Genomic DNA, 115,343 nt, shown 5'->3' with positions numbered 1-115,343 from the left:
TTTTACAATGAAGCAGCCGTTCATATTGATGAATTAGCTGAAAGATTATTAGCCCTAGAAGGTGCTCCTGTTGCGACAATGAAAGAATGTCTAGAACTTTCCTCTATAAAAGAGGCAGAGGGAAAAGAAACAGCAAAACAAATGGTGCAAAGTGTCCATGATGATTTCGCCCTGCTTGCCGAGGAATTAAAAGAAGGTATGGAGCTTGCTGCTGAGGTAGGCGATGAAACAACTGGAGATATGCTATTAGCCATCCATCAAAGTTTAGAGAAACATAATTGGATGCTGAAGTCATTCCTAGGAAAATAATGAAAAAAGGTGGAATCTTCGTGATTTCACCTTTTTTGATTGATACAGAAAGAAATCTGCAAATTATTAATAGATAATATTTATGAAAGTTCTTCCTCAGCCAATTCCTCTGTCATTTTTTCAGTTATGTAGGGAGTGATTAAGGAATGTAAATCATGATCTGATAAATGGTTGATCCATGAGAGGATTTCCTGCTTATTTGTATTTCTAATAATTGATTGTACATATGCATTTACGTCCTCATCATCTGCTCGAAATCTACTTATATCTGGATGTTTAAAAAAATCATGATTCATCTTTTTCATTAACCTCCGTTATTTACGCTTTCTTATAGAAGTTCTTTTTACTTTCTGCATGAAGTCATTAAACTATTCACAGCTAACTAAATTTGAATAAATAAATGACTAAGAGCAAAAAATAAGCGAAGGATTAAATAAGGAGTTGTCATCATGGAAAATTCAAAGAAACCATATTATATTACAGTTGCCAATGGAGAGATTTCTCAATTTAGCACGGTATCTCCTTGGGATTATAAAATTGAAGCAACTGACGATGAGGTCATTAAACTACGTCAATATTTCGATCAGGTTTATTCCTCAGATATAAAAGGGTTTTTTCGTGCTCATACACCATATCTTCAATATCATTATGATCGTGAAAATGATGCGATAGATGATACAAATAAGCTTATTTACAAAATGATTTATGAGCTTGGTGATGAGGAAGCGAAAGAGCATATTCGTACACAAGGACTTATTTCAAGAATAGAAGAACAAGAATAAACCTTATACAGAGATAAAACATTGTGATAAGATTTGAATAGATTAGGAAAAAATTGAGGGATATATTATGTATCGGTTTATCGATTATTATCACAATGAAGTACAATTATCATTTGAAGACCATCCTTTTGCAGCTAACCCTAAGCATGTCTGGGTTGTTTGTCGGTATGAAGATAAATGGTTATTAACAAAGCATTCAGACCGAGGTTTTGAGTTTCCAGGCGGAAAGGTAGAACTAAACGAAACTGCAAATGAAGCTGCTATTAGAGAAGTTAAAGAGGAAACAGGCGGTATTGTCAAAAACATTGAATATATAGGTCAATACAAGGTTATGGGAAAAGAAAAGATTATTGTGAAAAATATTTATTATGCAACCATAAGTGAGCTTATTGAGCAAGAGGGTTATTATGAAACTTATGGTCCTGTTCTAATGGAAGAGATTCCAGAAGGAGTAAAAAAGGACAGAAGGTATAGCTTCATTATGAAGGATGAGGTATTGAAAAGAAGTCTTAAAGAAGTTAAGAAGAGATTTAAAATGTAGGATCTAACACTTTGTTGATTGTGGGAATGCCAGCAGTGGAAATCAACAACCAAGTTTAACAAATTCAAAATGTGAAAAAATAAGGACTGACCTACGACTGACCCTCAAATTGAAAATGAGGGACTGCCCTAAGTCAGCCTTTTTTTTCGCTCTTAACAAAGCGTCTTTCTAAAAGCTCCACTCCTTGGTACATAATCGTTGCAAAAAACGCAATGATGAGAAGGCTTAAGAGAACTAACGTAAAATTAAATACTTGAAAACCATATATAATCATATAGCCAAGTCCTTTTGCAGAAACAAGAAATTCTCCAACAATAACCCCTACCCAAGACAATCCAACATTCACTTTTAAGGTTGATACTATTGTTGGTAATGATGCTGGAAGTACTGCCTCTTTAAATAGCTGCATTTTAGATGCGTCAAATGTTTTGAGTACCTTTAAATAATTAGAATCAACCTCTTTAAACGATGTGAACACAACAATTGTTGTGATAATAACGGATATAATCGTACCCATTGCGATAATGGAAATAAACCCTGGTCCTAAAGCAACAATCAGAATAGGACCAAGTGCTACTTTTGGCATTGCATTTAGAATAACGAGATAAGGATCTAAAATTTTTGAAAGCCGAGCAGACCACCATAACAACGCTGCAAGTAATGTACCAAGTAATGTGCCCAAAATAAAACCTAAAATTGTTTCAAATAGAGTAATTCCTAAATGTGAAAGAAGGGTACCGTCATTTAGTTTTGTCACTAACAGATTCCATATCTTAGAGGGTGAACTAAATAATAACGGATCGATCCATTCTCTACGACCGGCAATTTCCCATAAGCCAAAGAAACAGATAAAAATGAGAATTTGATAAAATCGTATCCATTTCTTTTCCTTATCAAGACCACGTTTGTAATTTTTGTGAAGGAAATCAATGGTTTCATTCTGTTTCAAACTGATCCAACTCCTTCCAAATTTGCTGAAATAGCTTCGAAAACGAAGGGTGTTGTCTAGCATAAAACGGTGCTAGTTCTCTCAGTTCCTTTGGTATCAAATATGTCCGGTTGATCCTTCCTGGCTTGGCGGAAAATACGTAAATACGATCACTCATCGCGATTGCTTCGCCAATGTCATGGGTGACGAGGAGGGCTGTTTTCTTATAATCTTTTAACGTTTGTACAACTAAGTCTTCAAGTCTTAGTTTTGTTTGATAATCCAATGCTGAAAAGGGCTCATCAAGTAAAAGTATTTTCGGATTTGTTGCTAATGTTCGAACTAGTGCCGCTCTTTGTCTCATCCCACCTGATAATTGACTGGGATATTGATTTTCAACATTTTCAAGACCCATCTCTTTTAAAAGAGCTAACGTTTTTTGTTTATTTTCAGTTGTTTTTTGACCAATAACTTTCAGCCCTAAAGTGACATTTTCTTCGATTGTTTTCCAAGGGAATAGATAATCCTGCTGCAACATATAGCCAATAATTGAATCAGGCTTTGTAATGATTTTATTGGCAATTGTTACAGTACCTTCCACTGGCTTAATTAGACCAGCGATGATTGATAAAAGAGTTGTTTTTCCACAACCACTTGGCCCAAGGAAGGAGATGAACTCCCCTTCCTCTACATTAAGTTTTACATCTTCAAGGGCAACAGTTGCTGAATCCTTGGAAAAATAAACATGATGAACATGTTCTACTGATAAGAATGACATGAAATGATCCTCCTTACTTTTCAACCACTTCTTCTGCATATATGGTATTCACTAGTGTGTCATAGTCAATTCGCGTTGGTAGCTCTCCAGCCTCATCCATAATATTTTGTAGGTTATCCCATTCATCTACATCTAGGATAGGATCTGTTGAAAAGGAGCCTTGTTCCTTGTAACGTTCCACAACCGTTTCAATAAGCTCTAGCTCTGTATCCTCAAATTGCGGGGCAATTGATTTAGCAATCTCGGCTGAACTTTTTTCTTGTACCCATTGCTGTGCTTTATATATTGCAGCTGTAAACTTTCTTGCTGAGTTTTCATTTTCTTTTAAAAAGCTCTCCTTGCTCATAAATGTTGTATAAGGAACTTTACCGGACTCTGTTCCAAAGGAAGCAACAATGTGACCAGTTCCTTCTTTTTCAAAGATACTAGCTGTTGGTTCAAATAATTGAACAAAATCACCAGTTCCTGAGGCAAAGGCACTTGGGATGTTGGCAAAATCAATATTTTGAATAAGCTCTAGATCAGTTTTTGGATCAATATTGTGTTGTTTTAAGACAAATTCACCAACCATTTGTGGCATTCCACCTTTTCTTTGTCCTAAAAACGTACTATCTTTTAATTGATCCCATTTAAAATTGTCTATTTTTTCACGACTTACAAGGAAGGTGCCATCTGTTTGTGTAAGTTGAGCAAAATTTATCACAGAATCACTCGACCCTTGCGCATGAACATAAATCGATGTTTCTGAACCAACTAATGCGATATCTGCTCCATCTGAGAGAAGTGCAGTCATCGTTTTATCTCCACCCCAGGTTGTCGTTAATTCTACATCAAGGCCCTCCTCTTCAAAAAAACCTTCTGCCATCGCGACATATAAAGGCGCATAAAAAATGGAATGTGTAACTTCTGCAAGTTTAATTTTTTCTGTCTTTTGTTGATTACATGCTGAAAGTGGCAATACAATAATAAGCGGAAGAATAACCAATAGCAGCCATTTTTTCATGTTGTGAACCTCCTGGATGCACTGCATCTTAAATTTTTTATTTTCACCGGAACTTAAATCAAAATCGACGATAGATGCTGATAAACTAAGGCAAAGTTGTGAATTTATAATAATTTATGAATTTCAAAAAAATGTGTGAATGCCTATTATTCTTTTAGTAACGTACAGAATTAGGGTATGTTATTAAATATCGATGAATTTGCGAGAGAAAGAGTGAACAGTAGATGAATGGTGAAATACTTAGTAAGGTAAAATATCCATCTCCAAATCCAAACATTCGACTTTGGGTGGTGACCTATCTTTCAAATCATTTAAAAGTAAAAGGACTTTTGGCAGAGCCTAATACCCCTGGGTGCTATGATGGATTTCTATATTTGCGAGGTGGGATTAAAAATGTTGGTATGGTAAGGGTAGGACGAATAATTCAGTTTGCCTCAGAAGGTTTTATCGTTATGGCACCATTTTACCGAGGTAATCAAGGTGGTGAAGGGAATGAAGACTTTGCTGGAGATGATCGTTATGATGCCATCTCAGCAATCGAACTTTTAAAAAGGCATCCAAATGTGCATTCACATCGTATCCATGTTTTTGGATTTTCAAGAGGTGGTGTTATGGCATTATTAACTGGTATTTTAGCTGAAGATGTGCGTTCTGTTGTTACATGGGGTGGAGTCTCTGATATGTTTTTAACATATGTTGAGCGTGAGGATTTACGTCGAATGATGAAAAGAGTTATTGGTGGTACACCTACAAAATTCCCGAATCGATATATGTGGAGAACACCTTTGTACGAATTAGAAAACATGAATCCACCTGTATTAATTATACACGGAGTTAAGGATAAAAATGTCTCAGTTGAGCATGCATACAGGCTTGAAAAAAGATTAAAGGAATTAAATAAACAAGTTGAAAGCTGGTACTTTAAGGGATTTACTCATTATTTTCCTCCTAAAATAAACCGTGAAACACTACATAGACTATGTTCCTGGATGAAAAAACAATAAATTAGTTTTTCTTGTCAGGACAAGGTGGTAAAATAAAATAAAATGAAATGTACCAATAAGGAGGTTTTCTTTTGGGAATGCCTGTTGAATTCAATACAATGATTGTAACAAAAGGTAAAGAACAACGAATGGAAGAAAATATATTTCTTTTAACGAAAGAAGGATATAGAATATATCCGATCGATATTCCGATAGAGGTTAGAAAAACGAAGGATGGAGAAATTGCTGGTGAGGCTATTGTAGAAAAACTTCAGCTTCATGAAAATAAAACAGTTGTAACATATCGGTTAGTTGCCCTTAATTCAACGAATTAATAAAACAAAAGATAAACCAGGTGAAAAAGTAATTTGCTTTTTTACCTGGTTTATTTGTTTTATAGTGTTCCAATCAACCTGAAATAGTTTTTATTTAAAAACTACTATTTTTAGGAAAGAGCCTAAATTAATCCTGAAGTGAAATTGGAAAAATTACAATATCATGAATTTTTGTTTGCAGGTTAGGATAAAATTATTATGTTGAAATATAACTTAAGTTATCAATTATCAGTTTAATATCTCTTTAAATAAAAGGGAGGCTGACTCATTAGCTTTTGAGTCAGCCTCCAATTCTTTTAACCTATAGGTCCACCAAATTGTTGGATTTCAGGGGAAACATGTGCAAATTTTTCAAAGTTTTTCTTAAACTGTGATGCTAGCTCTTTTGCTTTCTTTTCATAAGCTTCCTTAGAACTCCAAGTAAGATGTGGCTGAAGTTTATCATCCGGAACACCTGGAACGTGTATTGGAATGTTGAGACCAAATACTTCATCAGTTACCGTCTCAATATGATCAAGATCTCCTTCAATTGCAGCTTGAACCATTGCTCTTGTATATTGTAACTTTATTCGATTCCCTACGCCATATTCACCACCGGTCCAGCCTGTATTAACTAAAAATACTTGAACTTCATGTTCATCAATTTTTTGTCCAAGCATGTTCGCATAGCGAGTGGCTTGTAATGGTAGGAATGGTGAACCGAAGCAAGTTGAAAAGGTTGCCTCAGGAGCGGTAATTCCTCGCTCAGTTCCTGCAAGCTTACTAGTATAGCCGCTCAAGAAATGGTACATTGCTTGTTCTCTAGTTAACTTGCTAATTGGAGGAAGAACCCCAAATGCATCTGCAGTTAAAAAAACAATTGCTTGTGGATGTCCCGCTATACTAGGTGTAATAACCTTATCAATAGCATCTAACGAATATGCAGCCCTTGTATTCTCAGTGAAAAAGGAATTATCATAATCAGCTTCACGAGTTTCATTATCAACAACAACGTTTTCTAAAACGGCACCATAGCGAATGGCATTAAAAATTTGGGGCTCTTTTTCTTCCGATAAATTAATACATTTCGCATAGCAACCGCCTTCAATATTAAAGATGCCTGAAGTAGACCAGCCATGCTCATCGTCACCGATTAATCGTCTGTTAGGATCAGCAGACAAAGTTGTTTTTCCAGTTCCAGATAAACCGAAAAATAAAGCAACATCACCTTCAAAACCAACATTTGCTGAGCAATGCATTGAAAGAATATTGTTTTCTGGTAACAAAAAGTTCATAACTGAAAAGACAGATTTTTTCATTTCACCAGCGTATTCTGTCCCACCGATTAAAATTGTTCTTTTCTCAAATGAAATAATGATAAATGTTTCAGAATTTGTACCATCAACAGCAGGATCAGCTTTAAAGTGTGGTGCACAAAGAATAGTAAAAGGCTTCTCATTTGTAATCGATTTTTCATTGTCTTTTATAAAAAGCTGCTGTGCGAATAAATTATGCCAAGCATATTCATTTATGACTTGAAGAGGCAACTGATAGCGTTTATCTGCACCGGCAAAACCATTGAAAATGTATAATTCTTCTCGTTCCTTTAAGTAGTTGATCATTTTACTATAAAGCTTATCAAAGTCAGCCTCTAAAATAGGTTGATTAACAATGCCCCAATCAATTTTATTTTCGATAGAACTTTCTTTCACGATAAATTTATCTTGTGGAGACCTACCAGTATATGCTCCAGTAGTCGCTCGGATTGCACCAGTTGAGGTTAAAATCCCTTCCTTGCGTTTAAGTACTTTTTCCACAAGTTGAGCAACTGATAAATTATGTCTTGCATTATCCCCTTTTAACAACTCTGCTAATTCATTTGTCATCTCCACAATATTCATCCCCATTACCATCCTTTTCGAAAAATTAACGTAGAAAGATATATTACAAAATTCTGACTTAGTTTTAAATAGTATAACACATTATATTTAATTGAACATACTAATCGTGTGTGTTTTTTGAAAAAAAGTTTAGAAAGCAATTTTTATACTTCAAAAAGAAACTTAATAATATGTCAACAAAATGGGTAACACTAATGAATAGATTAATCATGAAAATTAATAGGAAATAATCTCTGATAACTTGCTGTTTTTTGTTGACACCATTACCCCAGTGCGCTATGATATGTCCTTGAACGGATTCTCTTATCCCGAGCTGGTGGAGGGACAGGCCCTATGAAACCCAGCAACCTGCTATCAAAGGAAAGCGGCGATTATGCCCAAATGACATTTTCCGACGCAAAGGTGCTAACCTGATGCAAGGCGAAAGCCCTTGATCGATAAGAGCGAAAGGCTATGAACGATAACAAACCTTTCCTCATTTAGGGAAAGGTTTTTTTGATAACAGAAAATAAGCGTATCTTCTTCATTAGAGTTTTACCAGGACAAGCATGTGGTAGAGGTACATAATAATTCTGTTCACAAAACATGCCAGCGTGATTCTTTTAGGTAAAAGGAAGAGTTCCGGATCAATTTGAACATGAGTATGAGGAGGAAAACTTTAACATGACTAAAAAACGTTTATTTACTTCTGAGTCTGTAACAGAAGGCCATCCAGATAAGATTTGTGACCAAATTTCAGATTCAATCCTTGATGCAATTATTGAAAAAGATCCAAATGCACGTGTAGCGTGTGAAACGTCTGTTACGACAGGATTAGTTTTAGTTGCTGGGGAAATTACAACAACTACATACGTTGATATCCCAAAAATTGTTCGTGAAACAATTAAAGGTATTGGCTATACACGAGCTAAATATGGCTTTGATGCAGAAACTTGTGCAGTTCTTACTTCAATTGATGAGCAATCAGCCGATATCGCTATGGGTGTTGACCAAGCACTTGAAGCTCGTGAAGGCCTAATGTCTGATGAAGAAATTGATGCAATCGGTGCTGGAGACCAAGGATTAATGTTTGGATTTGCATGTAATGAAACAAAGGAATTAATGCCACTTCCAATTTCATTAGCTCACAAACTTTCACGTCGTTTAACAGAAGTACGTAAAGAGGATATACTTCCTTACTTACGTCCAGACGGTAAAACACAAGTTACGGTAGAATATGATGAAAATGATAAACCAGTTCGTATTGATACGATCGTTATTTCCACTCAGCATCACCCAGAAATTTCATTAGAACAAATTCAGCGTAACCTAAAAGAGCATGTTATTAACCCAGTTGTCCCTGCAGAATTAATTGATGAAAATACAAAGTATTTCATTAATCCAACAGGTCGCTTCGTCATTGGGGGACCTCAAGGAGATGCTGGTTTAACTGGACGTAAAATTATCGTTGATACGTACGGTGGTTATGCACGTCACGGTGGTGGTGCATTCTCTGGTAAGGATGCGACAAAAGTTGACCGTTCTGCCGCTTATGCTGCTCGTTATGTAGCGAAAAATATTGTTGCTTCTGGATTAGCTGATAAATGTGAAGTTCAATTAGCATATGCAATTGGTGTTGCACAACCGGTATCGATTTCAGTTGATACATTTGGAACTGGAAAAGTATCGGAAGAAGTTTTAGTAGCTGTTGTACGTAACAACTTTGATCTACGTCCAGCGGGTATTATAAAAATGCTTAATCTACGTCGTCCGATATATAAGCAAACTGCTGCGTATGGACATTTCGGTCGTAATGATCTAGATCTTCCATGGGAAAGCACAGACAAAGCTGAAGCGTTAAGTAAAGAAGCGTTAAATCAATAATTTATAAAAGAAGAAAAGGGTCTGATGTATTTTGCATCAGACCCTTTTCTATATCAGTGTATAAGACTTAATAAGTGAATATTTTTTCTTCTATATGTGAATAAATATTGAAGCATCAAAGAAAACGTATCTAATTATGATAGTTATGTTATATCATAGTATGAGTGACGATTTGGAGGTTATACAATATGAAACAAGGGATAATCACTTGCTCCTTCATTTTCCTTTCTTTAGTTTTAAGCGGCTGTCAAGAATCAGCAAATCATCAAGAACATCAAGTCGCTTCTGAAGAGGAAGTAAAAGCACCAAAGGTTGAAATAATTGCTAGTAAACATGTTAATAAAAACGAAGAAGTACCAATCGCTGCAAAAGTATATTATGGTGATGATCTAGTGGACGATGCAGAGGTAACGTTTGAGATAAAACTTGGTGATGTTTCAGAAAAAATTGAAGCAAAACTTATTGAAACAGGTACATATGGAATTAATTATCAATTTAAGGAAGATGGTACATTCAAAATAACCGCACATACAAATGTAGAAAGTTATCATACGATGCCATCATTAGATATTCAGGTAGGAGAAGGCTCAACAGCTACGATTACAGAAAAGAATGATGAAAAAGAAAGCGAGAATGAGCACGAGCATCATGAACAAACAGAAGCGGGGCACCATCATAGTAGTGTAACGATAACTGTAGACGAATTATCTGATTTTAAGGTAAATGAAGAGGAGCAGTTATCAACAACAATTCAAGAGGGTGAACAACCATTTCCAGATGCGACGGTGAGATTTGAAATTTGGAAGGATGGAGAAGAACAACATAAGTATATTGATGCAGAAGAAGCATCGACAAAAGGGACGTACACATCTTCCTATCAATTTGAAGAAACTGGGATATATAAGATAGTAGTTCATGTTGAAAAAGGAGAGGTTCATGACCATATTGAGACTTCAGTTGAAGTTCAATAAGGGGGTGGACCTCTTTTTGTCGTAAGATTAAACACGAATTTTATCGATATTTGAAATAGTTTGAAACAATTTACATCCACCTGTCGTCTCATTAGTAAAATATTGGGTAAGTGTTTAATGTAGAAAACACGTTATTTATTCTCTATTTGCTTTTGCAAGAAGAATGGGAATTTGAATTATAAACGAAAATTAGTTAAAAGGCTAAAGGGCCTATTAACTAATTTTTCTGCATTTACTAATTTTATTTTGATTTTTATGAGTAAAGAAGTTAACATTTGTACCCTCATATCCGATGTAATAGGTAAAGACATAAAACTGTGGGGGCTACAAAATGAAAAAAGAGATGAAGTTTTATGAAAGGATTTCAGTTAAATTTCAAATTTGTCTTGCGATTTTAGCAGTAGTACTTACAAGTACGATTGGACTTCTTAGCTATATTTTTGTGAAAAATACTTTTGGACAAATTCAAGAATCGCAAGGGTTATTTTGGAGTTTGTTAGGAATACCAGCTGTTATTACGATCGTTTGCTTGTCTGTGTTTTATTTTTTCATTCATAGAAAGTTAAAAGTATTAAATCAGATCCTGATTGCTTCATCTGAAATTTCAGCTGGTCGTTTGTTTCTAAACCCTTTAAAAGAGGGAAAAGATGAATTCGGTTTACTTGCACTATTATTAAATAAGATAAATGATGACTTTCGAGCATTAGTTCACGATTTGAAGGACACAAGTTATTCCATTTCCACTTCATCATATGAGCTCTCAGCTTTATCAGAGCAAACAACAACAACTAGTGAAGAAATTGGAAATGCCCTAAATGAAATTTCAAAAGGATCAGTTTCACAGGCTTCTGATATTGAATCCACAAGCCAAAAAGCAAGTGATTTACAAGCAAATCTCACCAACATGACAGAAGGAAGCAATGCTATAATCCAATTAACAGAGGGTTGTGTAAATGCTGTTCAAGCAGGTAAGGATAGTATGATTGGCTTGCAAGTTTCCAATAAAGAGAATGCTAACATGTTAGATCAAATCAGTTTAGGAATAACGACCCTTTATCAAAGTGTCCATCAAATTTCCGGAATTGTGACAACGATTGATAATATTTCAAAACAGACAAATCTATTGGCTTTAAATGCTAGTATTGAAGCTGCAAGAGCTGGAGAACATGGAAAAGGATTTGCCGTCGTAGCGGAAGAGGTTAGAAAGCTTGCAGAAGAAACAAATAAGGCTACATCTCAAATCCAAACGATGATTCAAAATATAGAAAAGGAAACAGAAGCAACCGTGCTTGTGATGTCTCAAACAACAGAGATTTCAAGTGGCTTAAATCAAAGTGTTTTAGCATCAGAAAATGAATTTAATGAAATTTCTTCATCTATCTCAAAAATTATTGAAGGAATATCAAAGCTAAATAAAGAAATTGAAACTGTTTCAGATCATAGTTATATCATTTTAGATTCGATACAAAATATATCTGCAGTTGCAGAAGAAACTGCAGCGTCAACTGAGGAGATAACAGCGTCTGTTGATGAACAAGTGAATGCGGTAGTGACCATTAATCATTCATCAGAAAAATTAATTGCATTAAGTGAAAACTTAAATAATTCACTTAAAAAATATATGGTAGAATAAAAATCCTAATTAAGCAGTGGATTTCTTAACTGAAATCTCACTGCTTTTTGATATGTAATCAAGCAATTAAAAAGGTTTAGCTGCATCTAAAGCAGTTAAACCTAATGAATTCTTGCATTATGCATATCGAATATGATTATTCTCAAGGAGTGATTCTTCATATTCCTTTAATAAACCATCAAATATTTGATCCCAGGTTTGTGATAATGCATATTTACGAGCAGTTTCCCCCATTTTTTGACGTAATGCATGATTTTCTAATAGATGAATAATTGCTTGGTTAAATTGCTCTACATTTTTTGGCTCACATAGATAGCCTGTTACTTCTTGGTTAATAATATTTTTAACTCCACCCGAATTTGCTCCGATGACAGGTGTACCAGTAGCTAATGCCTCTAAAACAACATTTCCAAATGTTTCTGTAGGAGATGGAAAAATAAATAGGTTAGAGCTAGCATAAATTTCTGCAAGACTTTCGCCATTTAAGAAACCAGCAAAAGTCATATTTTCAGGAGCTGCCTTTACCATGTCTTCTTTAGAAGGCCCATCTCCAACGATTATCCAATGAATTTGTTTTCTTATTTCACCTGGTAGCTGTAAACAAATTTTCATAAGGGTTTCAATATCCTTTTCAGGAGCAAGACGTCCTACGTAAGAGAGAATGTATTTTTCTTTAATGCCATACTGCTCACGAATTCGTTGATTGGAATAGTTCGGATGAAATAGGCTACAATCAACGCCCCTTCCCCAAATACGTATATTTGAAAATCCCTTTCGTTTTAATTGCTCCATCGTTTCATTAGAAGGAACAAATATTTTACGTAGTGGTTTATGGAACCAATGCATATACTTCCATAAAAACTTAGAGAGAAATTGAAGATCATAATATTCTAGGTACTGATCGAAATCAGTGTGATAGGATCCTACAATTGGTATGTTCAATTTCTTGGCATAATGCAAGCCGCATAGTCCTATATTAAAAGGTGTTGCTACATGAATAAGGTCTGGCTTAAATCGTTGTAGCTCAGCCTTTACTTGAAGCATGTTTGGTAAAGCTAATCTGCATTCAGGGTATAAAAAAAATGGCAAACTTGCGAAACGATGTATATGACTGGAAAATCGATTTTCATTTGTACTAATAGGTGCAAATACTCTATATTCATACCCGTTTGCTTCAAGATGATCTGTGAATCGTTTTAATGTACGGGCAACCCCGTTAACATCAGGTGCAAAAGTGTCTGTGAAAATAGCTATTCTCATCGAATCCCCCCAGTTACAAATAAATGAAAGGTGCTATATTTTTAAAAAATATTTATCTTAGAGTAAAAATCTTCACTCAATAAGATATAGCTTAATATTCCTGATGAACTTCCAAGTAGGCATCCTGCTAAAACATCCGATGGGTAATGCAAACCTAAATACATTCTTGAAAATCCTACACTTATTGCAAGCGGTATTAGGATGAGTGCTAGCTGTGGCATAAATAAAATAAAAGGAATGATGACTGAAAAAATGGCTGTAGTATGACCTGATGGAAAAGAATGATCCTCTAAAGGATTAGCAGCTACTTTTGTTTCTAAAAGGGCAAGATACGGCCGTTTACGTGGATACAGCCTTTTCACAAGAGCAACTGGTAAATGACTAATGAGCAGTGAAAAAGCACTTGCTATGCCAGTTGCTTGAATAAGACCTCTTGTGAAAATGACAAGAAAAAGACTTACAGCAATTGTTACAATCGCCCCTCCAAGATGTGTAATAGTACGGAAATAAAAATTAAGGATCTTTTGATCGAAGTGACGATTCACACTTCGAAACAACTTGCATTCAAAATCATACATGTTAGTTATAAGCTTTGTTTTCATTTTTTAGAACGCTCCTTTATTTACTCCTTTTATATTATTTTAAGTGAGAAATATTTAGTTAATAATAAGAAATTGTAAAAATTTCCTTCACAAAGTTTTCAATTTTTTAATGAATTCTATACAAATTAAATAGAATAGTGTCATAGCGGTTTATAATTAGAAAATATCGCTCGTACGGTTGAGGAAAGAGAGAATGTATATATAAAGCGTGACTTGTTATACGGGAAGTTATTTTTATCTGTCTTCTTTGCTTCTCCCCAAATATTATGGTGGAGGTTTTACTACTAGTTAAGAATTAGATAATTGTAAGACTGATAAGGTGAGTTTTTTCGAGGAATATTATTGATCAAATGAAGTATATTTCTTGATTAGGGTGATACCAGATAAGATAGGATTGCTTGGGAATCGACAGCATGCCGATTCCTAATTATTAATAAATTATGTTTCATTGGGCTTAATGTTCCATTTTATTTAGTTTTTTTACCTTAGCCTAGGTTGTTTGTTGTAATGATTTATAATACTGCCCTTTTTCAACATATTCACGACGAATACGTTCCATGTCTTTTATATCATCAGAATTTAAGGTTCTAACCACCTTTGCAGGTCTACCTAGGGCGAGGGAGTTGGGTGGGATTTTTTTTCCGGGTGGAACAAGACTACCTGCACCAATAAATGCACCCTCACCAATTTCTGCTTGATCTAAAATAATTGAACCCATACCTATTAATGCCTTTTTACGAATAATTGAACTGTGTAGGACCACACTATGTCCAACAGTTACTTCATCTTCTAGTATTAGTGGGTTATTTGGACTTTGGTGTAGGCAACAAAGATCTTGAATATTAACTTTGTTCCCGATAATTGTTGGCGCAACATCTCCGCGGATAACTGTTTGAAACCAGATACTAGTCTCATCACCAACTATCACATCTCCAGTAATGGTTACATAATCAGCAATAAAAGCTGATTCAGCTATTTTTGGTATTTTGTCTTTGTAAGGATAAATCATTTTTTTCATCCCTTTCTTATGGAAAGAATATGTATTTTAGCATTATTATTATATCAAAGATTTATTAGACCTTATGGTATTTGAAGGGAGAGGCAGCAATCATGTGGAAATGGGAATCTGAGGTTGACCAGCCAAAGGGAGTAATTGTAATTGTTCATGGAGCTGCAGAACATCATGGTAGGTATAAATGGCTGGTAGAAATGTGGAAATTATCAGGATATCATGTCGTCATGGGGGATTTACCGGGACAAGGAACAACAACAAGAAGAAGAGGACATATTCAGTCATTTGATGAATATATTATTGAGGTTAATTCCTGGATCAAAGAAGCTAAAAAATTCGGATTGCCATTATTTTTACTTGGTCATAGCATGGGAGGGCTTATTGTTATTCGTGCACTTCAAGAGAAACATCATGATGTAAAGGCTGTGATCTTGTCGTCTCCTTGTTTAGGTATTGTATACAAACCAAATAAAGCGTTAGAACTTGCCTCGAAGGGTCTAAATATTATAGCTCCTTCGTTTAAAGTCGAATCAAACTTAAGTGTTGCATTGGCGACTAGAAATAAAGCAGTTCAAGATACTGATGAGAATGATTCATTATATGTGACAAAGGTTTCGGTTAGATGGTATCGTGAATTAATAAAGGCAATGGAAGAAGCACAAAAACAAGTGAAAAAATTTCAGGACGTTCCTTTGTTGCTAATGCAAGGAGGAGAAGATAAAATCGTTGATAAGTCCCTTGTTAAAGAATGGTTTAACAAGGTTGACTTGATGGAAAAATCATATAAGGAATGGAAAGGCTTTTACCACGAGATTTTTAGTGAGCCAGAACGTGATCAAGTATTTGAAGCAGCGCAGCGCTTTTTTGACGCACATTGTTCTGAAGCAAAGTGATATAGTTAATTAGAAGAGGCTTAATTGAACAGCCATCCACTATACATATAAAATTTATGCAAGAGGTGACAACTCCTTTGACAGTTCCACAGCATCCAATAAGGTTAATGACAAAAGTATATAGAGAAGTTTTTCCAATTGTTCATTTTTATATAAAGCACTGGAGAGAGCAAGCAGAAAAAATTCCTAATAAAGAGCTAAGAAGCCAAGCAGTTAGCAGCATTAATAAAAAGGAGTTTCATTGTGAAGGTGGCGGGATTTTAGCAATCATTTCTGGACCACATAAACAACAATGTATTGAATTTATTGTTGCTTATCAAACAATAAGTGATTATTTAGATAATTTATGTGATCGAAGTACCTCTTTAGATCCAGTAGATTTTCGCATGCTACATCAATCAATGTTGGATGCTCTTACTGTTGGGACCCCCTGTAAGGAATATTATCAATTTCGGGAAGATCAAGATGATGGTGGTTATTTACATAGGCTTGTTCAAACGTGTCAAAATGTGCTATCAGATTTAGAGAATTACCCAATTATTTCAAGTCATTTACTAGAGCTGTCTAGTTATTATTGTGATTTGCAGGTTCATAAACATGTGAAAAAGGAAGAACGCGTACCAAGGCTTGAGGATTGGTTTGAACGACATAAGCCCAACTTACCTGACATGGAGTGGTATGAGTTTTCTGCGTGTACTGGGTCAACTCTCGGGATTTTTTGTTTAGTAGCATATGCTTTTCAAGAAAGTTTTGAGGAAAAACAAGCTATTCAAATTAGGGACAGCTATTTTCCATACGTACAGGGCCTTCATATATTACTTGATTATTTAATTGATCAAGAAGAAGACAAAATTGGTGGAGATCTGAATTTTTGTAGCTATTATGCATCGGAGACAGTCATGATGAATAGGTTAGAGCATTTTGTTGAAAAGGCTGATCATCACTTAACAGGTATTCCTCATGAAAACTTCCATAAGCTCATCAATCGAGGTTTATTGGGTGTTTATTTATCCGATGATAAGGTAGCATCACATAAAGAACTTAATAAACTAGCAAGACGCTTAATTAAATTAGGTGGAGCGACTTCCTTCTTCTTTTACTTTAATGGAAGAGCTTACCGTACGATTCAAAAGCTTTCTTGGAAGAAAAGTTCATAAAGAGGTGAAAATCCTCCAAATTATTAGGCACCAGAGAAATTAACCTCTGGTGCCGCTTTATTTATTCAGTCAATAAGTTATATTTTTTAAAAATATTTAAAGTTATTGTTTTCGCTTCAGAACCAGTACCTTCTAGATTTGTAACAAATACATAGTCACGATCCTCAGTTTTAATAAACCCTACGAACCAGCCTAAGCTTAAGTCAGAAAGTCTTGTACCAGTCTTTCCGTATAAGGTATAAAAGTCTCCTTCCTCCTGAATGATCATGCGCTTCACTGTTTTCATAACTGGTTTATCAAAAGGAAGGTCTTCGATGTATAAATTCTCCATAAAACTCATTTGTTCCATCGGCGTGATTTTCAGGGAGCTGTCTAGCCAAAATTGATCAATTCCACCCTTAATATTCTGATTGCCATATGATATTTTTTGAAGCCACTCATGCATTTGTTGTTCGCCAATATCACGTGCCATTGCTTGGTAATACCAAATAACTGAATCCCTCATTGCAGAACCGAGGGTGTGGTCTTGATTCCAAGATTCGAATTCTCTTTCAATACCATCCCAGTATTTAATATCATATTCATCCTTTACGGCGCCAGTTTGCAAACCAATTAATGCGTTAGCGATCTTAAATGTGGATTCAGGGGTTTGCTTCATGTTGGCTCGTTCTTTATTATAAACAAAGGTTTTTCCATTCTGGACATCACGTAAAATAAAAGTACCATTGATATCCTGAAAATATTCATCGACGTCTAATTTCGTAACGTTAAATTTCTTTTCTGTTGCAATCTCTTTTGGTGAATTTGCCTCAACAGTTTGTCCAAATGTTCCGACTAACAGTAATAAAACGAATAGTGGGTAGAGCTTTTTCATTCTTATCACCTCTAGGGATATTTTTAACAGATTCAGTCTAACAGGGATAGAAATCAATATAAAGTGGCTTAATACCTAAGAATCTGGTTGAAAAGTTCTCCCATGTGTCAAAAGAAATATAACTAGTCTCATCTAGTGCCCAAAATCATTTTTTGCAGAACAAAAAATAGCACTTTCGATTAAGAAGGTGCTTCATTAATGTTAACATTTTTCAATTGCGATAATATACGGAGGATTATTTTTCTTGTTAATAAATTGATACTGTAAAACATGAGCAACACCTGGATCAATTGTTTTTACATAATTCATTAATTCATCCCGCTCAACTTGACCCTCTTCATGCCCGTGATAGATTACGATGACGATAATGCCTTCAGGTTTCATAATTTCCAAAAGTTGTTCAATTGCCGAAATGGTTGTTGTTGGTAACGTTACAATTGTTTTATCTCCACCTGGAAGGTATCCAAGATTAAAGATTGCACCAGAGATCGATCCATGTCGCTCAACTGGTACAGTTGATTTAATATGCTGATGCCCTTTTTGTACAATGGTTACACATTTCCTTAATTGCTCTGATTTTAAGCGTGCTGTTGTATTTAATACTGCTTCCTCTTGAATATCAAAACCAAAAACATGTCCTTCATCACCGACTAATTTTGCTAAAAAAACAGTGTCATGCCCATTTCCGATTGTTGCATCTACGACTGTATCGCCTCTTTGTACAACTGTTTGGAGAAGCTGTTTAGCAAAGGGTAAAATTCTTTGAAGCTTCATGAAAATGTTACCTCTTCTTTATTGTGAAATTTTCCTTGATAGCTATTACGTCTTTTTAATTCAGCATCAATTGAATTTAAAACATTCCACTTATTAACACTCCACATCGGACCGATCATTAAATCAATTGGTCCATCACCGGTAATTCGATGGACGATCAATTCAGGTGGAATAATTTCTAATTGATCACAGACAAGATTTACGTACTCATCTTGGGACATAAAGTCTAGCTTTCCTTTTTCATACTGTTTCACCAATGGTGTCCCTTTTAATAAATGTAACAGGTGAATTTTAATACCTTGAACATCTAAATCAGCAACTGCTTTTGCTGTTTTCATCATCATTTCGTGATTTTCTAAAGGTAAACCATTTATAATATGTGAGCAAACTCTAATTCCATGCTTTCGTAATTTATTTACTCCTTCTACATAGCAATTAAAATCATGTGCCCGATTGATGAGCATCGCAGTTCGTTCATGTACGGTTTGTAAGCCGAGCTCAACCCATAAATATGTCCGCTTATTTAATTCAGCTAAATACTCGACAACATCATCTGGAAGGCAATCAGGACGTGTAGCAATTGATAAACCAACAACACCGTTTAAGCCAAGTACGGATTCATATTTCTCTCTTAATTCTTCAACTGGCGCATGAGTATTTGTATATGCTTGAAAGTAAGCCATATATTTTCCGTCTTTCCATTTCTCATGCATTTTCATTTTTATCGCATTGAATTGTGTAACAAGGTCATCTGCTCTATTTCCAGCAAAATCTCCAGATCCTGCTGCACTACAAAACGTACAACCTCCATGTGCAACAGTGCCGTCACGATTTGGGCAATCAAATCCACCATCTAAGGCAACTTTAAATACTTTGTGCCCAAATGTATTCCGTAAATGATAATTCCATGTATGGTAACGTTTATCGTCAGATGCAAACGAAAATGGATTAGTCTGATTCAAATTTAGATACCTCCTATAGAGTAATTAAACGTTTGAAAGTTATTGTAATTAGTTGGTCTTGCACAAAGCAGAGGCACACTCCTTTTACCCTAAGTCTACATCGGAGGCTCGTGCTCATCATGTTTTTTATATACAGTGTGTTCTTAGTTCATACGAGCTAACGTTCGCTTACGCTTTTCTTTCATCAGAAAATTTTAACATGATCACCATGATAATGACAGTTCTCTTTATTACTTACCAATAATTTTAAGTCAAGTTTTTGCTCATGCTTGTAAACAATAAAAACTGATGAAGCTTTAATTGACTTCATATCGTTTGGAGGAGAGATATAGATGGCAACAAGACAATCAGTTGACGAATATCTACAACGCTGTACGGAAGCAATAGAATATGCACGCGAACAATATAAAACTGGTTCTCAGCAAGAGCATTATAATCAAACAGAATATACAAAAGCTCTTCAAGGGCTCGAAAATGCAGTGAATGATATTAATCATTTATCACTAAGTGCGAATGATCAACAGCAGGATCAACTTTATCGAATGAGACTCCAGCTTCAACAGTTACAAAATGAGATGATTATCAGACATCATTAGGGGGATCAATATGAAAAAACGATCTAAACAAAACAATCCTGAGCAAAAAACGAAAAACGGTGTAAATAGCAATGACCTTGAACTTGGTCAAGACTTTGATCCCGTTATTGAAACTAAAGCGAAAAATGCAAAAAAAGGGCAGCCAATCAAATCAAAACAAAGAACCGAAAATGAGTAACTTTGTTTAGGAAATGCCAAAAAAGGACCTCAGTAGGTCCTTTTTTATTTTTAGTTGACATATGAAAGAATAAATAATATTGTATTAAGTGTATTAGTTGATATGATACACGTAATACAAATAGTATAGAGAATTCAAAGAAAGAGGGAGAAGCAATTGATCCAAATTGATCCGAGAAGTTCTACTCCCATTTATGAACAAATCATTCAGCAAATGAAGGAGCTATGTTTTAAAGGGTTATTGAAGTCTGGTGACAAGCTTCCATCTGTCCGTGAATTATCGACAATGATTATTGCTAATCCAAATACGGTTAGTAAGGCTTATAAGGAGCTTGAACGGCAAGGAATCATTGAAACACTTCGAGGACGAGGAACATTTGTGTCAGAAAATGCTAGAGAAACACTTGATGAAGGGAAGATGGAAATGATTAAAGAGCAACTTAAGCCTCTAATTATTGATGCATTTTATGCTGGAATTGACTTTAACCATATTCATGATTGGATAGATGAAATTAAGAAGGAAGTGGGAGGAGAAGCCCATGCTAGAAATAAAAAATCTGACGAAAAGTCTTGATGGTATCGAGCTTCTAAAAGATATTAATCTAAAATTAGAGCCAGGTGAAATCTTTGGATTACTTGGTCGCAATGGTTCAGGTAAAACAACTTTACTTAGGTGTATTCAGACGATTATTCAAGCTGATGAAGGTGATATTCTGTTTGAAAATGTATCAATATCAAAGCACCCGCTTGTAAAAAGAAAAGTTATCTATATGCCTGTGCAAACTCTCTTTTATGATCGTTACACATATAAACAATTAGTTAGGATCATGCGAAATATTTATCCTGAATTTGATGTAACGTATGCAAATGAGTTAGTCAATCGTTATGGGTTACCAGAAACGAAGAAATACAGAGATTTATCAACAGGTTTAAAAAAACAAATGGCACTTATCCTAGCATTTGCAGTTCGCCCAGCAGTTATAATGCTCGATGAACCAACAGATGGAATTGATGCTGTAACACGCCATGACTTAATGCAGTTAATGATTGATGAGGTGGCAAATCATGATACAACGATTTTAATTACTTCACACCGGTTAGAAGATATTGAACGCATATGTAATCGAATTGCCTTTTTGGAGGAGAAGAATTTATCAAATGTGTTAGATGTTGAAGGTTTGAAAGAAGATTATGCAAAAATCCAATTAGCTTTTGAAGAGGATGTTCATTTGAAAATTCGCGAAAAAGGAATCCCGATATTAGAGGTATCAGGTGTCTTTTACACCGTGATCGCGAAGCGAGATGATGAGAAGAGCCTTGAGTGGCTAAGAGCGCTTAAACCAAAAATCTGGAATGAACTTCCTGCAAATCTTGAGGAAGTATTTATTGCGAAGTTTGGAGGGAAGCGGAGATGGTAGTTGGGGAATTAATCAGAAAAGAAATAAGGCAGTATTGGGTGCAGCTTTTATTATCCATTTTAGCAATAAGTTTTATGATACCAATTAGGGTGTGGACTCAATATTTGGAATATCGGAACTTTGAAGAAGCATTAGAGTCCAACATGTTTACTATTAATTTTGAATATAGTGATCCAACTTTTATATTTATTGTTTTTGTTGTGACATTAGGGATAGTTCAAATCGGTGTTGAACGAAACAACGGAACATTGGAATTTAACTTGGCCATGCCTTTCTCGAGGGCAAGTATTTATATATCTAAGTGGATGGTTGGTTTTGGTAGTATTTTAATAAGCTGGTTTATTTCATTCGGTTTAACTGGATTGATCATTAAGCTTGCTGGGATTCCAACTGTTAATTTTGAGAACTATTTTTGGTTTTTAATTGGATCCCTGCTGTTGTTTTACACTATGACATTTTCAGCTGGAGCAATTACAGGATCTCCATTTGCCCAAGGACTTGTAACGATTACAGTTGGGATTTTACCACTTTTATTTATTGGCTTAATCGGAGTGCAACTAGAGGTTTTAACAGAGCCAGACTTTCTATTCAGCAATGAACAATTTTTGAGTGCTTACAATTTAACGCCGATTACCTATGTTTTTTTTAAGTATGATAGCTTTCCGATCAAAGAAGTTTATCCTCCTTTTATAGAAGCTGTTTTCTTTTTTATCCTTGGGTTATTCGCCTTTATCAAGCATCCCTTTGAACGGAATGGGTCATTTTTTGTATGGAAATGGATGGAAAGACCAATCCAGGTCTTTGTTATTTTGTTGGGGATTCTTGGTTTTAGTTCATTCGGGTACTTATCAACATTTGATCATAGCATGGTTGGCTACTTTGTTGGTGCAGCAGCCGGAGCTTTCATTGGATTTATCGTGAGCTATTTTGTGATTTATAAAAAGAAAAATGAAATTTAAATAGAGTTTAGGAGGAGAAATCATGATAGAAGTTAAAAATTTAAGTCATTCTTTTAAAGTAGGAAAAAAAGGAGTTGAGAATGAAATACCCGTTTTAAAAAATATTTCCTTGAAAATTAACAAGGGGGAAATTGCTTCAATTGTCGGCAGAAGTGGTTCAGGAAAGTCTACTTTACTGAACTTAATCTCAGGATATATTTCACCAACTGCAGGTGAGATTATTATTAAAGATACAAATGTAACATCCTATAATGAAAAAAATTGGGCTAAGTTTCGGTTAGATCATTTTGGATTTATTTTTCAAAGCTTTCAATTAATCCCAAGTCTAACGACATTTGAAAATGTAGAACTGCCACTGACATTAAAAGGAATTGACCAAGCTGAACGAAAAAAACAAGTGATGGAGCTTTTAGAGAGTGTTGGACTGCACAATCATGCGGAACATTATCCAAATGAGCTATCAGGTGGGCAGCAACAACGTGTAAGTATTGCCCGAGCACTAATTACAAAGCCAAGTATTATTTTAGCAGATGAACCTACAGGAAGTTTGGATTCTGAAACAGAGAAGGAAATTTTAGATTTGATTAAACAATTAAATGAAGAACAGGGAATTACGTTTTTCATTATTACACACGATGATGAAGTAGCAAAAATCAGCAATCATCAGTTCCATTTACAAGATGGAGTGTTGTCAAAAGGAGGTGCTTTCGTTGAAGTTTAAAGATCAGTTGAAATTTATGAGAAAAAATATGAAGAAAAATCGTTTGCGTGTGTTTATGACAATATTAGCGACAACAATGGCCTGTGCATTTTTAATTGTATTAGCATCTGTAGGATTCGGCATACAAAAAAGTATTACGGAAGAAATCAAATCTCAGCAGATTATAACTGAAGTAAGTGTACAGGGAAAAGAGAATGATGGAAGCCTAGAACAAATTAAAAAGGGAAACCTTGAAGAATTAGAAGAAACAGACAATGTTACTGCAGTCGTACGAAGGAATTATATTGATATACCTGTAGAAGCATCACTTGATGATCGTAAGGCAGATGTACGTCCAACGATCACAAATATGGATGCAGAGCTAAAAGCTAATCTTACTCTTGAAACTGGAGCGGTTCCAAAATCAGAAAATGAGGTTATTGTTGGGTATCACTTTGCACAAAGTTTATTGACTGAAGATGAGAATGAAAAATATCAAAAAGAGTTGGAAACCGCTGATGGTCCAGTAGAAGCACCAACTGGATATGAAGGTGAACTAGTTGGAAAAGAAATTACGATGACAATTTTGAAGGATGTTGACGGCAAGGAAGAAACTAAGTCCTTTACCTTCAAAGTAGCCGGTGTTGTTGGTGAACCTGCGAAGGATTGGGTAACAGACCAAAACATTTATATTGATGAAGCATTAAAAGAAGAGATATTGTCATTTGCAAGTATTGATGAGGAAGGTATAAGTTCTGATATACCTTATAATGAAGTATTAGTCTATGCATCAAGCCTTGAACATGTAGCACAAGTAACAGATGATTTAAAAGATAAAGGCTATATGGTCTATTCAATAACAGAGGAATTAGACAGTGTAAACTTGTTTTTTAACGTTTTTAAAGCAGGTTTGATCTTTGTCGGTACGATCGCTATCATTATTTCATCAATAGGGATTTTTAATACAATGACGATGGCTGTAACGGAACGAACACAAGAAATAGGTATTATGAAGGCATTAGGCGCGCAACCAGGGATTATTCGTCGGTTATTTTTAATGGAAAGTGCGTATATTGGTATTGTTGGGTCTATCATAGGTGTTGTTATTTCCTACGCAATAAGCTTTGCAGCAAACATGCTGTTACCAATCATATTAAATTCTACCATGGGTGAAGAAGCAGTAATGGACTTTACTTTTTCTTATATACCGCTAAGTCTAGTTCTGATCTCAGCAGGAATTAGTATAGGAGTTGCAATGATTTCAGGCTTACGTCCAGCTGTAAAAGCAACTAATATTAATGTATTATCGGCTCTTAGAAGAGAACTATAGGGGATAAAAAAGGTTGGCTGCTAAATTGGTAGTCAACTTTTTCATGGTACGAGATCACATTAAATTATAGTGAGGTGTATGATTAATGGAATTTGAGATTCGCTTATCAAAGAAACAAGATTTTGGGAAACTTATTGAGTTAGATCATCGTATTTGGAGTGCAGAGACAACACCAGCGATAATTGCTTGGGAATCGATTCAGGAATTTGCAAAACGAAATCCTGAAGGTAGTCAAATCGTAGCGCTTGTTGATGGCGATGTTGTGGGATATTTAGGATACCATCCTCCAACCCCTCTTGAAACAAATCAACATGTACTAGAACTTGATATTGCGGTAGATGAAAAATTTCAAGGGAAAGGAATAGGTAAACAACTTTTAGAAAAGGGGAAAATAGCAGCAAAGGAAAAGGGGATAAATAAACTATCTTTACGTGTATTAGCGACAAATGAAGGGGCAATCCAGTTTTATAAAAAGTGTGGATTTATCGAACAAGGTAGATTGATTCATGAATTTTATATTGGTGGTAAGTATGTAGACGATATACTCATGTACATGCTATTGGATGAATAGAATTTCATTGATCAAAAAGTCGGTAAATTCATATTATTACAACATTAGAAAACGACCACTTTCTTCATTGCAAAGCAAAGAAAAAGCGGATAAAATTCTCTGAGGAACAATAAAAAATTTAAGCAGATACATATTCTCATAGATTGAGTTGTCTGTGATTTTTTTTATTTACAATAATCTTTTTAGGAGGATGAAAATGCCACGTTCTCTTTGGTTGCTCTTCATTGGAATGATGATCAATGTGACAGGGTCATCATTTTTATGGCCACTTAATACGATCTATATTCATGAACTTCTAGGCAAATCATTAACCGTAGCAGGAGTAGTACTAATGCTCAATGCTGCAGCTAGTGTTATTGGTAATCTTGTTGGTGGTGTATTATTTGATAAAATCGGCGGATTCAAATCAATTTTATTAGGAATTGTTATCACATTAGTGGCTGTCATTACACTGGTGTTTTTCCACGGATGGCCTGTTTATATATATTTACTAATTCTCATTGGTTTAGGGTCTGGAATTGTTTTTCCTGCAACATATGCTCTCGCAGGTACAGTGTGGCCTGAAGGTGGTAGAAAGGCATTTAATGCGATTTACGTTGCACAAAATGTAGGTGTAGCAGCAGGGGCATCATTAGGAGGACTAGTTGCGTCATTTTCATTTCATTATATTTTTATTGCAAATGCAGCTCTTTACGCTGTCTTTTTCTTAATTGCATACTTCGGATATCGAAATATTGATGCAAAACAAGCAAGCCAAACATCTATTTTAGAACAAAAACCTGGTGTGAAAAACTCTCAAAAATTTACAGCTTTAGTTATTCTGTGTGTAGGCTATTTATTATGCTGGGTTGGATATGTTCAATGGCCATCAACTATTTCCTCACATACACAAAGCCTTAATATTCCACTAAATCAGTATAGTTTATTATGGACAGTGAATGGGGCTCTAATCGTTTGTGCTCAACCAATACTCTCTCAATTTGTAAAGCATGTTGCTAAAACGTTAAAACAACAAATGATCATTGGTTTTTTTCTATTCATCGCTTCTTTTGTTGTTGCTTTATATGCAGAGCAATTTACAGGCTTTTTAATAGCAATGGTTATTCTAACAATAGGTGAAATGCTCGTTTGGCCAGCAGTCCCAACGATCGCGGATGGCTTAGCTCCTAAGGGAAGACAAGGTTTTTACCAAGGTTTTGTAAACAGTACAGCAACAGGCGGTAAAATGATCGGCCCCCTCTTAGGTGGGATGATTGCTGACTACTATAATATGAACCTACTTTTCATGATTATAATTAGTCTGTTAATCTTTGGGATTTTTACAACTTTGATTTACGATAAAAGGCTTAAAGCGACTATTGAGTTGGGGACAGTCCCCAATCAATAGTGGGGGACTGTCCCCAAACAAACGAATTGTGCTAAGTTAATGGAGTACTGCTATACTGGGGACAGTCCCCACACCATAATGAGGGACTGTCCCCAGTATAGACTGTCCCTCTATTTTAGTGAAAAGTTTTATGATACGATAAAAAAAACGATTGCTAGGGGAAGGTAATATGTTAAATCAACGTTTTCCGTATGCTAAGGAGATTTTTGAGACAGTTATTGAAAACGCTTACGTTTGGATCGTTATTGTTGATGCTAATGGAAAAATTATTTACATGAATGATAACTATTGCCGTTTTTGCGAGGTTACTAGAGAAGCTGTAATTGGAAGACATGTTACTGAAGTAATTGAAAACACGAGAATGCATATTGTTGTGCAGAGTGGGGAGGAGGAAATCGCAGATCTTCAATACATTAAAGGGAATTATATGATCGCAAATCGAATTCCAATTTTTGCTGACAATAAGGTGGTTGGGGCTTTTGGGACAGTTATGTTTCGCGATACAAAGGAATGGCATGAGATGAATTCCCATGTACGCCATCATTTATCATCAATTCAATCATTCCTTGAAAAGCAAGAAATCACAGGTGCGAAGTATACATTAAATGATATTCAATCAAATTCCCGAGTCATGACGGAACTAAAGGACAAAGTTAAAATAATCGCTGCAACGGATAGTTCAGTGTTAATTAGAGGGGAAAGTGGAACTGGTAAAGAGTTGTTTGCACATAGCATTCATCTTCTTAGTCACCGAAGTGAAAAGCCTTTTATTAAGGTGAACTGTGGTGCCATTCCAGAGCAGCTTCTTGAATCTGAATTGTTTGGTTATGAAGATGGTGCATTTACTGGTGCGAAAAAGGGTGGAAAAAAAGGCAAATTTCAGCAGGCAGATGGTGGGACGATTTTTCTCGATGAAATTGGCGACATGAGTCTACAAATGCAGGTTAAGCTACTTCGGGTGCTGCAGGAAAAAGAAGTAGAACCGGTAGGATCTACAAAATCTTTTTCATTAGATGTAAGAGTGATTACCGCAACAAATCGACCACTTGAGGCACTTATGGAAAAGAATGAATTCCGAAATGATCTTTATTACCGAATTAGTGTTATTCCATTGTTCATTCCTCCTTTACGTGAACGGATGGAGGATCTAGAAATACTTGTGAGGTACTTTTTAAAAAAAGTTTCAACTAGAACTGGAAAACGAATTTCAATGATTCAGGAAGGTGTAATGGAAACCTTACATCACTATCATTGGCAAGGGAATATACGTGAACTAGAAAATATTATAGAGGCTGCAATTCATCTTGCAAAGACAGATGTGATTACGTTGGATGCCATTCCGGATTATATTAAAAAGCCTGCTGTATTTCACTATCAACAAGCTTCTCTAAAAGAAATGGTAAATGAAGCAGAAAAAAATATTCTTATAGCAACAATAAATAAATTTGACGGAGATAAGAGAAAAGCAGCAAAAGCATTAGGGATTAGTAAATCGAGTATGTATGAAAAGGTCCAGAAATATGAGCTAGGCTAATGGTGTCCGAAAAATCGGAATGCAGTCCATAATGATGGACTGTTTTTTTTTGTTGATCTTAACGACATATATTCGAATGGACAAGTTAGGAGACTCTAAAAATTCCAAAAAACCGGAATGAATAATTCAAGAATTGAACATTTTAGTAACTTCCTTCAGGCACTCCTATGTTGGCATAAAACTTGCTTTATATAGTTGTGAAGAGGAAAGGAGGAGCATCACTATCAGTCAAACAAAGGGGGATAAATGATGTTAAGTATGATCGGATTAGTTGGTGGTTTAGCTCTATTAATTTATTTAACGATGAAAGGTATGAACTTATTAGTAGCTGGTCCGCTTTGTGCATTATTTGTTGCTATTTTCAGCGGTTTGCCACTATTTCCACAGCTAGTTGGAGAGGGTGAAGCAAACCTTGTAGGTAACTATATGACTGGATTTTCAGGCTTTATTGCTTCTTGGTACTTAATGTTCTTATTAGGTGCGATTTTTGGAAAAGTTATGGAAGATAGTGGTGCTGCCGATAGTGTATCAAAATGGATTGTTGAAAAGCTTGGAATGAAAAGAGCAGTCCTTGCCATCGTAATTGCCTGTGCTGTATTAACCTATGGTGGTGTTAGTTTATTTGTCGTAGCATTCTCTGTTTACCCAATGGCTGTTAGTTTGTTTAGGCAAGCAAATCTACCGCGACGGTTTATTCCTGCAGCATTAGCGTTTGGATCAGTAACATTTACAATGACCTCTGCTGGTTCTCCTGAAATTCAAAACTGGATTCCGATAGAATATTTAAGTACGTCTCCATATGCTGGTTGGGAAGTTAGTTTAATTGTCGCTGTATTTATGATGGTTTTTGGATATTGGTGGTTAAGAAGAATGATTACAAAAGCTGTTGCAAGTGGAGAAAAATTTGTTTCTCGTGATAATGATCCAGTTAATAAGGATAAGGCACTTCCTCACCCGCTAACTGGGCTAATCCCACTTTTGGTTGTCTTAATCATTTCGTTTATATTCCATGATTCACTACAGCAATCTGCCTTAATCATTGCTTTACTTGGAGGCGTCATTACAGCTTATTTATTAAACCGTAACTATTTTAAATCATTTTGGGATGCTGTATCTGAAGGAACGCTTGGTGCACTAATAGCACTTGGGAATACAGCAGCTGTTGTTGGATTTGGTGGAGTTGCAAAAGCTGTTCCGGCATTTGAAATAGCTGTTAATGCGATGACAAGTATTCCAGGCAGTCCGCTTATTGGAGGAGCAATTGCTGTAAGTGTAATTGCCGGGATGACAGGATCAGCATCAGGAGGTCAAGCAATAGCGCTACCACTAATTGCACCACATTATATAGATATGGGTGTAAACCCTGAGGCATTGCACCGTGTTGTGGCAATTTCTTCCGGTGCATTGGATTCCTTACCTCATAATGGTTATGTCGTAACAACGATACGTGGAATCTGTGGAGAATCCCATAAGGAAGCCTATAACCCTGTTGCTGCATTAACTGTTATTGTTCCATTAATCGGATTGGCTATCGCAATAATACTATTTTCATTCGGACTAGGGATTTAAGAACGGAGGTTGATGTATGTGGTTCAAGCACAAGTTGTACTGTTAACAGGTGCTGCGGGAGGAATTGGTTTTGAACTTGCAAAAGCTTTCGCGATGGAAGGTGCAAAGGTTGTTTTAACAGACTTACATGGTGATCAAGTATTACAAAGTTCAAAGAGATTAAAAGATGCTGGATTTGATGCAATTGGATTAAAGTGTGATGTTACCAAGGAACAAGAAATCATTGATGCTGTAAAAAAAACTGAGGCTGAATATGGAAGAATTGACACGTTAATAAATAACGCAGGTATACAATATGTGGCACATATTGAGGATTTTCCAACAGAAAAATTTGAATTACTCATGAAAGTAATGCTGGTTGCACCTTTTATCGCAACTAAGCATGTATTTCCAATTATGAAAAACCAACAATATGGAAGGGTAATAAACATTGCATCGATCAATGGATTAATTGGTTTTGCAGGAAAAGCAGCTTATAATAGTGCAAAACATGGGGTAATTGGATTAACAAAGGTAGCGTCATTAGAAGGGGCTGAGCACGGAATTACAGTAAATGCGCTATGCCCTGGCTATGTTGATACACCCCTCGTTCGAAATCAACTAGAAGATATCGCTAAGACAAGGAATGTCTCACTAGAAAGCGTATTAGAAAAAGTATTGTACCCACTTATTCCACAAAAAAGATTACTAGAAGTACGAGAAATTGCAGACTATGCAATCTTCTTAGCAAGCGAAAAGGCAAAAGGCGTCACAGGTCAAGCTGTTGTGTTGGACGGAGGGTATACGGTTCAGTGAAGTTTTTCATTGGGGACTCATATTGGGGACAGTCCCCAATATGACAAATATTAAAGCTTACAATCGTTTGCGAGTCTTTTTTTATTCTTTTTGGGGACTGTCCCCAAAATAGAATAAACAACTAAAATCAAAGGTTTTTAGCGATAAATAGTATAACAAGTAATAATATTGGGGACTGTCCCCAAACTTGGACTCCTAATTTGAGAAGGCAAACTTGCATATCCCGACAAATTTATATAAAATAAGCTTAATATGTATATATAATGAACGGAGATAAGGAGTAGTAATTTGCGAAATATCGTTCAGAGAGTTGACGGCTGGTGTGAGTCAACCGATTTTTGCTGATGAACTCGCCTTTGAGTTACAAATGTGAAAGCCTTATTTGGGAAAGTAATATTTGTCGTCTATCCACGTTACGGATGTCAAAGTGGGCATATCGCTATGCCAAAGTTGGGTGGTACCACGGGAATTAAACCTCTCGTCCCTGTTTGGGATGTGGGGTTTTTTTCATTTTTATCTAACAGAATAACCCTTTTCAAATTGATAAGTATGAGATAAGTGGAACTTACTTTGATCCGTTCAACTGGTTAATTGTATAAACAAACATTGATCTAGCTTTTAAGGAGGAAAACATATGAGCTTCAATCATCAACAGATTGAAAAAAAATGGCAAGATTTTTGGTTACATAATAAAACGTTTAAAACTACAGAGGATACGGAGAAGCCGAAGTTTTATGCGCTTGACATGTTCCCGTATCCTTCAGGTGCTGGTTTACACGTAGGACATCCAGAAGGATACACGGCAACAGATATTTTATCGCGAATGAAACGAATGCAAGGATTTAATGTTCTTCACCCAATGGGATGGGATGCATTTGGATTACCAGCTGAGCAATATGCCCTTGATACTGGTAACGACCCAGCGGAATTTACGAAACAAAATATTGATAACTTTAGAAGACAAATTCAAGCACTTGGATTTTCGTATGATTGGGATCGCGAGGTAAACACTACAGATCCTGAGTATTACAAATGGACACAATGGATCTTTTTACAACTATTCAAAAAAGGCTTAGCGTATGTAGATGAAGTGCCAGTAAATTGGTGTCCTGCATTAGGAACCGTTTTGGCAAATGAAGAAGTTATAGATGGAAAAAGTGAGCGTGGCGGCCATCCTGTTGAACGTCGTCCGATGAAGCAGTGGATGCTTAGAATAACAGCATATGCTGATCGTCTTCTTGAAGATCTTGAAGATGTTGATTGGCCTGAGAGTATTAAAGATATGCAACGTAATTGGATTGGACGCTCTGAAGGCGCACATGTAACCTTTGACATTGATGGTTATGATGAAAACTTCACGGTATTCACTACTCGACCCGATACATTATTTGGTGCGACTTATGCTGTATTAGCACCAGAGCATTCCGTTATTGAAAAAATCACAACGGCGGAACAAAAAGATGCAGTTGAAGCATATATTAATGAAATTAAACATAAGAGCGATCTTGAGCGGACTGAACTTTCAAAAGAAAAAACAGGTGTGTTCACAGGAGCTTATGCGATCAATCCGGTTAATGGTGAGAAAATGCCAATTTGGATTGCTGATTATGTTCTTGCCACATATGGAACAGGTGCAATCATGGCGGTACCTGCTCACGATGAACGTGACTATGAATTTGCTCAAAAATTTGCGCTGTCAATTAAAGAAGTTGTTAGCGGTGGAGATGTGACGAAAGAAGCTTACACTGGTGACGGAGAGCATGTTAACTCTGATTTCTTAAATGGACTTGGTAAGCAAGAAGCGATTGAAAAGATGATTGCTTGGCTTGAAGAAAATAAAAAAGGCGAGAAAAAGGTTACGTACCGTTTGCGTGACTGGTTATTTAGCCGTCAACGTTATTGGGGAGAGCCAATTCCAATTATCCATTGGGAAGATGGGACAATGTCTGCAGTGCCTGAAGAAGAGCTTCCGCTTGTTCTTCCAAAAACGACAGAAATTAAACCATCAGGAACAGGTGAATCACCTCTTGCAATCATTGAAGATTTCGTTCATGTAGTTGACCCTGTAACAGGGAAAAAAGGTCGTCGTGAAACAAATACTATGCCACAATGGGCAGGAAGCTGCTGGTACTACTTACGTTACATCGATCCTAAAAACAGTGAAGCACTTGCAGATGATGCCAAGTTAAAGCAATGGCTACCTGTTGATATTTATATCGGTGGAGCAGAGCACGCAGTACTTCACTTGCTATATGCTCGTTTCTGGCATAAGTTTTTATATGATATTGGTGTGGTGCCGACGAAGGAACCTTTCCAAAAATTATTTAATCAAGGTATGATTCTTGGTGAAAATAATGAAAAAATGAGTAAATCTAAAGGAAATGTTGTAAACCCAGATGAAATAGTTGAATCACATGGTGCTGATACTCTTCGACTATATGAAATGTTCATGGGACCTTTAGAAGCATCAATTGCATGGTCTACAACTGGCCTTGATGGAGCAAGACGCTTCTTAGATCGTATTTGGCGTCTATTCATCGAAGACAATGGTGAATTAAGTCCTAAGGTTGTTGATGAAACAAGTGAAACACTTGAGCGTGTTTACCACCAAACAGTGAAAAAGGTAACTGAGGATCTTGAAGGCTTACGCTTTAACACAGCAATCTCACAACTAATGGTTTTCATCAATGAGGCCTATAAAGCGACTGTTCTTCCTAAAGAGTATGTCGAAGGCTTTGTGAAATTAGTATCCCCAATAGCCCCTCATCTAGCTGAGGAGCTATGGAGCAAGCTTGGTCACAGCACAACTATAACTTACGTTTCATGGCCTGCTTTTGATGAAGCAAAGCTTGTAGAAAACGAAGTTGAAATTGTCGTTCAAGTCAACGGGAAAGTCCGTGCAAAACTGCTTGTTGCAAAGGAAGTTACAAAAGATCAGCTCGAAAAAATAGCACTTGAAGATGATCGAGTAAATGAGCATGTTGAAGGGAAAACGATTCGCAAGGTAATTGCTGTCCCTGGAAAGCTTGTTAATATTGTTGCAAATTAATAAAATGATGAAAGCCGACTCGTAAGTATGTTTAATACTTACGGGTCTTTTTATGTAGTTGGGAATTTTTAAAAAACGGTGGAGAACTTCTAATCAATGAGAATTAGTTCTTTTCTCAGCTGAAATCACAATGATAGAAACACAATTCATTTCTAACTACCTCATCCTAAAACTGGAACCCCACACATTTTATTTGATATAATGCAGGTATCAAATTTGAAAGGGTGTACGAAATGAAAGAAATTTCTCCTGAAGAAATTCAACAAAAGCTAGAAAACGGTGAAAAGATAGAGTTAATAGATGTTCGTGAAGATGATGAAGTAGAAGCAGGAATGATTCCACAAGCCCGACATATTCGAATGAATGATATTCCTAATCAACTAGATGCAATTGATAAAGAAAAAGAGACATTTTTTATTTGTCGTTCAGGCGGTCGCAGTGGTAATGTATGTGCATATTTACAAGAGCGAGGATATAACGTAGTTAATATGACTGGTGGTATGCTTGAATATAAAGGTGAGACTAAGCCTAAAAGTGAATTAGCTTAACCTACATAAAAAGAGTATGCCTGTCCAACAAGCATACTCTATAAAATACTTCAAGAGCAATTCTTGCATTTTTATCTAAACATGATACATAATGAGCGCAGAATAACAATAAATCTGTTCTCCTTCCTCATCGGTTGTAATTGACACACTATATTTAATATCTCTAACATGATTATCGTTAAGCCTAGCTAAAAAATCATTTATTTCTTCCTCTAAATCCTTTTCGTGCTCTTCATCAAATACAGCTACTTTTAACATGCACTCACACCCTTTAACTAAGTTAGTAAACTTTATTAAAAAGTTGCTAGAATTAGAACTAGTTTTTATAAGTATCTATTAAAAAAATACGTGTTTTAATTAAAGTTGAGAATTAAAAAAGCGCCAAGTGTAACTTAGCGCAGATGAAAGGAAGTATATTTTTTTAGTTCTTAGCTCTAGAATACATTGCAGCATTTTTCCCCGCAAGTCGCCCGGTAACGAGAGCTGAAGTGATATTATAGCCACCTGTGTATCCATGTATATCTAAAATTTCACCACAGAAGTAAAGTCCATTTTTATATTTCGAAGACATCTCTCGAGGGTGTATTTCCTTTACAGAAACTCCTCCGCCTGTTACAAATGCCTTCTCAATTGATAGAGTACCATGTACGTTAAATTGAAACTGTTTGCAATCTCGTACGAATGAACGAAGCTTTTCATTTGAGAGATTATCATATGTCAGAAGCGGATCAATATCATTTTTCTCCAATAAAAATAATAAATACCTTTCAGGTAAAAGTCCCTTTAAGACATTTTTGATTGCTTTTTTGGCATCATACTTTAAATCCTTAACGATTGATTGAAATAGCTGCTCTTCATTAGTATCAGGAATTGCATCAATGCTCACAGGAATTGCATTTGTTTTAAACTTTTTCATTGCTTTTACAACATATTGACTACATCTTAAAACAGCTGGTCCAGAAATACCAAAATGAGTGAAGAGCATGTCCATTTTGTGGGTGATAATTTGTTTTCCTTTCGGGTTCAATACACTTAAGGCAACATCTCGTAAAGAAAGCCCTTGAAGTGTTTTTTCCTGAATAAATGTCTCATTAGACGTAATAGGTACCTCTGTTGGAAATAGTTCGGTTATTGTATGACCCGCTTTTTCAGCCCATGCATAGCCATCCCCGGTGCTTCCAGTGTGGGGTACACTTTTTCCGCCTACAGCGAGAACAACTGCATTAGTCGAAATCATTTCACCGTTTACAAGTTGTACACTTTGTACCTTTTCCTCATCATAAAAAACATTCTTTACAGGTTCATTTGTCCGAATTTCAACGTTCAAACGGTTTAATTCACTAAGAAGGGCATCGACAACTGTTTGTGCTTTATCAGTAACTGGGAACATGCGTCCGTGATCTTCTTCCTTGAGCTTAATTCCGAGTTTTTCAAAAAAAGAAATTATATCTTCATTATTAAATTCTGAGAACGCACTATATAAAAATCTTCCGTTACCTGGAATATGTTTTATAATTTCGTCAATGGGCAAGCGGTTCGTTACATTACAACGACCTCCACCTGAAATAGCAAGTTTTCTTCCTAATTTATTCCCTTTGTCTACTAGGAGAACGCGAGCACCTTGCTGGCCAGCTGCAATAGCTGCCATTAAACCTGAGGGCCCCCCACCGATTACTAACACATCATATTTCATTATGTTTTTCACAACCTTCATTTATATCTTGGTCTGCTCCTCATATTATAGCTAAAGATGTTAAAAAGCAAAAAACAATTTTGGTTTTAATACTCTATTAGGAATTAATTTTTGTCTAGCTCCAGTGTGTATCCTAACATGTAAGCTACCGTTTTTCTGAATACAAACATGTGGTATAAGCGTAGGATTGTGGTAAAATAGAAAAGTTGAATCTTCATAGAGAAGTATGGTGAGTCAGAAATATGTCGAATAATTTGTTAAGAGGTACGTTTGTTTTAACGTTAGGTACATATCTTTCGAGAATATTAGGTATGATCTATCTCATTCCTTTTGCAGCTATGGTTGGAACTGATGGAGGAGCCTTGTTCCAAACTGGTTATGCTCAATATACAATATTTTTAAGTATTGCAACGGCTGGATTTCCAGCTGCAGTTTCTAAGTTTGTTTCGAAATATAATGCAATCGGCGATTATGAAACAAGTAGGCGGATGTTTAAAGCTGGATTGGCTGTTATGCTTGTGACAGGGTTACTAGCATTCTCCCTTCTATATATGCTTGCACCGATGCTAGCTAAAAGTGCACTTGCTGGTAAGAATTATAGCAGTTTTACTGTTGAAGACGCTATATTAGTCATCAGAATGGTCAGTTTAGCGCTCATTGTTGTGCCATTAATGAGTTTAATCCGTGGCTTTTTTCAAGGACATCAATCAATGGGGCCAACAGCTGTTTCTCAAGTAATAGAACAGCTTGTCAGGATTGTTTTTTTACTTGCAGCTACTTATCTCATTATGAATGTATTTAATGGCGGGTTAGTTTTAGCAGTTGGTTATGCAACGTTTGCAGCATTTGTTGGGGCAATAGGCGGTTTGCTTGTTTTATTGGTCTATTGGATAAGGCGTAAGCATACGCTACAAGCTTTGCAAGAAAATAAAGTGGAAACAAAATCCATGCCTCTAGGATTAATGTTTAAAGAAGTATTTCGCTATGCAGGACCATTTGTATTTGTTGGCTTAGCGATTCCTATATATAACTATATTGATACTAACACATTTAATGGGGCAATGATTGAAGCGGGATACGATAAAGATATTGCAATTGCTATGTATGGAATTCTGTTACTTTACGTTCCAAAACTCGTGATGATTCCAGTTTCATTAGCAACTGCTTTTGGTTTAACTCTTATTCCTTCAGTCACAGAATCATTTACAAGTAATAATCGAGCACTGCTACATAAGCAAATCGATCAAACATTACAAATAATTATGTTATTAACATTGCCTGCTGTTGTAGGGATGTCAGTACTAGCTGGACCAGCGTATAACATTTTTTATTATGGTGAATATGAGGAAATCGGAAAAAACATACTAATGTGGTATGCACCGGTTGCTCTATTGTTTTCGCTCTTTACGGTCAATGCTGCGATACTTCAAGGGATAAATAAACAAAAGCTTGCAGTAATTAGTCTAGTCATTGGTATTATCGCCAAGCTAGTTTTAAACACTCCACTGATTCAATTATATCAAGGTGTTGGATCAATACTTGCTACTGCAGCGGGTTATTCAATTTCATTAATATATGGCTTTGCAATGATTAAACGTCATTCAGGTTATTCGTTTAAATTATTATTTAAACGAACAGTATTAATGACCATGCTTTGTACATTTATGGGATTAGCCGTTTCTGTCATTCAATCAATCTTAGGTATTTTTATTAATTATGAGGATGGAAGAATGCAATCAGTTATTGTAGCTGTCGTTGCAGTTATAGTCGGAGGAGTCGTTTATTTATATTTAGCCTATCGATCTCATCTCTTGGAAAAAATTTTAGGAGATCGATTAAAGCGATTTTTACCGAGAAGCCGTGCGAATGGTTAAAAACAGGTAAAAATAAGAAAAGCTCGGTAAAATTGCCGAGTTTTTTTAATGAAAGTATGAAATGCATTTTAGGTTCGGTATTTTCCGCTTTTATTATAAAAATTAAATGATCGAGTGGTGCTCTTATAAATGAGAATTGATAAATTATTAGCGAATGTAGGTTATGGAAGTCGTAAAGATGTAAAGAAGATGCTAAAAACAGGTGTTGTAAAAGCAGATGGGGAAGTAATTAAAGATCCAAAAATTCATGTGAATCCAGATGAACAGCATGTAACTGTTAACGGTGAAAAAATCGAATATAAGGAATTTGTTTATTTGATTATGAACAAGCCTGCAGGTTATTTATCAGCAACTGAGGATGAATTACAAGAAACAGTTATTGATTTATTAGAGATGGAGGATGCTGTTTGTCAGCCTTTTCCTGTTGGACGGCTTGATAAGGATACAGAGGGATTGTTGCTGTTAACGAATGATGGTCAGCTTTCACATCAATTGTTATCTCCGAAAAAACATGTACCAAAAACGTATTATGCTACGATTTTAGGTAGTGTTAAAGAAGAGGATATAGAAGCGTTTAAAAAGGGTGTTGAGCTAGACGACGGCTATGTGACTAAGCCGGCAGATCTGGAAATTCTTACATCTGGAAATCAATCAACAATTCATATCACCATTACTGAAGGTAAATATCATCAAGTGAAACGAATGTTTGAGTCGGTTGGGAAGAAGGTTACCTACCTGAAAAGAATATCAATGGGACCAATAAAATTAGATGAGGATGAACTAAAGATTGGAGAATATCGTGAACTAACCGAAGATGAGATTGAATTGTTAAGACATGCACAACCCATAGAATTATAAAATAAAAAAAGAGGAACCTTTCATGATGAAGGTTCCTTTTATGTATATTCATATTAATTTTTGATTACTTTTTCTTACGAAGACATCTTAACTTTTTTCTTTGTAGTGGCCCATTTACCTCTTGTTGGGCTGTGAACCAAATCGTTATATGCTAACACATTTAAATCACGTTGTATGGTTCTTGGTGTAATACCAAATTCGTCAACAAGTTGCTGTGTGGTCACAGTTCCCCTCTCATTAATAAACATGTAGACTGATTTGATTCTGGTTAGCATACGGTTTGTTGAAGGTTTCAAAAAACCACTCCTTATCGTTTGATCGCACTGGCAATGCCTACTACAACCTTTCGATGACTGCAACTTCAGATGTCACTTCATACATATATTTAATGATGTGGTAAAACGTTACAACAATATTTTACACGATTTCGACACATAACATCCAGAGAAAAGATTAAATTTACACAATATTAACATTTTTGCCTAGCTTACAGTAACAAATAATAAGCTTTTTACTTAGTTTCTGTTTCTAGTTCCAGTTGACCAAGTCAATTAATAAAACTATATGATGTTTGTTCTGAATAGTATGACAATATTTTGAATCTTTTTCAAGTGAAATGAATCTTTTTCCTTTATTTCCCGTATTAAAAGGAAAGGGGGATTCGAAATGGCTATTAAACAAGATTGGCGATTCCAATTTAAAAACATTCTATCAATTTTGGATTGGACGATCATCCTTTATCTCCTCATTCCGTCCCTTGCCTTTGTAGGGATTGCCTATCATTCATGGTGGTTTACAGTTCCAAATTGGTTAATAGGATTCCCACCTTCTCTTTATTTCCTAGGTTGTTATTTCATTTGCTGGCAAGGACGGCTAAGGACATTTATGGAGGAAGCAGACCAACTATATCTCCTCCAATTTTCTAAAAAAACAGTGTCAATAAGATATATGGGTGCACTATATTCTTCTTTTAGCATATTTATAAAATGGGTAGTAGTGTTTTTGTTATTATTTCCAATGACTAATCATTTCAGCGAATTAGAAATAGGACAATTTTCAGCAGCTATTGTATATTTCTTCAGTTTAAATCTTTTGCTTACTACATATGAGCAGACAGTCTATCATTACCGTTTCATTATGAAGTTTTTCTTGTATGTCTTTGTTTTCATTTTATTTGCTTTTTTGTCATATTTATTGATAAATCAATTGAGTAACATCGTTTTAATGATTGTTTCAATCATATTTATTGGTTTAGCAATTTGGCAAATAAAACTCTATCAGTCTCAATATAAAAGCTTCTATACAGATGTTGAATAGGAACAAAGAAATAAAGTGAAGCTTATTTCTTTTATGTTTGCGATTAACCCCGATATCTATCTACCAAAGCAAAAGAAACTAAAGAAGCGTTCTTTGTTGTTATGGAGAAATTCAACGAGAATATTTATAAACCGTGCACCAGAAAACGGTGTCACAGAACTATTTATTAAAGCATTTCTACGTGAAAAGACAAATATTTTCAGCTATATCCAAATACTTTCAGTAACAATTACGCTAATTTTTGTCACTCCAATATGGTTAAAATGGTGTGTTTTTATAGCATTTTGGTTCTTCTTTAAAGAGTGGGTCATCTTACTATTTAAAGAGATAATAAAACAAAACCCATATTTAGTCATTGATTACTTGCAGAGGGAATATATTTTTCAAGCACAAAAGATGTGTGAAAAACGATTTGTATATCCTGGAGTTTCTATTGTTTTTCTTTTTGCTAGTTTATCAACCATACTAGCGATTTTTATCTGATGTTGAGTAGTTTATTTAGTTAAGCTTCTCATGTTGTGCTAAGCTAATTAATATAGTTTTCAGCTACATACGTGTAATCGGAGGGAATAGAGTTTGATTATTTTAAAAAGTAAACGTGAAATAGAGTTAATGCATAAAGCTGGTCAATTATTGGCCAATTGTCATAAAGAGATCGCAATGAGAATCAAACCAGGTGTTACGACATTAGAAATAGATTCGTTTGTTGATGCTTATTTTAAAGCGCATGGAGCAACACCAGAGCAAAAAGGATATAAGGGCTATAAATATGCCACTTGTGCGTCTATAAATGATGAAATCTGCCATGGGTTTCCTAGGAATAGTCCTTTGAAAAATGGAGATATCGTAACGATAGATATGGTTGTGAATTTAAACGGTGCACTTGCTGATTCAGCATGGTCATACGCTGTTGGTGATGTGTCACCTGAAGCTGCCCGTTTATTGCAGGTTACTGAAGAATCCTTAAACAAAGCGATTGAACAATCAATCGTAGGAAATCGACTTGGGGATCTTGGTCATGCAATTCAGAGCTATGTTGAAGGCGCGGGATTTTCAGTTGTACGAGAGTTTACGGGTCATGGTATTGGCAAAACGATACATGAAGCACCTACTGTTTTACACTATGGTGAACCAAATAAAGGTCAGCGTTTAAAGGAAGGTATGGTCATTACGATTGAACCAATGGTTAATTTAGGCGCATGGGAATCTAAAATGGATAATAACGGTTGGACAGCTAGAACAATAGATGGAAAGCTTTCAGCGCAATATGAGCATACGATTGCAATTACGAAAGAGGGACCAATCATTTTAACAAAGCAATGATACTAAAATAAGAATAACTAAAAGTGAAGCACAAGCCATCTAATGACTTTGATTAGAGGGCTTGTGCTATTTGTACGAATTCTTTGAATCAATAATTATCGTAATTATTGATTATATTTTGTGCTATTAAAATTGAAAAACATTAAAAGAAAGTGGAAAATTGTGTTAAGTTCTTACTTGTCCTAATTTTATCACAGGTGTATCATAAGAAATAAATTCATTACTATCGGAGGCGCTTATGGAACTAGATATATCAAAGCATTCCTTGCCAGTTTTCGAAGCACTTGCAAGCAATGTAAGAATTAACATCATTCAACTTTTAGCTGAGCGTCCAAGAAATATGAAAGAATTGGCGGAGGCATTAGGGCTAAGTAGTGCAATAATGAGTATGCATATAAAAAAATTAGAAAAAGCAGGAATCATTCGTACTGATCGAGTGCCTGGTAAAGGCGGAGTACAAAAGCTATGTGTCCTGTATGTAGAAAATATGGAAATTATCTTCCCTAAAAAACAAGAAGAACATAAAGAGTTTCACCAAACTGAAATTTCAGTTGGACATTATACTGATTTACATGCTGAACCAACTTGTGGATTAGCTACCACGGAAAAGATCATTGGAGAGTTCGATGACCTTCGATATTTTTTTGATGCTGACCGTGTAAATGCTAAAATATTGTGGTTTTATAAAGGGTATATTGAATATAAAATTCCAAATTACTTGCTAGCAAGTCAACACCCAAATGAGCTCGAAATTTCTCTTGAACTTTCATCTGAAGCACCATTTACAAATAGTAATTGGCCCTCTGATATTGATTTTTATCTAAATAATATTCATTTAGGTACATGGACAAGTCCAGGAGATTATGGTGACAATCGTGGTAAGTATACTCCTTCATGGTGGCCAAGTGTTGTGAATCAATATGGGCTATTGAAGAAGCTTAGAATTGCTAATGATGGTACATATATGGATGGGAATAGACTATCTGATATTAAATTAGAAGATGTAGGGATTAGGGAGAAACAATGGACATTCCGTATTGCCGTTCATGAAGATAGTGAGCATGTAGGTGGTGTTACATTATTCGGAAGAGGGTTTGGCAATTATAATCAAGATATTCTTTTTCACCTTTATTTTGAAAAGGAAAATCAAAATAAAGAAAAGTTAATAGAGAATATTAACTCAATAAAATAAGGAAGCTGACTATCTAAGTCAACTTCCTAAAGTTAAAGTTCTTGTCCTAGTTTTGATGTCTCGAACGAGCACTTGCGCTTTACTTAATGTCCGCCAATAAATGCTAGTTGAATGAAAAATAGGACGGCAAAAATGTAAACAAAAAGATGAACCTCTTTCCACTTACCTTTTGCAATCTTCATTAAAGGATAAGAAATAAATCCAAGTGCGATACCAGTAGCGATGCTAGATGTTAAGGGCATACTAATCACGACTAGAAATGCAGGAAATGCTTCATCAAGTTCTTTCCAGTTAATATCGGAAATTGCACCCATCATCAAGCTTCCAACTATAATGAGTGCTGGTGCTGTAATTGCTGAAATACCAGAAACTGCACCAATCAGTGGACTGAATAAAAGCGTGAATCCGAATAAAATCGATACGGTTAATGTTGTTAATCCAGTTCTTCCTCCTGCAGCTACTCCTGCTGAAGATTCAATATAAGCACTTGTTGGACTTGTTCCAAACATTGCTCCAACTGTTGTTGCAGCTGAGTCAGCCAATAAAGCAGTACGAGCCTTTGGTAGCTCATTACCCCTCATTAATCCAGCTTGTTGTGCAACACCAATCATTGTTCCAGTTGTATCAAAAATTGTTACCAATAAGAAAGAAAAGACAACTGTATATAAACCGTGTGAGATCACATCACCAATTGCTGAAAATGGATTTGTGATAAGAATACCTTCAGGCAGACTAGGTAAAGAAACGAATCCTTCTTTAAACTCAAGCTGTCCTGTCAAAAAGGCTATTAGTGCAGTAATAACCATCCCGATAAATAATGCACCATGAACATTCAAGCTCATTAAGACTAATGTAACCGCTAGACCTACTAATGCTAAAACAACAGATGGTGAATGTAGATCACCTAATGCAACTAGGTTGTTAGGATCAGCAGTTATAATTCCAGTTAAACGAAGTCCAATAAAGGCAATGAAAAGACCGATACCAGCTGTAATTCCACTCTTTAAATTACTTGGAATAGCTTCAATTAATTTTTTGCGGAATGGTGTTAAAGATAAAAGGACAAAAATAATACCCGCAACAAATACAGCAGAAAAAGCTGTCATGTATGTAATATTTTCATTTGCTCCAACAACTGAATAAGCAAAATATGCATTTAAACCCATACCTGGGGCAATAGCGATTGGATAGTTTGCAGACAGTGCCATCCAAAGTGTACCGATGATTGTTGCAATGATTGTTGCAGTGAACACTTGATCAAATGGCACTCCTGCGTCAGCTAATATAATCGGATTTACGACAACAATATAAACCATAGTTAAGAAGGTCGTAAGCCCTGCAATTATTTCAGTTCTTACATTTGTATTGTGTTCTGCTAATTTAAACATAGTTACCCCCGTCATTTTTACGAACGTTTTTCAAAACATGTATAATAATATTCGTTTTTAATTTATTTTGCAATAGTTTTCTCTTTTTTTTTGTTACCTTTTCCTTTATAGGGGATTTTCTTTAGTAATGTAAACATATTATGTGCATTAATAAGTAAATTATAAAAATGAGCCAAGTTATCTTTTAGTTTAGGAAGTTTCTTGCACTGTGGATAAGCGCACGACATCCAGCTCCAGCGCCTAGCCCCTCGAGGTCATAAGCTTGTCGGGACTGATCAAGGCGTTTGCGCTTTTGTTGTTGCTGTTTACTTTTATCCTGAGATAGTGTTTGGTATGTTATATAAGGAATTGATGATAAATGATAGTAGGAGGTTTACATAATGAATTGGAAAGAAGAAGTTGAAAAAAGAAAAGACGAGATCATAAAAGATACACAGGCATTTCTGCAAATAAAAAGTGTTTTAGATGAGGATACCAAATCTGAGATTGCTCCATTTGGTGAAGGGATAAATAATGCATTTCTCCATTTATTGCAGTTAGGTGATGCTTCGGGTTTTACAATTAAGAACCTTGACGGCTATGCAGGACATATCGAGTTAAAGGGGAGTAGTGAAGATGTTGTTGGTGTGCTTTGTCATGTTGATGTTGTTCCAGAAGGTGACGGTTGGACGAGTGATCCCTATGGTGCGGAGATTAGAGATGGTAAGATTTTTGCTAGAGGGGCGTTGGATGACAAAGGACCGACGATCGCGGCATTTTATGCGATGAAAATTGTGAAAGAACTTGGGCTATCCTTAACAAAGAATGTACGCATGATTATCGGAACAGATGAAGAAAGTGAATGGCGCTGTGTTGATCATTATTTTAAGCATGAAAAAATGCCACTAATGGGTTTTGCGCCTGATGCTGATTTTCCGATCATCTTTGCTGAAAAGGGAATAATTGATGCTACGTTAATACAAACATCTACCTATGATAATGAGCAAGGTAATGCAGTGCTTCAAACCTTCCATTCTGGGAGAAGGTTTAATATGGTCCCTGATTTTGCTGAAGCATCTTTCATGATTAAAAGTGATCAAACATCAGTAAGCGAATTATTTACAGATTATATAACTCAAGCAAATGTAAAAGGAACTAGTAAAGTCGAAGGGGATCTTATCAAATTAACGATTGAAGGTATCTCAGCACATGCAATGGAGCCAAACAACGGGATAAATGCTGGGATATTAATGGCTGCATTTTTGAATAAGCTTGAACTAGATAAAAAGGGTAGCCAGTATATCAAAACAATCGTTGATGTTTTTGAAACGGATACTCGTGGGGAGAAACTTCAGATTTCATATTCTGATGAGATCAGTGGTGAATTAACTGTAAATCTTGGCATTATGTCTTATACAAATGAGACCAATGGGAAGCTAGGAGTAAATGTTCGTTATCCAGTTACTGGTGATGCAGATCATATAAAGAAAGGCTTCTCAGCTCTAGCAGGTTTTGATTTACAAGCATTTGATGACTCTGAACCACACCATGTGGATGAGAATCATCTACTTATTCATACCTTACAGAAGGTGTATAAAGAACAAACAGGTGAGAAGGCAGAGCTAATTGCAATTGGTGGTGGTACTTATGCGAGGTCGTTAAATGCAGGTGTTGCATTCGGTCCACTGTTTCCTGGGAGACCAGATATTGCTCATCAAAAGGATGAATATATAATTATAGAAGACCTTTTGAAAGCAACGGCCATTTATGCACAAGCTATATATGAATTAGCGAAATAATGAATGATGAAATATGGCAGGGATGATAGTAGATTGAAACAGGATGACTTCATTTCTTGAAAATGAAGTCATCTCTTTTTTTAAGGCTCTTTTCTAAGAGATTATTGCTTTTAAAACAAAAACAAATTCAGGTTGATTGGAACGGTTTGCGAGACACCTGCGGGAGCACCGCCCGCCCCGCGGAAAGCGAGCATCTCTCTCTGCAATCAACCACACCGCATTACTTGGTAAATAGCAACAATGTTTGCGAAAATAGACTTTTTAAAGGATAAACAGTTGCCAGTAACTCTAAAGTGATAAATAGAGTCTGTATTTTGTTAAGGAAAGAAGGAATATTATGGAATACACAGTCATACATCAGCAGGAACAAAGAGCAACCAATCTTAATTTTTCAAAGTTTTATTTCTTTGTTTTTTTTGGGATTGGTTCACTTTTTCCGCTTTTATCCCTCTATTTAAAAGATGTTGTTGGCCTATCGGGTAGCCAAATAGGAATTATTATGTCGATTAGCCCAGTTGTGATGATTGTCGTACAACCGATATGGGGAGTCCTAAGTGATGTAACACAAAAGCCAAGCTTCTTATTATCCGCGGCGATCCTTTTAACTGCGATGTTTGGGATCATTTATTCTTTTATAAATAGCTATTACTGGATTGTAGTTATGGCAATTTTGCTTGCTATCGTGCAAAGTGCGGTTATTCCGTTATCAGATAGTATTGCGGTAAATTATGTTCAAAAAACAAAAGGTCAATACGGTTCGCTTCGCCTGTGGGGAGCTGTTGGCTTTGCCTTTGCTGTCCAAATTGTTGGTTGGCTTTCAGACCAGATAAGCTTATCAGTTATTTTTTATGTTTTTTCCATTGCCTTACTTGTTTCATGTTTATTTGCTTGGCAGCTACCAAAAGAAAATCAATCTATGAAAATTAGTTTAAGAAAAGGGCTTAAAGAACTTATTAATGTGCCAAGATACTTTGTCTTTTTATTTATTTCTTTTTTAGTTTTAGGACCACTGTTAGCGAATAATATTTATTTTGGGATATTAATAGCTGAAGTAGGTGGTGGGCTTACGGGAATTGGTCTTGCGTTTTTGCTAGCAGCTGGTAGTGAAGCCCCATTTATGAAAGTCGCAAGCCTTTGGATAAACAAGCTTGGAATGATTAATATCTTAATCTTGGCGACAGTAGTAGCTGCTATTCGCTGGTTTTTATACTTTATTGAACCACCTTTATCAATCATTTATATTTCTACTATTGCCCAAGGGCTTTCATTTGGTTTGTTCATGCCAGCGGCTATACAATATGTCAGAGATTTAGCACCTAAAAAAGTTGGGGCAACTGCTATTTCGTTGTATTCAGCTATCGGTAATGGGCTAGGGAACTGGTTCTGTACTTTTGTAGGAGGGTTAATTTTAGAAGGATTTTCAGTCATGTACGTATATTTGTTTTTCGGAGCAATGACTGTATTGGGATTGTTGGTGTTACTATTGTTTAAGCTTACTAATAAAAAAGCTGCTATGTAAAAAGGAGAGGAAACATTTCCTCTCCGTCTAAATTAAAAAGCAAAGACATCACTTGATAGATAACGTTCACCAGTATCACTTATTATACAAACGACTACATCTTCAGGTGTTAAACGTTTTGCTACTTCAATTGCTGCATAACATGCTGCACCAGAAGATGGCCCAACTAATATTCCTTCCTCACGAGCAAGTCTTCTTGTAATATCATATGCTTGATCATCCTCAATTTTGAGAATTTCATCATATACCTTTTGATTTAAAATTGAAGGAATAAAGCCAGGGCTTGTCCCGACAAGTTTGTGCATGCCTGGTTTTCCACCTGAAAGAACCGGAGATCCAGCTGGTTCAACAACGTGAACTCTTAAATCTTTGTAATGTGCTTTTAATGCTTCCCCTGTTCCTGTAATCGTCCCACCAGTGCCAGCAGTAGCAACAAAAGCAGATAGCGGCTTGCCAAGTTCATCCATCGCCTCGATTATTTCTTTTGCCGTAGTATGACGATGTGCATTAGGATTTGCTTCGTTATCAAACTGCATTGGCATAAAGGCGTTTGGTATTTCTTTTGTTAGCTGCTCTGCTTTTCTAATAGAGCCTGGCATCTTTTCGTCACCAGGTGTTAGAACAACCTCTGCTCCGTATGCTTTAAGTAAATTAATACGTTCTTGTGTCATTGTATCAGGCATAACAAGAATTGCTTTATAGCCGCGTGCAGCTGCATTCATTGCAATCCCGATTCCAGTATTTCCACTAGTAGGTTCAATTATGGTTGAATTAGGCTTTAATAAACCTTGCTTTTCAGCTTCAATAATCATATTGTAAGCAGCACGATCCTTTACACTTCCACTTGGATTAAAGAATTCAAGCTTTAAGTAAACCGCTGCGCTATCCTCAGGGGTTATTCGATTTAATTTTACTAATGGAGTATTTCCGATAAGGTCTGCAATGTTGTTAACGACTTTCATTATGTCACTTCCTTTTGATGTGCTTGTAAAAATTCTATCATATAAAAATTAATATTCCTATTACAATACTAGGATATAACAAAGATTGAATTTAAAACAATACTTACCCTGAATAATGTTTTTTCTTTTAATGTGGGATAGAATAAATAAATAATGAATCGAACCGTCTGTACATTAAGAAATCTGGGGGCAATTTTTATGAAACATCAAACTCATTTTTTTATTGCAGTTCCAATAGAAATCGATCTTAGAAAAGCAATACATAACTGGCTAGCTAATAATAAGGGCAACCTTCCATTCCAATCTTGGGTTCATCAAGAAGATTATCATATTACTTTAGCTTTTTTGGGTCAGATTGATGCAGATGATCAGTTAAAAAGATTATCGAAACTTGTGAAAGACAAAATAGTCAATTTACCACCATTCAGCCTTTCAGTAAAGGGGCTTGGTGTTTTCGGTAAAAAAGATACACCAAGAATATTTTGGGCTGGAATTGAAGACTCTTCATCCCTTATTTATTTGCAAAAACAAGTTTTTCATGCTTGTCAAGAAATTGGTTTTAATCTTGATTCAAAGCCGTTCCGTCCTCATATCACACTTGCAAGACGTTGGAAGTCAGACAAACCTTTTGTTACACCGGAACTGTTTCTCGAAGCAATTCATAATGAGCACCAAACCTTTATAGTCAAGGAGATTCATTTGTATCAGACCCATCTTGATCGATTTCCAAAGTATGAAGCAATTGATGTTTTTGATTTAAAAGGTGATAAATGATGAAATATGTTTTAACCATACTGCAAATATCATGTTTATTGACGATATATCTTATAGGAGTGCTTATTCAAAAGGTTTGTAACTTAACTGTTCCAGGAAGTATTATTGGTATGATCTTATTATTTGGAGCGCTTTATTTTCGAATTATTAAGCGAGAGTGGATAACCTTGGGAAGCTCTCTCCTTTTAAAATATTTACCAATGTTATTTATACCTGCTACAGTAGGAGTCATTGACTACCTTGATTTATTTATGGGAAGTGGACTAATTACGATTGGGATCGTATTAGTTAGCACAATCATCGTGATGGTAACCTCTGCTCGAATAAGTGATGTTTTATTAACAAGAGGTGAGGATGCTAATAAGGATAAGGGGCTACACTTATGAGTCTGTTTTTTTCAATCTTATTTATCGGGATAACAATTGTTATTTATTTACTCATGAAGCAATTTTATAACCGTTATACCTACCCCTTACTCGTTCCGATCTTCACGTCCAGCCTACTAGTTGCTGGATTATTATTAGTGACAAATACGTCATATATCACCTACATGAGTGGTGCAAAATGGCTAGATGAGTTATTAGGGCCAGCTGTAGTTGCATTAGCTATTCCACTATATGATCATCGAGATATAGTAAAAAGGAATTCACTAACTATTTTCATTAGTGTTATTGTAGGAGCGATTGTTGGAATGGTAAGTGGAATCATTCTAGGAATGATAAGTCGAATTAATAAAGAGCTTATTTTTTCAATAGCTCCAAAATCAGTTACTACACCAATTGCAATGGAAATAAGCGAGTTCGTTGGTGGAGCACCTGCACTTGCGGCTGTTTACGTAATGGTTGCTGGGATATCAGGTGCAATGTTTGGACCGTATTTAATGAAAGTCTGTAATATTAAGCATTCCATTTCAAAAGGAATTGGCTTTGGTACAGCATCGCACGGAATTGGAACTGCAAGGGCGTTAGAGATTGGAAATGTTGAAGGTGCACTTAGTTCAATTTCTATGACCTTAAGCGCTATTTTTACAAGCTTCCTATGTCCAATAATTTTGTCATTTTTCCTATGAAACGAAAATGTTGGTGAGAGAATTTCTACAGCAACCATAACAAACAATGAGGGAGTTGATAAACGGTTGGCACAATTAATTAAACTTTATGATTATATCTCACGCTACGAGCTCAATGCTTACCGTTATTCAAGTCAGTTTATCCGATTAAAAAAGCAACAATGGGATAAGGTTTCACAAGCATGGGAAAGTGATACGTTTCATTCGGTAATGAAAGTAAGTGAATCTCCTACCCTGCAGCGTGAAGATGATACGGAAAAGCTGTCCATTTTAAAAATGTTTAAAAGTAGATTTTCCAAGGAAGAACCTGAACCACAGGTTATAAAACCACTTATAAATGACGCAATACTTGCTGATGAGGATTTGCAATTTCAATTTACAACGATACCAAAAACAATTGACGATCTTAAACATTTATTTTTGGATTATATTTTTCGTTTTCAAGTTCGTTGGGCAAGCTCAACTCTTCGGGAAATATCATCGGTAGAAAAATCGGTGTATAGAGATAGGGTATTGAAGTATTTTGTTCAACGTATACCTGATCACTACTTATTACTTTATAGACCAGTTTTTCAGTTGAAAAATGCTCCAGTTGAACTAGATTTAATCCTGATAGGGACAACAGAAGTCTATTGTATAACACTTGTTGAACAGTTAGATGAAACAGTTTTTACAGGTTCGAAGGAAAAATTCTGGGTTGCAAGAAAAGGTGATCACGAAAAAAAAGTGCTGAGTCCATTATTAAGTCTCAATCGTACAGGAACTGTTGTCGAAAAACTAATTTCAGCACAGGAAGTTGACATTCCCGTTAAAAAACTAATGATAAGCCGTAACGGTTATATAGATTACCCTTATGCTCCTTATGATATAACAATTTTAGATAAACGTACATATCACGAGTGGTTTCAGCGGCTAAGGAAATCATCTGCACCATTAAAGCATACCCAGTTAAAAGCAGCGCAAGTATTGCTATCTCACTGCCTAACAAATTCCTACTACCGTAAGGAATGGGATGAAGAATCCTCAAATGATTAATTGCAGTATAGGGACAAGACCTTTGGAGTCAGTCCCTTTTTGAGATGAAATTATAGTGAATTTAGCTCTTGCACTTTTTAGTGAACACAATATATTCACGTACATAAACTAGTATAGATAATGGAGTATAAATGTATGAATGGATTATTTTTTATCTTTTAAGAGCTGGAAGTGGGAATAACTGGTTTCAATTACCAACAAATCCAGTTAAGGCAATAAGACTAATAAAACAAAGGGGCAATAAACCGGTAACACAATATGACCTTGGAGAGTTTCGATTAATTGGAAAGAAAATTGGGCAGTATTTTATAAACCATTTAGGAATAGGATTACAAGCTGAGGTTCAAAAGGAAATAGAAAATATTCCAATTAAAAAGTTATTGGCCATGCTAAAAATGGAGTTTGTAACGTTTATCATTGCCTATTTTAAGGTATTATTAGATTATCAACTTTCTTCATTAGAAGTTTGCGTTAATGGAGAGTTTACTACGTATAATAATGTATGGTTCATTATCATATCAAATGGACCTAATTATCAAGGGGAATTTAAGGTTACTACTAATGCAAACGCTACGAATGGGGAACTAAATATGACAATTGTACACAGTATCAATCGATTTCAGCTTTTTATGGTGATGTTTTTCAATATGGCTGAAAAACATTTAAGTGCAGTAATAAATACAATTGCTTGTGAATCCATATCAATTACTTCTAAAAAACCTTCAATAATCCATGCAGATGGAGATGTTGTGGGAGAGACTCCAGTTTCAATTAGTATAAGAAAATCTCGTGTTGCCCTTATTAAATAAAATCATTTCAAATGAAATAAAAAGACTTCCAAATGGGGGTGGCTTGATTGCTAAAAATAAATCGGAAATATGAAGCTTTTTTAGATCAGATTAATGAAATCGCTATTCTAGTTCCAAAAGATTTGGAAAAAGAGGATAAGGCGTTTTATATAAAAAGTAATCACGGAAACGAACTGCTTACTATCAAGCAAAAAGTGAACATTGAGTCACATGTGAAATATATTTGTCAGTTTACAAGTGACCTACAATTCGGTCAAACCTATATGATTATTGATGAACGTGGAATTGAAACGGATTTGCAAATAGGCTCTGTCATTCGCTCGGTTGAGTTTGATCATCTATTTGCTTATGAGGGAAATGATCTTGGTGCCATTTATCATAAGGAAAAAACGGTTTTTAAAGTGTGGGCACCAACAGCTATTATGGTGAAAATAAGACTTTACCAGCAAAATAAAACTGAACTCGGTACGTATGATATGGTTAGATGTGAGAAAGGAACTTGGTCAATTGTTTTGGAAGGTGACTTTGAGGGATACTTCTACACTTATCTTGCATGCGTAAATTTAGTGTGGCGTGAAGCGGTAGATCCATATACGACAGCAGTTTCAATAAATGGTGAATATGGTGTAATTGTTGATAAAGAAAAAATCTCTATCCCTACTGTTGAGCTCCCTATTTTTAAACAGAAGACAGATGCAATTATTTATGAAGCTCACATCCGCGATTTTTCTATACATGAGGATAGCGGTATGATCCATAAAGGTAAATACAATGCATGGTTAGAGAAGGGTACGAAAAATAAGCAAGGTGATTCAACAGGTATCTCCTATATGTCTGAGCTTGGTGTAACACATGTTGAACTTTTACCTGTAAATGATTATGAAGAGGTGGATGAAAACAACCCACTTGCTTCCTATAATTGGGGCTATAATCCGCTTCATTTTTTTGCTCCTGAAGGAAGCTATTCAATGGACCCCACAAATCCGTATAAACGAATAATTGAATTAAAGCATGTTGTACAATCACTTCACCAACAAGGCTTAAGAGTTATACTTGATGTTGTTTATAATCATGTATATTCAAAAGAGGATTCGTCTTTTGAAAAGCTAGTACCAGGTTATTATTTTAGATATGATGGAAATGGGATTCCATCAAATGGAACCGGTGTTGGAAATGATCTTGCCTCAGAACGATACATGGTGAGAAAATTCATTATTGATTGTGCTTGCTATTGGATGAATGAATATAATATTGATGGCTTTCGCTTTGACTTAATGGGGATTCTGGATGTAGATACCATGCTCGCATTACAAAGCGAAATTTATGCTTTGAAGCCAGATTCGCTCTTATTAGGTGAGGGGTGGAATTTAGATACACCTTTGCCATTTGAAAAGAAAGCGATCATTCCAAATGCAAATAAAATTCCAACAATTAGCTTCTTTAATGATCATTTTCGCGACGTTATTAAAGGAAGTACGTTTAGTGTACATGATCGTGGATTTGTATATGCTAATTTAGAAAAAAATGAACAGATGAAACAACTTATTAGTGGTTCACCATCTATGTTTAAAGAACCACATCAATCCATTAATTACGTTGAATCACACGATAATCATACAATGTTGGATCGCTTTCTATCCTTTTGTCCAACTGAGATGGAGGGGAGCAGACTGGCTAGACATCGTTTAGCAACGAGCATTGTGATTCTTTCGCAAGGTGTTCCGTTCCTTCATGCAGGTCAGGAGTTTTTCCGTACTAAAAATAGTGTTGAAAATAGCTATAACTCTCCCGATGAAATAAACTGGATAAACTGGAGTAATCGATCGATCTACAAAGAAAATGTTGAATATGTAAAAGGGTTAATTAAATTAAGAAAGCTTCATGCAGCATTTCGTTTTCCATCTTCACTTCAGATAAACAAACATCTTGTTTTTAAAGATGAACTCCCACAACTGATTACCTATCAATTACAAGAAGTGGAGCATCTGGGCCCTTGGGGAACAATCTTTGTTGTTCATAATAATCATCTCAATCAAACATTTACGCTTTCTTTAAATAAGGGAGATTGGCAAATTGTCGTGGATCCTGAAAAAATCTATTTGAATGAGCCAATTGCAATAAAAAATGAGGCAAAAATCAATAAAATAGGAACGTACGTTTTCTGTAAAAACTAGGTTTTTCAGTTTTCCTTGACTAGTCTTATCATAAGGAGATAAAATTTAATAGGATGGCTATTGTGCAATTATTCTATAATCACCAATAGCTATCCTTTTTATTTCAAAATGAAGATTATTGAAGACGAAGTAAATAATACATCTAGATTTGGTCTTTAGCTCAAGCGAACTATTCCCGAATATGATTTCTAGCAGGAAGAGTACGAAATAACATCGAGCTTGCGCTTTTCTAAATACTTTTATGAAATGTTGGGTTGAAATTGAAGGTGAACTGGTTGGAACAAGTATTAGGTAGTGAGTGGAAAATTACTCCCGCTGGAGGAGCAACAGGTGATGCTTATTTTGCAAAACGCGATGGACAGGAGCTTTTTTTAAAGCGCAATAGTTCACCGTTTTTAGCTGTGCTTTCTGCAGAAGGAATCGTTCCAAAGCTAGTTTGGACAAAGAGAATGGAGAATGGTGATGTAATCACTGCTCAACATCGGTTGATTGGTCGTGAGTTAAAACCAATCGACATGAATGGTTCAAATGTTGCTGAGCTCTTGCAAAAAATTCATCACTCTAAAGAACTATTAGATATGTTAAAACGATTAGGAAAGCAACCGCTCACTCCTAACTCCATAATTGAAGATATACAGCAAGCAGTTGCTTTTGAAAAATTAGAGCAACCAGAAATAAATCAGGCAATCGAATTACTAGTTCGTCAACTTCCAGATGTTCAATGTGACGAACAAGTTGTTTGTCATTGTGATGTTAATCATAATAATTGGCTTTTATCAGAAACCGATCAGTTATATTTAATTGATTGGGATGGGGCAATGATTGCAGACCCTGCTATTGATATTGGAATTCTTTTATATTGGTACATTGATGAAGCAGACTGGAAAGAGTGGCTTTCATCATATGGCTTGGAGCTTAATGAGCGCTTAAAAACTAGAATTTACTGGTATGTGCTACTGCAGGCATTAACATCGTTTTTATGGTACCATGCAAAAGATAATGAAAAAGACAAGCAGAACTGGATAGATCACATTAAAATGATACGAATTAAAATGAACTCAAATTAAGAAAAGGTATCAATATCTTGAATCCATTGAGATAATTGGTCCTGATGCGACTCAATATGTTGATCGAGAGAAGCTGAATTCTTTCCAGATTGGCTGTAGAAATAGATGTCCTCGAGTACACCTTTTACATTTTGGCCTGTGCTTGAGTTAGCCATTAACGATTTAATTACTCTTTCAAGCTGTTCACACTCTGCAACTGTTCCACAGCATTCACTTTGATGCTCTGATAAGATATCTTTTAATAAACTTACCTGATCATGATATTGGATTGGCAAATTAAACACATCCTTTCATACTTGAATCTCGAACCATGAGGTTTTACTTCACGTAAAGATTGGGATAAATCATATAAATATAACTTGTCTTTAATAAAGCGGAATTATACTTAAGTAATACATAGAGTAGTCAATATATATAAAGACTGACAAGAGCAAAAGTCAGTCTTTTTGTGAGGATTAGAAAAGTTTAAAATTTTTTGACTTGATATCCATCCAGCTTTTTTTAAGCAGTTAAGAAAGTATAAAATTTTTTACTTAGTTTTTTTTGTGTCTAGCGCAAGCGCCTAGCCCCTCGGGGTCATAAGCCACTCAGGAATTGAAGACAAAGAACGTTTTCTTTTCCTGAGCGTCTTATGCCTGCCTTAGTCTGAACAAGGCGCTTGCGCTTTTCTTAATAAGTATTGCATGCATGCTTATTTCATGTTATCTTTTAGAACGAAATTAATTCAATTGAGGTGTCTTCATGCGTGTACGTCATAAACCTTGGGCAAGTGATTTTATTGCCGAGCATTCACAATATGCAATCGCAAACCCTGAACAATATAAAGGAAAATGGAACGAAGTATTTGGAAATAACAATCCAATTCATATAGAAGTGGGTACAGGTAAGGGGCAATTTCTAACAGGGATGTCTGTGCAGAATCCTGAAATTAATTATATTGGTATTGAGCTTTTTGATAGTGTCATTGTTACAGCTCTTCAAAAAGTTGTGGATTTAGAACTACCTAATATGAAGTTACTAAACGTTAATGCAAAAGATTTGACAGAGTACTTTGATGCAAATGAAATCGATCGAGTGTATTTAAACTTTTCAGATCCTTGGCCGAAACCGCGTCATAGTAAAAGACGTTTAACGTTTAAAAGCTTTTTAGCCCTATATGAGAAAATTCTTGTAAAGGGTGGAGAAATCCATTTTAAAACAGATAATCAAGGTCTATTTGAATTTTCATTAATAAGCTTTTCAGAATATGGCTTAAAGTTGAAATTTTTAAGCCTTGACCTTCATAATAGTGATTTCGAAGGAAATATTATGACAGAATACGAAGAGAAATTCTCTGAAAAAGGTCAGCGGATATATCGCGTTGAAGCTAAATATATGAATGAAATAAAATAAATGTAAAAAAAGGAAATGATGCAAATGTCATTTCCTTTTTTTTTTTGTATCGTTATCTATTGTCATAACTAATTAGTCGTATGTTAAGATAATAATAAGGGGGAGGGAAAGAAATGGAAACACTTTTAATAGGACAAACACTGATAACTTGGTTAAATGGCGGGGTCACATATCTTGATGGGGGGGCCATGTTTGGCGTTGTCCCAAGAACGCTTTGGTCGAAAAAGTATCCTGTTAACGAATTAAATCAAATTGAGTTACGGACAGATCCATTGCTTATTCAAAAAAATGGCGAGAATATTCTCTTAGAAACAGGTATAGGCTCTGGTAAGCTAAATGAAAAACAGTTAAGAAATTATGGTGTCAAAGAAGAATCAGCAGTTGAGCAATCATTGAGAGAGCTCGGGCTTACACCTGAAGATATTCATATTGTATTAATGACACATATGCATTTTGATCATGCTTGTGGGTTAACAAAGTGGAAAGATAACCAGTTAATTTCTGTGTTTCCTAACGCTAAAATTGTTACTTCCTTAATTGAGTGGGAAGAAATGCAACAACCTAATATTCGTTCGCGAAATACATATTGGAAAGAAAATTGGGAAGCAATTAAGGAACAGGTCTCAACATTTGAAAGATCAATTACAATAACTGATGGTATAGAAATGCATCATACAGGAGGCCATAGTGATGGTCACAGTGTCGTGATTTTACAAGATGGTGGAGAAACGGTTGTTCATATGGCAGATTTAATGCCTACACATGCTCATAAGAATCCATTATGGGTATTAGCTTATGATGATTACCCAATGACCTCGATTAAGAATAAGCAGAAATGGCTGAAGTATGGCGAGTCACAAGACGCATGGTTTACTTTTTATCATGATGCATACTACCGAGGAATAAAATGGAATGATCAAGGTGATATTGTAAAAAAGATTGAACGAAAAAGGAATTAATTAGTGGAATATATATTAAGAAGGGGCACAAGGTAAATGGGAGCCCCTTATACATTATGCAATTTGTTCTACATGGATAATCGTACCTGTTTTAGCATCTACAAACGCTTCATATTGCTCGAGACGATCATTGACAGTACGAGAAACACCAGTTTTAAAAACTTTATAAGTTAAATGGTCATTTGAAAAGGTTTCAGGAACTGTATAAATCCACGACCCATCGATAGGACCTTTTTCCTTAAACGCTTTTTTTACAAGTTCTAATGCTTTATCGGACGAGATTGACATTTGTTTTATTTGGTCATTTAGAAGGAATGTTGATGCAATTCCAATACCTAAGCCAAGTAAAAAATATTTACCTTTCATATTCGTCACCCCTAATTCGTATATATTTAAATTACGCTCGATTTTTTAAATGCATAGATACATTTTAGTATATGGCCTAAAGTTGTTGGAGCGGTCTCCTGAAGAGGAGATCAACAACCAAGTTTAACAGAGCCTAGTTTATAAAAATCATTATAGCATGTTAATTAGTTATATTAAGTGAAGTTATTTCAATACATATTACGTAACAGTAAGAAAAAGACGCAATCTGCGCTGAAATGAGGGTAAAGAATGAAAAAAGAAACCTTACAATTATTTAAAACATTAACAGAACTTCCTGGTGCATCTGGAAATGAACATCAAATAAGAGCATTTATGAAAAATGAGCTTGAGCCATTATCGGATGAAGTAGTTCAAGATAAATTAGGTAGTATTTTTGGTGTTAGACATGGAAAGCCAGATGAACCAACAATTATGGTTGCAGGGCATATGGATGAAGTTGGATTTATGGTAACTGCGATAACGGATAATGGGATGCTCCGTTTCCAGCCGCTTGGTGGCTGGTGGAGTCAAGTGCTGCTTGCACAAAGAGTAGAGATAATTACAGACAATGGGCCAATCATTGGTGTAATTGGTTCAATCCCTCCACATTTATTAAGTGAATCACAACGATCAAAGCCAATGGAAATAAGTAATATGTTAATTGATATCGGTGCAGATAGCAAAGATGATGCAAAACAAATTGGAATTAAGCCAGGTCAACAAATAGTTCCGATCTGTCCGTTTACGCCAATGGCGAATCGGAAAAAAATTCTTGCAAAGGCATGGGATAATCGCTACGGATGTGGACTTGCAATTGAATTACTAAAGGAACTTAAAGATGAAACACTTCCACACACACTTTATTCTGGAGCTACAGTTCAAGAAGAAGTAGGCCTACGAGGAGCTCAGACAGCAGCTACAATGATTAATCCTGATCTTTTCTTTGCATTAGATGCTGGGCCAGCAAATGATATGAGTGGAGATAAGAAAGTGTTCGGACAGCTTGGTAAGGGAGCTGTTTTAAGAATTTATGACCGTTCCATGGTTACACATCGTGGGATGAGAGAATTTATTCTTGATATGGCCGAAACACATGATATCCCATATCAATATTTTGTATCTCAGGGTGGCACAGATGCAGGACGTGTCCATGTTTCAAATCAAGGTGTACCATCTGCTGTAATTGGGGTATGCTCACGCTATATTCATACATCTGGATCAATCATGCATGTAGATGATTATGCAGCAGCAAAGGAACTTCTTGTGCGTCTCGTTAAGTCCTGTGATGCTACAACAGTGCAAACGATTAAAAGTAATTCGTAAAAAGAGTAAGGGGAATGAACGTGATAATCGCAATTGGAACGAAGAATCCAGCAAAAGTTAATGCAGTTAAAGCTGCTTTTGCCTCAAATTTACCAGGAGAATTCACCTCAATAAATGTACCTTCCAATGTTTCAGCACAGCCTTTAACTGACAATGAGACAATGGCTGGGGCAATAAATCGTGCAAAAAACGCTCTTATAGAAGCGAATGGTCAAATTGGTGTAGGATTAGAGGGCGGTGTTGTGAAACAAGAGCATGGCTACTTTTTATGTAACTGGGGAGCGATTGTTGACGAGCATATGCAGCCAATCGTAGCTGGTGGATCCAGGATTGTTATTCCTGAAGAAGTAGGTGCTCTGGTTTTTAGCGGATTGGAATTAGGGGATGTTATGGATCGCTATGTAGGAAAACATAATGTTCGCCAAAATGAAGGGGCAATTGGAATTTTTACAAATGGTTGCGTGGATAGAACGGAAATGTTTACACAGCTATCAAAACTTTTAGTTGGTCAATATTTATATAAAACCTCTAAGGCTTACTAAAGCCAAAATAAAAAGCGACTAAAGGGTCGCTTTTTATTTTTTTACTAAATATTAAAGTACATAGCTTGTTGGACATTCCAACCGTAACATTAGCTTATCTGACAGTTCTTTTAACTGATGATGAGGATGCTCAGGTAATTCGTATGTATTTTGCATGCTAAGTAAATAATAACTTCCATAATATCCCCTTAAATCGGTATTATTTAATATAAACAAATTTTCCACTTGGTAAAATGTAGCAAAAAACGACTTTCACTTGTCAATAGAAAAAAATTCGGGGTATTATTATATAAGTTCTATTTACCTAGTATATTTGGGGGATTGATATGAGGCAATTAACTCTTGTGCTAAGTCTTTTACTAACTTTTTTATTATTGGGCTGTACAGTATCAGATGAAGAATTAACCAAAACCACAATAGATAATACCAAACAGGCATTCAAAGACTCGCCACAGGATACAAATGAACATACAAAGCTCTTTTCATATTATTTACCTGAAGAATTTAGTGTAAAAGAAACAAAGAAGTATAATGTATTGCTCGAAAAGGGAAATATGAGCTATTTATTATTTGTAAATGAAAACGAGGAAGCTAATAGTAAAGTTTCTTATGATACACTAGTAGAAAAATATGAAAAGCCTTTTATTTCTGAAACCTTTCAAGATAAAGAGAGATTCGGCTATCTATTTGTTAATAATCTTGAAAAAAACACTTATGAAGTTACAGTTGGTATCGGTGGAACAAAGTTAACAACTGAAGCAAAAGCCAATGATGTTTCAGATGCTGCAAAAAATATGATGGATATTGTTAAATCGGTTAAAAAAAAATGAGTGTTAAAGAGGATTAAATTAGGCATAACCTTTTTAAGCCTCTTTTTCATTTCGAAAAGTAGTAGTAATATAGTCATTGCAAGTTGGCTAAGTGGAAACGTAACAGGGAATCATATAAACTATATATGACGAAACAGAGTTTAATTAAGATGGAGGAAATTGTTATGAAAAAACTAACTTCAGTAGAAGAATATAAACAACTTATTCAAGGTGACAATGTTATTTTTATGTTCTCAGCAGATTGGTGTCCAGATTGTCGCGTAATTGAACCTATTTTACCTGAAATCGAAAAAGAAAATAGCTCTTATACATTTTATTATGTCGATCGTGATGAATACATAGATTTATGTGCGGAATTAAGTGTATTCGGAATCCCAAGCTTTGTTGCATTCCACCAAGGTAAGGAAGTTGGAAGATTTGTAAGTAAGGATCGTAAAACACAAGAACAAATTCAAGATTTTATTAACAGCCTTACATAGCACTTATAACAAATACACTTCACTTTAAGGTTAAACGAAAAACGATTATGTTCTGCAAAATAATGGACCCAATTTGGTTAAAAATCGGATTTGGACATAAAATCGAGTTAAAGAGGGTTCCATCCTCTTTCCTTCATAGAATTTATTCGAGAGGAGGAACTATGAATGAAAATGACTTCAAGAAAATTAGTAGAAATCCTAAAAGAAAAGCTTACACAACCACAATGGCAATTTGATTTTGATCGTAAGAAGGATTCTTTAAGAATTGAGGATTCCACAACAAACAAAGGTGTAACACTATCTCTTCCGGGAATAATTGCAAAGTGGGAAACATCAAAAGAAAAAGCAATTAATGAAGTTGTTTATTATGTTGAAGAGGCTTTAATCGTTATGAGCGAGAAACAAGAGCTTACAGGAAAGGAAAAATCTATTTTTCCAGTGATTCGCTCTACTTCTTTCCCTACCGAGAGTAATGATGGAATTCCGCTATGCTACAGCGAGCATACAGCAGAAACAAGAATCTATTATGCACTAGATCTTGGAAATACGTATCGTTTAATTGATGAAAAAATGATGGAAAAAGAAAATTGGACAAGTGACCAATTAAAAGAAGTATCATCATTTAATATAAGATCTTTAAAGACAAGTATAAAAGAAGACAATGTTGCAGGGAACATTTTTTATTTCTTAAACGCAAACGATGGCTATGACGCAAGCAGAATATTGAATGAAAGTCTACTGCAATCATTTGAGGAAAAGATTGAAGGTAAAATGGCTGTTGCTGTCCCACATCAAGATGTGTTAATAATTGTCGATGTTCGAAATAATACAGGTTATGATATTCTGGCACAATTAACGATGAGCTTTTTTGCAAGTGGTACAGTCCCAATTACTGCATTATCGTTTTTATATGAAAATAAAAAGCTTGAGCCAGTGTTTATTTTAGGAAAAAATAAACCACAAAAATAATCATTAGATTAAATTTACTAACAAGGTTTGAACACCCATAAATAGAATCTTCAAACCGAACAATCTAGAAGAAAAATGAAGAAATGAAAGAGGCGGCCGATATAGCTTTCATCGTGATGGAGGTTATTTTAATTATTGGTTATCCTCTTTTTTTTCTTTAATTTATTTTTAACGTGAGGGGGGTTCTTCAGTATCAATAAGTCTAGTAGTTCTACCCTTACCTATATACCTAAAACCTTCTTCCTACAGTTGGATTAAAAAAGTATTTGTTTACCACATTGATTGAAGTTTATCTACAAATCTAGACATTTATTGATACAATAGAGTATAAGATATTTTGAATGTTGAAAGAGTGATAAAGATGAATTGGTTAACAAAGTTAGTCTCCTATTTCTCTGGAGATGATGAAAAAGAATATGAAAAAGAATATGAAAAAGAATATGAAAAAAAAGCAGAATTACATGATGATCTCAATGCTCAAACCGTTTTCAACACTCCTTTTAGCGTTGAAGTTAAAAATCAAAAAAACATTACTGCTGAAGCTAAGGTCGCCTATCAATATCCAAAAGGTAACTTTAGGTTTCCGATGATACCAGATGAAAAGTTAGCAAGTCGTGATGACCGTCCCAAACGTCCAATACGTACTAGTGATTATCAAAAACATAGCGGAGAAGGAACATTTACTCCTAAAAGTCCAGCTACTAAACCAAGAACAAATCCTAAAAGTCCAGCTACTAAACCAAGAGCAAATCCTAAAAAGACTGATGAAAAACCTAAACGACCTTTTAGTCCGACCGCTATACCATCGCCTATTTACGGGTTTCAAACAAAAGAAGAAAGAATAATGACTCGACCGCAGTTACAAATGGAAAACCGTGGAATAAATGGTTCATTTTCTAAAAATGAAGAGAAACAATCTTCAAATACAGTCATTCAAAACTTCCAACAAGAAAAGTTAAAAAATATTGAACAAAATGATATTGCTATAAATTTTGATCGTAAGCAAAGTTCAATGGTTGAAAAAGAAGATAATCACACTGAAATGAGTTTTTCTTATGAAGAGAATGAAGTAACTCCAATAATTAGCAATGGAAACGTTGAGGAGAACCATGAAGTGAATGATCTGAGAATTGACGCTGATTTGAGTCAAATTAATACATTCTACGAAGAAGAAAAACCAGTAATTGATGATCATGAGAAAGAAATTCATATAAGTGAACATGAACTAGAAGTAGCAGTAACACTAGATGAACATGAAATATCTCTAATTACTTTGGAAGAGGAATCAAATATTGAGGTTACTCGACAACCTTTAACAATTATCTCTGATGAAGAAACCGATGCAGAAAATCAATTATATTCAGAACAGGTTAATAGTCCTGAAATGAACCAACTTCTTCACCAAGCTCAAATAGACGAAGAAGAATATCAACAGGAATTACACAAAACAGTCATTGAAAATGAGCTTGAAAATCCATTTGTTCAAAAGAAGGATCCAATCCAACAAGAGGAACATCGAGAAGATGGAAGAAACAATGTTGATCTATTCCAACAAGATGAACCTCTGGAAGAAAATAAACAGCAGATTATAAATCATCATCAAGAAAAATATTTAAAAGAAGACGAGCATCAGCCAAATATGTCTAATCAAGAAATTCTCACTAAAGACGAGAAGCAGAGGACAGAAACAAAAACAAGAAACAATAGTCATCCCTTCAATGTTATGATGCTAGGTCGAGATAAACAACGGATGAAAGCGAAAGAGGACAGTTATCAGTTTCCATCACTCGCATTTTTAAATGTTCCAGATAAGGAAGTTTTAGAAGATCATTCATGGTTGAATGATCAGAAAGAGCTTTTAGATGTAACCTTAAAAAACTTTAATGTTAGGGCTAGTGTTGTAAATGTTACTCAAGGACCTTCTGTAACAAGATTTGAGGTTCATCCTGAACCAGGTGTGAAGGTAAATAAAATTACAAACTTAAGTGATGACATTAAATTGAGCTTATCAGCCAAGGATATTAGGATTGAGGCACCGATACCTGGGAAAAATACGATTGGTATTGAAGTACCTAATAAGGTAAGTAAAATGGTTTATTTACGTGAAATAATCCGAAGTCCAGAATTTAGAACGAATCCATCGCCGATGAATGCAGTGTTAGGTTTGGACATCTCTGGTCAGCCTGCTGTTACAGATTTAAAGAAAATGCCTCACGGACTTATTGCAGGGGCAACTGGTTCAGGTAAAAGTGTTTGTATTAATACAATTCTTGTTAGCTTGTTATACAAAGCGTCACCACATGAAGTGAAATTAATGCTCATTGATCCGAAAATGGTTGAATTGGCACCTTATAATGAAATTCCACACTTAGTAAGTCCTGTTATTACCGATGTAAAGGCAGCAACTGCAGCTTTAAAATGGGCTGTGGAGGAAATGGAACGTCGATATGAGCTATTTGCTCATTCTGGTACAAGAGAGATTACGAGATATAATCAACTTGTAAAAGAGCATAAACAAGGTGAACATCTACCATATCTAGTTATCGTCATAGATGAGTTAGCAGATTTAATGATGGTTGCACCAAATGATGTCGAAGAAGCCATTTGTCGGATTGCGCAAAAGGCTCGTGCGTGTGGAATTCATTTAATTGTGGCGACTCAGCGTCCATCTGTTGATGTTATTACAGGCTTAATTAAAGCGAATATCCCAACTAGAATTGCTTTTTCTGTTTCATCCCAAGTGGATTCAAGAACAATTATTGATGTTAATGGTGCAGAAAAGCTTCTTGGTAAAGGTGATATGTTGTTTTTAGAAAACGGCTCATCGAAAGCAGTAAGGCTGCAAGGTACGTTCGTATCAGATGAGGAAATTGAACGAGTAGTTAAACATGTAAGGCTACAATCAAAGCCAGATTATTTATTTCATCAAGATGAATTGGTGAAAAAAGCAACCATACAATCTGAAGAAGATGAGCTATTCCTTGAAGCATGCGAATTTGTTGTGAATCAAGGTGGAGCATCAACATCACTCCTTCAAAGACGTTTTAGAATTGGCTATAATCGAGCAGCCAGACTGATTGATATGATGGAGGAGCAAGGAATTATTTCAGAAAATCGTGGAAGTAAACCTCGAGATATTCTCATTTCTGAAGAGGAATTAGATTCGATTCAAGGTGAGTAGTGCATAGTAAAAGAAAATGGTATGATACTTTAAATAGAGAGGGATAAGGGAGTTTAGGTCGATGAAGGTATTTGTAATAAAGCTACAAGGGGAAATAAGCATTAGAAACTTTTCAACTGTTATCAGGTTAAAAAAGCGTGGAATTGTCAGAGAGACTCATTCAATTCCACGTTTAGAAAAAGTTGAATAATTATGGATAATATTATTCATTTTCAAACTCTTCGTAAGGAAAAAGAAGACCGACTTTCTACCTACGTTTTTCAACATGCTACAATGATTAAGAGCTATGTAGACCGCCAAGTAAACATTAGGGAAAAAGTGAAGGCTAAGTATATATTTAGTGAAAAAGTAGGTTGTGAGCGATCATCCGTTTTTACTAAAATAGAAGAGCAGCATTTTCTTGACTGGTTTACTTTTGATTATTTGACGATAAAAGGAACAACCAATTACCAATCATTTGTGGATTACTCGAGTAATAATAGGCACTCGTTAGATGCAGTGGTACATGCATTTTTTATGGCTAGTGTACTTGAGCCATTTAAAGTAATAAAATCAAATGATAGTCATATACATGCAGAGAAATTACTTACAGGTGAACGATGTATAATTAAGACGTTGTCAAAATCTAAAATGGTTAATGGAGAAGACATTATCTTTTTACGTTCAGTTCCGGTATTTGCTCACCTTTTGTGTATTAGCGAAATTTTTGTTCAAAATGATCAAAAAACAATAGCTAACTTAATAGGTCATTTTGAAAAAAGTACAGAAAGTTGGCGTACATTTTTAAAGAAATTTTCCATAAAATATAGTTGGAATAGAGATGCATCAGTTGAAAAGTGACATTCTAACTCCAATCTAAGGTTTCCACTATTTTCATGGTCATTATTTCATGCAAGTGATATAATATACAACCGTAAGCTTATTACATATGTTAAAGAAAAATTAGGAAGTATAAGTTTAGGACTGATTTTCGCATTTACCCTTTAGAGTAGTAACCTGCAAAATTCTCGTTGGTATATTTTTTTGTAAACACAACCACCAAATTTAATAGGTTGTTGGAGCTACCTTTATTTATAGCGGATATCATGTTTGCCTGGTTTAACTAGGCAACTGTGCTTTTCTTTCACTTACTAAAATTAAATCTTGTGGATGATAGTATAAGAAAAACGAAGGCTTTGCCACTTGGTGAAAAAGCCAAGTTTTTCGAATTGGATTCATATAGATGGGTTGCAAATCTAGATGAGCGTCATATACTGTCAATCAGATAGACGTTTGTTGGAGGTTCTAATTATGACTGTTTATCATTTTGTTGGAATTAAAGGGACTGGAATGAGTGCCCTTGCACAGATTTTACATGATATGAATTACGAAGTTCAGGGCTCTGATATTGATAAGAAAGTTTTTACGCAAAAAGCCCTAGAAGCACGTAACATTAAAGTATTACCTTTTGCAAAAGAAAATATTAAAGAAGGTTTAACGATTATCGCAGGAAATGCGTTTCCGGATACACACCCAGAGATTGAAGAAGCCTTCAATCTTGGCTTACCAGTTATTCGCTATCATCGTTTTCTTGGTGAATTCATGCAAATGTATACAAGTGTAGCAATAACCGGTGTTCATGGAAAAACATCCACAACTGGATTATTATCACATGTAATTCAAGGGGCTGAACCAACATCTTATTTAATTGGTGACGGAACAGGCAATGGTATTCCAAATAGCAAGTATTTCGTTTTTGAAGCCTGTGAATACCGTAGACATTTCTTATCATACAAACCAGATTATGCGATCATGACAAACATCGATTTTGATCACCCTGATTATTTTACTAACATTGAGGATGTGTTTAGTGCATTTCAGGAAATGGCGGTTCTAGTGGAAAAAGGGATTATTGCTTGTGGTGATGATGAGCAGCTACAACAAATTCAAGCAAAGGTTCCTGTAGTTTACTATGGCTTTGGTGAAGAGAATGATTTCCAAGCAAGGAATGTTGTGAAATCAACAGACGGCACTGAATTTGATGTTTTTGTCCGGAACACCTTTTATGCGTCTTTTAAAATCACTACTTATGGCGATCACAGTGTTTTAAATGCACTTTCGGTCATCGCATTATGTCATTATGAAGAAATTGACGTTGAGATTATTCAACAAAGGCTGTTAACATTTGAGGGAGTGAAACGACGCTTTAATGAAAAAAGAGTCGGAGATCAAATTTTAATTGATGATTACGCACATCATCCTACTGAAATCAATGCAACCATTGATGCAGCTAGACAAAAATATCCTGATAGAGACATTGTCGCAGTATTTCAACCACATACATTTACAAGAACTCAATCCTTTTTAGAAGAGTTTGCAGAGAGTTTACAAAAGGCAGATTATATTTACTTATGTGATATTTTTGGATCTGCAAGGGAGAATGTTGGTAAGTTATCAATTGATAATTTACTTGAAAAAATTGAAAATTCCAAATTAATTAATGAAGAGGATACCTCTGTTCTAAAAGCTCACGACAATGCTGTCCTCGTATTCATGGGTGCAGGAGATATTCAAAAATACCAAGAAGCCTATGAAAAGGTTCTAGCATAACTCTTTCTAAAGAGATAAAAAAAGCTGACAATAAATAAGAAAATCACGTTAAGTAATGATTCTTATCTAAGTCAGCTTTTTTTACGTTCTTAATTCATAGCCTTTGCCTCTTATTGTTTCAATTGTTATAGTAGAGGGTATTTTCTTTCGCAATCTATAAATGAGTGCATTCACTTCTTCTGAACTAACCATAGAATCAATGCTTTTTGATGTATATCTTTCAGACCATACATAATGTGTTAGTTCATCCTTAGGAACAAATCGTTTCTTTTGAAGAAGTATTTCCATGAATTTATATTCTTTTTCTGTCAAAGCATAACAGTTGTTTTTCAAGATTAAATTTTGTTTTAATGGGTCAAGCCGAGGGTGTTTGGACTTATTCTCCAGTTCTTCTAGATTAATGGGTATTAACTCACAAGTCTCTTCAAAGTCCCTAAGTGAAAATGACATGATAACTAGATCTTTTGCGAATGATATTTTGTCATTTGTAGCTAGTTTTACAGGTGTATTCGGTTCAAGTATTTTCCCATTAACAGATGTACCATGTTTACTGTGTAAATCTTTAATGTAAAAGGCATTTGCTGCAAAAGAAATGCTAAAATGTTTTCTTGAAACAAATACGTTATTAAACGTTATGTCTGGCTTCCAATGTGTAGATTCTCTACCAAAAACCATATTTACTTTATCTAATGAGATAATGTCCCCCGATTCATAATGTGGTGCCTTTTCAATTACAAGAAACGAAGAAGTATCCATTCTATTAACTCCTAACTATCTATCATTGTCAGAATCTTATCATCAAAATATTATCCCATAACCATTGAGTGTGAGCAAACAAATTATTAGTATTATAGTTATGTATTATTTTTCCTCTGTTTAATAAATAAGATTAATAAAAGCAAATATGCAAATGGCATTTACCAATATTAATATAGCTTTAGTTGAAGGGTGTTTGTATGATAAATAATGAGATAGTTTTAAAAGTAAGTAATCTAAGTAAAAGAATAGGGAAGTCATCAATTATTAAAGACGTGAGTTTTGAACTTAATAAGGGTGAAATCCTTGGTCTCCTTGGTCCAAATGGTTCAGGTAAAACAACAATTTTAAAAATGTTAGTTGGACTCATAAAACCGACAATTGGGAGTATTGTTATCGAAAAAGTTAATATAAGAAAAGATTTTGAAAAGGCAATTACCCATGTTGGCGCGATTATTGAAAATCCAGTAATGTATGATTTTTTATCTGGATATGATAATCTCGTTCATTTTTTCCGTATGACAAGTCAGTTTTCTAATGGAAGAATTGACGAGGTTATTGAGTTATTAAGAATGGATGATTACATAGATGATAAAGTATATACCTATTCATTAGGAATGAGGCAAAGACTCGGATTAGCTATAGCGATTCTGCATCAACCATCTATACTTCTTTTAGATGAACCTACAAACGGGTTAGATCCAGAAGGTATTAAAAGCCTTAGAGAAACATTGAGAAAGCTTGCAAACGAAAATGAAGTTTCGATCATTATCTCTAGTCATATTTTAAGTGAAATTGAATTGATTTGTGATAGTGTGTTGGTCATGGATGAAGGTAAATGTATTGAACGAGGCTTACTAAGTGAATTACAAAATGGAACAAGCACGAAACATTTATATACCTTTAAGGTATTAAATGCAGAAAACATAAAATCTATTTTACAAACTAAGTATGAAAATGACAGAATTCATTTCCAATCTAATGGTTTTTCAATAGAATTAGAGGTAGAAGAAGTAGCGAAAATAAATAAGCTACTTGTGACTGCTGGAATCAATGTAATAGGTATTGAAAGAATTGGTAGTCCATTAGAAGAGCTGTTTTTACAAAGATTGCGAGGTGAAGAAACATGATGTCTTATCTTCACTTAATCAAGAATGAACACATGAAACTATTTAAACGGCCAAGAATATGGATTCTAATTGGCTTAATGGTATTTATGAATATTATCGTAAGTATATTTTTTAAGTTTTTATTTAAAGGGACAGAATTTACGTTTTGGGACTATATTCAAGTAAGCTCTTACCTATTAATTGTAATTCAATTAATGTGTATTATTGTTGCTGGTGATATAGTATCAAGTGAATTTGAAAAAGGCACCATTAAGTTTTTATTTACTCGACCTGTAAAAAGGGTGAAAATATTAATTTCTAAATATATAACTGTTTTGTATATAATAATTTTACTAGTATCTCTCCAATTATTTATGTCAGGTATTCTCGGTATTGTTTTTTATTCGGAAACGTTATTAACTCTTGATCAAAAGGTGCTTATTGGATTAGCAAGTTATCTTTTTAACTTAATTGAAATAGTGGTCATGAGTACAATAGCCTTTAGCTTTTCAACAATTACGAGGAGTAGTGTATTTTCAATTGCAGTCCCTGTTTTTTTATTGTTTACATCAAGTGCAATTATCACGCTATTAGATCATTATCATTATCAAGCAGGTAAGTACTTGCTATTTGCTAACACAAATATAATGCCCTACTTTTTCGGTCAACCATTATTTGAAGGAATGACATTGACTTTTTCAATTATTAATATCATTTTACATTTGGTCGTATTGTTTGTTTTTACTATCCTTTCGTTTACAAAGAGAGATGTCCATGTTTGATCAACGTAATGAAACACTTATAAAAATTGGGCTGACAATGCGTCAGCCCAATTTTCATTTTAAATTTTCACTATTTAATGCTTCTAATTCAGGTAACACAAAGCGACCATCTTTACGAATGAGAACATCATCGAAGTAAATCTCACCACCACCATATTCAGGGCGTTGAATCATAACCATATCCCAATGGATGTTGGATTTGTTGCCATTGTAGGCGTCATCATAGGCCTGACCTGGTGTGAAGTGAAAGCTGCCATCAATTTTTTCATCGAAGAGGATGTCTTGCATTGGGTGTAAGATATAAGGATTCACGCCAATTGCAAATTCACCAACAAATCTTGCACCTTCATCAGTATCAAATATTTTGTTAATTCTCTCAGTATCATTTGCAGAGGCCTCAATAATTTTTCCAGCTTTAAATGTTAATTGGACATTTTCAAATGTAAAACCGTTATATGGCGAAGGTGTATTATATGTAATTTGACCATTTATAGAATCACGAACAGGTGCTGTATAAACCTCACCATCAGGAATATTCATTTGACCAGAGCATTTGATGGCTGGAATATCTTTGATTGAGAAGGTTAAATCTGTACCCTTGCCTGTTAAGCGAACCTTATCTGTTTTATTCATTAACTCAACTAATGGATCCATTGCTATGTCCATCTTGCTATAATCCAGATTACATACATCAAAATAAAAATCCTCAAACTGTTCCGTACTCATTTTCGCGAGCTGAGCCATTGATGAAGTTGGATATCGTAGTACAACCCATCTCGTTTTAGGTACACGAATTTCCCGATGAACTTTTTGACCAACAGTTTGACCATGAAGCTTCATTTTTTCATCTGGTACATCTGCAAGCTCATTAATGTTATTGCCGGATCGTAATCCTATATAGGCATCCATTTTTTTCATCACTTCTGCTTCAAAATCAGCGATCATATGATATTGTTCTTCACTACCACCAAACATTAAGGCGCGATCAACTTGATGATCCTTTAGTGAAACAAAGGGAAAACCTCCTGCTTCATATGCTTCCTTTACAAGAGCAATGACAAGCTCTTTTTGTATCCCAAAGTTTTCTATTAAAACCTTTTCACCCTTTTGTAAACGTATCGAGTAGTTTATAAGATTATTCGCTAAAGTTTCAATTCTTGGATCCTTCAAAATAAATCCTCCCTATTAAAATGATGTTGTCATATCATACCTTATTGTACCCGAACATAAAAAAGAATCGTCATAATATGTATTCCTCAAAAATAAACAAAAATTTGATATCAGCAAAAACTGACAAAGGGATTGTCTAATTGAATAGAGAATTTAGTAATTATGTAAATTTTATGTTTATAATAGGTTATGATGGGTAATTGAACAGTAAAGACATAGGAGGTGTAAGACATGATTATTATTTTATATTTAAGTATCGCACTCATAGCGATAGCATTTACCATCTTAGTTGTGTACGTGTCGAAAACTCTAAAGGCTTTGCAAGGAACATTAACAAATGTTGCAAGCACCTTAGCTGGTCTTGAGAAGCAAATGGAAGGAATTACGACTGAAACAACATTTTTACTACATAAAACAAATGCACTTGCAGAAGATATTCAACATAAGTCAGAAAAATTAAATACTGTTGTGGAGTCAGTAAAGGATGTTGGCACAACAATTCAACAGTTAAATCAATCAGTAAGAAAAGTAACAACTTCTGTTTCAACAAACCTTGAACAAAACCAAGATAAAGTGAACCAAGTTGTTCAATGGAGTAATGCTGCCATGGAAATATGGGCAAAATGGAAGCAGAAGAGTGAAAAAAAGACAACCATTTAATAAAGTATCTAGATTTACACTTTTAAGGAGGTAAAAATCATGGGTAAAAATAATAAGGATTTTATTGTTGGTTCAATCATTGGAGGGCTAGTAGGTGCAGCAACAGCTTTATTTTTAGCACCTAAATCTGGAAAAGAAATTCGAGACAATCTTGGACAACAAGCGAATGTAATGAAGGATCGAACAGGAAAGTTTACGAATGGTGCTCTAGAGAAGGGTTCAGGCATAGCAAGTGTAGCGAAAGAGAAAACAGCATCACTTTCACAGGTTCTTACTGAGCAATCGTCACAAATCATGAACAAGGTTCGTGATATAAAGAGTACTTCTAATGGACAAGGAGATTTCGTTGAAAAAGAAGTAGCAGATGCATTGGAGCAAATTTCTGGTGAAGCATCGACTTCTAATACTGACGAAAAAACTGAAGATCAGGCGATTTCAGAATCAATAACAGAAGCAGTTGAAGCGTTTGAGGAAGATGACAAAAAGGAACAACCAAAAGCTGATTTAAAAGATGAAGTAAAATCAAATTAAATAATAGCAGGACAGTTTAGTGGCTGTGGGAAAGGTGAAAAAAGTGAGCAAACAATTAATTGATACTGTAGAACAATTTGAGGATTTATTTAATAAGCATGAAGAATTTCTATTTGTAAAAAATAGTCTGACATGTCCCATTAGTCAAGCAGCATTTGAAGAATATCAGGAGTTTGTAGAAAAACATCAAGACTATCCAAGTTACCATTTACATGTTCAGGATTCAAGATCATTATCAAATTATATTGCTGAAACATTTGCAATTAAACATGAATCACCACAAGCACTTTTGTTTAAAGGGAAAGATGTCGTATGGAATGCATCACATTGGAAAATCACATATGATGCATTAAAAAAAGAAGTATTAGGTTAAAGAAAAGGTGATTAACCTCTGATAATCATGAGGTTAATCACCTTTTTTAGTTATTTATGTTTTTAAAACTTTGGCTCTTGTTTAAACTTGGTTGTTGATTTTCACTGTACGAGTTTGCTTTATCACTTAAAAGCGTTTAAATGTTAAAGTTTTTGGTGACAATCCCTATTTTATCGTTTATAATTACAATTAATTAAAGAAAATGTACCACACATTCTTTGAATGATAAAGTAAGCATTATATTTTATTAATGTAGAATTCTGATTTTGCATGTTAGTCTTATATTATTTAATAACTAACTTCAAATTCATTCATATTGTGGTTTCAGTGATTTTTGACTATTTTTTTTAAGAAGGGATGAGAGAGATGAGTAATGCAGAATTAGAAGCATTAAGAGAGAGAGCAGATGAGATTAACTTACAAATTTTAAAGCTGATTAACGAGCGAGGAAGAGTTGTGCAAGAGATTGGAAAAGCAAAGGAAGCACAAGGTGTAAATCGTTATGATCCTGTACGTGAGCGCAAAATGTTAAACAGCATTAAAGAATATAATGACGGCCCTTTTTTAGATTCAACTTTGCAACATATTTTCAAAGAAATATTTAAAGCTGGCCTTGAATTGCAAGAAGATGACCATAGCAAAGCATTGCTAGTATCGCGTAAGAAAAAGCCAGAAGATACAATTGTTGAAGTTAATGGCGTAAGAATTGGTGATGGAAGCCAATCGTTTATCATTGGGCCATGTGCGGTTGAAAGCTATGAGCAAACTGCTGCTGTTGCTGAACAGGCTGTGAAACAGGGAGTTAAAATTCTTCGTGGTGGTGCTTTTAAACCTCGTACAAGTCCATATGATTTCCAAGGTCTTGGTCTTGAAGGTCTGAAAATTTTGAGAAAAGTTGGAGATGAATACGGTTTAGCAATCATTAGTGAAATCGTCAATCCAGCTGATATCGAAACTGCATTGGAATATGTTGATATCATTCAAATTGGTGCACGTAACATGCAAAACTTTGAATTATTAAAGGCTGCAGGAGCAGTTCGCAAGCCAGTTCTTTTAAAACGTGGCTTAGCAGCTACAATTGATGAATTTATTAATGCTGCAGAATACATTATTTCACAAGGTAATGACCAAATTATTCTTTGTGAGCGCGGTATTCGCACTTATGAGCGTGCGACTAGAAATACACTAGATATTTCTGCTGTTCCAATTTTAAAACAAGAAACACACTTACCTGTATTTGTTGATGTAACACATTCAACAGGTAGAAGAGACCTATTAGTTCCAACAGCTAAAGCTGCTTTAGCAATTGGTGCTGATGGTGTAATGGCTGAGGTACATCCAGATCCAGCTGTTGCTTTATCAGATTCAGCTCAACAAATGGACTTTGATCAATTTGATCAGTTCATCAAAGAATTAAAACCTTTAGTTAAAGTGAACGCTTAAAAGCAATTCTTATTAAATAAGTAGAGGTTGGCTCACCATTATCTCCTAATGAATATTTAGAGTTTTTTTGCAAAAACGTCTAAATAAAATTTGGGAGAATCTTGGAAAATGAGTCAACCTTTTTATTTGTTTCTTTTTTTTTAAATAAATGTTATATTTTAAGGTAAAAATGATAGTATAGCTTTTTTAAGTTATGGTTTTATTCATAGCTGTTCTTTCTTTATAGGTTATTTTTTCGCTTATTTCCTTAGTTGAAATCTCTTGAGTAACAGCCGAAAGTAGTGCTATAAAATTCAAAAATAGAATGTTATAGGTCTAAAGCTACGAGTTTTTGGAAAAGAAGGTTATAAAAAGATCATGTGAAAAAACGAACAATATGTGACAAACGCCTAAAAAACCTTTGAAATAGATTGCAGTCGATTTCAGAGTATCGTATGATTGTTAACATAGAACGTGCTTAAATATGGCTATTTGACAAGGAAAAACAATTTTCTACATACGGATATAGCGAAATTTAAAGTTGGAATTTTAAATATACGTTTTTGATAGTATTTGAAGGAGTGTTCAAGATGACAAGTGTAACAATATATGATGTTGCTCGTGAGGCAAATGTTTCAATGGCAACCGTTTCTCGAGTAGTAAATGGTAATCCAAATGTAAAACCTACAACAAGGAAAAAAGTTTTAGATGCAATTGAACGATTAGGCTATCGTCCTAATGCAGTTGCAAGGGGACTTGCAAGTAAAAAAACAACAACAGTTGGGGTAATTATCCCTGATATTTCAAGTATCTTTTATTCTGAGCTTGCACGTGGAATCGAGGATATCGCTACAATGTACAAATACAACATCATTTTAAGTAATTCTGATCAAAATAAGGATAAAGAATTACATCTTCTCAATACAATGTTAGGAAAGCAAGTTGACGGAATTGTTTTCATGAGTGGAAATGTTACAGAAGAGCTTGTAGAGCAATTTAAGCGTTCCCCAGTTCCGATTGTATTAGCAGCATCTGTCGATTTATCAGAATCAACACCTTCTGTAAATATCAATTATGAACAAGCAACTTATGATGTTATTTCAATGCTGATTGAAAAAGGTCACAAAAGAATCGCATATGTTGAGGGACCAACTGAAGAGCCAATAAATCGCTTGAAAAAATCTGTAGGTTACAGACGTGCATTAGAGGATGCTGGTATTCCTTTTGAAGAAGAGCTAGTTGTAGAGGGAGATTATACGTACGATTCAGGAGTAGAAGCTTTTGAGAAAATCGATGAGCTCTCTGATAAACCAACAGCGATTTTTGTAGGAACGGATGAAATGGCATTAGGTGTTATCCACGGTGCACAAGATCGTAATTATTCAATACCAACTGACTTTGAAATCGTTGGATTTGATAATACAAGACTTGCGACGATGGTACGCCCTCAGCTAACAACAGTTGTACAACCAACATATGATATTGGTGCTGTTGCAATGCGCTTATTAACAAAACTTATGAATAAAGAAGAAGTTGATAATAATATTGTTGAACTCCCACATCGAATAGAGTTCAGACAATCCACAAAGCAATAATTTTTTATACGAAAACAAGCTAACCAGCTAGGTTCAGCTTGTTTTTCTTTTTTATCTTATTATTTTAACGATAAATGTTATTATTTAGTTAAGAGTTGAATTTAAGATAGAGAAGGTGATACGTAATGCCTGATTGGTCTTACCATCCAATATTTCGGGATGTTTTGCTAAAACTTCCAGGACATATCAGTCGGGAATTGATCCATAAAAGTATGAGTAGTATTGCTTCGATTCCTGGAGGAAACCAGATCATACGTTTTTTAGGACATATGGAAACATCTCCTGTAATTAGAGTAAATACAAGTGAATTAACATTTTCTTCTCCAATAGGATTAAGTGGGAAAGTTGATCCACATTTAACAGGAACAAAGGCGTTTGCAAATTTAGGATTTAGTTTCATAGAGATTGGACCAGTAACCATGAAGCCTAATCAGTCAATGGGAAATCCTATTTATGATAGTGAAAAAGACCAGGTTATCTTTCCATCAGAAGAAGTTACTGTAGGATTGACTCAAACACTCAGAAAGGTAAAAAAATACTCACATTTACCATTGCATAAAATCATTCGAATAAAGGGGACCGAGAAGGAACTTTTTGAATTGGCTACATCTTTAAATCCTTATGGAGATATTTTTGTTTTAGAATATCCGACAAGCATAAGTTCTGAGCTTGTATCATTAATAAAAAAACATTTATATGATAAACCTGTTTTCTTAGCTATAACAACTAACCAAATCACTAATTCATTTTCTGAATTTGTTGATTTGGTTAATGAAAATGAATTTGATGGACTACTATTAGATGGAGATAGATCTAAAGAATCTTTTCGAGATCTTTCATCCTTGCTAAAAAAGGTAAGGATGGAAATCAATGAAAAGACACCGATTATTACATCTGGCGGTATTAGAGAACCGAAGGATGCAATAACACTTTTAGAAAATGGTGCAACTCTACTTTTATTATCCTCAGGTTATATTACTTCAGGACCAGGCTTACCAAAACGAATTAATGAATTATTGTATTTTCGAGAAAGAGATAGTGAGTTAACTGTTTCATCAGGATGGATTATATATTGGTTATTTGGGCTATGTATATTAATCGGAGGGATATTAGCTTTGCTCTTTAGTATGACAAGAGTTATTTTGCCATATGATGAAGCGTTTCTAAGGATCACAAGAGCAGAATTGCTAGATTTTAATAAGAATGTTTTATTCTTTATGGCCCATGACCGGATGACTCTTTCAGGTACAATGATATCAGGTGGAATCTTATATATGCAATTAGCTAAACACGGTATAAAATACGGGGTTCATTGGTGTAGAAAGGCCGTAAACATTGCTGGGGTTTTGGGTTTTTTAGGCATATTAATGTTTATTGGTTATGGTTATTTTGATTGGCTTCACGGACTTTTTTGGCTTGTTCTACTACCTCTATTCATAGCGGGCTTTATAAAGACGAAGAATGTAGTTGATACGCCAATATCTTACAATGATTCAAATCACATAGCATGGAAGCTTAGTTTATATGGGCAACTAGCTTTTATTATTTTAGGGTTTTCATTTGTAATTGGAGGTATTATTATATCCTACATAGGAACTACGTCTGTATTTGTAAACACTGATATTGGGTATTTATGTATGCCACCTGAAATGATCGAACAATTCAATCATAAATTAATATCTGTTATTGCGCATGATCGTGCTGGATTTGGTAGTGCCCTTTTAAGTGTAGGGCTCCTCGTATTAATGATATCATTATGGGGATTTCATGAAGGCGAAAAATGGGTATGGTGGAGTATGTTTGTTGGAGGTTTACCTGCATTTTTAGCTGGAATTATCACACATTTTGTTATTGGTTATACAACCTTTATTCATTTATTGCCTGCATATATAGCATGTGTATTATATGTATTGGGATTACTCCTATCATTTCCATTTTTAATGAGAAGAAATTATTAAATGATTTCTTAAAATAGCAATCTATTTTTAATTAATAGGTTGCTATTTTAAGATTACTAGCATTTATTTTTCTAATGATTTTGTCGAATTAGATGAAGTGCTTTTGAGACAGTTAAAGCATTTTTTTCTTCTATTTCTGGCTTTCGAGGGATTGGCTTATATAAGTCATTAGAGTCATACCAAAGCTCAGGAAGCTTAACAGGTGCTTGTTTTTCCCACTTTTCAATCCACGATTTTGGAAGCGTGCTCGGCACTTTTATGTTATTCATTTCAAGCCAAATTAAACTCCATGCTCTTGGAACAACTCTCCAAATATCGTAGCCACCGCCACCAACTGCAATCCAACGTCCATTACAATATTTATGAGCAATTTCATGGGCTAGCTTTGGAATTTCATGATAAATAGCCATTGAAGCGGATAAATGTGTTAATGGATCATAATAATGAGCATCTGTACCATTTTGTGTTAAGATCACATCTGGCTTGAAAAATTCTGCAACCTCCTCAATAGATGTTCGGTAAGCATGTAGCCATGAATCGTCTTCCGTAAAAGCATCTAATGGGATATTAAAGGAAAAGCCATATCCCTTACCAGATCCACGTTCCGTAACATTCCCAGTGCCAGGAAATAAATAACGTCCTGTTTCATGGATAGAAAGTGTGCATACATTTGGATCATCATAAAATGTCCATTGAACTCCATCACCATGATGGGCATCTGTATCAATATAAAGTACTCTTGCTCTATACTTTTCTTGCAAATATTTAATCGCAACAGAGCTATCATTGTAAATGCAAAAACCGGATGCTTTTCCGCGAAAGCCGTGATGTAAACCTCCTCCAAAGTTAGCTGCATGTATTGCTTTTCCTTCCATCACATAATCGACAGCTGTTAATGTACCTCCAACTAAAAGAGCGCTTGCCTTATGCATGTCTGGAAAGATTGGTGTGTCCTCTGTCCCAATTCCATAGTTGAGTGCATCTTCACTATCTAATTGTCCATGTCCAGCTAATTTAACTGCATTTATATATTTTTTATCATGGACTAGGGCTAATTCATCCTCTGTAGCTAATCTAGGTGTAACGATATTTTCGTCATTAATTGCTTTCATTTCTTTCAATAAATCGTAAGTAAGTTCAACTCGTAATTGATTAAAGGGATGATCATTATGAAACTTATAAGACTGAAATAGTGGTGAATAAATAAAAGCAGTGTCCTTTATCGTCATCTTTCATTCCCCGATACATTTGGCCATAAAACATCATATCCCTCAGCTTGTAAGTCATTTACGATCATAGTTATGTTCATTGTTTGTATGCGAAATACGAGAATTTTGTACTGATCATCACAATCAGGATAGACGAGTACACTTGATATATTCACTCTTCTTTTATGTAAGATAGACGAGACCTCAGCTAGCTTCCCGGCTATATTAGGAACTTTGATTTCGATATGTGAGCCGGGCTGATCAGCACCTGTAAGCTTTACAAATGTATTTAACATATCTGTTTCAGTAAGGATACCCACTAATTTACTATCTTGTAATATTGGTAAACAACCAATATTGTTTTCGATCAAAACAGCTGCTAATTCTTCTACAAAATCAAGCGGATGACCTGTAATTAGATTAGTAGACATAATGCTATTAATTGGCTTATTTAAAAAGTCCTCTTTTAGTTCGAGCTGAAAAATCGATGGACTAGCATCTTTTACATCTCGTTCTGTCACGATTCCAACCAAATTGTGATCCTCATTTACGATTGGAATATGGCGGATTTTATTCTGTTTCATTGTCTTTAACGCTAGACTTATCGTATCATCAGAACTGAGAGTTATCACGTTTTTGTGCATTATTTGTTTAACGATCATCAAGTTGAGCCCCCTAAACATAAAATTATTAAATTCTAATTTATTATCCATCAATCCTTAATACATAAATCGATTTTGAAAGCGTAGACGATCAAATTGTTGAATGGATTCTGGCTCAATTCTTTTTCCGATCCTTGCCATCAGACAGTTAGCTGGATGTGAACTAATCTCAGGCTCGTCAGTAGCGTACCACTCTAAGCCACCAGCGTTCATCATTTTTTCCATTACTTTTCGATACTCCCACACGTTTAACCCAGATCCTTTTAGATCCCAATGCCAATAATATTCAGTAGTAATAATAATATAGTCTTCCATTGCATCATCCATCATCGAAACTCGTAATAAATTTTTCCCTACTGAATAACCACGGAATTCAGGGGCTACTTCAATGGCACCTAATTCTATTAACTCTTTCATATTTCCTTCAGACCATCTCTCTAGTGGATCTGGATAAAGATAAGTAACATATCCAACGATCATATCGTGCACTCTTGCTATAATGATTCTTCCTTCTGGTAACCCGGCTATTTCAACTAAAGCCTTATGTTGTTGTTTAGGCTGTCTAAATGCCACTAAACCATCATGGAAATTATAGCTAGCTAGCTTATCTTGAGGAATAGGCCCCTCAATTAAAATGCTTTCATTTGGTGTTTTAATTTCTTTTGCATTGTATGTCTTAGGGTGTTTCATTAGGTCACCGCCTTTATAAAGTGTGTAAAGGGAGTAGGGCACTAGAAAAAAGCAACTGTTTAACCTTCACAGTCTACTTAGTTAAGTGGAAATAAAAGATTCGTGCCCTGATATGCTTATGTTATCTACTTAAATAAACCTCCATTGAAATGATCTTGATATTACCAGATAAGGTTATCACGATATCTATTATACAAGATTATTTACAAATCGAAGCGTTTACATTATGATTAAATTATATTAATTTCAAAAATTGTGAAAAATGTAGTATTGTAATATAATAGATTTGTAAAATCTTACATAAGGGGGAGTTTAGGATGAAATTGGAAGCGTTGCCATCGACAAAGGGGAATTTTAATTTACAGGATTATGATACTGCTTATCATTCATTCGATTGGTCAGAGGTTGAAAAGAATTTTACATGGTCAGAAACTGGGCGTGTTAATGCAGCCTATGAGGCAATTGATAAGCATGCTGAAACATTTCGTAAAAATAAAATTGCCTTACATTATCGCGACCCTGAACGTGAAGAAAAATATACGTTTAAAGAAATGAAGGAGCTCTCAAATAAAGCTGCAAATGTGTTAAAGCGTTCAGCTGATGTTGAAAAAGGAGACCGTCTTTTCGTTTTTATGCCGAGAACCCCTGAATTATATTTTGTGATTTTAGGAGCAGTGAAACTGGGAGCTATTGTCGGTCCGTTGTTTGAAGCATTTATGGAAGGTGCTGTAAAGGATCGCTTAGAGGATAGCGATGCAAAGGTCATCGTTACAACTCCCGAGTTGCTTGATAGAATACCAGTAAGTGATTTACCATCATTAAAACATGTTGTCGTAGTAGGTAATTCTGTTGATTCCAAGCAGCACATCGACTTTTTATCAGAAATGCAAACAGCAAGCAAGGATATTGACATTGAATGGGTTGAAAAGACAGATGGATTACTTCTACACTATACATCTGGATCAACTGGTAAACCAAAAGGTGTCCTTCATGTTCATCAGGCGATGGTTCAGCACTATCAAACTGCACAATGGGTATTAGATTTGAAAGAAGAAGATGTATATTGGTGTACGGCTGACCCAGGCTGGGTAACTGGAACAGTATATGGTATTTTTGGACCGTGGTTGTCAGGTGCAACAAATGTAATCGTTGGTGGTCGCTTTAGTCCAGATACTTGGTATCAAACGATTGAGGACTACGGTGTGACGGTTTGGTATAGTGCACCAACTGCATTTAGAATGCTAATGGGTGCTGGTGATGAGCTAGTAAAACAATTTGATACAAGCTCACTAAGGCATGTTCTAAGTGTTGGAGAACCGCTAAACCCTGAAGTCGTACGTTGGGGTGTGAAGGTATTTAATAAACGGATCCATGATACATGGTGGATGACAGAGACGGGTGCACAGCTTATTTGTAACTATCCATGTATGGAAATTAAGCCTGGATCAATGGGAAAACCAATTCCAGGTGTTGAAGCTGCGATTGTAGATGATCAAGGAAATGAACTACCACCTTATCGAATGGGGAATTTGGCGATAAAGAAAGGTTGGCCATCCATGATGCATACCATTTGGAACAATCAAGAAAAATATGAATCTTATTTTATGCCAGGTGATTGGTATGTATCAGGTGATTCAGCCTATATGGATGAAGAAGGGTATTTTTGGTTCCAAGGTAGAATTGATGATGTTATCATGACTTCTGGTGAACGTGTTGGTCCTTTTGAAGTCGAAAGTAAGCTTATCGAGCATCCAGCGATTGCAGAAGCAGGTGTTATCGGGAAGCCTGACCCAGTAAGAGGGGAAATTATTAAGGCGTTTGTAGCGCTTCGTGAAGGGTATGAAGCTTCTGATGAGTTAAAAGAAGAAATTCGTACTTTTGTTAAGAAAGGTTTAGCTGCACATGCTGCACCACGTGAAATAGAATTCCGTGATAAGCTACCGAAAACACGAAGTGGTAAAATTATGCGCCGTGTATTAAAGGCTTGGGAACTTGATTTACCAACAGGTGATCTTTCGACGATGGAAGATTGATTGTTGTAAATATATCAAGGTTATATAGTTAACATATAAAAAGTCAGAGATTAGCATTGGATATTTCCAATAAACAATCTCTGACTTTTTGTGTTATTAACTGAATTGGTTCTTAAAATAGGGAATCAGTAATGATCTGATTCCCTGGGATTTTCATTTAATCAATATTTATACTTTATATTGATTCAGCAGTTTTATCGGCTGCTGGTGGTGTGTTTGGTTTATCGTTATTTGGTGGTTTAGTTTGTGAGTTATCTTTATTATCTTTATTATCTTTATTACTTTTTTCGTTCTCAGTAGCTACAGGCTCTGGCTTTTTATCTGCATATTCTCCGACTTTTATTATATTCGATGGAGATGATTCTCGACCTGCAACATCAACTGCGACAATGTAATACGCAGCAGGTGATGAACCAACAGTTACAGATAATGTGCTTGATGCATGAATACTTGCAACTTTTTTATAACTAGTAGAATAGTTAGCTGCTGCATATACTCGATATCCAACAACATCATTATCTGGATTGGAACCCCAACTTAATTTCGATCCACTAATAGAGGCACCGCTAACTTGACTAGGGTTTGATCCATTATCCCCAATTGATTTACCTTCTGTCACAACAAGATTTCCCCATTTAGCTGTATTAGGTAATAAACGTTTTAGATCCTGAACACTATTTATTCCATGTTTCTTAAGAATGTCCTTTTTTAACATAACACCCTGTTGAACAAATTCAGCAGGTGCTGATGATGGGACTTGATAGGCTTGATCTTTTACAACCACGTATTTTCCTTTAGTTAAACTATCATCAACTTTTGTCGGAACATATTTTACATTAAATAGATCTGATGCAACTAAACCAGCACTACTACATAGATCTGATGCAAGTTCACCGGTTAATGCACAATATGAACGGCTTACGATACCACCTGGCTTTTGGAAACGAGTTTTTGGTGCTAATAACTCAGGATTTACATCATGAGCTACATTCATTAATTTAGCCCATAAAAGAATATTACGTTTACTATAAGATAAACCTTTATAGTTTTGTTCAATAGGTTTTGGTGTATCATATCCAATCCATGTTCCAAATGTCACACTAGGGTTTGACGCAACAAACCAAGCATCCTTATAGTCTTGCCCTGTTCCAGTTTTACCAGCCCAGTCTGCACTAAATGACAGATAACCTTTCAATGATGCAGCTGTTCCGCTACTAATAACGTCACGCATCATATCGATTGTTAAATAAGCAGTTTGAGCAGAGAATACATTAGTTTCTGCTTTTTCATGCTGAAAGACGATTTCCCCATTACTTGTTTCAATTTTTTCTATCATGTAAGCATCAATAAATTTACCATTATTCGCAAAAGTTGCAAATGCATTTACATTTTCCTCAACTGTTACGCCTTTCTCCATTGCACCTAAACTTAATGACACATTAGTATAATCTGCTTCCTGGAGACTTGTAAAACCCATTTTTTCTAAATAAGATACCGGATTTTGGTTTAATATACTCATGTATGTTTTTATAGCAGGAATGTTATAAGAATGCTTTAAAGCTGTTCTAGCACTCGTTAATCCATGATAGCCCCCACCATAGTTTTTTGGCTTCCATTTTCCTAATGAAAAAGGGACGTCTGCGATGACAGAACCAGGTTGTGATTTTCCTATTTCCATTGCTGGAGCGTAGACAAGCAATGGTTTCATAGTAGAACCATTTGGACGCTCGGCTTGTGTTGCATGGTTTAAGTTTTCACGATCAAAGTCTCGTCCTCCAACAAAACTAATCATTTTTCCTGTACTATTTTCGATTAAGACTCCACCGACTTCAACCGGCTCTTGAACAGTTTTTAATTCTCCTGTATCGGGGTCTTTTACCTCTTGTGGTTTATCACTACCATAATATTCATACTGAGCGGCGACATCTTGCATTTTGTCGTAGATTTCTTTATTAATTGTGGTATGAATACGATAGCCATTATGCCTGATCTCATCATCTGCTAAAGAATAGTACTGGTTATAAAGATCACTATCTTTGTTCAATTCTTCTTCTGTATATCCATCTTTTTTCGCAAGTTGAACCATAATTATTTTATTTACACGATCCTCAACTTCATAAGTTAAATAAGGATACTCGTCGATAGGAGTTGGCTTTTTCGCTGTTAAGTTTGCTCGAATATCATATGCTAATGCATCTTGGTATTCTGCTTTTGTAATATATCCTCCAGAATACATTCGACTTAATACAGTTTTCATACGGTTAATCCCAGGATCAAGATTATCTTTTATAGCACCGCCATCATTAGAAAATGGTGTATAGCCGAAAGGACTTTGCGGCAAACCTGCAATAAAGGCAGATTGTGCGATGTTTAAGTTTTTTGCTTCAACACCAAAAATACCCTTAGCAGCGGCTTGAATACCGGCGATATTTCTTCCATTTGAATTACGTCCAAAATCCGTTACATTTAAATAGGCCTCGATAATTTCATCTTTTTCAAAGAACTTCTCTAAGCGTAGTGCTAAAAGAATTTCTTTTGCCTTCCGATCAAATGAAACTTCATTTGTTAATATTTGATTTTTAATTAATTGTTGTGTAAGAGTACTACCACCAGTTTGAACTGCAGCATTTGTGAACTCTTGAAACAAAGCACGCATGATTGCTTTCGGTACAACACCTTCATGCTCATAAAATAGCTCATCCTCAGTTGCAATGACTGCATTAATGACATGCTCTGATATATCTTCTAATTTTACTTCCTCACGATCAATGTCCGCGCTTAATTTTCCTAGATATACGTTATTTGCAAAGTATACCTCTGAAGATTCTTCATAATTATAAATATCATTTTTCATAACTTCAAATGAACGAATGGGTTCATCTTTTACTAATGAAGCGAAATATCCAGCACCAACACCTCCAGCAAAGCACATGCCAATGAGGCCAATGACTAGAAATAATAAAAGAAGATTTCCTATAACGTTATATGATATCCGAAAGCCTTTAACTACATCTTTGTTAAAAGGCGTGAAGCGCCTAAGTTTTTCATCCTTTTTTTCATTATGCAATCCCCCCGAATCAACTTATTATACCAAAAAAAACGCATATTTTGTAGGGTTTTGTCATAAAGGGAATGGGATAAGAGGTAGCCTTTACGGTCAAATCTTATTTTAAAAGTGTGATTATTCATCAAACAATTGACATTCACCTGAGTTTATGGTTAAAATTCATTTATCATAACTATATATGAAATCGCTGAGATTGGGTTCAGTAGTGGAGATCTCCCTTTTATAGAGAGCTGATGGGTGGTGGAAATCAGCATATAGATACTCCGTGAATTACGTCCATGAGCTTCTTTTTTGAAAAGGTCAACTGAGTAGAAAAAGACGGTTTAACCGTTAGATTACCGAGTGAGGATTATTTGTGTTTTAATCCTAAGTAGGGTGGTACCGCGAATATTTCGCCCCTTCAGTAATGAAGGGGCTTTTTGGTGTTCATTCACCTGAAAAAAACGACAAAGGAGAACGATTATGAGTGAATTATTAAACGATTTACAATTTAGAGGCTTAGTAAACCAAGTTACAGATGAGGCTGGACTAGCTAAAGTACTACAGGAAGATAAAATTAAGCTTTATTCTGGATTTGATCCTACTGCGGATAGTCTTCATATTGGTCATTTGCTTCCGGTGTTAACGCTTAAAAGATTCCAACTAAACGGACATCATCCAATAGCTCTTGTTGGAGGTGCTACTGGGCTGATTGGTGATCCAAGTGGGAAGAAGGCAGAGCGTACTTTAAATACTGCGGATATTGTACAGGATTGGTCTGATCGAATTAAAGGACAATTATCTAGGTTCCTTGACTTTGAAGCGGATGTTAATCCAGCAGTTATTGTGAATAACTATGATTGGATTGGTAGTCTAGATGTTATTTCTTTCCTACGTGATGTTGGGAAAAACTTTGGTATTAATTACATGCTTGCTAAGGATTCAGTTAAGACCCGTATCGAATCTGGTATTTCATTTACTGAGTTTAGTTACATGATCTTACAATCCTATGATTTCTTAAAATTATACGAACAAAATGAATGTAAACTACAAATTGGTGGTAGTGATCAGTGGGGAAATATTACAGCAGGGCTAGAGCTAATCCGTAAATCTGAAGAAAATTCTAAGGCGTATGGATTGACGATTCCTCTTGTTACAAAAGCAGATGGCACGAAGTTTGGAAAAACAGAAGGTGGAGCGATTTGGTTAGATCGTGAAAAAACATCTCCATATGAGTTTTACCAATTTTGGATCAACACAGATGATCGTGATGTAGTAAAATATCTGAAATACTTTACATTCTTATCTCAGACAGAAATTGAGCAATTTGAAGAAGAGATTAAAAATGCACCTGAAAAACGATTAGCTCAAAAATCGTTAGCTGAAGAAGTAACAAAACTCGTTCATGGTGAAGAAGCTTTACAACAAGCAATTAAGATTTCTGCGGCATTGTTTAGTGGGGATATTAAACAGTTAACAGGTAATGAAATTTTAGAAGGATTCAAAGATGTACCATCTACTAAAATGGAAGAGACTGAAATTGGCTTAGTTGACTTGCTTATTCAAGCTAAAATTGCCCCATCAAAACGTCAAGCACGAGAAGATATTACAAATGGTGCAATCTATATAAACGGAGATCGTATTCAAGATTTATCCAAAGTTATTTCAGATGAAGATAAAATTGATGGACAGTTTACTGTAATTCGTAGAGGGAAAAAGAAATATTTCTTAATTCGTTACGCATAATATTAGACTGCAAAAAAGTGGTTAACTTAAAAGAGTTAACCACTTTTTTTAAATATGGAAATAAAAAAATCCCGGTCCATAGACCAGGATTTTTCTTATTAACGAGAGTAGAACTCAACGATAAGAGCTTCGTTAATTTCAGCAGGTAATTCAGAACGTTCAGGTAAACGTGTGAATGTACCTTCTAATTTGTCTGCGTCGAAAGTTAGGTAATCAGGTACGAAGTTGCTTACTTCGATTGCTTCCTTAACGATATCAAGGTTGCGAGATTTTTCACGTAAAGTGATTGTTTGACCTGGTTTAAGTTGGTAAGATGGGATATCTACACGTCCGCCATCTACAAGGATATGACCATGGTTAACTAATTGACGAGCTTGACGACGTGTACGTGCTAAACCTAAACGGTATACTACGTTATCAAGACGAGCATCAAGAAGAATCATGAAGTTCTCACCATGTTTACCAGCCATTTTGCCAGCTTTATCAAATAGGTTACGGAATTGGCGTTCATTTACACCATACATATGACGAAGCTTTTGCTTCTCTTGTAATTGTAAACCATATTCAGAGATTTTTTTGCGTTGTCCTGGACCGTGTTGTCCTGGAGCATATGGACGCTTTTCTAATTCTTTACCTGAACCACTTAATGAAATACCTAGACGACGAGAGAGTTTCCAGCTTGAGCCTGTATAACGAGCCATGCTAACTCCTCCTTTATGTTTTTATTTTTGCATAAAATAAAAACCAGACTGATTGGACAATTATGCACATTTTGTTTTCATGTATCCTCGCTCCAGCAGCATAGAGTTACGCGATACACCTCCTTTGTTAAAAGGGGAACAAAATGAAATCAAAACTGCTACATCAATAGGCTGCATATTTTATACACAACGAACATTATATGATCTTATATGTATAATGTCAAGAAGCTTTATATTTTTTAGTCTAGAAAGTTTCTAAATACCAGCTAACACAAAAATCATATTAAAGTGTTAGAGGATATAACAATTTATCAGTTAATTCCCTAGTTTTGCTAGGATCCTAATTAGGGCAATTAAGCATTTCTTATATTAAATTATAAGGGGAAGGTTCAACTATTAATAAAAGGATATTTATAAAGGAGAAAGTAGATGAGCCAAAAACTTTAGCCTATTACATATATAGTAAGAAGTTTTATGATATAATTACTGAGAGATTTTTCTTATATTATATGGTGGTTTAAATCCGTCATATTCAGCTTGTAACTTGATTGTGTGGGTGAAATATATGGGTGATCAATTGGTTGTTCTGGCGATTAAGAGTACTTTTTTTGAATTTTTAAGTAACAATCACCAGCAACCTTCAATAAATGAAATTTTAAAAAAGCTTACAAGTGTTTTAAAAAGGGAACTGTGTATTAAAGATGCAATTTTCTATTCTTATAACAAGCAGTTAGATTACCTAACACCAGCTTTTAAAGACAGAGGTTATCCGGTTAAGGCAGTGCCAGACGACCTTCAATACGGAAAGCTTTATTTTTTTGAAGAACAAGCCTTCATCCCAATTATTCAAAATGATACTTTACATGGTTTAGTCGAGTTAATAGGATTAAATATAAGTAAATTTTCTAGTGCATCATTAGACGAAGTAGTCAAATCTTGTTCATCTTTCTTTGCACATAGTTTAAATTTAGTTCAAATCACACTAAATGAACAGAAATTCAAACAATTATATCGATTAACTGAAAAATTTCATTCTTTTATGAATAAAGATGATGTACTTTCCGAGCTAGTTACTACTTTACAATCTATGTTTTTTGAATATAATTTTTATTTGTTTTTATCACATGACCATGAAAACCATCTAGATTTACCAATAAAAGATTTAGGTTTTGATCATCAAGATGGTAATGAAATGGCTATGGAAGCCTTTGTCACAGGTAATGCTCAAAGGTCATTTGATAAAAAGAATAGGCAAATGATTGTATATATCCCACTAAAGGGGAAACAGGGTGTATATGGTGTGCTTCAGGTTGTTGCAAATCATGGATTGCAGCTTGAGGATGAAAATGTAAATTTTGTAGCAATGCTAGCAAACGCTGCAGGAACTGCCTTAGAAAATGCTCAATTGTATGAGCAATCGAAAAGGTTAATAAAGGACTTACAACTAATTAATGAAACATCACATCGTTTAAATAAGAACTTAAGATTAACAGATACAATGACGTATATGTCATTAAGAATATTAAATTCTTTTAAAGCAGATGAAGTTGGATTTTTCTATATTAATCAAAATGGTTCGATTCAAATCTTTCCTGGAAGTACGAATTTCTTTAATACAGAAGAAGTAATGATCTACATTCAGTATGTACGAGAGAAAATAGAAAAGGATTTAGAGGGCCTTTTTATTGGCGATATAACAACATATTTAAAAGATTTACCATATTCATCTGTTATGGCTGTTCCTATGGTTCAGAGTGAAAATCTTAAAGGCTGTGCATTAGTACTCCATAAAGATCCCTATCATTTTTCTTTTGATATGTTTAAGTTGCTTCAATCATTAATTCATCATTCAACATTAGCACTGACAAATTCATTGTTAAGAGAAGAGCTTGAAACATTGGTTAAAACCGATCATTTAACACAATTATTTTCTCGTAATTACTTTAATGATTTTATTGGTAGCTCGATGCAGAAAGATCGGCAAGGTACTTTTGTGCTAATTGATATCGATAATTTCAAAAAAGTTAATGACACGTATGGTCATCAAGTTGGTGATGAAGTACTTGTTCAAGTAGCAAACATTATTAAAAGTAATATACGTGAAAATGATGTTGGGGCTAGATGGGGTGGAGAAGAACTTGCCGTCTATCTTCCACAAGTAGAACTTGCATCAGGCATTTCAGTAGCGGAGAGAATTGTTAAGCGCGTTAGGGAAAATACTAACCCGATGATAACCATTTCCTGTGGAGTTTCTTATTGGAATGCTGAAATTGACAAAAACTTCCATCAACTATTTAGTAAAGCAGATAAGGCATTATATATCGCTAAAAATGAGGGTAAAAATCAAGTGATTGTACAGGTATAAAAAAGTGAGCTGAAATTCAGCTCACTTTTTTACTTTCAATTATATATATTTAACAAGAATTTCAACAAATTCTTCTAAAAAAGCCTCGTCCATCTTATCAAATCTGTTTTTGATAGGGCTATCGATGTCTAAGACTCCAATTAGAATATTGTCCTTAATGAGTGGAACAACAATTTCTGAATTAGAAGCCGCATCACAAGCTATGTGGCCAGGGAATTGATGAACATCTGCAACACGTTCAGTTCTTTTGTTAGCTGCAGCAGTGCCGCACACTCCTTTTCCTAGTGGAATTCGCACACATGCTGGTAAACCTTGGAAGGGGCCAAGTACAAGTTGTTCATCCTTTACTAGGTAAAAGCCTACCCAGTTAATATTTTCTAGAAATTGATTTAGAAATGCTGAAGCATTTGATAGATTTGCAATGCGATCATCTTCACCATCTAATAATGCTTTTAGCTGTTTAATAGCTAATGGAAATTGTTCTTTTTTACTACCTTTGTACATTTCGACAGAAAACATTGTTATAACCTACCTTCAGCTAAAAATTAACAAAGTCTAAAGAACTTTGTCGAGCGAATGATAAAGGAATCAACCTTAATTAATTGAATGTATAGATAAAAGGGAAAAGGGGGTGAATCGAATGACTAAACAACCTTTACGTGATACAAAACAAAAAATCCTAAATGCGGCAATATATTTGTTTAACTCAAAGGGTTTTACTGGTACTTCAGTGCGAGAAATTGCAAATCGAGCTAATGCGAATGTAGCTCATATTTCTTACTATTTTAAAGGGAAAGGTGGTTTACTTGAATACCTTGTATCTCATTATTATGAGGGGTATATACAAGTAATTGAAGAAAATTATTCCCAATTAAAATACGGAAATGCACACACAGTTTTAAGTAAAATCATTTTAGATATATTAAATTATCAACATGAAAATCGTCAACTTTCAAGATTAGTATACCGTGAAGTCACAGTGGATTCCGTACTAATTCGTGAAGTCATGACAACTTATTTAACCAAGGAGAAATACTATATCAAATCAGTCATCGATCAAGGGATTGAGGAAGGATATTATCGAAAAGTTTTTGTACCACATATGATTATCCAATTAAGAAGCCTTTTGCACACACCGTATTTGCAGCCACAATATATGAGCGAAGTACTCCATATCCAAACTCACGAAGTCTATTTTGTACATCAATATTATAAAGAGTTGAAAATTTGGCTGAACTCATTGTTGCTAGAGAATCAATCTCTAGAAGGAAAGCTAGTTGCTGTTCGTTAGTTGATCATAATGTGTGTAATTCTTCCCAATATCCCTTGCGCTGTGGGCATCTGAACCATAGATAAGAGGGATTTTTTGTTTGTGTGCCAATTTTGCAATCGATTCCTCAGGATATGTTTCACCACAATATTTTTTTCTTAATCCAGCTACATTATAATCAATTTCCAATTTTTGTTCTTTTATTGCTTGTATGACTTTCTTGACAGAAGTATCAGTAGAAAAGGTAACGGGATAAAGCTTTTGAAATTTATTAACTAACGTAATATGACCAATTCTCTTCGGTTTGAAATTACCCAAATCACTATGAATAGAATGTAATACCTCATTGTAATATGCTTGATGAAGGTTTTGTAATGACCCTGCTATATCTATCATTTTGCCAAATGTGTTTTCATCGTAATCCATACAGTAGTAGGAATGATCGATCTTCAAAAAATGCACTGAGAGAATACTATCGTCTAAAAATTTTCCATATTGATCTAAAAATACTTTTGTTTCATGCTCGAATTCCTTTATATAATCAACTTCTAATCCGATGTTAATTGTGATTTTGTGTCGGTACTTATCTTTTAGGATCTGAATGTCATTAATATAAGAATCCATGTCTTCTAATTTCATTGCACTATCTTCCTCAGGTGTTGGGTCTTTAAAACCTGGTGGAAGTGGGGCATGTTCTGTGAAAGTTAAACTGTCGAAACCTTCTTCTATTGCTTGGTTTATATATGTTTCTAGTTGATCGGTTGTCCCATGTGGACAATAAGGTGTATGAACATGTCCATCCTTCTTCATCATCATCTTCCTTTCGAAAAGCAATAAATTGTCGAGTCTCTATCTAATAAGCATAATGGCGCTTTTTAAGTGATAAACTTCTTCAAATACGAACCCTTTTAGAAAACGTTTATTACTAAGTATCGGTAAAGGACAAATATTGTAAAAAAAAATAAATTTCTGGTCAAAAATTGTCGTTTACATGGTATCATAAATACATTGAAATAACATTAAAAAAGTGTTGCTCGCTTAAGAGGAACCTTTTCCACAAAAGCTGTTATAAAAGTTCAGGTAAGAAGTCTCCTTATTTGAACGAAAGTATGATGATAAAAAGTAGATTAGATTAATACATAGATAATTTAATAAAACGCTTATCAGCATGATATTGTGAAACTTTCATCAGTGGGGAGTTTTTTTCCTGTCATGAGGATTTTGTGTAACAACGAGGGGGCTCATTATGGAAGTTATAGTTGGACTAATACTTCTTGTATGTATTCTATTTGGTGCTGGATACATGTTAAGAAGAAGAATTTATAAAGATGTTGATCGTTTAGAAGCTTGGAAAATTGAAATTATGAATCGGTCGATTATAGATGAATTGTCAAAAGTGAAGGAACTAAAAATGGTAGGTCAAGCGGAGAAACTGTTTGAGCAATGGAGAAATGAATGGGATGAAATTATTACAACCCAACTTCCAGAGGTTGAGGAACTTCTCTTTGATGCTGAAGATTTCTCTGATAAATATCGATTTAAGAAGTCGAAAAGTGTACTCGAGCATATTGAGAATGTATTAAAAACAGTTGATGAGAATATAGACAAAATCATTGATGAAATAAACGAACTAGTTTCTAGTGAAGAAAAAAACACAGTTGAAAGCGAAGAAATAAAACAACAATTTAAAAAAGTGAAAAAGACTTTATTAGCTCATAGCCATCAGTTTGGGAAAGCACATACCAAATTGGAGGAAAAAGTAGCTGAAATCTCAGAGGGGTTAAAAGAATTTGAGTCTGAAACAAATGTAGGTAATTATTTAACTGCTAGAGAAATTTTGGTGAAACAAAAGGGCGAGCTTGATATTCTTCAAGACAAAATAAACGAGATTCCTAAATTACTTACAGAATGTAATATTACTTTACCTAATCTTTTAAGTGAATTAGAAGAAGGCTATAAAGAAATGAAAGGTAATGGCTATTATTTAGAGCATATTCAAGTTGAGTTAGAAATTGAAAAAATAAACAAACAACTAGGAACATACCGAAAGCAAATTGAAGAAACTGAAATTGAGGATATTGGTGAAAGTCTCCAAGTTGTTCAAGAATCAATTGATACAATATATGATCTTTTAGAACATGAAGTAGAAGCGAGTCAATTTGTTAAACAAGCTAAAGAAACAATTAACACAAAACTTAATGAATTGACTGAACAGAAAACTGCTACCTTGGTAGAAACAGACATAGTAAAACAGAGTTACCAATTGTCTGAAACAGAGCTTGATAAACAAAGACTAATTGAAAAGCAACTCTCACAAATTGAGAAGAAATTCGCACATATTGAACAGAATTTACAAAATGACCATGTTGCCCATTCAATTATTAAAGAAGAGCTTGAAGATATAGAAAAACAAATTACTAAGCTGTTTGAAGAACATAATCAATATCAAGACATGCTCCAAATGTTACGAAAGGATGAACTCCAGGCTAGGGAAAAATTAAACCAGATAAAAAGAGTATTACTAAATACAAGTAGGGCTGTCCAACATAGCAATATACCTGGTTTACCTGCTGACTTTTTGGAGTTTATTGATAAAGCACAAAGAGATGTTTCAATGATAACAGCAAAATTAGATGAAATTCCATTAAATATGCTCGTTGTTAATCAATTATTAGAAGAAGGTGTTCAATCAGTTGAATCCTTAAAGAACGTCGCTGATGAATTGATTGAACAAGTATATTTAATAGAGCAGGTTATTCAATACGGTAATCGCTATCGCAGTCGAAATTCCCAGCTTGCAATAAAATTTAGAGAATCAGAGGAACTGTTCAGAGAATATGAATACAGCAGATCGTTAGAAACTGCAGCTGCCGCTCTTGAACAAGTTGAACCTGGATCATTAACAAAAATACAAGAAATTTTAAACGAAGAACAACGTAAACAACATAAATAAAACTTTTATACAGGGATGACTAACTGAAATTTGATGCAATTAGACAAAGGGCTATTTGTATGATAATTTCACAAGTCATACCTGTTTTTATTTTGGAATTATTGAAACCGTATATTTTTATTTCGCTTTTTGATATGGTATTATTACAGCCTAATTAATGAATGATTAATATTTTACATATAGACATAATTTTGCGTGATTGCAATCATTTTAAACTTAATATAGAAAGAGGAAACAGAATGTTGTATTTAGACAACAGTGCGACAACACAGCCTTATCCAGAGGTCATATCAACGTTTTCAAAAGTAACTGAAGTTTATTTTGCTAATCCATCCTCCGTACATAAATTAGGAAGTGAAGCTGAGTCACTTCTAAATCAATCTAGAAAACAGGTTGCAAATCTTTTAGGGGTGCATGAACAGGAGGTTATTTTTACTTCAGGAGGTACAGAAGGGAATAATCTTGCGATAAAAGGAGCAGCACTTGCTAATAAACATAAAGGAAGGCATATCATCACTTCGGTAGTCGAACATCCATCTGTTTTGGAGTCGTTTAAACAGCTTGAGCAAGTTCATGATTTTGATGTTACGTATTTACCAGTTGATGAGAATGGTATAGTCTCAATTGAACGCATGAAAAAAGAAATACGTGAAGATACTATCCTCGTATCGATTATGCATGTAAATAATGAAGTCGGCACCATTCAGCCGGTAACAGAAATTGGACAGCTTATTACGCAGTATCCTAAGGCTCTGTTTCATGTTGACAATGTTCAAGGTATCACGAAAGTGCCACTTGACTTAAAGAAAGCTAATATTCATCTTTGTACGATTTCAGGTCATAAATTCCATGGTTTAAATGGGACTGGTGCTTTGTTTGTGAGGACAGGAGTTGATCTTCTTCCTCTTTTTTCAGGTGGCTTGCAAGAACTTCAGTTGAGATCAGGTACAGAAAGTCTTGCAGGAAATGTGGCTTTTGCTAAGGCACTAAGAATGGCATCTGAAAGAGCTGAAGAGCAATCTTCGACCATGAAAAATACTTTCACTAAACTTAAAAGGGAATTAATGAACATAGATGGTGTTATTGTTAACACACCGCAAGAAAATACTGCACCACACATAATAAACTTCTCAGTACCATCTGTGAAAGCAGAAGTGCTGATACATTATTTAGGTGAGCGTAATATCTTTGTATCAACAACTTCAGCTTGTTCATCAAGAAGGAAAGCTATTAGCACCACACTTCTTGCTATGAATAAACATCAGGATGTTGCGAAAAGTGCAATTCGAGTGAGTTTGTCAATTGACCAAAATGAAGAAATAATTAATCCTTTTATTAAGACGCTTTCTAAGGGTATAGAAAAATTATCAAAGGTAATGAGGTAAAAAAGATGAAATTTGATCACATATTAATTCGATTTGGGGAAATATCTACTAAGGGACGTAATCGCAGGAAATTTATTGATAGGTTAAAAAATAATGTAAGAGATGTGCTAACAGATTTTCCAAATCTTGAATACCAGGGTACACGTGATAGGCTTTATATCCATTTACATAACGAGGATCATGAAGTAATCGTTGAAAGGTTAAAGAACATATTTGGAATTCAATCATTCAGTTTAGCGATTAAATGTAAAAGTGATATATCTGAAATAAAAGAAATGGCATTAAAGGCGGTTAACAGTGTATTCCAGCCATATGATACATTCAAAGTAACAACAAAGCGAGCAGACAAACAATTTCCACTTGATACAAATGAATTAAATTATCAGATTGGAAGTCATGTGCTAATAAATACCGAAGATCTTACCGTAGATGTTAAAAATCCGAAAATAAATCTACGTGTCGAAGTTCGAAAAGAGGCAACATATCTTACATGCTATGATTTTAAAGGAGCAGGAGGTCTACCTGTAGGTTCTGGTGGCAAGGCAATGCTTTTATTATCAGGTGGGATCGATAGTCCTGTAGCTGGGTTTTTAACATTAAAAAGAGGAGTAGAATTAGAGGTTATTCATTTTTTTAGTCCCCCCTATACAAGTGAACGTGCGAAACAAAAGGTAATTGATCTAGCCAGGGAGTTAACTGCTTTTGGAGGTAAGATAAAGCTTCACATCGTCCCATTTACAGCTATTCAAGAAAAAATTCAAGAACAAGTTCCCGAAAATTACACGATGACATCTACACGTAGAATGATGCTTAAAATAGCTGATAAATTACGAGAAAAACAACAAGCTCTTGCACTAATTACTGGGGAAAGCCTTGGACAAGTAGCAAGTCAAACATTGGAAAGCATGGTTGCTATTAATGATGTTACTAGCACACCAATAATTAGACCACTTATCACAATGGACAAACTCGAGATAATCGAAATTTCCAAAAGTATTGGAACACATGATATATCAATTCGACCATATGAGGACTGCTGTACAATTTTTACTCCTGCAAATCCTAAAACAAAACCAAAGCTTGAGAAAGTATCACGTTTTGAAAGCTTTGTTGATTTTGATGAGCTTGTTTCACAATCATTAAATAAGGTGGAAACAATCGTCATAACAAAGGAGCAAAAGGAAAAATTCGATAACTTATTATAGAAAAGCACTTGTGAATATTTACCAAAAACAAATATGAATGAAGCCATGTGTATTTACACATTCTAAACTCACAAGGAGGTGATACACATGGCACAAAACAATAACTCAAACCAACTTGTTGTACCTGGTGCACAACAAGCTATCGATCAAATGAAATATGAAATTGCTTCTGAGTTCGGTGTAAACCTTGGACCAGAAACAACTTCACGAGCTAACGGTTCTGTTGGTGGTGAAATCACTAAACGTTTAGTATCTTTTGCTCAACAACAAATGGGTGGTTCTTTCAAATAACATAATTTAATAAATAATGGCTACTAAGAGCGGGAGTAAAATCCCGTTCTTTTTCTTGTGTGAAGAAATATGAGACTCTACATGAAAGCATTAAATAATTGTCTTTTTCCAATACATAATCGATTGTATTTAACGATCGTCTTACTGATAATTATTTAAATTATTTATTCTATTAGGTATAATATTATTGTAAGAAGGAAATGGGACGGAACCTGCAAAAACTTATTAATTTGTTCATTAGTTTGAACATAGATGAGTTTTAGCTCAACACTTATTGTAGTGCGTGCTTGTACACTCCTAATTGGAGCTACTTGTGGGAATACTCTATTTTCCTTCATTTTTAAATTGTGCCATGAATTTATTTAGGATTGTGCAAACATTAGGAGGGGGAAAATGGTAAGAGAAGAACTACTTGCGCCATTAAGTTATAATCTTGTAGAAGAGATTGAAAAATATTCGACAGATGCAACAAAGATCGCATTAAAATGGGAAAATGAACAAGGTCAGAAAAGTGAGATTACTTATCGTGCTTTATTGGACAGGGTAAATCAAATTGGAAACGCTTTCAAAAACGAAGGCTTAAAACTGGGTGATAAAGTTCTTATTGTTATACCTAGGGTTATAGATGCATATGCTGTTTATCTTGGTGCTTTAAAAGCAGGTTTAGTAGTGATTCCTAGCTCAGAAATGTTACGAACAAAAGATTTACAGTATCGTGTAACACATGGAGAAGTTAAAGCTGTAATAAGCTATGGACTATATACTAATGAATTTAGAGGAATAAGACAGTTTGATAAATTGATAAAATTCGTTATAAATGGAAACGATCCAGATTGGTTACCGCTAGACGAGCTAATGAAGAAACAAAGCACATCAATGAATATAGCAGAAACAAAATCTGATAGTAAGGCATTCGTTTCTTATACATCAGGTACAACAGGAAATCCAAAAGGTGTTGTACATACACATGGTTGGGCTTTTGCTCACTTAAGAACTGCAGCGAAAAATTGGTTAAGCATTGAGGAAAATGATATGGTCTGGGCAACTGCTGGACCAGGATGGCAAAAATGGATTTGGAGTCCGTTTTTATCAGTATTAGGTTCGGGTGCTACAGGGTTAATTTATCAAGGGAAATTTGAGCCTAATAAATATTTACAGCTTTTAGATGATTACAAAATAAATGTATTATGCTGTACACCTACAGAATATCGATTAATGGTAAAGGTTGAGCAGCTTGAGAACTATTCCTTAGCAAATTTACATAGTGCAGTCTCGGCTGGAGAACCATTGAACCGAGAAGTCATCGATACATTCCAGCATTATTTTAATGTAAAAGTTCGTGATGGTTATGGTCAAACAGAAAATACACTCCTTGTTGGTGTCATGAAGGGAATGGAAATCAAAGCAGGTTCAATGGGGAAACCTACTCCAGGTAATGATGTGAAAATTATAAATGATGAAGGTGAACCATGTGTAGTCAATGAAGTTGGGGACATTGCAGTTCATAAGGATACACCTGCATTATTTAAAGAATACTATAAGGATTTTGAACGGACAGCGAGTGCATTTAGAGGGGATTATTATATTACTGGTGACAGAGCAAAGATGGATGAAGACGGCTACTTTTGGTTTGAAGGTAGAGGCGATGATATTATCATTAGCTCTGGCTACACTATTGGTCCATTTGAGGTTGAAGATGCAATTGTTAAACATCCTTTAGTGAAGGAGTGTGCCGTAGTAGCTAGCCCAGATGAAATTAGAGGAAATATCGTAAAAGCTTATATTGTATTAAGAGATCCTTCTAATATCAATACCCCGGAGCTAATTACTGTACTGCAAGAGCATGTCAAAAAGCTAACAGCTCCTTATAAATATCCGCGTGAAATTGAGTTTATTGATGAATTACCTAAAACAACATCAGGTAAAATTCGTCGAATAGAACTTAGACAACGTGAGCTTGAACTAAAACAAGCATAGTCAGTGAAAACCAGGCTCAACATCGCCTGGTTTTTTGTTTTGGAAATGGTTATGGTAACATTTTGGTAGACACTAAATCCTGGAGGAATGATGATTGGGTACATTATGGTCTGGAGGAAAAATATACACTTTAGAAAAAGAAGGTAGCCAAGTCGAAGCTGTATATGTTAAAAATGGCTATATTATTGCAACTGGGAGTTATAAGTATTTAGTTGAAGCTTATAAAGAGGATATAGAAGAGCTGCATGATTTAAAGGGAAAAACGATGATACCTGGTCTCGTAGATAGCCATCTCCATTTAATTGGACATGGAGAAAAACTAACAAGACTGGATTTTTCAAAGACGACAAGCTCAAAAGAAATTTTAGAAAGTATTAAAGATCGAGTAAAGGACATAACACCAGGAAGCTGGATTATTGGAGAAGGATGGAATGAAAATCAACTAGAGGATCAAAAGATTCTACATAAAGCTGAATTAGATGAGGTTGCACGGGATCATCCATTATTACTTAAAAGAATATGCAGACACGCAAGTATAGCAAACTCAAAAGCATTGGAGCTTGCAAATATTACAGGTGATACACCTGACCCGGCTGGGGGGGTTATTGTACGGGATGAACAAAACGAACCAACTGGATATTTACTAGATCAAGCACAGGAGCTTCTGTTTGAAATTGCACCTTCTCTTACTCAGGAGGAGTTAGAATATGTACTTGAGACATCTATAAATGATTGCTATCAAAAAGGGCTAGTGGGTGCACATTCGGAGGATTTGGCCTACTATGGCAGTTTAGATAATACTTTAACCGCATTTCATCGTGTCTTAACCAAGGGATTTAAATTCCGCACCCATCTGCTTGTTCATCATCTAGTCGTAGATGAATTTCACAAAAAACAAAGAAGTTTAGGAAACTACGGAGAGTTCGGCGCGATGAAAATCTTTGCTGATGGAGCCCTTGGAGGAAGAACTGCGTTGTTAAGTTTCCCGTATAAAGATGATCCAACCACTTCAGGTGTAGCTATTCATTCAAAAGCTGAATTAGTAGATCTTATTGTGAAAGCAAGAAGCTATAAAATGGAAGTAGCGGTACATGTAATCGGAGATTTGGCATTTGAATGGATATTAGATGTGATTGAAGAGTACCCTCCATTGAAAGGGCAACATGACCGTCTCATTCATGCTCAAATTTTAAGAAATGATTTAATAAAAAAAGCGAAACAGCTTCCTATTATTTTAGATATACAACCACGGTTTGTAGCAAGTGATTTTCCATGGGTAACTGAGCGGATTGGTGAGGAATATATGGAAACATGCTATGCATGGAAGACGCTGCTTCAAGAAGGTATTCAATGTGCAGGGGGTTCTGATGCACCTATAGAGCCAGTTGATCCGCTTTTAGGTATTTATGCTGCAGTGACAAGGACTAGTATTTATGATGATTCAGGAAAAAGCTACTACCCAGAGCAAAAGCTCTCAGTTTATGAGGCTGTTGAGCTATTTACAAAAGGAAGTGCATATGCAACTCACCATTCACATAATCGTGGGATGATTAAACAAGGCTATACAGCAGATTTCACTGTGTTTGATCAAGATATATTTGAACTGCCACATGAGGAGCTGCTAAATGCGACTGTCGAGTTAACGATTGTTGATAATGAAATTATGTATAAAAGGTAACCAACGATGGAAATAGAGATGAGTGAAAAAGGAAGCATATAGGCTTCCTTTTAATCATTTTTATAAAAATGTTCGCTTAACTTTCTCCCAGTATGAATTATCCTTAAGTTTTACTGTTTTAATTGGTAACTCACTTAAACCATACTCTAGTTGTTTTACATTGCGGATACTTAATGCTTCATTATCCATTCCAATAACAGGGTAATCATTGCCATCTTGTACGATTTTTAATGTTAATTTTCTTGTGTCACTTAGTATAAATGAAGAACCTAGTGTACGATAAAGATTGTTATTTAATGAAGCTAATTCACTTACTTGTATGCATGGAAGCATAGGATCTACAACTGCACCATTTACAGATTTGTTATATGCAGTACTTCCTGTAGGTGTGGCAATTAACATCCCATCTCCTCTAAACGTTTCAAAATGTAGATCATCTATATAAACATCGATAACGAAGGTTTTAATGATACTTGAACGGATGGAACATTCATTTAAACATTTAAAAGATGTCGTTTCATCAAGTTTTACTTCTAATACTGGGTAACGTCTAACCTCAATTTGAGACTCTTTCATAGCTTGAATCATTTTCTCTCGATCATCAAGATGGAAGTCACAATACAAGCTTAATGTATGATCAACTCCTATGCCTACATATAGACAGTCTGAACGAAAGTTTGTTTTGCGTACTGCCTGTAAAAATGCACCATCTCCACCTATGCTTACAATTACATTTGCGATAGTATGATCTTCAACAACTCGAAATTCATTTTCTCTTGCTAATTCAATAAGGGAATTGATTTTCTCTAAGAGTTCGTCCTCTTTTTTGTAAAAAAAATAAACATTACGACGATCTGACACACTGATTCCTCCTCATGATAGGTAAATTCTCCACATTTTTCCTTGAAGATGATACAATACTCTATGTTGTTTAGTTTACCACTTTTACATAATTAAATGTTTTAAAGCTATGCAAATCATATCAAAACAATTCTAGTTGAAGGAGGAGACATTTTAAATGAACGGTAAACGATGGGGAGCTATTGCCATTGCAGGTGTTTTGTTCGTATTTTCAATTATTATAAGCTCAACGATGATGTTCATAAATCAAAGCGACCTATTTAAGGATGCTTTTGCATCAAGCTCTGGATTTTCAGAGGAAATAATTGAAGAAGGCAATTCGTTAGATAAGATCCTTGTTTTGAATGTAAATGGGGTTATACAAGACACTGGTGAAGATGTAACTTCTTTTTTTAGTACTGCAGGCTATCAGCACCAAACTTTTTTAGATATGGTTAAAGCAGCAGGTGAGGATGATAGTGTAAAAGGTGTCATACTTAGAGTTAACTCACCTGGTGGCGGAGTTGTAGAAAGTGCTGAAATACATAAAAAATTAATTGAACTAACTAAAAAAAGTAAAAAACCTTTATATGTGTCTATGGGAACAACTGCTGCATCAGGTGGGTATTACATCTCCACTGCTGCAGATAAAATTTTCGCAGCTCCAGATACTTTAACAGGTTCTCTAGGAGTTATCATGCAATCAATAAACTATGGGGAATTAGCTGAAAAATATGGTGTTAAATTCGAAACCATTAAAAGTGGACCCTATAAGGACATTTTCTCTCCAACTCGCGATATGACAGAGGAAGAAAGAAAAATACTTCAATCTATGGTGGACAATGCCTATAAAGGGTTTGTGAATGTAATTACAGAAGGACGTCCATTATCAGAAGAAGAGGTTCGCAAAGTTGCTGACGGCCGAATTTACGATGGTAGACAAGCAAAGGAAAATAATCTTATCGATGAGCTAGGATATTTCGACGATACAGTTGCCGCTATGAAAAAGGATTTAGATTTAGAGGAGGCACAGGTCGTTGAGTATGGTGATTCATTAGGTCTTGATTCACTCCTATCAATGAGTGTTGGTAAAGTATTTAAAGAGGATGCTGAGCTATCTAGTCTTTATCAATTGCTTTCGAGTTCAAATTCTCCAAGGCTTATGTACTTATATTCTGAATAAGGGGGGATAAACGTGGATGCTACTTTTGAAGGTGCAGATAATACAGAGTTATTGGATAAGCCTGTAGAAAAGCAAAAGACAATTGATTTCGATCATTTACAAGCAGGTTTTTGGATTCGCCTCTGGGCTTATTTAATCGATCTTCTAGTTATCGGTAGTGTGAATCGAATTGTAATTTATCCACTATTTGATTTAATAGGTTTAAATAACAATAACTCATTTCTGTTTTCTCCTGTCTCAATTGCAACAGCTGTGATCTTTTTTGCTTATTTTGTATTAATGACAAAATACTTTAATCAAACTTTAGGGAAAATGATTTTTGGTATAAAAGTAATTTCTATTAAGGAAGAAACAATAAGTTGGGGAACCATTTTATTCCGAGAATTAATAGGACGTTATATTTCAAAAACCATTTGGATTGGCTATATCATTGTTGCTTTTACTCCAAAAAAACAAGGACTTCACGATATCTTTTCTGATACACAAGTTATTCATGAAAAGTTATTTATTAAATATGCTGAAGAATTGTCTGCTGAATAAATCAGCGGACTTTTTTGATGTAAGGCTCTGTTAAACTTGGCTGTTGATTTCCGCTGCAACCGTTCGCTTCCGCGGGCGGTCCGAGAGCATATCCGGTTTGCTTTGCATCTGGATATAGTCTCCCTTGTATTCGCACTCTAAGCAGGAATCCCACGTATCTGGTCAAATCAACAAAGTGCCAAAACATTAGTGAGCTTTAACAGAGTTAAAACTAAAATAAACCTACTGAACATATCAGTAGGTTTATTTTAGTTTTATAGAGGCGATAATGATGGATTGAAAGGGTGTGAAAAATCGTGTTTATAGTGATGATTATTTTACTGCTTTTATCCTTACTCTTTTTACTGATTATTTTTACTAAGATGACGGTTACACTGGATTTAAATCATATCGGTGATAATGACCAGTTTAAAATAAAATTTCGTGCATGGTTTGGATTACTTCGCTACACGATTAACATTCCACTAGTAAAAATTGATAAGGATGAACCCAAACTTATTGTAAAGCAGGAGCAGAAAATGGGAAGTGAAAAAGCGGATAATAAGGTAAAAGAAATAGAGGATAAGGTAACACCTGAGGATGCACTAAATGGGCTGAGCGATATAAAGGAGATTACACAACATATTGTTGGAATGCATAAAATCATCCGCAAGTTTTTAAGGAAAATAAGAATAAAAAAACTAGAATGGCATTCACAATTCGGGATCGGTGATGCTGCACATACCGGGTTATTAACAGGTGCTGCCTGGGCAATTAAAGGAGGCGTCATTGGTCTTCTAAGTCAGTATATGAAGTTACAGACGACCCCTGTAGTAACAATAACTCCTGAATTTAATCAGTTCTGTTCAAGAACGAAATTACAATGTATTTTTCAGTTTCGAATCGGGCAAGCTATTTTGGCAGGTATACAATTCATTAAATATTGGAAAGGTGGACGTCCTAAGTTGAAAACCAAACCATTTTCATTTTTTTCAAACTAACAGTTTAGCAATGAACTTGGGGACAACTTTCCCGGTATGTAATGAAAATGACCGTTAATAATCTTTAAGGAGGCTACATAACATGAGTGATCATCCAATTCAAGGACTAATGAAAACAGCAATGGAAAATTTAAAACAAATGATTGATGTTAATACAATCGTAGGAGATCCTGTAGAAACGCCAGATGGAAGCGTCATTTTAACAGTATCTAAGGTTGGGTTTGGATTCGCAGCAGGAGGTAGTGAGTTTAATTCCTCAGGTAGCGAAGAAGGTGGCGACCCAAAATCTCCAAAACTTCCATTCGGTGGTGGGAGTGGTGGTGGAGTTTCCATTACTCCAATTGCATTTCTAATCGTATCAACAACAGGTGTAAAAATGCTTCATTTAGATGAAAGTACTCATTTATATGAAAAAATCTTAGAAGCAGCCCCACAAACTGTAGAGAAAATTCAAGGAATGTTCAAAAAAAATAAAGATAGCAGTAATTCACAAAGTTCAAACAATCAAAGTCAGCAAAAGCAAGATTTAGATTTTTAACTGCCGTTTAGGCAGTTAATTTTTTTTATGGGTCATTTCTCATAATTGAGGGATACAAATGCTTTTGCAAAGTCTTGCAAAAAGTTAGAATTTTTAAAAGTTCAAAACAATTGATAAATCTTGATAGCTAGGCTATATTTACACTGTACATAATTAAAAGGAGGAATTTGGTATGGCTTCTATTACGTTCAAGAACAACCCAGTTACATTGTTAGGCAATGAAGTGAAAGTTGGAGACAGTGCACCTGATTTTACAATACTGGCAAACGATTTATCTCCTGTTTCACTGGCAGATTCAAAAGGTAAGGTTCGTCTAATTTCTGTCGTACCTTCAATTGATACAGGGGTTTGTGATGCACAAACACGCCGTTTTAATGAAGATGCGTCAAAAGTAGAGAATGTTGAAGTTTTAACAATTAGTGTGGATTTACCATTTGCTCAAAAAAGATGGTGTGCTGCTAATGGATTAGAAAATGTGCAAACTCTATCAGATCACCGTGAGCTTTCTTTTGGTGAAGCATATGGTGTCCATATTAAAGAATTACGTTTATTAGCTCGTGCTGTATTTGTTGTTGATGCAAATGACAAAGTAACATATGTTGAGTATGTGAGTGAAGCAACAAATCATCCTAACTACGAAGCTGCAATTGAAGCTGCTAAGTCTGCACAATAAGGTTCAAAGACTAACATAGATAAAGGGACTGCTTTTGGCAGTCTTTTTTGTCGTATAAAAATTTTACGCTAGGACAATAGCTAGATTAGGAGTTGTCCTATTCATCAAGGCGCTTGCGCTTTTGTTCTGCAATGTCTAAAATGAGAAGAGTACGATGGCGAGGAGGAAAATGGATGAAAACAGTTTCTAAAATAGAGAATTTGTTTGCAGTAATAAATGAAACAGCAGATCTTATCGCGAAAGAATGTAACATGACTTACATAGAAGCAGTTGCAGAAACTGGCGAAAATATTTTTCATGGTTCAATTCTACAGGAAGATCTGAGCGAGATTACAGAAAAAAGTTTAAAACGTAAATATGAAACAATTAAAATAGATTCTTTTGGTAATGAAGAGCTTCGTAAAGCATATCAGTTGGCAATTTTAAAAGGGTTAAAAGAAGGTGCGCATCCTAATCATCAAATGACACCAGATACAATCGGTTTATTTTTGGGTTATTTAGTAAGCAAATTTGTCGGTAATCAAAAGGAAATATCAGTATTGGATCCCGCAGTTGGGACTGGAAACTTACTTACAACTATACTGAATTATTTAACGCTAGAACAAGTTGATAGCTATGGTGTAGATGTCGATGATTTACTAATTAAATTAGCATATATTAATGCAAATCTTCAAGAACATCCTGTGCAATTCTTCAATCAGGATAGCTTAGAGCGATTGTTAATTGATCCAGTTGATATTGTTGTCTGCGATTTACCAGTTGGCTATTATCCTAACGATATAGAAGCATCTAAATATGAACTTAAGGCAGATGAAGGCCACTCATATGCTCATCATCTTTTCATTGAGCAGAGCATGAAGCATGCGAAAGAAAATGGTTATCTGTTTTTTATTGTTCCCAATTCCTTATTTGATACGAAAGAAGCACCGAAGCTAAATCAATTTCTTAGAAAGATGGCTATTATTCAAGGATTTATTCAATTGCCGTTATCCTTATTTAAAGATGAAAAGCATGGAAAGAGCATCTTGATTCTACAAAAGAAGGGTGAAAATAGTACACCTCCTAAGCAAGCAATTCTTGCAGAATTACCAAAATTCTCAAATAAAGAAGCAATGAATTCAATTATGAAGCAAATCGATCAATGGTTTAGAGAAAATAAATAATATTATATTGGATTAATTAGGAGACTCTTATTTCTTAGGGTTTCCTTTTTGAATAGTATCAGAATTTATAACTTTTCTTACTCAGTTTTGGTGTCTAGCTCCAGCGCCTAGACCCTCGGGGTCATAAGCCACTCAGGAATTGAAGACAAAGAACGTCTTCTATTCCTGAGCGTCTTATGCCTGTCGGGTCTGTTCAAGGCGCTTGCGCTTTTCTTAATACTTAATCCATTACCTTAATTATTAGAATTGTAAGACTTTTAGTTGTAAACGATTCCAGTTAAATCAAGTTCTTGAAATGTTAATATGTCAGTGTTTAAATGGAAAAGGCAGATAATAATCGTGAACATTTTGCAAAGAATAAGAATGTAAAAATATAAGCAAAATGGGAAGATTCATAATAAACAAAATCTACATTGTATGTCTATTATCGACTATTTATTAGACGAAAGATTCGGGTCTAACTGTTTGTCTACATGATTAATATCGTGTATTACCAACTTTCGGCACGGAATAAAAAGGAGAGTAACAATATATGGCAAAAGTTATAGCAATTAATGCTGGTAGTTCATCATTGAAATTTCAACTTTTTGAAATGCCAAGCGAAACAGTTTTAACTAAAGGTTTAGTAGAAAGAATTGGGATAAATGATTCTGTATTTACTATTTCAGTAAATGGAGAAAATCAAAAAGAAGTAACAGATATACCTGACCACGCTGTTGCTGTAAAAATTCTTTTATCAAAATTAACTGATCTTGGAATTATCGGATCCTTAGATGAAATTGAAGGAATCGGTCATCGAGTTGTACACGGTGGAGAAATCTTTAATGATTCTGCACTTATTACAGATGAAACTTTACAACAAATTGAGAACCTTTCTGAATTGGCTCCACTTCACAATCCTGCAAATGTAGTTGGTATAAAAGCATTTAAAGAAGTGCTTCCAAATGTTAATGCAGTAGCAGTATTTGATACAGCATTTCACCAAACAATGCCTGAGCAATCATTCTTATATAGCTTACCTTATGAATATTATGAGAACTTTGGAATTCGTAAGTACGGCTTCCATGGAACATCACATAAATATGTTTCAGAACGAGCTGCAGAAATTTTAGGTAGACCAGTAGAACACCTACGTTTAATATCATGTCACTTAGGAAACGGTGCAAGTATTGCTGCAATCGAAGGTGGAAAATCAATTGACACCTCTATGGGATTTACTCCACTTGCAGGGGTTGCAATGGGCACACGCTCGGGTAATATTGACCCTGCACTTCTACCATTTATCATGGAGAAAACAGGGAAATCTGCAGACGAAGTACTAGATATCTTAAATAAAAAGAGTGGAATTTTAGGTGTTTCAGGTTTATCAAGTGACCTTCGTGATATTACACAAGCAGCAAATGAAGGCAATGATCGAGCTAAAATTGCCCTTGAAGTGTTTGCAAGCCGTATCCACAAGTATATTGGTTCCTATGCAGCAAGAATGTCTGGCGTAGATGCGATTATCTTCACAGCTGGAATTGGTGAAAATAGTACAGAAATACGTGAACGAGTATTAAAAGGCTTAGAGTTTATGGGTGTTTATTGGGATCCAGCTCTTAATAAAGTACGTGGTGAGGAAGCATACATCAGCTACCCTCATTCACCAGTAAAAGTTTTAGTTATCCCAACCAATGAAGAGGTTATGATAGCACGCGATGTGCAGAGAATAGCTTCACACTGAGTTCAACGTTTTCCGATAGTCTAATTAGGTACATCTAACCAACACCTATTTTTTTATTAAGGCAACCTTTTTCATGGTTATCATGAGGGAGGTTGTCTTTATTTGTTTGTAAATATTTTTAGAACATTATATAAAAGAAGCATCAGTAAAGGGTCTTAGGCTCTTCTAAGACCTGACTTCGATAATAAATTGTACTAAATCAGCCTAATATGTTACAACCTATATAGAACTAATTGTAGGAGGTTACACAAATGAATGAAATTAAAGAGTTATTATCTAGAGCATTAAAGACCAATAAAGAAATAATAAAAGGCCAGGAATTCAGTGTAGAAGCACAACTAAAAGGAACTGATGATTATATAAACTTATACGCAAATGATGTTGTAGTAGCTGTTTATGATGCAGATGATCAAGATTTAAATGTAATCAGTTATGACTATAAGAAAGAGATAAAATTTTTTGGTGAATGTCTGGAAGAGGAAGGAATGGAAGTATACATAGATGAGGGTTTAATGGATTGACACTCTTTAAAGAGTGTCTTTATTTTGATTAAAATCTAAATTTTATTTGAAAGGAGTTTTAGGATGATTCCCATACAAAAAGGAATTAGTCCCTCTACGACTATTAGACTACAAAAAAAAGTAACTAACTTTAAAAATGCAATCGATCCACTAAAGCCAAATCGTAACTCATTAGAGAATTGCTCCTTAAGCTGAGTTCATTACAATAAATAATCGTTCACGAATTACTGCATCGCACGTGATGTTGTTCGCATTGCAAAGTAATAACAAAAGATCAAAGATAGTCGAGAAGAAATCGACTGTCTTTTTGTGATATGATAAATATATCAAGATTCACCCGTAAATAACCTACTTATTACACAGGAATAAGGAGACAAAAGGATGAATGAATCAGCACGTGAAAAGGCAATTTTAGATGAGATTAAACGATGGGAAATTGATTTGCAAAACGATGTTCGAACCGATTTTCAACGAACATTTGATAAATGGATGAATCGCAAAATGGGTGAAATTCCAACATCTATGAAGCAAGTATTTTTTAAAAAGCTTGATGCTAGTCTGTTTAATTTACACTCCTTTATTCAAAGTTCTTTTGTTCAACAGGATGCCAAAAAGCAAATTTTATTATCAGCTAAGGCGTTAAATGAAGACATTCAGCAAATTAATGATTTATCCATGCTCCCAATTGATCAACTACATTATTTGGCTGACCTTCAAACGTCTAAGCATCGTCTTTATTCTTTATTACAAGGTGGAATAACAGGAACAGGTGGAATTCTTTTATCAGGTACTGATATACCTGCACAAACAATTCTTAATTTACGGTCAATCCAAATGGTTTCGATGTGCTATGGTTACGAAATTAATAACCCTTACGAAATGATGACATCCTTAAAGGTCTATCACGCTTCTCTAATGCCTAAACATCTTCAATATGAGCAATGGCAAGCCTTAAAAAAAGAAATAGACTTAGAGAATGGTATGTACTATTTTTATGAAGGGAACGATGAATTAGCTAATTCTAATAGCTTGGAATTTTTAGTGAAACAAATTGCTAAACTTTCTGTATTATCACTTTTCAAAAGAAAGCTAATTTCCGGTATTCCTCTAGTAAGTATCATGATTGGTGCAGGTGCTAATTACCAGCTCACACGCCAAGTTACGGATCTAGCTAATAAATTTTATCAATACAGATTAATAAACGAAAAAAATCATAATTTCTAGGAGGGTGCAAATGAGTAGTATTGAACATAAACTTGAAGCTCCTCATTCTGTGAATTGTAAAGTGATCACAATTAGTGATACAAGAAATGAAGAAACGGATAAAAGTGGTAAGCTAATTAAAAAGATGTTAGAAGAGAGCGGTCACAACGTTGTTGATTATGAGATTGTAAGAGATGAAAAAACACTCATACGTAGTTCTGTTTTAAAGGGCTGTGAATCACGAGAGATTGATGTAGTCCTTACCAATGGAGGTACAGGTATTGCGAAACGAGATGTGACAATAGAAGCCGTTCAATCGTTGATTGAAAAGGAGATTCCTGGCTTTGGAGAAATATTCCGTTTGTTAAGTTACCAAGAGGATATTGGTTCTGCTGCAATTTTAAGTAGAGCTGTAGCAGGAGTTTCAATGGAGACAGCTGTATTTGCAATGCCAGGATCATCTGGTGCTGTTCAATTAGCACTGGAAAAACTGATTCTACCTGAATTAGGTCATGTGACCAGGGAAATTCGAAAAGATTTAGTTAGGGAGTAAAAAGAAGGCTGATAGTATAGCCTTCTTTTAAAGAATAAAATGAATATGTGTGTTAATCCCTAGGACTATGTCTAGAGTAAGACCAGTGACACTAGAGTAGAGAGTCAAGCTATCAATAAGCCTTTTGGCCAGCTTATATAATTTGTATCGCTGTTCCTTTTGAATTTCTAAGAATGAATTTTCGTTGAAGATATATTTTGAGTTAAACGAAACCAAATCCAGAGGTCGTTAATAATCGATGCAAGTTCAGAAATTTCTTCGTTTAGTTGACAAGAACGCTTAAAGTTTTCTTCATGATTAAGTGCATGTTGTTTCAGATTAATTTCATCCTCTAACTCTGCAATCCGATCCGGAATTCCTCCACGGATTTTTTCCCAGTCGGTTAAAATTCTATTCTGAATGGAAACACTATACATATCCCAATTCTTATTCAAACGAGGTAAATTTATTTTTAATCTAGGATCATAGGCAAAATATTCGTCCAATTCCCATTCCTCCATAAATTTGATCTACTCACATTTTACAACAGTTTATTAAAAACAGCTATGAACTAGTTGATGTAGTTTTTATGCATGACATGTAAAAAAAGAGGTATATTCAGGCGAATTATTCTCTTTAATTAATTTTTATACAAAGAATCTGTGAAAATATGCATTTTTCTATTGACGAAATAGGGATACAGTTGGTAAAGTGTTACCTATACAAGAAATGTATTTTTATAAACATATATTCATTTTTATACAACCAAGGAGGAACAAATAGATGAAAAAAGTTGTGTTAGCTTATTCCGGAGGATTAGATACCTCTGTTGCAATTAAATGGTTACAAGAACAAGGTTATTCAGTAGTTGCATGTTGCCTTGATGTAGGTGAAGGGAAAGATACATCATTCGTTCAAAAGAAGGCTCTTCAAGTAGGAGCTATTGAATCATATATGATCGATGCAAAAGAAGAATATGCAAAAGATTTTGCACTTGTTGCTCTACAAGCACATGCATTATATGAAGGGAAATATCCACTAGTTTCTGCTTTATCTCGTCCTTTGATTGCTAAGAAGCTAGTTGAAATTGCTGAAAAAGAAAATGCAGTAGCAATTGCTCATGGCTGTACAGGAAAAGGAAACGATCAGGTACGTTTTGAAGTATCGATTAAAGCTTTAAATCCTGACCTTGAAGTTCTTGCTCCAGTAAGAGAATGGGGCTGGTCTCGTGAAGAAGAAATCGAATATGCAATGAAAAACGATATTCCAATTCCAATTAATTTAGACAGTCCATATTCAATTGACCAAAACCTTTGGGGTAGAAGTAATGAATGTGGTGTACTAGAAGATCCATGGGCAGCACCACCTGAAGGGGCATATGATTTAACTACACCATTAGAAAAAACACCTGATGTAGCAGAAGTAATCGAAATTCAATTCGAACAAGGTGTTCCTGTTAAAATTAATGACAAAGCATATCCTCTTCATGAGCTAATCCTTGAACTTAATGAAATTGCAGGTAAGCATGGTGTTGGACGTATTGACCATGTTGAGAATCGTCTTGTTGGAATTAAATCACGTGAAGTATATGAGTGCCCTGGTGCGATGACTCTTATAAAAGCACATAAAGAACTTGAAGACTTAACATTAGTTAAAGAAGTTGCTCACTTCAAACCTGTAATTGAGCAAAAGTTAACAGAACTAATTTATAACGGACTTTGGTTCTCACCATTAAAGACTGCATTACATGCCTTCTTACAAGAGACACAAAAATATGTAACTGGAACAGTTAGAGTGAAGCTGTTTAAAGGTCATGCAATTGTTGAAGGAAGAAAGTCTGAGTACTCTTTATATGATGAAAAGCTTGCAACTTATACAAAAGACGATGCATTTGATCATAATGCAGCAATTGGCTTTATTGAGCTATGGGGACTACCTACGAAAGTGAATAGCATGGTGAAAAACAAGAAGGTGGAAGTATGAAAAAACTTTGGGGTGGACGCTTCCAAAAAACCCCTGAACAATGGGTGGATGAGTTCGGCGCATCCATCCATTTTGATCAGGAATTAGTTGAGGAAGACATCACTGGTAGTCTTGCACATGTTAATATGCTTGGCAAATGCGGAATTATCACTGAAGAAGAGGCAGAGCAAATCTCAAATGGATTAACAACACTTCTAGAAAAAGCGAAAAAAAATGAGCTCACTTTTTCTGTAAACTATGAAGATATTCACTTAAACATTGAAAAGATGTTAATCGATGAAATTGGTCCTGTTGGTGGAAAACTACATACAGGAAGAAGTAGAAATGATCAAGTTGCTACTGATATGCACTTATATTTGCGTAAACACGTTGCGATGGTTATTGAATTAATTGAAGGGCTACAAAAATCACTTGTTGAAAAGGCTGAAAACCATGTAGAGACAATTCTACCTGGCTATACACATCTGCAACGAGCACAGCCGATTTCGTTTGCCCATCACTTAATGGCTTATTTCTGGATGCTTGACCGTGATAAACAAAGATTTACTGAATCATTTAAACGAATAAATATTTCTCCATTAGGAAGTGCTGCACTTGCAGGGACAACATTCCCGATTGATCGTGCATATACAGCGAAAAAGCTTGATTTTGATGGGATTTATGAAAATAGCTTAGATGGTGTAAGTGATCGGGACTTTATTATTGAATTTTTAAGTAATAGCTCACTATTAATGATGCATTTATCACGCTTGTGTGAAGAAATTATTTTATGGTGCTCACAGGAGTTCCAATTTATTGAGTTGGATGACACATATGCAACAGGTAGTAGCATCATGCCTCAAAAGAAAAACCCAGACATGGCAGAGCTAATTAGAGGGAAAACAGGTAGAGTATATGGGAACTTAATGTCTCTTCTGACAATTTTAAAAGGACTTCCATTGGCATATAACAAAGACCTTCAGGAAGATAAAGAAGGTATGTTTGATACTGTAAAAACAATTGAAGGTAGCCTGCAGATTTTTATTGGCATGATTGATACTTTGAAAGTAAATAAAGAGAAGATGGAGAAAGCTACTAAAGAGGATTTCTCAAATGCAACGGAGCTTGCTGATTATCTCTCTACTAAAGGGATGCCATTCAGAGAAGCTCATGAGGTTGTTGGTACTCTTGTCTATGAATGTATCCAGTCCGGTATTTACTTGAAAGATTTACCTTTTGAGAATTATAAAAAGTCCTCTGATCTCTTTGAAGAAGATTTATATGAGATTATTAATCCTTATGAAGCTGTGAGAAAACGGATGAGCGCTGGTGGGACTGGCTTTGATATGGTTAGAATTGCAATTGAAAAAGCAAAGACAACGTTTAACGAAAGCTAACATTTTAACTGAATAAGCTTCTTATTTTCAGAGACACTAACCGAGTAAATGAAAATAAGGAGTTGACAGTTTTGAAAAACAAACGAATAACACGGCAAACCTATTATTATGATCATCTTGGTGAACAAGAAACGATGCAGCAAATAACGGATTCCTATTCAAGTGGTGTTGTTGAGCAACAATATGAGCAAAACTTCCTACAGGAGCATTTACAAGTTAGGAAGGACTAAATAAAATGATTAGTTTTAATTATTTTTTAGCTGACTTTATAATTAGTCGGCTTTTTTTGTGCATTTTTCCCTCCCTTATGAATATTTTTAACGTGAATTTAACAAGAAGTTACAAGTTTTAAAACAAGTATATTGTAAAATAGAGATGTTATCAGCACAATAGAGATAGAAAAGAATAAGGACAAGTTTGATGGGGAGGGACTTTATCGTGCGACATGCCCTTATAACGGCTGGATCTAAAGGCTTGGGGAAAAAGGTAACAGAGGAATTTTTAAAAAATGGTTTTTCTGTTACGATAAATTACCGAAGTGATACGAGTGCTGTGAAAGAATTAAAAACATTGTATTCACATATTGGCGATCGTCTCTTATTTGTTCAAGGTGATGTTACAAAAAAAGAAGATCTAACAACAATGATTGATCTTTCGTTCGAACGCTTTGGAAGAATCGATTGCTTAATTAATAATGCTGGACCATACATATTTGAAAGAAAAAAACTTGCAGATTATACAGATGAAGAGTGGTATCAAATGATTGAAGGAAATTTAAGCTCTGTTTTTCACATGTTTAAAAAAATCGTACCAATCATGAGAAAGCAGAACTATGGGCGCATCATTACTTATGGATTTCAAGGAGCTGTATCATCACCTGGTTGGTT

Annotated in this window: 109 protein-coding genes, 1 pseudogene, 1 riboswitch and 2 other annotated features (2 of these 113 running past the window's edge); of the genes and pseudogenes, 81 read left to right on the top strand and 29 right to left on the bottom strand. The window is 35.1% G+C overall.

Going from position 1 to position 115,343, the window contains the following annotated elements; translation table 11 throughout:
- On the top strand, nt 1-309 hold the 3' portion of the coding sequence (locus HUW50_RS02825) for a Dps family protein (RefSeq protein ID WP_066326370.1). 132 nt of this gene lie to the left of the window's left edge; only the last 309 of its 441 coding nucleotides appear in the window; its start codon lies beyond the left edge, outside the window; the stop codon is at nt 307-309.
- A gap of 80 nt (nt 310-389) precedes the next feature.
- Here the strand turns inward: HUW50_RS02825 and HUW50_RS02820 are convergent, their stop codons facing one another.
- Nucleotides 390-614: a hypothetical protein gene (locus HUW50_RS02820; protein ID WP_066326372.1), complete on the bottom strand. Its 225-nt coding sequence runs from the start codon at nt 612-614 to the stop codon at nt 390-392.
- A gap of 144 nt (nt 615-758) precedes the next feature.
- Here HUW50_RS02820 and HUW50_RS02815 point away from each other — a divergent pair, with 144 nt between their 5' ends.
- Together HUW50_RS02815 and ytkD are read left to right on the top strand one after the other, a co-directional pair.
- On the top strand, nt 759-1,091 hold the full coding sequence (locus tag HUW50_RS02815) for a hydrolase (protein ID WP_066326374.1): 333 nt from the start codon (nt 759-761) through the stop codon (nt 1,089-1,091).
- Nucleotides 1,092-1,158: 67 nt separating this feature from the next.
- Nucleotides 1,159-1,632 (top strand): RNA deprotection pyrophosphohydrolase, encoded by a 474-nt coding sequence (gene ytkD, locus HUW50_RS02810; protein WP_066326376.1) that lies wholly within the window; start codon nt 1,159-1,161, stop codon nt 1,630-1,632.
- A 133-nt stretch (nt 1,633-1,765) separates the two neighbouring features.
- Here the strand turns inward: ytkD and HUW50_RS02805 are convergent, their stop codons facing one another.
- From HUW50_RS02805 to HUW50_RS02795, 3 genes are read right to left on the bottom strand one after another with little or no spacing between them, the layout of a single operon-like run.
- A complete protein-coding gene (locus tag HUW50_RS02805) occupies nt 1,766-2,581 on the bottom strand; it encodes an ABC transporter permease (protein ID WP_066326378.1) in 816 nt (271 codons plus the stop codon).
- Entirely contained in the window at nt 2,568-3,338 is a 771-nt protein-coding gene (locus HUW50_RS02800) for an ABC transporter ATP-binding protein (RefSeq protein WP_066326381.1), read from the bottom strand. The genes HUW50_RS02805 and HUW50_RS02800 overlap by 14 nt, the downstream gene beginning before the upstream one ends.
- Before the next feature lie 13 nt (nt 3,339-3,351).
- A complete protein-coding gene (locus HUW50_RS02795) occupies nt 3,352-4,341 on the bottom strand; it encodes an ABC transporter substrate-binding protein (protein ID WP_066326383.1) in 990 nt (329 codons plus the stop codon).
- Nucleotides 4,342-4,565: 224 nt separating this feature from the next.
- Here HUW50_RS02795 and HUW50_RS02790 point away from each other — a divergent pair, with 224 nt between their 5' ends.
- Nucleotides 4,566-5,345, top strand: a complete 780-nt coding sequence (locus HUW50_RS02790) for an alpha/beta hydrolase family protein (protein WP_066326385.1) — start codon at nt 4,566-4,568, stop codon at nt 5,343-5,345.
- Between the two features lie 71 nt (nt 5,346-5,416).
- The gene (locus tag HUW50_RS02785) at nt 5,417-5,659 is read left to right on the top strand and encodes a DUF2584 domain-containing protein (protein ID WP_066326386.1); all 243 of its coding nucleotides are present in this window, start codon (nt 5,417-5,419) and stop codon (nt 5,657-5,659) included.
- 296 nt (nt 5,660-5,955) lie between these two features.
- On the opposite strand, the gene pckA is transcribed toward HUW50_RS02785, so the two are convergent.
- On the bottom strand, nt 5,956-7,539 hold the full coding sequence (pckA, locus tag HUW50_RS02780; RefSeq protein WP_066326388.1) for a phosphoenolpyruvate carboxykinase (ATP): 1,584 nt from the start codon (nt 7,537-7,539) through the stop codon (nt 5,956-5,958).
- Nucleotides 7,540-7,839: 300 nt separating this feature from the next.
- Nucleotides 7,840-7,983: riboswitch (SAM riboswitch) on the top strand.
- A gap of 219 nt (nt 7,984-8,202) precedes the next feature.
- Here pckA and metK point away from each other — a divergent pair.
- The 3 genes from metK (at nt 8,203) to HUW50_RS02765 (ending at nt 12,006) form a co-directional block, all read left to right on the top strand.
- Entirely contained in the window at nt 8,203-9,402 is a 1,200-nt protein-coding gene (gene metK, locus HUW50_RS02775; RefSeq protein ID WP_066326389.1) for a methionine adenosyltransferase, read from the top strand.
- Between the two features lie 188 nt (nt 9,403-9,590).
- Complete coding sequence (locus tag HUW50_RS02770; protein WP_066326390.1) at nt 9,591-10,373, top strand: FixH family protein; 783 nt, start codon at nt 9,591-9,593, stop codon at nt 10,371-10,373.
- A gap of 331 nt (nt 10,374-10,704) precedes the next feature.
- Nucleotides 10,705-12,006 carry a methyl-accepting chemotaxis protein gene (locus HUW50_RS02765; protein WP_066326399.1) on the top strand — a complete coding sequence of 434 codons (1,302 nt, stop codon included), beginning with the start codon at nt 10,705-10,707 and terminating at the stop codon, nt 12,004-12,006.
- A 117-nt stretch (nt 12,007-12,123) separates the two neighbouring features.
- Here HUW50_RS02765 and HUW50_RS02760 read toward each other — a convergent pair whose 3' ends face one another.
- The 3 genes from HUW50_RS02760 to HUW50_RS02750 all read right to left on the bottom strand — a co-directional run bounded on the left by HUW50_RS02760 (nt 12,124) and on the right by HUW50_RS02750 (nt 14,877).
- On the bottom strand, nt 12,124-13,266 hold the full coding sequence (locus HUW50_RS02760) for a glycosyltransferase family 4 protein (protein ID WP_185653677.1): 1,143 nt from the start codon (nt 13,264-13,266) through the stop codon (nt 12,124-12,126).
- A gap of 41 nt (nt 13,267-13,307) precedes the next feature.
- On the bottom strand, nt 13,308-13,868 hold the full coding sequence (locus HUW50_RS02755; RefSeq protein WP_066326413.1) for a phosphatase PAP2 family protein: 561 nt from the start codon (nt 13,866-13,868) through the stop codon (nt 13,308-13,310).
- 490 nt (nt 13,869-14,358) lie between these two features.
- A complete protein-coding gene (locus HUW50_RS02750; protein ID WP_066326416.1) occupies nt 14,359-14,877 on the bottom strand; it encodes a gamma carbonic anhydrase in 519 nt (172 codons plus the stop codon).
- Between the two features lie 101 nt (nt 14,878-14,978).
- Between HUW50_RS02750 and HUW50_RS02745 the strand changes: the two genes are divergently transcribed.
- Both HUW50_RS02745 and HUW50_RS02740 read left to right on the top strand, forming a co-directional pair.
- A complete protein-coding gene (locus tag HUW50_RS02745) occupies nt 14,979-15,773 on the top strand; it encodes an alpha/beta hydrolase (protein ID WP_066326421.1) in 795 nt (264 codons plus the stop codon).
- Between the two features lie 77 nt (nt 15,774-15,850).
- Nucleotides 15,851-16,930 carry a tetraprenyl-beta-curcumene synthase family protein gene (locus tag HUW50_RS02740; protein ID WP_066326423.1) on the top strand — a complete coding sequence of 360 codons (1,080 nt, stop codon included), beginning with the start codon at nt 15,851-15,853 and terminating at the stop codon, nt 16,928-16,930.
- 61 nt (nt 16,931-16,991) lie between these two features.
- Here the strand turns inward: HUW50_RS02740 and blaOXA are convergent, their stop codons facing one another.
- The 3 genes from blaOXA to HUW50_RS02725 form a co-directional block, all read right to left on the bottom strand.
- Complete coding sequence (blaOXA, locus tag HUW50_RS02735; RefSeq protein WP_185653676.1) at nt 16,992-17,804, bottom strand: class D beta-lactamase; 813 nt, start codon at nt 17,802-17,804, stop codon at nt 16,992-16,994.
- A gap of 201 nt (nt 17,805-18,005) precedes the next feature.
- On the bottom strand, nt 18,006-18,578 hold the full coding sequence (locus tag HUW50_RS02730; RefSeq protein WP_185653675.1) for a tRNA 5-(aminomethyl)-2-thiouridylate-methyltransferase MnmM: 573 nt from the start codon (nt 18,576-18,578) through the stop codon (nt 18,006-18,008).
- Nucleotides 18,575-19,540 carry a tRNA modification radical SAM protein MnmL/YtqA gene (locus HUW50_RS02725; protein WP_185653674.1) on the bottom strand — a complete coding sequence of 322 codons (966 nt, stop codon included), beginning with the start codon at nt 19,538-19,540 and terminating at the stop codon, nt 18,575-18,577. Before HUW50_RS02725 ends, HUW50_RS02730 begins: the two co-directional genes overlap by 4 nt.
- A gap of 332 nt (nt 19,541-19,872) precedes the next feature.
- Between HUW50_RS02725 and HUW50_RS02720 the strand changes: the two genes are divergently transcribed.
- The 14 genes from HUW50_RS02720 (at nt 19,873) to HUW50_RS02655 (ending at nt 34,173) form a co-directional block, all read left to right on the top strand.
- Nucleotides 19,873-20,136 carry a YtzC family protein gene (locus HUW50_RS02720; protein ID WP_066326435.1) on the top strand — a complete coding sequence of 88 codons (264 nt, stop codon included), beginning with the start codon at nt 19,873-19,875 and terminating at the stop codon, nt 20,134-20,136.
- Between the two features lie 10 nt (nt 20,137-20,146).
- Nucleotides 20,147-20,314, top strand: coding sequence for a glycogen biosynthesis protein GlgD (locus tag HUW50_RS02715; protein ID WP_066326437.1), 168 nt, complete (start codon nt 20,147-20,149; stop codon nt 20,312-20,314).
- Nucleotides 20,315-20,470: 156 nt separating this feature from the next.
- Nucleotides 20,471-20,887, top strand: a complete 417-nt coding sequence (locus tag HUW50_RS02710) for a GntR family transcriptional regulator (protein ID WP_185653673.1) — start codon at nt 20,471-20,473, stop codon at nt 20,885-20,887.
- Complete coding sequence (locus HUW50_RS02705) at nt 20,853-21,731, top strand: ABC transporter ATP-binding protein (protein WP_185653672.1); 879 nt, start codon at nt 20,853-20,855, stop codon at nt 21,729-21,731. Before HUW50_RS02710 ends, HUW50_RS02705 begins: the two co-directional genes overlap by 35 nt.
- Nucleotides 21,725-22,690, top strand: coding sequence for an ABC transporter permease (locus tag HUW50_RS02700; protein WP_066326447.1), 966 nt, complete (start codon nt 21,725-21,727; stop codon nt 22,688-22,690). The genes HUW50_RS02705 and HUW50_RS02700 overlap by 7 nt, the downstream gene beginning before the upstream one ends.
- 22 nt (nt 22,691-22,712) lie before the next feature.
- On the top strand, nt 22,713-23,411 hold the full coding sequence (locus tag HUW50_RS02695; protein WP_066326449.1) for an ABC transporter ATP-binding protein: 699 nt from the start codon (nt 22,713-22,715) through the stop codon (nt 23,409-23,411).
- On the top strand, nt 23,401-24,720 hold the full coding sequence (locus HUW50_RS02690; RefSeq protein ID WP_185653671.1) for an ABC transporter permease: 1,320 nt from the start codon (nt 23,401-23,403) through the stop codon (nt 24,718-24,720). Before HUW50_RS02695 ends, HUW50_RS02690 begins: the two co-directional genes overlap by 11 nt.
- Before the next feature lie 85 nt (nt 24,721-24,805).
- Nucleotides 24,806-25,291 carry a GNAT family N-acetyltransferase gene (locus HUW50_RS02685; protein WP_185653670.1) on the top strand — a complete coding sequence of 162 codons (486 nt, stop codon included), beginning with the start codon at nt 24,806-24,808 and terminating at the stop codon, nt 25,289-25,291.
- Between the two features lie 196 nt (nt 25,292-25,487).
- A complete protein-coding gene (locus HUW50_RS02680; RefSeq protein ID WP_185653669.1) occupies nt 25,488-26,678 on the top strand; it encodes an MDR family MFS transporter in 1,191 nt (396 codons plus the stop codon).
- 169 nt (nt 26,679-26,847) lie between these two features.
- A complete protein-coding gene (locus tag HUW50_RS02675) occupies nt 26,848-28,212 on the top strand; it encodes a sigma-54 interaction domain-containing protein (protein WP_185653668.1) in 1,365 nt (454 codons plus the stop codon).
- A gap of 249 nt (nt 28,213-28,461) precedes the next feature.
- On the top strand, nt 28,462-29,781 hold the full coding sequence (locus HUW50_RS02670) for a GntP family permease (protein WP_066326458.1): 1,320 nt from the start codon (nt 28,462-28,464) through the stop codon (nt 29,779-29,781).
- Nucleotides 29,782-29,799: 18 nt separating this feature from the next.
- Nucleotides 29,800-30,576 carry a 3-hydroxybutyrate dehydrogenase gene (locus HUW50_RS02665; protein ID WP_066326464.1) on the top strand — a complete coding sequence of 259 codons (777 nt, stop codon included), beginning with the start codon at nt 29,800-29,802 and terminating at the stop codon, nt 30,574-30,576.
- Between the two features lie 261 nt (nt 30,577-30,837).
- Nucleotides 30,838-31,065, top strand: a binding site (T-box leader).
- A 145-nt stretch (nt 31,066-31,210) separates the two neighbouring features.
- Nucleotides 31,211-33,625: a leucine--tRNA ligase gene (gene leuS, locus HUW50_RS02660; RefSeq protein WP_066326468.1), complete on the top strand. Its 2,415-nt coding sequence runs from the start codon at nt 31,211-31,213 to the stop codon at nt 33,623-33,625.
- Between the two features lie 233 nt (nt 33,626-33,858).
- A complete protein-coding gene (locus HUW50_RS02655) occupies nt 33,859-34,173 on the top strand; it encodes a rhodanese-like domain-containing protein (protein ID WP_396652582.1) in 315 nt (104 codons plus the stop codon).
- 75 nt (nt 34,174-34,248) lie between these two features.
- Here the strand turns inward: HUW50_RS02655 and HUW50_RS02650 are convergent, their stop codons facing one another.
- Nucleotides 34,249-34,431, bottom strand: coding sequence for a sporulation protein Cse60 (locus HUW50_RS02650; RefSeq protein WP_066326471.1), 183 nt, complete (start codon nt 34,429-34,431; stop codon nt 34,249-34,251).
- A 163-nt stretch (nt 34,432-34,594) separates the two neighbouring features.
- The gene (locus HUW50_RS02645) at nt 34,595-35,866 is read right to left on the bottom strand and encodes a BaiN/RdsA family NAD(P)/FAD-dependent oxidoreductase (RefSeq protein WP_066326917.1); all 1,272 of its coding nucleotides are present in this window, start codon (nt 35,864-35,866) and stop codon (nt 34,595-34,597) included.
- 242 nt (nt 35,867-36,108) lie between these two features.
- On the opposite strand from HUW50_RS02645, the gene HUW50_RS02640 reads away from it, so the two are divergent.
- Complete coding sequence (locus HUW50_RS02640; protein WP_066326474.1) at nt 36,109-37,740, top strand: putative polysaccharide biosynthesis protein; 1,632 nt, start codon at nt 36,109-36,111, stop codon at nt 37,738-37,740.
- 129 nt (nt 37,741-37,869) lie between these two features.
- A complete protein-coding gene (locus tag HUW50_RS02635) occupies nt 37,870-38,598 on the top strand; it encodes a pseudouridine synthase (protein WP_066326478.1) in 729 nt (242 codons plus the stop codon).
- 74 nt (nt 38,599-38,672) lie between these two features.
- On the opposite strand, the gene HUW50_RS02630 is transcribed toward HUW50_RS02635, so the two are convergent.
- Nucleotides 38,673-38,894: a DeoR family transcriptional regulator gene (locus tag HUW50_RS02630; protein ID WP_046590011.1), complete on the bottom strand. Its 222-nt coding sequence runs from the start codon at nt 38,892-38,894 to the stop codon at nt 38,673-38,675.
- A 370-nt stretch (nt 38,895-39,264) separates the two neighbouring features.
- Between HUW50_RS02630 and HUW50_RS26930 the strand changes: the two are divergent.
- The 3 genes and pseudogenes from HUW50_RS26930 (at nt 39,265) to HUW50_RS02610 (ending at nt 42,430) form a co-directional block, all read left to right on the top strand.
- Nucleotides 39,265-40,398, top strand: a pseudogene (locus HUW50_RS26930) (ABC transporter permease).
- Nucleotides 40,399-40,491: 93 nt separating this feature from the next.
- Nucleotides 40,492-41,238: a type I methionyl aminopeptidase gene (gene map, locus HUW50_RS02615; RefSeq protein WP_066326497.1), complete on the top strand. Its 747-nt coding sequence runs from the start codon at nt 40,492-40,494 to the stop codon at nt 41,236-41,238.
- A gap of 238 nt (nt 41,239-41,476) precedes the next feature.
- Entirely contained in the window at nt 41,477-42,430 is a 954-nt protein-coding gene (locus tag HUW50_RS02610) for an ArsR/SmtB family transcription factor (RefSeq protein ID WP_066326500.1), read from the top strand.
- A gap of 83 nt (nt 42,431-42,513) precedes the next feature.
- Here HUW50_RS02610 and HUW50_RS02605 read toward each other — a convergent pair whose 3' ends face one another.
- Nucleotides 42,514-43,818, bottom strand: a complete 1,305-nt coding sequence (locus HUW50_RS02605; RefSeq protein WP_066326508.1) for an NCS2 family permease — start codon at nt 43,816-43,818, stop codon at nt 42,514-42,516.
- Nucleotides 43,819-44,198: 380 nt separating this feature from the next.
- On the opposite strand from HUW50_RS02605, the gene pepV reads away from it, so the two are divergent.
- Both pepV and HUW50_RS02595 read left to right on the top strand, forming a co-directional pair.
- Nucleotides 44,199-45,596, top strand: a complete 1,398-nt coding sequence (pepV, locus tag HUW50_RS02600; RefSeq protein ID WP_066326511.1) for a dipeptidase PepV — start codon at nt 44,199-44,201, stop codon at nt 45,594-45,596.
- Nucleotides 45,597-45,933: 337 nt separating this feature from the next.
- A complete protein-coding gene (locus HUW50_RS02595; protein WP_066326518.1) occupies nt 45,934-47,115 on the top strand; it encodes an MFS transporter in 1,182 nt (393 codons plus the stop codon).
- A 32-nt stretch (nt 47,116-47,147) separates the two neighbouring features.
- On the opposite strand, the gene cysK is transcribed toward HUW50_RS02595, so the two are convergent.
- Nucleotides 47,148-48,077, bottom strand: a complete 930-nt coding sequence (cysK, locus tag HUW50_RS02590) for a cysteine synthase A (RefSeq protein ID WP_066326520.1) — start codon at nt 48,075-48,077, stop codon at nt 47,148-47,150.
- Between the two features lie 198 nt (nt 48,078-48,275).
- Between cysK and thpR the strand changes: the two genes are divergently transcribed.
- From thpR to HUW50_RS02555, 7 genes are all read left to right on the top strand, one after another.
- Nucleotides 48,276-48,851, top strand: a complete 576-nt coding sequence (gene thpR, locus HUW50_RS02585; protein ID WP_066326523.1) for an RNA 2',3'-cyclic phosphodiesterase — start codon at nt 48,276-48,278, stop codon at nt 48,849-48,851.
- Nucleotides 48,848-49,237, top strand: a complete 390-nt coding sequence (locus HUW50_RS02580; protein WP_260445647.1) for a CidA/LrgA family protein — start codon at nt 48,848-48,850, stop codon at nt 49,235-49,237. Before thpR ends, HUW50_RS02580 begins: the two co-directional genes overlap by 4 nt.
- Nucleotides 49,234-49,920 (top strand): LrgB family protein, encoded by a 687-nt coding sequence (locus HUW50_RS02575; protein ID WP_066326531.1) that lies wholly within the window; start codon nt 49,234-49,236, stop codon nt 49,918-49,920. The genes HUW50_RS02580 and HUW50_RS02575 overlap by 4 nt, the downstream gene beginning before the upstream one ends.
- A gap of 66 nt (nt 49,921-49,986) precedes the next feature.
- Entirely contained in the window at nt 49,987-50,955 is a 969-nt protein-coding gene (locus HUW50_RS02570) for an NERD domain-containing protein (RefSeq protein WP_066326533.1), read from the top strand.
- Nucleotides 50,956-51,086: 131 nt separating this feature from the next.
- The gene (locus HUW50_RS02565; RefSeq protein ID WP_066326535.1) at nt 51,087-51,764 is read left to right on the top strand and encodes a diacylglycerol/lipid kinase family protein; all 678 of its coding nucleotides are present in this window, start codon (nt 51,087-51,089) and stop codon (nt 51,762-51,764) included.
- A 47-nt stretch (nt 51,765-51,811) separates the two neighbouring features.
- Nucleotides 51,812-53,938, top strand: a complete 2,127-nt coding sequence (gene pulA, locus HUW50_RS02560; protein ID WP_066326544.1) for a type I pullulanase — start codon at nt 51,812-51,814, stop codon at nt 53,936-53,938.
- A 266-nt stretch (nt 53,939-54,204) separates the two neighbouring features.
- Complete coding sequence (locus HUW50_RS02555; protein WP_185653667.1) at nt 54,205-55,005, top strand: phosphotransferase family protein; 801 nt, start codon at nt 54,205-54,207, stop codon at nt 55,003-55,005.
- Here HUW50_RS02555 and HUW50_RS02550 read toward each other — a convergent pair.
- Nucleotides 55,002-55,280 carry a YtzH-like family protein gene (locus tag HUW50_RS02550; protein WP_066326547.1) on the bottom strand — a complete coding sequence of 93 codons (279 nt, stop codon included), beginning with the start codon at nt 55,278-55,280 and terminating at the stop codon, nt 55,002-55,004. The genes HUW50_RS02555 and HUW50_RS02550 overlap by 4 nt on opposite strands.
- Before the next feature lie 466 nt (nt 55,281-55,746).
- On the opposite strand from HUW50_RS02550, the gene trmB reads away from it, so the two are divergent.
- Nucleotides 55,747-56,397, top strand: coding sequence for a tRNA (guanosine(46)-N7)-methyltransferase TrmB (trmB, locus tag HUW50_RS02545; RefSeq protein WP_066326550.1), 651 nt, complete (start codon nt 55,747-55,749; stop codon nt 56,395-56,397).
- Between the two features lie 113 nt (nt 56,398-56,510).
- The gene (locus HUW50_RS02540) at nt 56,511-57,356 is read left to right on the top strand and encodes a YtnP family quorum-quenching lactonase (protein WP_066326552.1); all 846 of its coding nucleotides are present in this window, start codon (nt 56,511-56,513) and stop codon (nt 57,354-57,356) included.
- Nucleotides 57,357-57,410: 54 nt separating this feature from the next.
- Here HUW50_RS02540 and HUW50_RS02535 read toward each other — a convergent pair whose 3' ends face one another.
- Nucleotides 57,411-57,722: a PepSY domain-containing protein gene (locus HUW50_RS02535; RefSeq protein ID WP_066326560.1), complete on the bottom strand. Its 312-nt coding sequence runs from the start codon at nt 57,720-57,722 to the stop codon at nt 57,411-57,413.
- Nucleotides 57,723-57,971: 249 nt separating this feature from the next.
- Here HUW50_RS02535 and HUW50_RS02530 point away from each other — a divergent pair, with 249 nt between their 5' ends.
- The 9 genes from HUW50_RS02530 (at nt 57,972) to murC (ending at nt 67,635) form a co-directional block, all read left to right on the top strand.
- Nucleotides 57,972-59,045 (top strand): M42 family metallopeptidase, encoded by a 1,074-nt coding sequence (locus HUW50_RS02530; protein WP_066326567.1) that lies wholly within the window; start codon nt 57,972-57,974, stop codon nt 59,043-59,045.
- Between the two features lie 14 nt (nt 59,046-59,059).
- On the top strand, nt 59,060-59,587 hold the full coding sequence (locus HUW50_RS02525) for a DUF84 family protein (protein ID WP_066326568.1): 528 nt from the start codon (nt 59,060-59,062) through the stop codon (nt 59,585-59,587).
- 326 nt (nt 59,588-59,913) lie between these two features.
- Nucleotides 59,914-60,417: a hypothetical protein gene (locus HUW50_RS02520; RefSeq protein WP_066326575.1), complete on the top strand. Its 504-nt coding sequence runs from the start codon at nt 59,914-59,916 to the stop codon at nt 60,415-60,417.
- Nucleotides 60,418-60,542: 125 nt separating this feature from the next.
- Complete coding sequence (locus HUW50_RS02515; RefSeq protein WP_083964455.1) at nt 60,543-60,896, top strand: thioredoxin family protein; 354 nt, start codon at nt 60,543-60,545, stop codon at nt 60,894-60,896.
- 165 nt (nt 60,897-61,061) lie between these two features.
- Nucleotides 61,062-61,865, top strand: coding sequence for a DUF1444 domain-containing protein (locus tag HUW50_RS02510; protein ID WP_157094292.1), 804 nt, complete (start codon nt 61,062-61,064; stop codon nt 61,863-61,865).
- 361 nt (nt 61,866-62,226) lie between these two features.
- Nucleotides 62,227-65,046: a DNA translocase FtsK gene (locus HUW50_RS02505; protein ID WP_185653666.1), complete on the top strand. Its 2,820-nt coding sequence runs from the start codon at nt 62,227-62,229 to the stop codon at nt 65,044-65,046.
- 61 nt (nt 65,047-65,107) lie between these two features.
- Complete coding sequence (locus HUW50_RS26925) at nt 65,108-65,236, top strand: hypothetical protein (RefSeq protein WP_260445646.1); 129 nt, start codon at nt 65,108-65,110, stop codon at nt 65,234-65,236.
- A 2-nt stretch (nt 65,237-65,238) separates the two neighbouring features.
- Nucleotides 65,239-65,886 (top strand): hypothetical protein, encoded by a 648-nt coding sequence (locus HUW50_RS02500; RefSeq protein WP_066326584.1) that lies wholly within the window; start codon nt 65,239-65,241, stop codon nt 65,884-65,886.
- Between the two features lie 450 nt (nt 65,887-66,336).
- Nucleotides 66,337-67,635 carry a UDP-N-acetylmuramate--L-alanine ligase gene (gene murC / locus HUW50_RS02495; RefSeq protein ID WP_066326590.1) on the top strand — a complete coding sequence of 433 codons (1,299 nt, stop codon included), beginning with the start codon at nt 66,337-66,339 and terminating at the stop codon, nt 67,633-67,635.
- An 81-nt stretch (nt 67,636-67,716) separates the two neighbouring features.
- Here murC and HUW50_RS02490 read toward each other — a convergent pair whose 3' ends face one another.
- Entirely contained in the window at nt 67,717-68,391 is a 675-nt protein-coding gene (locus HUW50_RS02490; protein ID WP_066326603.1) for an FHA domain-containing protein, read from the bottom strand.
- Nucleotides 68,392-68,591: 200 nt separating this feature from the next.
- Between HUW50_RS02490 and HUW50_RS02485 the strand changes: the two genes are divergently transcribed.
- Together HUW50_RS02485 and HUW50_RS02480 are read left to right on the top strand one after the other, a co-directional pair.
- Nucleotides 68,592-69,521, top strand: a complete 930-nt coding sequence (locus tag HUW50_RS02485) for an ABC transporter ATP-binding protein (RefSeq protein WP_066326604.1) — start codon at nt 68,592-68,594, stop codon at nt 69,519-69,521.
- A complete protein-coding gene (locus HUW50_RS02480; protein WP_066326609.1) occupies nt 69,518-70,282 on the top strand; it encodes an ABC transporter permease in 765 nt (254 codons plus the stop codon). The genes HUW50_RS02485 and HUW50_RS02480 overlap by 4 nt, the downstream gene beginning before the upstream one ends.
- A 54-nt stretch (nt 70,283-70,336) precedes the next feature.
- Here the strand turns inward: HUW50_RS02480 and HUW50_RS02475 are convergent, their stop codons facing one another.
- The gene (locus tag HUW50_RS02475; RefSeq protein WP_066326617.1) at nt 70,337-71,452 is read right to left on the bottom strand and encodes an aminopeptidase; all 1,116 of its coding nucleotides are present in this window, start codon (nt 71,450-71,452) and stop codon (nt 70,337-70,339) included.
- 231 nt (nt 71,453-71,683) lie between these two features.
- On the opposite strand from HUW50_RS02475, the gene HUW50_RS02470 reads away from it, so the two are divergent.
- The 6 genes from HUW50_RS02470 to HUW50_RS02445 all read left to right on the top strand — a co-directional run bounded on the left by HUW50_RS02470 (nt 71,684) and on the right by HUW50_RS02445 (nt 77,991).
- Nucleotides 71,684-72,112, top strand: coding sequence for a DUF948 domain-containing protein (locus HUW50_RS02470; RefSeq protein WP_066326619.1), 429 nt, complete (start codon nt 71,684-71,686; stop codon nt 72,110-72,112).
- Nucleotides 72,113-72,151: 39 nt separating this feature from the next.
- Nucleotides 72,152-72,643 carry a YtxH domain-containing protein gene (locus HUW50_RS02465; protein ID WP_066326621.1) on the top strand — a complete coding sequence of 164 codons (492 nt, stop codon included), beginning with the start codon at nt 72,152-72,154 and terminating at the stop codon, nt 72,641-72,643.
- Nucleotides 72,644-72,686: 43 nt separating this feature from the next.
- On the top strand, nt 72,687-73,016 hold the full coding sequence (ytxJ, locus tag HUW50_RS02460; RefSeq protein ID WP_260445645.1) for a bacillithiol system redox-active protein YtxJ: 330 nt from the start codon (nt 72,687-72,689) through the stop codon (nt 73,014-73,016).
- A 366-nt stretch (nt 73,017-73,382) separates the two neighbouring features.
- Nucleotides 73,383-74,459, top strand: coding sequence for a bifunctional 3-deoxy-7-phosphoheptulonate synthase/chorismate mutase (locus HUW50_RS02455; RefSeq protein WP_066326630.1), 1,077 nt, complete (start codon nt 73,383-73,385; stop codon nt 74,457-74,459).
- Nucleotides 74,460-75,028: 569 nt separating this feature from the next.
- Nucleotides 75,029-76,033 carry a catabolite control protein A gene (ccpA, locus tag HUW50_RS02450; RefSeq protein ID WP_066326634.1) on the top strand — a complete coding sequence of 335 codons (1,005 nt, stop codon included), beginning with the start codon at nt 75,029-75,031 and terminating at the stop codon, nt 76,031-76,033.
- Between the two features lie 125 nt (nt 76,034-76,158).
- The gene (locus HUW50_RS02445) at nt 76,159-77,991 is read left to right on the top strand and encodes a dihydroorotate dehydrogenase (RefSeq protein WP_066326636.1); all 1,833 of its coding nucleotides are present in this window, start codon (nt 76,159-76,161) and stop codon (nt 77,989-77,991) included.
- 71 nt (nt 77,992-78,062) lie between these two features.
- Here the strand turns inward: HUW50_RS02445 and HUW50_RS02440 are convergent, their stop codons facing one another.
- Genes HUW50_RS02440 through HUW50_RS02430 form a run of 3 tightly spaced genes read right to left on the bottom strand, consistent with a single transcriptional unit; the run spans nt 78,063 to nt 80,551 of the window.
- Nucleotides 78,063-79,220 carry an acetoin utilization protein AcuC gene (locus HUW50_RS02440; protein ID WP_066326640.1) on the bottom strand — a complete coding sequence of 386 codons (1,158 nt, stop codon included), beginning with the start codon at nt 79,218-79,220 and terminating at the stop codon, nt 78,063-78,065.
- Nucleotides 79,217-79,861, bottom strand: a complete 645-nt coding sequence (locus HUW50_RS02435; protein ID WP_185653665.1) for an acetoin utilization AcuB family protein — start codon at nt 79,859-79,861, stop codon at nt 79,217-79,219. Before HUW50_RS02435 ends, HUW50_RS02440 begins: the two co-directional genes overlap by 4 nt.
- A 57-nt stretch (nt 79,862-79,918) precedes the next feature.
- Entirely contained in the window at nt 79,919-80,551 is a 633-nt protein-coding gene (locus tag HUW50_RS02430; protein ID WP_185653664.1) for a GNAT family N-acetyltransferase, read from the bottom strand.
- Between the two features lie 317 nt (nt 80,552-80,868).
- Here HUW50_RS02430 and acsA point away from each other — a divergent pair, with 317 nt between their 5' ends.
- A complete protein-coding gene (gene acsA, locus HUW50_RS02425) occupies nt 80,869-82,584 on the top strand; it encodes an acetate--CoA ligase (RefSeq protein ID WP_066326644.1) in 1,716 nt (571 codons plus the stop codon).
- Nucleotides 82,585-82,759: 175 nt separating this feature from the next.
- Here the strand turns inward: acsA and HUW50_RS02420 are convergent, their stop codons facing one another.
- Nucleotides 82,760-85,651: a transglycosylase domain-containing protein gene (locus HUW50_RS02420; protein WP_185653663.1), complete on the bottom strand. Its 2,892-nt coding sequence runs from the start codon at nt 85,649-85,651 to the stop codon at nt 82,760-82,762.
- A 180-nt stretch (nt 85,652-85,831) separates the two neighbouring features.
- Nucleotides 85,832-86,054 (top strand) — a binding site (T-box leader).
- A 59-nt stretch (nt 86,055-86,113) separates the two neighbouring features.
- Here HUW50_RS02420 and tyrS point away from each other — a divergent pair.
- Nucleotides 86,114-87,376, top strand: coding sequence for a tyrosine--tRNA ligase (tyrS, locus tag HUW50_RS02415; protein ID WP_066326645.1), 1,263 nt, complete (start codon nt 86,114-86,116; stop codon nt 87,374-87,376).
- Between the two features lie 98 nt (nt 87,377-87,474).
- Here the strand turns inward: tyrS and rpsD are convergent, their stop codons facing one another.
- The gene (rpsD, locus tag HUW50_RS02410) at nt 87,475-88,077 is read right to left on the bottom strand and encodes a 30S ribosomal protein S4 (RefSeq protein WP_066326648.1); all 603 of its coding nucleotides are present in this window, start codon (nt 88,075-88,077) and stop codon (nt 87,475-87,477) included.
- Between the two features lie 565 nt (nt 88,078-88,642).
- Here rpsD and HUW50_RS02405 point away from each other — a divergent pair.
- The gene (locus HUW50_RS02405; RefSeq protein ID WP_066326654.1) at nt 88,643-90,442 is read left to right on the top strand and encodes a sensor domain-containing diguanylate cyclase; all 1,800 of its coding nucleotides are present in this window, start codon (nt 88,643-88,645) and stop codon (nt 90,440-90,442) included.
- 39 nt (nt 90,443-90,481) lie between these two features.
- On the opposite strand, the gene HUW50_RS02400 is transcribed toward HUW50_RS02405, so the two are convergent.
- On the bottom strand, nt 90,482-90,961 hold the full coding sequence (locus tag HUW50_RS02400) for a GAF domain-containing protein (RefSeq protein ID WP_066326658.1): 480 nt from the start codon (nt 90,959-90,961) through the stop codon (nt 90,482-90,484).
- A gap of 121 nt (nt 90,962-91,082) precedes the next feature.
- Between HUW50_RS02400 and refZ the strand changes: the two genes are divergently transcribed.
- Nucleotides 91,083-91,733 carry a forespore capture DNA-binding protein RefZ gene (refZ, locus tag HUW50_RS02395; RefSeq protein WP_066326668.1) on the top strand — a complete coding sequence of 217 codons (651 nt, stop codon included), beginning with the start codon at nt 91,083-91,085 and terminating at the stop codon, nt 91,731-91,733.
- Here refZ and hisJ read toward each other — a convergent pair.
- A complete protein-coding gene (hisJ, locus tag HUW50_RS02390; RefSeq protein ID WP_185654030.1) occupies nt 91,716-92,525 on the bottom strand; it encodes a histidinol-phosphatase HisJ in 810 nt (269 codons plus the stop codon). The genes refZ and hisJ overlap by 18 nt on opposite strands.
- Before the next feature lie 433 nt (nt 92,526-92,958).
- Between hisJ and ezrA the strand changes: the two genes are divergently transcribed.
- The 6 genes from ezrA to HUW50_RS02360 all read left to right on the top strand — a co-directional run bounded on the left by ezrA (nt 92,959) and on the right by HUW50_RS02360 (nt 101,201).
- The gene (gene ezrA / locus HUW50_RS02385) at nt 92,959-94,665 is read left to right on the top strand and encodes a septation ring formation regulator EzrA (protein WP_066326677.1); all 1,707 of its coding nucleotides are present in this window, start codon (nt 92,959-92,961) and stop codon (nt 94,663-94,665) included.
- A 239-nt stretch (nt 94,666-94,904) separates the two neighbouring features.
- Nucleotides 94,905-96,050 carry a cysteine desulfurase family protein gene (locus HUW50_RS02380; protein WP_185653662.1) on the top strand — a complete coding sequence of 382 codons (1,146 nt, stop codon included), beginning with the start codon at nt 94,905-94,907 and terminating at the stop codon, nt 96,048-96,050.
- A gap of 5 nt (nt 96,051-96,055) precedes the next feature.
- Nucleotides 96,056-97,255, top strand: coding sequence for a tRNA uracil 4-sulfurtransferase ThiI (gene thiI / locus HUW50_RS02375; protein ID WP_066326688.1), 1,200 nt, complete (start codon nt 96,056-96,058; stop codon nt 97,253-97,255).
- Between the two features lie 87 nt (nt 97,256-97,342).
- Nucleotides 97,343-97,546 carry an alpha/beta-type small acid-soluble spore protein gene (locus HUW50_RS02370; protein ID WP_066326692.1) on the top strand — a complete coding sequence of 68 codons (204 nt, stop codon included), beginning with the start codon at nt 97,343-97,345 and terminating at the stop codon, nt 97,544-97,546.
- A 393-nt stretch (nt 97,547-97,939) separates the two neighbouring features.
- Nucleotides 97,940-99,523, top strand: a complete 1,584-nt coding sequence (mbcS, locus tag HUW50_RS02365) for an acyl-CoA synthetase MbcS (RefSeq protein ID WP_066326696.1) — start codon at nt 97,940-97,942, stop codon at nt 99,521-99,523.
- Nucleotides 99,524-99,617: 94 nt separating this feature from the next.
- Nucleotides 99,618-101,201, top strand: a complete 1,584-nt coding sequence (locus tag HUW50_RS02360) for an amidohydrolase (protein ID WP_185653661.1) — start codon at nt 99,618-99,620, stop codon at nt 101,199-101,201.
- 60 nt (nt 101,202-101,261) lie between these two features.
- Here HUW50_RS02360 and HUW50_RS02355 read toward each other — a convergent pair whose 3' ends face one another.
- Nucleotides 101,262-102,062 carry an NAD kinase gene (locus HUW50_RS02355; protein WP_066326700.1) on the bottom strand — a complete coding sequence of 267 codons (801 nt, stop codon included), beginning with the start codon at nt 102,060-102,062 and terminating at the stop codon, nt 101,262-101,264.
- A 157-nt stretch (nt 102,063-102,219) separates the two neighbouring features.
- On the opposite strand from HUW50_RS02355, the gene sppA reads away from it, so the two are divergent.
- The 10 genes from sppA to HUW50_RS02305 all read left to right on the top strand — a co-directional run bounded on the left by sppA (nt 102,220) and on the right by HUW50_RS02305 (nt 111,118).
- Nucleotides 102,220-103,224, top strand: coding sequence for a signal peptide peptidase SppA (gene sppA / locus HUW50_RS02350; RefSeq protein ID WP_066326702.1), 1,005 nt, complete (start codon nt 102,220-102,222; stop codon nt 103,222-103,224).
- 12 nt (nt 103,225-103,236) lie between these two features.
- Nucleotides 103,237-103,764 (top strand): RDD family protein, encoded by a 528-nt coding sequence (locus tag HUW50_RS02345; RefSeq protein WP_066326705.1) that lies wholly within the window; start codon nt 103,237-103,239, stop codon nt 103,762-103,764.
- Nucleotides 103,765-104,060: 296 nt separating this feature from the next.
- Complete coding sequence (locus HUW50_RS02340; protein ID WP_260445642.1) at nt 104,061-104,744, top strand: DUF2953 domain-containing protein; 684 nt, start codon at nt 104,061-104,063, stop codon at nt 104,742-104,744.
- A gap of 82 nt (nt 104,745-104,826) precedes the next feature.
- Nucleotides 104,827-105,282, top strand: coding sequence for a GerW family sporulation protein (ytfJ, locus tag HUW50_RS02335; RefSeq protein WP_066326707.1), 456 nt, complete (start codon nt 104,827-104,829; stop codon nt 105,280-105,282).
- Nucleotides 105,283-105,454: 172 nt separating this feature from the next.
- A complete protein-coding gene (gene tpx, locus HUW50_RS02330; RefSeq protein WP_066326713.1) occupies nt 105,455-105,955 on the top strand; it encodes a thiol peroxidase in 501 nt (166 codons plus the stop codon).
- 173 nt (nt 105,956-106,128) lie between these two features.
- Nucleotides 106,129-107,118, top strand: a complete 990-nt coding sequence (locus HUW50_RS02325) for a class I SAM-dependent methyltransferase (RefSeq protein WP_066326725.1) — start codon at nt 106,129-106,131, stop codon at nt 107,116-107,118.
- Nucleotides 107,119-107,650: 532 nt separating this feature from the next.
- On the top strand, nt 107,651-108,841 hold the full coding sequence (locus HUW50_RS02320; RefSeq protein ID WP_066326737.1) for an acetate kinase: 1,191 nt from the start codon (nt 107,651-107,653) through the stop codon (nt 108,839-108,841).
- A 251-nt stretch (nt 108,842-109,092) separates the two neighbouring features.
- Nucleotides 109,093-109,362, top strand: a complete 270-nt coding sequence (locus HUW50_RS02315; protein ID WP_066326739.1) for a hypothetical protein — start codon at nt 109,093-109,095, stop codon at nt 109,360-109,362.
- A gap of 381 nt (nt 109,363-109,743) precedes the next feature.
- Nucleotides 109,744-110,586, top strand: a complete 843-nt coding sequence (locus HUW50_RS02310; protein ID WP_066326740.1) for an EcsC family protein — start codon at nt 109,744-109,746, stop codon at nt 110,584-110,586.
- Nucleotides 110,587-110,596: 10 nt separating this feature from the next.
- Nucleotides 110,597-111,118, top strand: coding sequence for a MogA/MoaB family molybdenum cofactor biosynthesis protein (locus HUW50_RS02305; protein ID WP_066326741.1), 522 nt, complete (start codon nt 110,597-110,599; stop codon nt 111,116-111,118).
- Between the two features lie 167 nt (nt 111,119-111,285).
- Here the strand turns inward: HUW50_RS02305 and HUW50_RS02300 are convergent, their stop codons facing one another.
- Nucleotides 111,286-111,603, bottom strand: coding sequence for a hypothetical protein (locus tag HUW50_RS02300; protein ID WP_066326742.1), 318 nt, complete (start codon nt 111,601-111,603; stop codon nt 111,286-111,288).
- Nucleotides 111,604-111,880: 277 nt separating this feature from the next.
- Here HUW50_RS02300 and HUW50_RS02295 point away from each other — a divergent pair, with 277 nt between their 5' ends.
- The 4 genes from HUW50_RS02295 to HUW50_RS02280 all read left to right on the top strand — a co-directional run.
- Entirely contained in the window at nt 111,881-113,080 is a 1,200-nt protein-coding gene (locus tag HUW50_RS02295) for an argininosuccinate synthase (protein WP_066326744.1), read from the top strand.
- Nucleotides 113,077-114,456: an argininosuccinate lyase gene (gene argH / locus HUW50_RS02290; protein WP_185653660.1), complete on the top strand. Its 1,380-nt coding sequence runs from the start codon at nt 113,077-113,079 to the stop codon at nt 114,454-114,456. Before HUW50_RS02295 ends, argH begins: the two co-directional genes overlap by 4 nt.
- Before the next feature lie 71 nt (nt 114,457-114,527).
- Nucleotides 114,528-114,686 carry a hypothetical protein gene (locus tag HUW50_RS02285; RefSeq protein WP_185654132.1) on the top strand — a complete coding sequence of 53 codons (159 nt, stop codon included), beginning with the start codon at nt 114,528-114,530 and terminating at the stop codon, nt 114,684-114,686.
- A gap of 208 nt (nt 114,687-114,894) precedes the next feature.
- Nucleotides 114,895-115,343, top strand: the 5' portion of a protein-coding gene (locus HUW50_RS02280) for an SDR family oxidoreductase (protein ID WP_066326758.1). The gene runs 313 nt beyond the window's last position; the window shows 449 of its 762 coding nt (coding positions 1-449); its start codon is at nt 114,895-114,897; its stop codon lies beyond the right edge, outside the window.

The organism is Metabacillus sp. KUDC1714 (genome assembly GCF_014217835.1).
Lineage (GTDB): Bacteria > Bacillota > Bacilli > Bacillales > Bacillaceae > Metabacillus > Metabacillus rhizosphaerae.
Note: the sequence above shows the minus strand (reverse complement) of the source record. Positions and strands in the feature narration are given on the sequence as shown.

Coding starts and splice junctions, on each gene's coding strand:
- HUW50_RS02820 (WP_066326372.1), bottom strand. CDS start 614: ATGAAAAAGATGAATCATGATTTTTTTAAACATCCAGATATAAGTAGA.
- HUW50_RS02815 (WP_066326374.1), top strand. CDS start 759: ATGGAAAATTCAAAGAAACCATATTATATTACAGTTGCCAATGGAGAG.
- ytkD (WP_066326376.1), top strand. CDS start 1,159: ATGTATCGGTTTATCGATTATTATCACAATGAAGTACAATTATCATTT.
- HUW50_RS02800 (WP_066326381.1), bottom strand. CDS start 3,338: ATGTCATTCTTATCAGTAGAACATGTTCATCATGTTTATTTTTCCAAG.
- HUW50_RS02795 (WP_066326383.1), bottom strand. CDS start 4,341: ATGAAAAAATGGCTGCTATTGGTTATTCTTCCGCTTATTATTGTATTG.
- HUW50_RS02790 (WP_066326385.1), top strand. CDS start 4,566: ATGAATGGTGAAATACTTAGTAAGGTAAAATATCCATCTCCAAATCCA.
- pckA (WP_066326388.1), bottom strand. CDS start 7,539: ATGAATATTGTGGAGATGACAAATGAATTAGCAGAGTTGTTAAAAGGG.
- metK (WP_066326389.1), top strand. CDS start 8,203: ATGACTAAAAAACGTTTATTTACTTCTGAGTCTGTAACAGAAGGCCAT.
- HUW50_RS02770 (WP_066326390.1), top strand. CDS start 9,591: ATGAAACAAGGGATAATCACTTGCTCCTTCATTTTCCTTTCTTTAGTT.
- HUW50_RS02765 (WP_066326399.1), top strand. CDS start 10,705: ATGAAAAAAGAGATGAAGTTTTATGAAAGGATTTCAGTTAAATTTCAA.
- HUW50_RS02760 (WP_185653677.1), bottom strand. CDS start 13,266: ATGAGAATAGCTATTTTCACAGACACTTTTGCACCTGATGTTAACGGG.
- HUW50_RS02755 (WP_066326413.1), bottom strand. CDS start 13,868: ATGAAAACAAAGCTTATAACTAACATGTATGATTTTGAATGCAAGTTG.
- HUW50_RS02750 (WP_066326416.1), bottom strand. CDS start 14,877: ATGATTTATCCTTACAAAGACAAAATACCAAAAATAGCTGAATCAGCT.
- HUW50_RS02745 (WP_066326421.1), top strand. CDS start 14,979: ATGTGGAAATGGGAATCTGAGGTTGACCAGCCAAAGGGAGTAATTGTA.
- blaOXA (WP_185653676.1), bottom strand. CDS start 17,804: ATGAAAAAGCTCTACCCACTATTCGTTTTATTACTGTTAGTCGGAACA.
- HUW50_RS02730 (WP_185653675.1), bottom strand. CDS start 18,578: ATGAAGCTTCAAAGAATTTTACCCTTTGCTAAACAGCTTCTCCAAACA.
- HUW50_RS02720 (WP_066326435.1), top strand. CDS start 19,873: ATGGCAACAAGACAATCAGTTGACGAATATCTACAACGCTGTACGGAA.
- HUW50_RS02715 (WP_066326437.1), top strand. CDS start 20,147: ATGAAAAAACGATCTAAACAAAACAATCCTGAGCAAAAAACGAAAAAC.
- HUW50_RS02705 (WP_185653672.1), top strand. CDS start 20,853: ATGCTAGAAATAAAAAATCTGACGAAAAGTCTTGATGGTATCGAGCTT.
- HUW50_RS02700 (WP_066326447.1), top strand. CDS start 21,725: ATGGTAGTTGGGGAATTAATCAGAAAAGAAATAAGGCAGTATTGGGTG.
- HUW50_RS02695 (WP_066326449.1), top strand. CDS start 22,713: ATGATAGAAGTTAAAAATTTAAGTCATTCTTTTAAAGTAGGAAAAAAA.
- HUW50_RS02685 (WP_185653670.1), top strand. CDS start 24,806: ATGGAATTTGAGATTCGCTTATCAAAGAAACAAGATTTTGGGAAACTT.
- HUW50_RS02680 (WP_185653669.1), top strand. CDS start 25,488: ATGCCACGTTCTCTTTGGTTGCTCTTCATTGGAATGATGATCAATGTG.
- HUW50_RS02675 (WP_185653668.1), top strand. CDS start 26,848: ATGTTAAATCAACGTTTTCCGTATGCTAAGGAGATTTTTGAGACAGTT.
- HUW50_RS02670 (WP_066326458.1), top strand. CDS start 28,462: ATGTTAAGTATGATCGGATTAGTTGGTGGTTTAGCTCTATTAATTTAT.
- leuS (WP_066326468.1), top strand. CDS start 31,211: ATGAGCTTCAATCATCAACAGATTGAAAAAAAATGGCAAGATTTTTGG.
- HUW50_RS02655 (WP_396652582.1), top strand. CDS start 33,859: ATGAAAGAAATTTCTCCTGAAGAAATTCAACAAAAGCTAGAAAACGGT.
- HUW50_RS02650 (WP_066326471.1), bottom strand. CDS start 34,431: ATGTTAAAAGTAGCTGTATTTGATGAAGAGCACGAAAAGGATTTAGAG.
- HUW50_RS02645 (WP_066326917.1), bottom strand. CDS start 35,866: ATGAAATATGATGTGTTAGTAATCGGTGGGGGGCCCTCAGGTTTAATG.
- HUW50_RS02640 (WP_066326474.1), top strand. CDS start 36,109: ATGTCGAATAATTTGTTAAGAGGTACGTTTGTTTTAACGTTAGGTACA.
- HUW50_RS02635 (WP_066326478.1), top strand. CDS start 37,870: ATGAGAATTGATAAATTATTAGCGAATGTAGGTTATGGAAGTCGTAAA.
- HUW50_RS02610 (WP_066326500.1), top strand. CDS start 41,477: ATGGAACTAGATATATCAAAGCATTCCTTGCCAGTTTTCGAAGCACTT.
- HUW50_RS02605 (WP_066326508.1), bottom strand. CDS start 43,818: ATGTTTAAATTAGCAGAACACAATACAAATGTAAGAACTGAAATAATT.
- pepV (WP_066326511.1), top strand. CDS start 44,199: ATGAATTGGAAAGAAGAAGTTGAAAAAAGAAAAGACGAGATCATAAAA.
- HUW50_RS02595 (WP_066326518.1), top strand. CDS start 45,934: ATGGAATACACAGTCATACATCAGCAGGAACAAAGAGCAACCAATCTT.
- cysK (WP_066326520.1), bottom strand. CDS start 48,077: ATGAAAGTCGTTAACAACATTGCAGACCTTATCGGAAATACTCCATTA.
- thpR (WP_066326523.1), top strand. CDS start 48,276: ATGAAACATCAAACTCATTTTTTTATTGCAGTTCCAATAGAAATCGAT.
- HUW50_RS02580 (WP_260445647.1), top strand. CDS start 48,848: ATGATGAAATATGTTTTAACCATACTGCAAATATCATGTTTATTGACG.
- HUW50_RS02575 (WP_066326531.1), top strand. CDS start 49,234: ATGAGTCTGTTTTTTTCAATCTTATTTATCGGGATAACAATTGTTATT.
- HUW50_RS02565 (WP_066326535.1), top strand. CDS start 51,087: ATGTATGAATGGATTATTTTTTATCTTTTAAGAGCTGGAAGTGGGAAT.
- trmB (WP_066326550.1), top strand. CDS start 55,747: ATGCGTGTACGTCATAAACCTTGGGCAAGTGATTTTATTGCCGAGCAT.
- HUW50_RS02540 (WP_066326552.1), top strand. CDS start 56,511: ATGGAAACACTTTTAATAGGACAAACACTGATAACTTGGTTAAATGGC.
- HUW50_RS02535 (WP_066326560.1), bottom strand. CDS start 57,722: ATGAAAGGTAAATATTTTTTACTTGGCTTAGGTATTGGAATTGCATCA.
- HUW50_RS02530 (WP_066326567.1), top strand. CDS start 57,972: ATGAAAAAAGAAACCTTACAATTATTTAAAACATTAACAGAACTTCCT.
- HUW50_RS02525 (WP_066326568.1), top strand. CDS start 59,060: ATGAACGTGATAATCGCAATTGGAACGAAGAATCCAGCAAAAGTTAAT.
- HUW50_RS02520 (WP_066326575.1), top strand. CDS start 59,914: ATGAGGCAATTAACTCTTGTGCTAAGTCTTTTACTAACTTTTTTATTA.
- HUW50_RS02515 (WP_083964455.1), top strand. CDS start 60,543: ATGACGAAACAGAGTTTAATTAAGATGGAGGAAATTGTTATGAAAAAA.
- HUW50_RS02510 (WP_157094292.1), top strand. CDS start 61,062: ATGAAAATGACTTCAAGAAAATTAGTAGAAATCCTAAAAGAAAAGCTT.
- HUW50_RS02505 (WP_185653666.1), top strand. CDS start 62,227: ATGAATTGGTTAACAAAGTTAGTCTCCTATTTCTCTGGAGATGATGAA.
- HUW50_RS26925 (WP_260445646.1), top strand. CDS start 65,108: ATGAAGGTATTTGTAATAAAGCTACAAGGGGAAATAAGCATTAGAAAC.
- HUW50_RS02500 (WP_066326584.1), top strand. CDS start 65,239: ATGGATAATATTATTCATTTTCAAACTCTTCGTAAGGAAAAAGAAGAC.
- murC (WP_066326590.1), top strand. CDS start 66,337: ATGACTGTTTATCATTTTGTTGGAATTAAAGGGACTGGAATGAGTGCC.
- HUW50_RS02490 (WP_066326603.1), bottom strand. CDS start 68,391: ATGGATACTTCTTCGTTTCTTGTAATTGAAAAGGCACCACATTATGAA.
- HUW50_RS02485 (WP_066326604.1), top strand. CDS start 68,592: ATGATAAATAATGAGATAGTTTTAAAAGTAAGTAATCTAAGTAAAAGA.
- HUW50_RS02480 (WP_066326609.1), top strand. CDS start 69,518: ATGATGTCTTATCTTCACTTAATCAAGAATGAACACATGAAACTATTT.
- HUW50_RS02470 (WP_066326619.1), top strand. CDS start 71,684: ATGATTATTATTTTATATTTAAGTATCGCACTCATAGCGATAGCATTT.
- HUW50_RS02465 (WP_066326621.1), top strand. CDS start 72,152: ATGGGTAAAAATAATAAGGATTTTATTGTTGGTTCAATCATTGGAGGG.
- HUW50_RS02455 (WP_066326630.1), top strand. CDS start 73,383: ATGAGTAATGCAGAATTAGAAGCATTAAGAGAGAGAGCAGATGAGATT.
- ccpA (WP_066326634.1), top strand. CDS start 75,029: ATGACAAGTGTAACAATATATGATGTTGCTCGTGAGGCAAATGTTTCA.
- HUW50_RS02445 (WP_066326636.1), top strand. CDS start 76,159: ATGCCTGATTGGTCTTACCATCCAATATTTCGGGATGTTTTGCTAAAA.
- HUW50_RS02440 (WP_066326640.1), bottom strand. CDS start 79,220: ATGACGATAAAGGACACTGCTTTTATTTATTCACCACTATTTCAGTCT.
- HUW50_RS02435 (WP_185653665.1), bottom strand. CDS start 79,861: ATGATCGTTAAACAAATAATGCACAAAAACGTGATAACTCTCAGTTCT.
- HUW50_RS02430 (WP_185653664.1), bottom strand. CDS start 80,551: ATGAAACACCCTAAGACATACAATGCAAAAGAAATTAAAACACCAAAT.
- acsA (WP_066326644.1), top strand. CDS start 80,869: ATGAAATTGGAAGCGTTGCCATCGACAAAGGGGAATTTTAATTTACAG.
- tyrS (WP_066326645.1), top strand. CDS start 86,114: ATGAGTGAATTATTAAACGATTTACAATTTAGAGGCTTAGTAAACCAA.
- rpsD (WP_066326648.1), bottom strand. CDS start 88,077: ATGGCTCGTTATACAGGCTCAAGCTGGAAACTCTCTCGTCGTCTAGGT.
- HUW50_RS02405 (WP_066326654.1), top strand. CDS start 88,643: ATGGGTGATCAATTGGTTGTTCTGGCGATTAAGAGTACTTTTTTTGAA.
- HUW50_RS02400 (WP_066326658.1), bottom strand. CDS start 90,961: ATGTTTTCTGTCGAAATGTACAAAGGTAGTAAAAAAGAACAATTTCCA.
- refZ (WP_066326668.1), top strand. CDS start 91,083: ATGACTAAACAACCTTTACGTGATACAAAACAAAAAATCCTAAATGCG.
- hisJ (WP_185654030.1), bottom strand. CDS start 92,525: ATGATGAAGAAGGATGGACATGTTCATACACCTTATTGTCCACATGGG.
- ezrA (WP_066326677.1), top strand. CDS start 92,959: ATGGAAGTTATAGTTGGACTAATACTTCTTGTATGTATTCTATTTGGT.
- HUW50_RS02380 (WP_185653662.1), top strand. CDS start 94,905: ATGTTGTATTTAGACAACAGTGCGACAACACAGCCTTATCCAGAGGTC.
- thiI (WP_066326688.1), top strand. CDS start 96,056: ATGAAATTTGATCACATATTAATTCGATTTGGGGAAATATCTACTAAG.
- HUW50_RS02370 (WP_066326692.1), top strand. CDS start 97,343: ATGGCACAAAACAATAACTCAAACCAACTTGTTGTACCTGGTGCACAA.
- mbcS (WP_066326696.1), top strand. CDS start 97,940: ATGGTAAGAGAAGAACTACTTGCGCCATTAAGTTATAATCTTGTAGAA.
- sppA (WP_066326702.1), top strand. CDS start 102,220: ATGAACGGTAAACGATGGGGAGCTATTGCCATTGCAGGTGTTTTGTTC.
- ytfJ (WP_066326707.1), top strand. CDS start 104,827: ATGAGTGATCATCCAATTCAAGGACTAATGAAAACAGCAATGGAAAAT.
- tpx (WP_066326713.1), top strand. CDS start 105,455: ATGGCTTCTATTACGTTCAAGAACAACCCAGTTACATTGTTAGGCAAT.
- HUW50_RS02325 (WP_066326725.1), top strand. CDS start 106,129: ATGAAAACAGTTTCTAAAATAGAGAATTTGTTTGCAGTAATAAATGAA.
- HUW50_RS02320 (WP_066326737.1), top strand. CDS start 107,651: ATGGCAAAAGTTATAGCAATTAATGCTGGTAGTTCATCATTGAAATTT.
- HUW50_RS02315 (WP_066326739.1), top strand. CDS start 109,093: ATGAATGAAATTAAAGAGTTATTATCTAGAGCATTAAAGACCAATAAA.
- HUW50_RS02310 (WP_066326740.1), top strand. CDS start 109,744: ATGAATGAATCAGCACGTGAAAAGGCAATTTTAGATGAGATTAAACGA.
- HUW50_RS02305 (WP_066326741.1), top strand. CDS start 110,597: ATGAGTAGTATTGAACATAAACTTGAAGCTCCTCATTCTGTGAATTGT.
- HUW50_RS02295 (WP_066326744.1), top strand. CDS start 111,881: ATGAAAAAAGTTGTGTTAGCTTATTCCGGAGGATTAGATACCTCTGTT.
- argH (WP_185653660.1), top strand. CDS start 113,077: ATGAAAAAACTTTGGGGTGGACGCTTCCAAAAAACCCCTGAACAATGG.